General features: G+C 69.5%; 107 protein-coding genes and 5 pseudogenes (2 of these 112 cut by a window edge). 66 read left to right on the top strand and 46 right to left on the bottom strand.

Features of this window, described 5'->3' with window-relative positions:
* Positions 1 to 709, top strand: the 3' portion of a protein-coding gene (locus ACTWQF_RS24740; RefSeq protein WP_443281845.1) for a hypothetical protein. Its footprint begins 209 nt before the window's first position; the window shows 709 of its 918 coding nt (coding positions 210–918); the start codon falls outside the window, past its left edge; its stop codon occupies positions 707 to 709.
* Positions 710 to 760: 51 nt separating this feature from the next.
* Here the strand turns inward: ACTWQF_RS24740 and ACTWQF_RS24735 are convergent.
* Positions 761 to 1,210, bottom strand: a pseudogene (locus ACTWQF_RS24735) (jacalin-like lectin); the annotation flags it as partial.
* A gap of 851 nt (positions 1,211 to 2,061) precedes the next feature.
* On the opposite strand from ACTWQF_RS24735, the gene ACTWQF_RS24730 reads away from it, so the two are divergent.
* The gene (locus ACTWQF_RS24730; RefSeq protein ID WP_443281844.1) at positions 2,062 to 2,496 is read left to right on the top strand and encodes an ester cyclase; all 435 of its coding nucleotides are present in this window, start codon (positions 2,062 to 2,064) and stop codon (positions 2,494 to 2,496) included.
* Between the two features lie 413 nt (positions 2,497 to 2,909).
* Here ACTWQF_RS24730 and ACTWQF_RS24725 read toward each other — a convergent pair whose 3' ends face one another.
* Entirely contained in the window at positions 2,910 to 3,311 is a 402-nt protein-coding gene (locus ACTWQF_RS24725) for a RidA family protein (protein ID WP_443281843.1), read from the bottom strand.
* Between the two features lie 97 nt (positions 3,312 to 3,408).
* Between ACTWQF_RS24725 and ACTWQF_RS24720 the strand changes: the two genes are divergently transcribed.
* Positions 3,409 to 4,383, top strand: a complete 975-nt coding sequence (locus ACTWQF_RS24720; RefSeq protein ID WP_443281842.1) for a helix-turn-helix transcriptional regulator — start codon at positions 3,409 to 3,411, stop codon at positions 4,381 to 4,383.
* Positions 4,384 to 4,635: 252 nt separating this feature from the next.
* On the opposite strand, the gene ACTWQF_RS24715 is transcribed toward ACTWQF_RS24720, so the two are convergent.
* Positions 4,636 to 5,319 (bottom strand): GntR family transcriptional regulator, encoded by a 684-nt coding sequence (locus ACTWQF_RS24715; protein ID WP_443281841.1) that lies wholly within the window; start codon positions 5,317 to 5,319, stop codon positions 4,636 to 4,638.
* Between the two features lie 159 nt (positions 5,320 to 5,478).
* On the opposite strand from ACTWQF_RS24715, the gene ACTWQF_RS24710 reads away from it, so the two are divergent.
* Positions 5,479 to 7,437 (top strand): collagenase, encoded by a 1,959-nt coding sequence (locus tag ACTWQF_RS24710; RefSeq protein WP_443281840.1) that lies wholly within the window; start codon positions 5,479 to 5,481, stop codon positions 7,435 to 7,437.
* A gap of 131 nt (positions 7,438 to 7,568) precedes the next feature.
* Here the strand turns inward: ACTWQF_RS24710 and ACTWQF_RS24705 are convergent, their stop codons facing one another.
* Together ACTWQF_RS24705 and ACTWQF_RS24700 are read right to left on the bottom strand one after the other, a co-directional pair.
* Positions 7,569 to 8,147: an RICIN domain-containing protein gene (locus ACTWQF_RS24705; protein WP_443281839.1), complete on the bottom strand. Its 579-nt coding sequence runs from the start codon at positions 8,145 to 8,147 to the stop codon at positions 7,569 to 7,571.
* A 163-nt stretch (positions 8,148 to 8,310) separates the two neighbouring features.
* On the bottom strand, positions 8,311 to 11,112 hold the full coding sequence (locus tag ACTWQF_RS24700; RefSeq protein ID WP_443281838.1) for a SpoIIE family protein phosphatase: 2,802 nt from the start codon (positions 11,110 to 11,112) through the stop codon (positions 8,311 to 8,313).
* A 321-nt stretch (positions 11,113 to 11,433) separates the two neighbouring features.
* On the opposite strand from ACTWQF_RS24700, the gene putP reads away from it, so the two are divergent.
* From putP to ACTWQF_RS24680, 4 genes are all read left to right on the top strand, one after another.
* Positions 11,434 to 15,018, top strand: a complete 3,585-nt coding sequence (gene putP / locus ACTWQF_RS24695; RefSeq protein ID WP_443281837.1) for a sodium/proline symporter PutP — start codon at positions 11,434 to 11,436, stop codon at positions 15,016 to 15,018.
* 413 nt (positions 15,019 to 15,431) lie between these two features.
* Entirely contained in the window at positions 15,432 to 16,142 is a 711-nt protein-coding gene (locus ACTWQF_RS24690; RefSeq protein ID WP_443281836.1) for a DUF5701 family protein, read from the top strand.
* A 79-nt stretch (positions 16,143 to 16,221) separates the two neighbouring features.
* Positions 16,222 to 16,821, top strand: coding sequence for a dihydrofolate reductase family protein (locus ACTWQF_RS24685; RefSeq protein ID WP_443281835.1), 600 nt, complete (start codon positions 16,222 to 16,224; stop codon positions 16,819 to 16,821).
* Between the two features lie 239 nt (positions 16,822 to 17,060).
* Positions 17,061 to 18,614 (top strand): phytoene desaturase family protein, encoded by a 1,554-nt coding sequence (locus tag ACTWQF_RS24680; protein ID WP_443281834.1) that lies wholly within the window; start codon positions 17,061 to 17,063, stop codon positions 18,612 to 18,614.
* 205 nt (positions 18,615 to 18,819) lie between these two features.
* Here ACTWQF_RS24680 and ACTWQF_RS24675 read toward each other — a convergent pair whose 3' ends face one another.
* On the bottom strand, positions 18,820 to 19,527 hold the full coding sequence (locus ACTWQF_RS24675) for a class I SAM-dependent methyltransferase (RefSeq protein WP_443281833.1): 708 nt from the start codon (positions 19,525 to 19,527) through the stop codon (positions 18,820 to 18,822).
* A 633-nt stretch (positions 19,528 to 20,160) separates the two neighbouring features.
* Here ACTWQF_RS24675 and ACTWQF_RS24670 point away from each other — a divergent pair.
* Together ACTWQF_RS24670 and ACTWQF_RS24665 are read left to right on the top strand one after the other, a co-directional pair.
* Entirely contained in the window at positions 20,161 to 21,150 is a 990-nt protein-coding gene (locus ACTWQF_RS24670) for a BtrH N-terminal domain-containing protein (protein WP_443281832.1), read from the top strand.
* A 216-nt stretch (positions 21,151 to 21,366) separates the two neighbouring features.
* Complete coding sequence (locus ACTWQF_RS24665) at positions 21,367 to 22,110, top strand: FG-GAP repeat domain-containing protein (RefSeq protein ID WP_443281831.1); 744 nt, start codon at positions 21,367 to 21,369, stop codon at positions 22,108 to 22,110.
* A 113-nt stretch (positions 22,111 to 22,223) separates the two neighbouring features.
* Here the strand turns inward: ACTWQF_RS24665 and ACTWQF_RS24660 are convergent, their stop codons facing one another.
* Entirely contained in the window at positions 22,224 to 22,436 is a 213-nt protein-coding gene (locus ACTWQF_RS24660; RefSeq protein ID WP_443281830.1) for a hypothetical protein, read from the bottom strand.
* A gap of 26 nt (positions 22,437 to 22,462) precedes the next feature.
* Positions 22,463 to 22,762, bottom strand: a complete 300-nt coding sequence (locus ACTWQF_RS24655) for an NUDIX domain-containing protein (RefSeq protein ID WP_443281829.1) — start codon at positions 22,760 to 22,762, stop codon at positions 22,463 to 22,465.
* 92 nt (positions 22,763 to 22,854) lie between these two features.
* Between ACTWQF_RS24655 and ACTWQF_RS24650 the strand changes: the two genes are divergently transcribed.
* Positions 22,855 to 23,196, top strand: a complete 342-nt coding sequence (locus ACTWQF_RS24650; protein ID WP_443281828.1) for a DUF5713 family protein — start codon at positions 22,855 to 22,857, stop codon at positions 23,194 to 23,196.
* Positions 23,197 to 23,517: 321 nt separating this feature from the next.
* Here ACTWQF_RS24650 and ACTWQF_RS24645 read toward each other — a convergent pair whose 3' ends face one another.
* The 3 genes from ACTWQF_RS24645 to ACTWQF_RS24635 form a co-directional block, all read right to left on the bottom strand.
* Positions 23,518 to 23,913: a peptidase inhibitor family I36 protein gene (locus ACTWQF_RS24645; protein ID WP_443281827.1), complete on the bottom strand. Its 396-nt coding sequence runs from the start codon at positions 23,911 to 23,913 to the stop codon at positions 23,518 to 23,520.
* 175 nt (positions 23,914 to 24,088) lie between these two features.
* Positions 24,089 to 25,498 carry a serine hydrolase gene (locus tag ACTWQF_RS24640; protein ID WP_443281826.1) on the bottom strand — a complete coding sequence of 470 codons (1,410 nt, stop codon included), beginning with the start codon at positions 25,496 to 25,498 and terminating at the stop codon, positions 24,089 to 24,091.
* A 270-nt stretch (positions 25,499 to 25,768) separates the two neighbouring features.
* The gene (locus ACTWQF_RS24635) at positions 25,769 to 26,704 is read right to left on the bottom strand and encodes a GlxA family transcriptional regulator (protein ID WP_443281825.1); all 936 of its coding nucleotides are present in this window, start codon (positions 26,702 to 26,704) and stop codon (positions 25,769 to 25,771) included.
* Positions 26,705 to 26,775: 71 nt separating this feature from the next.
* Between ACTWQF_RS24635 and ACTWQF_RS24630 the strand changes: the two genes are divergently transcribed.
* Both ACTWQF_RS24630 and ACTWQF_RS24625 read left to right on the top strand, forming a co-directional pair.
* Positions 26,776 to 27,111 carry a cupin domain-containing protein gene (locus ACTWQF_RS24630; RefSeq protein WP_443281824.1) on the top strand — a complete coding sequence of 112 codons (336 nt, stop codon included), beginning with the start codon at positions 26,776 to 26,778 and terminating at the stop codon, positions 27,109 to 27,111.
* Between the two features lie 208 nt (positions 27,112 to 27,319).
* A complete protein-coding gene (locus ACTWQF_RS24625; protein ID WP_443281823.1) occupies positions 27,320 to 28,495 on the top strand; it encodes a UDP-N-acetylglucosamine--N-acetylmuramyl-(pentapeptide) pyrophosphoryl-undecaprenol N-acetylglucosamine transferase in 1,176 nt (391 codons plus the stop codon).
* Between the two features lie 140 nt (positions 28,496 to 28,635).
* Here the strand turns inward: ACTWQF_RS24625 and ACTWQF_RS24620 are convergent, their stop codons facing one another.
* The 3 genes from ACTWQF_RS24620 to ACTWQF_RS24610 all read right to left on the bottom strand — a co-directional run bounded on the left by ACTWQF_RS24620 (position 28,636) and on the right by ACTWQF_RS24610 (position 31,125).
* Entirely contained in the window at positions 28,636 to 29,439 is an 804-nt protein-coding gene (locus ACTWQF_RS24620) for a hypothetical protein (protein WP_443281822.1), read from the bottom strand.
* Positions 29,379 to 29,849, bottom strand: a complete 471-nt coding sequence (locus ACTWQF_RS24615) for a hypothetical protein (protein ID WP_443281821.1) — start codon at positions 29,847 to 29,849, stop codon at positions 29,379 to 29,381. The genes ACTWQF_RS24620 and ACTWQF_RS24615 overlap by 61 nt, the downstream gene beginning before the upstream one ends.
* 259 nt (positions 29,850 to 30,108) lie before the next feature.
* Positions 30,109 to 31,125, bottom strand: a complete 1,017-nt coding sequence (locus ACTWQF_RS24610) for a helix-turn-helix domain-containing protein (protein ID WP_443281820.1) — start codon at positions 31,123 to 31,125, stop codon at positions 30,109 to 30,111.
* Between the two features lie 660 nt (positions 31,126 to 31,785).
* Here ACTWQF_RS24610 and ACTWQF_RS24605 point away from each other — a divergent pair.
* The 6 genes from ACTWQF_RS24605 (at position 31,786) to ACTWQF_RS24580 (ending at position 36,979) form a co-directional block, all read left to right on the top strand.
* Positions 31,786 to 31,992, top strand: a complete 207-nt coding sequence (locus tag ACTWQF_RS24605) for a hypothetical protein (RefSeq protein ID WP_443281819.1) — start codon at positions 31,786 to 31,788, stop codon at positions 31,990 to 31,992.
* A 352-nt stretch (positions 31,993 to 32,344) separates the two neighbouring features.
* On the top strand, positions 32,345 to 32,524 hold the full coding sequence (locus tag ACTWQF_RS24600; protein ID WP_443281818.1) for a CopG family transcriptional regulator: 180 nt from the start codon (positions 32,345 to 32,347) through the stop codon (positions 32,522 to 32,524).
* Between the two features lies 1 nt (position 32,525).
* A complete protein-coding gene (locus ACTWQF_RS24595) occupies positions 32,526 to 32,870 on the top strand; it encodes a VOC family protein (RefSeq protein WP_443281817.1) in 345 nt (114 codons plus the stop codon).
* 20 nt (positions 32,871 to 32,890) lie between these two features.
* Complete coding sequence (locus ACTWQF_RS24590) at positions 32,891 to 33,748, top strand: class I SAM-dependent methyltransferase (protein ID WP_443281816.1); 858 nt, start codon at positions 32,891 to 32,893, stop codon at positions 33,746 to 33,748.
* 491 nt (positions 33,749 to 34,239) lie between these two features.
* On the top strand, positions 34,240 to 36,033 hold the full coding sequence (locus tag ACTWQF_RS24585; RefSeq protein WP_443281815.1) for a hypothetical protein: 1,794 nt from the start codon (positions 34,240 to 34,242) through the stop codon (positions 36,031 to 36,033).
* Between the two features lie 94 nt (positions 36,034 to 36,127).
* On the top strand, positions 36,128 to 36,979 hold the full coding sequence (locus ACTWQF_RS24580) for an aminoglycoside adenylyltransferase domain-containing protein (RefSeq protein ID WP_443281814.1): 852 nt from the start codon (positions 36,128 to 36,130) through the stop codon (positions 36,977 to 36,979).
* Between the two features lie 34 nt (positions 36,980 to 37,013).
* Here ACTWQF_RS24580 and ACTWQF_RS24575 read toward each other — a convergent pair whose 3' ends face one another.
* The gene (locus ACTWQF_RS24575) at positions 37,014 to 37,781 is read right to left on the bottom strand and encodes a helix-turn-helix domain-containing protein (RefSeq protein ID WP_443281813.1); all 768 of its coding nucleotides are present in this window, start codon (positions 37,779 to 37,781) and stop codon (positions 37,014 to 37,016) included.
* Between ACTWQF_RS24575 and ACTWQF_RS24570 the strand changes: the two genes are divergently transcribed.
* The 3 genes from ACTWQF_RS24570 (at position 37,782) to ACTWQF_RS24560 (ending at position 39,630) form a co-directional block, all read left to right on the top strand.
* Positions 37,782 to 38,432, top strand: a complete 651-nt coding sequence (locus ACTWQF_RS24570; protein ID WP_443281812.1) for an HAD-IA family hydrolase — start codon at positions 37,782 to 37,784, stop codon at positions 38,430 to 38,432.
* Positions 38,433 to 38,524: 92 nt separating this feature from the next.
* Entirely contained in the window at positions 38,525 to 39,463 is a 939-nt protein-coding gene (locus ACTWQF_RS24565) for a MerR family transcriptional regulator (protein WP_443281811.1), read from the top strand.
* Entirely contained in the window at positions 39,460 to 39,630 is a 171-nt protein-coding gene (locus ACTWQF_RS24560) for a hypothetical protein (RefSeq protein WP_443281810.1), read from the top strand. Before ACTWQF_RS24565 ends, ACTWQF_RS24560 begins: the two co-directional genes overlap by 4 nt.
* Before the next feature lie 276 nt (positions 39,631 to 39,906).
* Here ACTWQF_RS24560 and ACTWQF_RS24555 read toward each other — a convergent pair whose 3' ends face one another.
* A complete protein-coding gene (locus tag ACTWQF_RS24555) occupies positions 39,907 to 40,347 on the bottom strand; it encodes an ASCH domain-containing protein (protein ID WP_443281809.1) in 441 nt (146 codons plus the stop codon).
* A gap of 162 nt (positions 40,348 to 40,509) precedes the next feature.
* Here ACTWQF_RS24555 and ACTWQF_RS24550 point away from each other — a divergent pair, with 162 nt between their 5' ends.
* Together ACTWQF_RS24550 and ACTWQF_RS24545 are read left to right on the top strand one after the other, a co-directional pair.
* The gene (locus tag ACTWQF_RS24550; protein WP_443281854.1) at positions 40,510 to 41,688 is read left to right on the top strand and encodes an MFS transporter; all 1,179 of its coding nucleotides are present in this window, start codon (positions 40,510 to 40,512) and stop codon (positions 41,686 to 41,688) included.
* A 251-nt stretch (positions 41,689 to 41,939) separates the two neighbouring features.
* Entirely contained in the window at positions 41,940 to 43,280 is a 1,341-nt protein-coding gene (locus ACTWQF_RS24545; RefSeq protein ID WP_443281808.1) for a HEAT repeat domain-containing protein, read from the top strand.
* A gap of 99 nt (positions 43,281 to 43,379) precedes the next feature.
* Here ACTWQF_RS24545 and ACTWQF_RS24540 read toward each other — a convergent pair whose 3' ends face one another.
* Positions 43,380 to 43,853: a carboxymuconolactone decarboxylase family protein gene (locus tag ACTWQF_RS24540; protein ID WP_443281807.1), complete on the bottom strand. Its 474-nt coding sequence runs from the start codon at positions 43,851 to 43,853 to the stop codon at positions 43,380 to 43,382.
* A 260-nt stretch (positions 43,854 to 44,113) separates the two neighbouring features.
* Between ACTWQF_RS24540 and ACTWQF_RS24535 the strand changes: the two genes are divergently transcribed.
* The 3 genes from ACTWQF_RS24535 (at position 44,114) to ACTWQF_RS24525 (ending at position 46,013) form a co-directional block, all read left to right on the top strand.
* Positions 44,114 to 44,488 carry an ArsR/SmtB family transcription factor gene (locus ACTWQF_RS24535; RefSeq protein WP_443281806.1) on the top strand — a complete coding sequence of 125 codons (375 nt, stop codon included), beginning with the start codon at positions 44,114 to 44,116 and terminating at the stop codon, positions 44,486 to 44,488.
* Positions 44,489 to 44,548: 60 nt separating this feature from the next.
* Entirely contained in the window at positions 44,549 to 45,022 is a 474-nt protein-coding gene (locus tag ACTWQF_RS24530; protein ID WP_443281805.1) for a GNAT family N-acetyltransferase, read from the top strand.
* Between the two features lie 391 nt (positions 45,023 to 45,413).
* Positions 45,414 to 46,013 (top strand): hypothetical protein, encoded by a 600-nt coding sequence (locus ACTWQF_RS24525; protein WP_443281804.1) that lies wholly within the window; start codon positions 45,414 to 45,416, stop codon positions 46,011 to 46,013.
* Positions 46,014 to 46,498: 485 nt separating this feature from the next.
* Here ACTWQF_RS24525 and ACTWQF_RS24520 read toward each other — a convergent pair whose 3' ends face one another.
* Positions 46,499 to 46,852: a hypothetical protein gene (locus ACTWQF_RS24520; RefSeq protein ID WP_443281803.1), complete on the bottom strand. Its 354-nt coding sequence runs from the start codon at positions 46,850 to 46,852 to the stop codon at positions 46,499 to 46,501.
* A gap of 399 nt (positions 46,853 to 47,251) precedes the next feature.
* Between ACTWQF_RS24520 and ACTWQF_RS24515 the strand changes: the two genes are divergently transcribed.
* The gene (locus ACTWQF_RS24515; protein WP_443281802.1) at positions 47,252 to 47,443 is read left to right on the top strand and encodes a hypothetical protein; all 192 of its coding nucleotides are present in this window, start codon (positions 47,252 to 47,254) and stop codon (positions 47,441 to 47,443) included.
* Here the strand turns inward: ACTWQF_RS24515 and ACTWQF_RS24510 are convergent.
* Positions 47,424 to 48,437: a glycoside hydrolase family 16 protein gene (locus ACTWQF_RS24510; RefSeq protein WP_443281801.1), complete on the bottom strand. Its 1,014-nt coding sequence runs from the start codon at positions 48,435 to 48,437 to the stop codon at positions 47,424 to 47,426. The two genes, ACTWQF_RS24515 and ACTWQF_RS24510, sit on opposite strands and share 20 nt — an antisense overlap.
* Positions 48,438 to 48,717: 280 nt before the next feature.
* Positions 48,718 to 49,176, bottom strand: coding sequence for an Lrp/AsnC family transcriptional regulator (locus tag ACTWQF_RS24505; RefSeq protein WP_443281800.1), 459 nt, complete (start codon positions 49,174 to 49,176; stop codon positions 48,718 to 48,720).
* A 62-nt stretch (positions 49,177 to 49,238) separates the two neighbouring features.
* Between ACTWQF_RS24505 and ACTWQF_RS24500 the strand changes: the two genes are divergently transcribed.
* From ACTWQF_RS24500 to ACTWQF_RS24485, 4 genes and pseudogenes are all read left to right on the top strand, one after another.
* On the top strand, positions 49,239 to 49,997 hold the full coding sequence (locus ACTWQF_RS24500) for an AzlC family ABC transporter permease (RefSeq protein ID WP_443281799.1): 759 nt from the start codon (positions 49,239 to 49,241) through the stop codon (positions 49,995 to 49,997).
* Entirely contained in the window at positions 49,990 to 50,319 is a 330-nt protein-coding gene (locus ACTWQF_RS24495; RefSeq protein WP_443281798.1) for a branched-chain amino acid transporter permease, read from the top strand. The genes ACTWQF_RS24500 and ACTWQF_RS24495 overlap by 8 nt, the downstream gene beginning before the upstream one ends.
* A 90-nt stretch (positions 50,320 to 50,409) precedes the next feature.
* Positions 50,410 to 50,923 (top strand): annotated as a pseudogene (locus tag ACTWQF_RS24490) (acyl-CoA thioesterase domain-containing protein).
* 90 nt (positions 50,924 to 51,013) lie between these two features.
* On the top strand, positions 51,014 to 51,889 hold the full coding sequence (locus ACTWQF_RS24485) for an alpha/beta fold hydrolase (RefSeq protein WP_443281797.1): 876 nt from the start codon (positions 51,014 to 51,016) through the stop codon (positions 51,887 to 51,889).
* Between the two features lie 58 nt (positions 51,890 to 51,947).
* Here the strand turns inward: ACTWQF_RS24485 and ACTWQF_RS24480 are convergent, their stop codons facing one another.
* The 5 genes and pseudogenes from ACTWQF_RS24480 to glyA form a co-directional block, all read right to left on the bottom strand.
* Complete coding sequence (locus ACTWQF_RS24480; RefSeq protein WP_443281796.1) at positions 51,948 to 52,577, bottom strand: sarcosine oxidase subunit gamma; 630 nt, start codon at positions 52,575 to 52,577, stop codon at positions 51,948 to 51,950.
* A complete protein-coding gene (locus ACTWQF_RS24475; protein WP_443281795.1) occupies positions 52,570 to 55,482 on the bottom strand; it encodes a sarcosine oxidase subunit alpha family protein in 2,913 nt (970 codons plus the stop codon). The genes ACTWQF_RS24480 and ACTWQF_RS24475 overlap by 8 nt, the downstream gene beginning before the upstream one ends.
* The gene (locus ACTWQF_RS24470; RefSeq protein ID WP_443281794.1) at positions 55,479 to 55,775 is read right to left on the bottom strand and encodes a sarcosine oxidase subunit delta; all 297 of its coding nucleotides are present in this window, start codon (positions 55,773 to 55,775) and stop codon (positions 55,479 to 55,481) included. Before ACTWQF_RS24470 ends, ACTWQF_RS24475 begins: the two co-directional genes overlap by 4 nt.
* 10 nt (positions 55,776 to 55,785) lie before the next feature.
* A pseudogene (locus ACTWQF_RS24465) lies at positions 55,786 to 57,008 on the bottom strand (sarcosine oxidase subunit beta family protein).
* A 13-nt stretch (positions 57,009 to 57,021) separates the two neighbouring features.
* Entirely contained in the window at positions 57,022 to 58,335 is a 1,314-nt protein-coding gene (gene glyA / locus ACTWQF_RS24460) for a serine hydroxymethyltransferase (protein ID WP_443281793.1), read from the bottom strand.
* A gap of 94 nt (positions 58,336 to 58,429) precedes the next feature.
* On the opposite strand from glyA, the gene ACTWQF_RS24455 reads away from it, so the two are divergent.
* Complete coding sequence (locus tag ACTWQF_RS24455; RefSeq protein ID WP_443281792.1) at positions 58,430 to 59,095, top strand: GntR family transcriptional regulator; 666 nt, start codon at positions 58,430 to 58,432, stop codon at positions 59,093 to 59,095.
* Between the two features lie 62 nt (positions 59,096 to 59,157).
* On the opposite strand, the gene ACTWQF_RS24450 is transcribed toward ACTWQF_RS24455, so the two are convergent.
* On the bottom strand, positions 59,158 to 59,529 hold the full coding sequence (locus ACTWQF_RS24450; protein ID WP_443281791.1) for a hypothetical protein: 372 nt from the start codon (positions 59,527 to 59,529) through the stop codon (positions 59,158 to 59,160).
* Positions 59,530 to 59,778: 249 nt separating this feature from the next.
* Here ACTWQF_RS24450 and ACTWQF_RS24445 point away from each other — a divergent pair, with 249 nt between their 5' ends.
* Positions 59,779 to 60,300, top strand: coding sequence for a DUF2231 domain-containing protein (locus tag ACTWQF_RS24445; protein WP_443281790.1), 522 nt, complete (start codon positions 59,779 to 59,781; stop codon positions 60,298 to 60,300).
* A 158-nt stretch (positions 60,301 to 60,458) separates the two neighbouring features.
* Here the strand turns inward: ACTWQF_RS24445 and ACTWQF_RS24440 are convergent, their stop codons facing one another.
* Positions 60,459 to 61,352, bottom strand: a complete 894-nt coding sequence (locus ACTWQF_RS24440; protein ID WP_443281789.1) for an NAD(P)-dependent oxidoreductase — start codon at positions 61,350 to 61,352, stop codon at positions 60,459 to 60,461.
* Between the two features lie 97 nt (positions 61,353 to 61,449).
* Between ACTWQF_RS24440 and ACTWQF_RS24435 the strand changes: the two genes are divergently transcribed.
* From ACTWQF_RS24435 to ACTWQF_RS24400, 8 genes and pseudogenes are all read left to right on the top strand, one after another.
* Complete coding sequence (locus ACTWQF_RS24435; protein ID WP_443281788.1) at positions 61,450 to 62,046, top strand: TetR/AcrR family transcriptional regulator; 597 nt, start codon at positions 61,450 to 61,452, stop codon at positions 62,044 to 62,046.
* Between the two features lie 92 nt (positions 62,047 to 62,138).
* Positions 62,139 to 62,434: pseudogene (locus ACTWQF_RS24430) on the top strand (hypothetical protein); the annotation flags it as partial.
* A 227-nt stretch (positions 62,435 to 62,661) separates the two neighbouring features.
* Entirely contained in the window at positions 62,662 to 64,143 is a 1,482-nt protein-coding gene (locus ACTWQF_RS24425) for an NCS1 family nucleobase:cation symporter-1 (protein WP_443281787.1), read from the top strand.
* Between the two features lie 22 nt (positions 64,144 to 64,165).
* Positions 64,166 to 64,891, top strand: a complete 726-nt coding sequence (locus ACTWQF_RS24420; protein WP_443281786.1) for an aspartate/glutamate racemase family protein — start codon at positions 64,166 to 64,168, stop codon at positions 64,889 to 64,891.
* A gap of 65 nt (positions 64,892 to 64,956) precedes the next feature.
* Positions 64,957 to 65,451, top strand: coding sequence for a hypothetical protein (locus tag ACTWQF_RS24415; RefSeq protein ID WP_443281785.1), 495 nt, complete (start codon positions 64,957 to 64,959; stop codon positions 65,449 to 65,451).
* Between the two features lie 364 nt (positions 65,452 to 65,815).
* Positions 65,816 to 66,184, top strand: coding sequence for a VOC family protein (locus ACTWQF_RS24410; RefSeq protein ID WP_443281784.1), 369 nt, complete (start codon positions 65,816 to 65,818; stop codon positions 66,182 to 66,184).
* A 55-nt stretch (positions 66,185 to 66,239) separates the two neighbouring features.
* A complete protein-coding gene (locus tag ACTWQF_RS24405) occupies positions 66,240 to 66,680 on the top strand; it encodes a PaaI family thioesterase (protein ID WP_443281783.1) in 441 nt (146 codons plus the stop codon).
* A 363-nt stretch (positions 66,681 to 67,043) separates the two neighbouring features.
* Positions 67,044 to 67,694: a CatB-related O-acetyltransferase gene (locus ACTWQF_RS24400; RefSeq protein ID WP_443281782.1), complete on the top strand. Its 651-nt coding sequence runs from the start codon at positions 67,044 to 67,046 to the stop codon at positions 67,692 to 67,694.
* A 135-nt stretch (positions 67,695 to 67,829) separates the two neighbouring features.
* On the opposite strand, the gene ACTWQF_RS24395 is transcribed toward ACTWQF_RS24400, so the two are convergent.
* Complete coding sequence (locus ACTWQF_RS24395) at positions 67,830 to 68,552, bottom strand: hypothetical protein (RefSeq protein ID WP_443281781.1); 723 nt, start codon at positions 68,550 to 68,552, stop codon at positions 67,830 to 67,832.
* 134 nt (positions 68,553 to 68,686) lie between these two features.
* Here ACTWQF_RS24395 and ACTWQF_RS24390 point away from each other — a divergent pair.
* Positions 68,687 to 68,821 (top strand): annotated as a pseudogene (locus ACTWQF_RS24390) (helix-turn-helix domain-containing protein); the annotation flags it as partial.
* A 257-nt stretch (positions 68,822 to 69,078) separates the two neighbouring features.
* On the opposite strand, the gene ACTWQF_RS24385 reads toward ACTWQF_RS24390, so the two are convergent.
* The 5 genes from ACTWQF_RS24385 to ACTWQF_RS24365 all read right to left on the bottom strand — a co-directional run bounded on the left by ACTWQF_RS24385 (position 69,079) and on the right by ACTWQF_RS24365 (position 74,486).
* Positions 69,079 to 70,143 carry an acyl-CoA dehydrogenase family protein gene (locus ACTWQF_RS24385; RefSeq protein WP_443281780.1) on the bottom strand — a complete coding sequence of 355 codons (1,065 nt, stop codon included), beginning with the start codon at positions 70,141 to 70,143 and terminating at the stop codon, positions 69,079 to 69,081.
* Positions 70,140 to 71,192: a CMD domain-containing protein gene (locus ACTWQF_RS24380; protein ID WP_443281779.1), complete on the bottom strand. Its 1,053-nt coding sequence runs from the start codon at positions 71,190 to 71,192 to the stop codon at positions 70,140 to 70,142. Before ACTWQF_RS24380 ends, ACTWQF_RS24385 begins: the two co-directional genes overlap by 4 nt.
* Positions 71,193 to 71,356: 164 nt before the next feature.
* The gene (locus tag ACTWQF_RS24375; protein ID WP_443281778.1) at positions 71,357 to 72,241 is read right to left on the bottom strand and encodes a carbohydrate ABC transporter permease; all 885 of its coding nucleotides are present in this window, start codon (positions 72,239 to 72,241) and stop codon (positions 71,357 to 71,359) included.
* Entirely contained in the window at positions 72,238 to 73,068 is an 831-nt protein-coding gene (locus tag ACTWQF_RS24370; RefSeq protein ID WP_443281777.1) for a carbohydrate ABC transporter permease, read from the bottom strand. Before ACTWQF_RS24370 ends, ACTWQF_RS24375 begins: the two co-directional genes overlap by 4 nt.
* The gene (locus ACTWQF_RS24365) at positions 73,065 to 74,486 is read right to left on the bottom strand and encodes an ABC transporter substrate-binding protein (RefSeq protein ID WP_443281776.1); all 1,422 of its coding nucleotides are present in this window, start codon (positions 74,484 to 74,486) and stop codon (positions 73,065 to 73,067) included. Before ACTWQF_RS24365 ends, ACTWQF_RS24370 begins: the two co-directional genes overlap by 4 nt.
* Before the next feature lie 679 nt (positions 74,487 to 75,165).
* On the opposite strand from ACTWQF_RS24365, the gene ACTWQF_RS24360 reads away from it, so the two are divergent.
* Positions 75,166 to 76,038, top strand: a complete 873-nt coding sequence (locus tag ACTWQF_RS24360) for a glycoside hydrolase family 16 protein (protein ID WP_443281775.1) — start codon at positions 75,166 to 75,168, stop codon at positions 76,036 to 76,038.
* Positions 76,039 to 76,321: 283 nt separating this feature from the next.
* Complete coding sequence (locus tag ACTWQF_RS24355; RefSeq protein WP_443281774.1) at positions 76,322 to 76,720, top strand: peptidase inhibitor family I36 protein; 399 nt, start codon at positions 76,322 to 76,324, stop codon at positions 76,718 to 76,720.
* Positions 76,721 to 76,848: 128 nt separating this feature from the next.
* On the opposite strand, the gene ACTWQF_RS24350 is transcribed toward ACTWQF_RS24355, so the two are convergent.
* A complete protein-coding gene (locus tag ACTWQF_RS24350; RefSeq protein WP_443281773.1) occupies positions 76,849 to 77,397 on the bottom strand; it encodes a hypothetical protein in 549 nt (182 codons plus the stop codon).
* A 31-nt stretch (positions 77,398 to 77,428) separates the two neighbouring features.
* Here ACTWQF_RS24350 and ACTWQF_RS24345 point away from each other — a divergent pair, with 31 nt between their 5' ends.
* The 4 genes from ACTWQF_RS24345 to ACTWQF_RS24330 all read left to right on the top strand — a co-directional run bounded on the left by ACTWQF_RS24345 (position 77,429) and on the right by ACTWQF_RS24330 (position 81,003).
* Complete coding sequence (locus ACTWQF_RS24345) at positions 77,429 to 77,674, top strand: hypothetical protein (protein WP_443281772.1); 246 nt, start codon at positions 77,429 to 77,431, stop codon at positions 77,672 to 77,674.
* Positions 77,675 to 77,840: 166 nt separating this feature from the next.
* Complete coding sequence (locus ACTWQF_RS24340) at positions 77,841 to 78,299, top strand: hypothetical protein (protein ID WP_443281771.1); 459 nt, start codon at positions 77,841 to 77,843, stop codon at positions 78,297 to 78,299.
* Positions 78,300 to 78,341: 42 nt separating this feature from the next.
* Positions 78,342 to 80,438 carry a hypothetical protein gene (locus ACTWQF_RS24335; protein WP_443281770.1) on the top strand — a complete coding sequence of 699 codons (2,097 nt, stop codon included), beginning with the start codon at positions 78,342 to 78,344 and terminating at the stop codon, positions 80,436 to 80,438.
* 7 nt (positions 80,439 to 80,445) lie between these two features.
* Positions 80,446 to 81,003: a hypothetical protein gene (locus ACTWQF_RS24330; protein WP_443281769.1), complete on the top strand. Its 558-nt coding sequence runs from the start codon at positions 80,446 to 80,448 to the stop codon at positions 81,001 to 81,003.
* Positions 81,004 to 81,311: 308 nt separating this feature from the next.
* Here the strand turns inward: ACTWQF_RS24330 and ACTWQF_RS24325 are convergent, their stop codons facing one another.
* Together ACTWQF_RS24325 and ACTWQF_RS24320 are read right to left on the bottom strand one after the other, a co-directional pair.
* Positions 81,312 to 82,118, bottom strand: coding sequence for a DUF4232 domain-containing protein (locus ACTWQF_RS24325; protein WP_443281768.1), 807 nt, complete (start codon positions 82,116 to 82,118; stop codon positions 81,312 to 81,314).
* A gap of 129 nt (positions 82,119 to 82,247) precedes the next feature.
* On the bottom strand, positions 82,248 to 82,964 hold the full coding sequence (locus ACTWQF_RS24320) for a TetR/AcrR family transcriptional regulator (protein ID WP_443281767.1): 717 nt from the start codon (positions 82,962 to 82,964) through the stop codon (positions 82,248 to 82,250).
* Between the two features lie 388 nt (positions 82,965 to 83,352).
* Between ACTWQF_RS24320 and ACTWQF_RS24315 the strand changes: the two genes are divergently transcribed.
* The 3 genes from ACTWQF_RS24315 (at position 83,353) to ACTWQF_RS24305 (ending at position 87,648) form a co-directional block, all read left to right on the top strand.
* Positions 83,353 to 84,729 (top strand): MFS transporter, encoded by a 1,377-nt coding sequence (locus ACTWQF_RS24315; RefSeq protein ID WP_443281853.1) that lies wholly within the window; start codon positions 83,353 to 83,355, stop codon positions 84,727 to 84,729.
* Positions 84,730 to 85,066: 337 nt separating this feature from the next.
* Positions 85,067 to 86,542 (top strand): cytochrome P450, encoded by a 1,476-nt coding sequence (locus ACTWQF_RS24310; RefSeq protein WP_443281766.1) that lies wholly within the window; start codon positions 85,067 to 85,069, stop codon positions 86,540 to 86,542.
* Positions 86,539 to 87,648, top strand: coding sequence for a cytochrome P450 (locus ACTWQF_RS24305; RefSeq protein ID WP_443281765.1), 1,110 nt, complete (start codon positions 86,539 to 86,541; stop codon positions 87,646 to 87,648). The genes ACTWQF_RS24310 and ACTWQF_RS24305 overlap by 4 nt, the downstream gene beginning before the upstream one ends.
* 33 nt (positions 87,649 to 87,681) lie before the next feature.
* Here the strand turns inward: ACTWQF_RS24305 and ACTWQF_RS24300 are convergent, their stop codons facing one another.
* Positions 87,682 to 88,341 (bottom strand): class I SAM-dependent methyltransferase, encoded by a 660-nt coding sequence (locus ACTWQF_RS24300; RefSeq protein WP_443281764.1) that lies wholly within the window; start codon positions 88,339 to 88,341, stop codon positions 87,682 to 87,684.
* A 346-nt stretch (positions 88,342 to 88,687) separates the two neighbouring features.
* Here ACTWQF_RS24300 and ACTWQF_RS24295 point away from each other — a divergent pair, with 346 nt between their 5' ends.
* The gene (locus tag ACTWQF_RS24295) at positions 88,688 to 89,167 is read left to right on the top strand and encodes a hypothetical protein (protein WP_443281763.1); all 480 of its coding nucleotides are present in this window, start codon (positions 88,688 to 88,690) and stop codon (positions 89,165 to 89,167) included.
* A gap of 369 nt (positions 89,168 to 89,536) precedes the next feature.
* Here the strand turns inward: ACTWQF_RS24295 and ACTWQF_RS24290 are convergent, their stop codons facing one another.
* Complete coding sequence (locus ACTWQF_RS24290) at positions 89,537 to 90,106, bottom strand: transglycosylase SLT domain-containing protein (RefSeq protein WP_443276407.1); 570 nt, start codon at positions 90,104 to 90,106, stop codon at positions 89,537 to 89,539.
* A gap of 406 nt (positions 90,107 to 90,512) precedes the next feature.
* On the opposite strand from ACTWQF_RS24290, the gene ACTWQF_RS24285 reads away from it, so the two are divergent.
* On the top strand, positions 90,513 to 90,848 hold the full coding sequence (locus ACTWQF_RS24285) for an ArsR/SmtB family transcription factor (RefSeq protein ID WP_443248634.1): 336 nt from the start codon (positions 90,513 to 90,515) through the stop codon (positions 90,846 to 90,848).
* A gap of 2 nt (positions 90,849 to 90,850) precedes the next feature.
* A complete protein-coding gene (locus tag ACTWQF_RS24280; protein ID WP_443281762.1) occupies positions 90,851 to 91,582 on the top strand; it encodes a cation transporter in 732 nt (243 codons plus the stop codon).
* Between the two features lie 75 nt (positions 91,583 to 91,657).
* Here ACTWQF_RS24280 and ACTWQF_RS24275 read toward each other — a convergent pair whose 3' ends face one another.
* A complete protein-coding gene (locus ACTWQF_RS24275) occupies positions 91,658 to 91,975 on the bottom strand; it encodes a VOC family protein (protein ID WP_443281761.1) in 318 nt (105 codons plus the stop codon).
* A 207-nt stretch (positions 91,976 to 92,182) separates the two neighbouring features.
* Here ACTWQF_RS24275 and ACTWQF_RS24270 point away from each other — a divergent pair, with 207 nt between their 5' ends.
* Complete coding sequence (locus ACTWQF_RS24270) at positions 92,183 to 93,418, top strand: epoxide hydrolase family protein (RefSeq protein WP_443281760.1); 1,236 nt, start codon at positions 92,183 to 92,185, stop codon at positions 93,416 to 93,418.
* A gap of 19 nt (positions 93,419 to 93,437) precedes the next feature.
* Here the strand turns inward: ACTWQF_RS24270 and ACTWQF_RS24265 are convergent, their stop codons facing one another.
* Positions 93,438 to 94,592: an MGDG synthase family glycosyltransferase gene (locus ACTWQF_RS24265; RefSeq protein ID WP_443281852.1), complete on the bottom strand. Its 1,155-nt coding sequence runs from the start codon at positions 94,590 to 94,592 to the stop codon at positions 93,438 to 93,440.
* 532 nt (positions 94,593 to 95,124) lie between these two features.
* Here ACTWQF_RS24265 and ACTWQF_RS24260 point away from each other — a divergent pair.
* The 3 genes from ACTWQF_RS24260 to ACTWQF_RS24250 are packed head-to-tail and all read left to right on the top strand — an operon-like array spanning position 95,125 to position 97,573.
* Positions 95,125 to 95,943, top strand: coding sequence for an SDR family NAD(P)-dependent oxidoreductase (locus ACTWQF_RS24260; protein WP_443281759.1), 819 nt, complete (start codon positions 95,125 to 95,127; stop codon positions 95,941 to 95,943).
* Between the two features lie 8 nt (positions 95,944 to 95,951).
* Positions 95,952 to 96,830 carry a DMT family transporter gene (locus ACTWQF_RS24255; RefSeq protein ID WP_443281758.1) on the top strand — a complete coding sequence of 293 codons (879 nt, stop codon included), beginning with the start codon at positions 95,952 to 95,954 and terminating at the stop codon, positions 96,828 to 96,830.
* Positions 96,827 to 97,573 carry a polysaccharide deacetylase family protein gene (locus tag ACTWQF_RS24250; RefSeq protein ID WP_443281757.1) on the top strand — a complete coding sequence of 249 codons (747 nt, stop codon included), beginning with the start codon at positions 96,827 to 96,829 and terminating at the stop codon, positions 97,571 to 97,573. The genes ACTWQF_RS24255 and ACTWQF_RS24250 overlap by 4 nt, the downstream gene beginning before the upstream one ends.
* A gap of 148 nt (positions 97,574 to 97,721) precedes the next feature.
* On the opposite strand, the gene ACTWQF_RS24245 is transcribed toward ACTWQF_RS24250, so the two are convergent.
* Complete coding sequence (locus tag ACTWQF_RS24245; RefSeq protein ID WP_443281756.1) at positions 97,722 to 99,200, bottom strand: FGGY-family carbohydrate kinase; 1,479 nt, start codon at positions 99,198 to 99,200, stop codon at positions 97,722 to 97,724.
* 230 nt (positions 99,201 to 99,430) lie between these two features.
* Between ACTWQF_RS24245 and ACTWQF_RS24240 the strand changes: the two genes are divergently transcribed.
* The 4 genes from ACTWQF_RS24240 (at position 99,431) to ACTWQF_RS24225 (ending at position 106,729) form a co-directional block, all read left to right on the top strand.
* On the top strand, positions 99,431 to 101,047 hold the full coding sequence (locus ACTWQF_RS24240; protein ID WP_443281755.1) for a sugar ABC transporter ATP-binding protein: 1,617 nt from the start codon (positions 99,431 to 99,433) through the stop codon (positions 101,045 to 101,047).
* Positions 101,047 to 102,090: an ABC transporter permease gene (locus tag ACTWQF_RS24235; protein WP_443281754.1), complete on the top strand. Its 1,044-nt coding sequence runs from the start codon at positions 101,047 to 101,049 to the stop codon at positions 102,088 to 102,090. The genes ACTWQF_RS24240 and ACTWQF_RS24235 overlap by 1 nt, the downstream gene beginning before the upstream one ends.
* On the top strand, positions 102,087 to 103,052 hold the full coding sequence (locus ACTWQF_RS24230) for an ABC transporter substrate-binding protein (RefSeq protein WP_443281752.1): 966 nt from the start codon (positions 102,087 to 102,089) through the stop codon (positions 103,050 to 103,052). The genes ACTWQF_RS24235 and ACTWQF_RS24230 overlap by 4 nt, the downstream gene beginning before the upstream one ends.
* A gap of 356 nt (positions 103,053 to 103,408) precedes the next feature.
* On the top strand, positions 103,409 to 106,729 hold the full coding sequence (locus ACTWQF_RS24225; protein ID WP_443281751.1) for an NACHT domain-containing protein: 3,321 nt from the start codon (positions 103,409 to 103,411) through the stop codon (positions 106,727 to 106,729).
* A 137-nt stretch (positions 106,730 to 106,866) separates the two neighbouring features.
* On the opposite strand, the gene ACTWQF_RS24220 is transcribed toward ACTWQF_RS24225, so the two are convergent.
* Positions 106,867 to 107,574: a type 1 glutamine amidotransferase gene (locus ACTWQF_RS24220; protein ID WP_443281750.1), complete on the bottom strand. Its 708-nt coding sequence runs from the start codon at positions 107,572 to 107,574 to the stop codon at positions 106,867 to 106,869.
* A gap of 211 nt (positions 107,575 to 107,785) precedes the next feature.
* Here ACTWQF_RS24220 and ACTWQF_RS24215 point away from each other — a divergent pair, with 211 nt between their 5' ends.
* Complete coding sequence (locus ACTWQF_RS24215) at positions 107,786 to 108,001, top strand: DUF4236 domain-containing protein (RefSeq protein ID WP_443248620.1); 216 nt, start codon at positions 107,786 to 107,788, stop codon at positions 107,999 to 108,001.
* Positions 108,002 to 108,213: 212 nt separating this feature from the next.
* Here the strand turns inward: ACTWQF_RS24215 and ACTWQF_RS24210 are convergent, their stop codons facing one another.
* The gene (locus tag ACTWQF_RS24210; RefSeq protein WP_443281749.1) at positions 108,214 to 108,480 is read right to left on the bottom strand and encodes a hypothetical protein; all 267 of its coding nucleotides are present in this window, start codon (positions 108,478 to 108,480) and stop codon (positions 108,214 to 108,216) included.
* Positions 108,481 to 108,563: 83 nt separating this feature from the next.
* The gene (locus ACTWQF_RS24205; RefSeq protein WP_443281748.1) at positions 108,564 to 109,073 is read right to left on the bottom strand and encodes a MarR family winged helix-turn-helix transcriptional regulator; all 510 of its coding nucleotides are present in this window, start codon (positions 109,071 to 109,073) and stop codon (positions 108,564 to 108,566) included.
* 189 nt (positions 109,074 to 109,262) lie between these two features.
* Between ACTWQF_RS24205 and ACTWQF_RS24200 the strand changes: the two genes are divergently transcribed.
* Entirely contained in the window at positions 109,263 to 109,865 is a 603-nt protein-coding gene (locus ACTWQF_RS24200) for an NAD(P)H-dependent oxidoreductase (protein WP_443281747.1), read from the top strand.
* A gap of 12 nt (positions 109,866 to 109,877) precedes the next feature.
* On the opposite strand, the gene ACTWQF_RS24195 is transcribed toward ACTWQF_RS24200, so the two are convergent.
* Complete coding sequence (locus ACTWQF_RS24195) at positions 109,878 to 110,609, bottom strand: hypothetical protein (RefSeq protein WP_443281746.1); 732 nt, start codon at positions 110,607 to 110,609, stop codon at positions 109,878 to 109,880.
* 332 nt (positions 110,610 to 110,941) lie between these two features.
* Between ACTWQF_RS24195 and ACTWQF_RS24190 the strand changes: the two genes are divergently transcribed.
* Entirely contained in the window at positions 110,942 to 111,388 is a 447-nt protein-coding gene (locus ACTWQF_RS24190) for a cold-shock protein (RefSeq protein WP_443281745.1), read from the top strand.
* 135 nt (positions 111,389 to 111,523) lie between these two features.
* On the opposite strand, the gene ACTWQF_RS24185 is transcribed toward ACTWQF_RS24190, so the two are convergent.
* Positions 111,524 to 111,815, bottom strand: partial view of a GNAT family N-acetyltransferase gene (locus ACTWQF_RS24185; protein WP_443281744.1) — the 3' portion only. 245 nt of this gene lie beyond the right edge of the window; 292 of the gene's 537 nt are visible here — the last part of the coding sequence; its start codon lies off the right edge, out of view; it ends in the stop codon at positions 111,524 to 111,526.

Below are 111,815 nucleotides of genomic sequence, written 5' to 3'. Positions count from 1 at the left end.
GCTGGTGCAACGCGCCGCACACAGACCGAACATGAGGCAGTCGCGGTACTCCCGGCGTACCTGGCAGCGGCTCCTGTCCGCTCTCGGGTCCTCCCCGCCGTACACGTGCATGCTCCTCATGCACATGCTGGACGCACGCGGACACCCGGAGGACCACGAGCACGCGGTGGCCCTGGAGTTCCAGCGCCTGCCCGACCACCCCGAATGGACCCGCTTTGCCGCCTGGGCCCCTGCGGCGCTGGTGCCCTGGCGGGAATCCGAGGAGGTCCAGCAGCGGTGGCTGGACCTCCTCGCCGCCTGGGCGGTCCGGCTGGACGCCGCGTACGGGCACCTCACCGACGACGCGGACCCGGAGTTCGGCACGGCCCTGGAGCGCATGCTGAATCTCTTTCCCGAGGACACGGTGCCGGACAGCGACCGGACGCTGCGGGGTTACGCATGGGGCACCGTGTGCTCGCCGGAGGTGGCGGCCCGCGTCGGCGGACCGCGGGCGCTGCGCTCCTCGGGCGCCTTCCACCAGGTCGCCGAACTCCCCGGCCGTCGTCTGCTGCTCAGGGCGACGCCCCGGCTGGAGCAGTACGCCGGTGACGCCCCGGCCCGCGTCCTGCGCGCCCTCGCGCCCGCCCTGCCGTCCGGCAGGACGAGCCTTGAGTACCTCCACCCCTGGATGCGCCTGGCCCCGGACGGCGATGCCTCCGACTACTCCTGACCGTCGGCCAGACGCGCTCCAGCCGATCGGCGCGTACAGCACGCCCAGCTTGTCGATCTCGGTGCCCGCGCGGCCCGCGAAGCCGACGATCTGCCGGCCGGACGGGGCCGTGAAGGTCGCGGTGCCGGAGATTACCGTGCCGAACGAGAGCGTGCGGCCCCTTGTCCGCCGTGAACGCCGCCGAGCAGAGGCGCGTGTGCGGCCACGCCCCTGACGCCGCGTCAGCTTTACGGTACGAGGTGTGAGGTGTTCGCCGGAGGCGAGCGCCAGGGACGGACATCGCCCTGTGCCGTCCGTGCCGCCGCGGCGGTGCGGGATGACCAGACCAGGACCAGTCCCCCGATAGCCGCCATCCGGAATCCCAGTGGCTGCTGCACAACGATCGGCTGCTTCCGGGCCCGCATACGTTCGCAAACAGTCGGGGGCCGTCGCCAGACGGTGAAGAACCGGGCACGGCGCGGCTGCGCGCAGTCCCGCATGCGCGACCCGCCCGGGTCCCACGCCAGCCGGGACACTCGTCCATGCACCGCAGCAACACGGGATGGAACGCGGCAACCGATTGCTGCCCGAGCAAGCACATAGTCACCTCACGCATTTCCCCGATCGCAGTGAGTGTGGAAAGTGGCCGCCCACCGGCGGCGGGGCTCGATTCAAGACGGGGATACGCGCTCTGACCAGGGCCGACAGCGCGAGGACTCGTCAGCCGCCATGAGGCAGCACGATCACTGATGATCTCCCAACGAAGCCCAGATCACGGATGCCGTGACCTGGGCTTTTCTCGTTCTCATCTTCCTTGGCCAGAGCCTCTTGACTCTGGCCATATATGGAGGAAACTGGGCAATAGGCCAGATAGTCGGAGAGCCACACCGCTGACGGAGACGTCTGTTGGCAGGAGACCCTTAACGTGGCTCTGGCTCAGGCCCCCGGGAGCGCGTCGATCCGGAACCTCGGTGACGGCCGAGGCGGATGGGTCGAGGTCGACTGCCGGGGACTGTTTTTGCGTGGGGCGAGCGATCAGTCACCGGGCACCTGCCAGAGGTGAGCGGGGGCGGTTTTTCCAGGGTGGGGGTGTAGCTACGCTCGATGCCCTCCAGTCGCGCCTCGACCGAGCCAGCCCACTCCCTGACCTCATGCCGGGCGGTCACCTTCGCGCATGCCGGTCGCGTCGGATGCGTTGGGTGGGCGTTGTGAGCTGGTGGTGGGTAGCGGGTCTGGTCCGAATCTTGTGGCCGTTCTGAGTGAATGTCCGCGGTTGCCTGGCGCGCCGTGGGCGTGGATGGGGGATCCAACGGGCGACGATTCGGGTCGTATGCCATTCCGGCGGTGCGAAGCGAGCGCGCAGAGGGGTTCCGGTGTCCACCGAGGAGAACAAGAGGCTGGTCCGCCGCTTCTATCAGGAGATCGACGCGGGCAATCTGGATGCCATGGACGAGCTTGTGGCTGAGGACTACAAGGACCACTCGCCGCCGCCGTTTCCAGGATTCGCGCCTGGACGGGAGGGACTCAAACAGGTGTTCCGCCTGTTCTGGGACGCTACACCCGGCACCCACGAGATCGAAGACCAGATCGCGGAGGGCGACAAGGTCGTGACTCGGCTGACGGCCCGTGGAGTGCATGAGAGGGACCTCCCCGGCATCCCCGCTACCGGCGAGCCGATCACGATGACCGCGACAGTGATTCATCGTCTTGAGAATGGCAAGCTCACCGAAAAGTGGTCGGACAAGGACCTCCTTGGCTTCCTTCAGCAGCTCGGTGTAATCCCGGCGTCCGATGGGGCAGCGGGATAGCTCCGAGCGGCCGGTCCGGCAGAAAGTTGCGGCGTCCTGTGGGGCAGGCTCCACAGGACGCCGCAGGTGTGATCTGACACGACAACGAGCCCCCGGCCGCGGGATTGCGGCCGGGGGCTTTCATCTGCCTCCTACGACCGGTCGTAGGTGCTTGGCCGGTCCTCGCATATCACGGCCCGGAGTTCGCCGTCTTCGAGGTGACAAGAAGCGTCAAGGACGACGAACTCCAGCGGCTCCGCCGCGAGCTGGACGTGTTCACCTCCGCGTCGCCGGTGCCCGCACAGCAGCAGGGGGACGACGTCTCGGGCGTCGTCCCCCTGCATCCCCACCTGACCTCACACGAGCGTGGTCAGCAGGACGGAGGCCAGAACGCCCGCGTCGGGTTGAACAGCCCGGATGCGGGCGGCGACGAGTCAGGGCCTGGCGGCGAGGGCCTCGACCTCGAACAGCACATCAGGCGCAGCCAGGCTCGCGACACCGATGAGGGTTTGCGTGGGCGGCTTCGTACCCCAACCCTCCTGCACGGCCCCGGCGATCGGCCCAAGCTTGCTGACGTCATGGTTCACCACATACGTCCTGAGCTGGACGACGTGGCTGAGGTCGAGCCCATGGGCGGCAAGAGCGACGCCGATGTTGTGGAACGTCTGCTTCACCTGATCGGCGAAGTCGGATGAGACAACCGCGCCGTCCGGGCCCGATCCGTACTGACCCGAGATAAGCACCAGTTCCGTACCTGCGGGGACGGTGGCGGTGTGGCTGTAGCCGAACGGGACCGGGTCGTGCAAACCGTCCGGATTGACAATGGAGTGTGCCAAGTGGATCACCTGTCGTGTGCGATGGGTGTTTGTCCTGCTGGTAAGCCTCCCAACGAATCACGACATCAACTGTCGCGTATTCCCTTAAGGTCTTCGTATGCGCGCCGACCGGTTGGTCTCACTGGTTCTGCTGCTGCGCCAGCGCGGTCGGCTGTCGGCGACCACGCTGGCCCGCGAGCTGGAGGTCTCCACCCGCACCGTGCTGCGCGACATCGAGGCGCTGTCGGCAGCCGGCGTGCCGGTCTACGCCGAACGCGGCCGGCACGGCGGTTTCGCGTTGCTGCCCGGTTTCCGGACCGAGCTCGCTGGACTGAACCACGACGAGGCCCTTGCCCTGCTGGTCGCCGGATCACGGCGCGGCGCGCAGGCATTCGGCCTCGGCTCGGCGCTCGCTTCGGCCATGCTCAAGGTGGTCGACGCGCTACCCGAAAGCCATCGGGACACCGCGGCCGGCGTGGCCGAGCGATTGCTCATCGACCCTGAGACCGACCTCCTCTCGCGCCGGCTGGTCGCTGAGGAGGTACCTGACCCCATTGCGGCCGAGGTCCGGCGCGCGGTGTTCGCCGGACACAAGCTGCGCATCCACTACGCGGCGGTGGACCAGACGCCGAAATGGCGCACGGTGGACCCGATCGGCCTGGTCACCGTACGCGACCAGGGCTACTTGCTGGCCACGAGGTCCGGCGCGGACCGCACCTACCGGCTGTCCCGCATTCTGGCCGCCGAGGAACTCGACGAACCGGCACAGCGACCCGACCGGGTCGATCTGGACCGGGCCTGGCAGGAACGCAGCACGCGGTTCCGGACCGGTGGCGACCAAGTCACCGTGCTGGTACGGGTGGACCCGGCGCGGCGGGAGGACCTGGTGGGCACCGCGCTGGCCGTCCTTGCGGAAGAAACCGACGCGGACGGCCGGCTGCGGCTGGAGGTGACCTTCCAAGATCCGAGACACGCCGAATGGGCGCTGTGGCAGCTCGCCACGAGCGCGGAGGCCCTGGCCCCGCAGTGGTTGCGCAACTCACTGCGCAACCGCGCCGCCGCGATCGCCGCCTGCTACGAAGCGTCATCCTGAGAGTTGTCGCCTTCTGGGGCCGCCGCCGAAGCCGACGAGCGCCGGCGGCCATCGATCTCGGCGGGATTGTCCGCGTCGCAGCGGATCACCAGATATGCGTCAGCCGTCATCGCTGATCACCACAAGAGGGAACTGCGATGCGAGACGCCGCCCCCCGGCGACCGCGACACTGGCGCCCCGGCGACGCGGGATCGCCGAGACTGGTCCGAGCCGGAGGACCGAGACGCTCGGCATGGTGACGGGACCGCAGGCTCAGCGCTCGGCCTCGCCGGCGCTCTCCCACTGGGAGCGCAGACGGCCGAGGTGGGTCCGCATCCGCCGCTCGGCTCCCTCCGCGTCCCGGGCCAGCACCAGGTCGAGCAGCACCTCGTGTTCCTCGGCCGACTCCATGAGCTGGCCGCTCTTCGCGAGCCCGGCCAGCCCGTAGAGCCGGGCGTGGCCGCGCAGTTCGCCGACGACCTCCACGAGGCGGCGGTTTCCCGCGAGTTCGAGCAGCGCGAGGTGGAAGCGGCGGTCCGCCTCCAGGAAGCCGATGAGGTCGCCCGCGCGAGCGGCGGCGACTATCTCGCGGGTGACAGGGCGGAGCTCCTCCAGTCGGGCCGGGTCGCCGGACCGGGCGACCCGCCCCACCGTCGGCACCTCGATCAGCTCGCGGATCGCGACGTACTCGGCGAGGTCGCGCTCGGAGAGTTCGGTGACGCGGAAGCCCTTGTTCCGTACGGGCTCGACCATGCCCTCGCGGGTGAGGTCGAGCATCGCCTCGCGCACGGGCGTGGCCGAGACACCGAACTGCGCGGCGAGCTGCGGTGCGGAGTACACGGCTCCGGGGCGCAGTTCTCCCGCGATCAGCGCGGCGCGGAGGGCGTGCGCGACGTGGTCGCGGATGCTGAGCCGGTCCGGCACAGCGGGCAGCTTCAGCAAACGGTCTGCGGTCATGCGCGAGCGGCTCCTCGGGTGTGATCCAGCCCGAGTGTATGCCGGTGTTCCCGCCAACTGCTCCCGGAATCCCGCCCCTTCACGACCCTTCCGCATGACATGTGATGTGTGAAATTGTACTGGGCGCATGAGCACACCCCCACACAACTGGAGAGCCAGATGAGCCGGAACGATCGAAGAAGCTCGTTACGCGCACGTCTCACCCGCGCTCTGTGCGCCGGAGCCCTGGTGGTCTCGCTGGGCGTCGGCGCGGGCCAGTTCGGCGACGGCGAGGCAGCCCAGGCGGCCGCACCGCGCGACCGCGACAAGGTGTCGGGGCCCCGGGCCTCGGACGCCGCCGCGGAGGCGCAGCACATACGCGGCAAACGGCTCAAGGTCGAGGACCGCGCGCCGACTCCCGCATCCAACGACGCGCTCAAGCGGAGCCACAACGATTCGGCGACCCCACCGTCCCACAAGCGGCCGTCCATGAAGGACGTGGCGCAGGACACGGCGAAGGCCGCCTGCTCGCCCGGCGACTTCGCGCAGACGGGCGACGCGCTCGTCAAGCAGATCACCTCGTCCACGACCGAGTGCATCAACACGCTCTTCAGCCTTACGGGCGGGGACGCCAAGGGCGCGTTCCGCGAGGAGCAGATGATCACGGTCGCCAACGCGCTGCGCGACGGCTCCGCCGCCTACCCCGGCGACGGCAGCACCGGCATGCCGCAGATCGTGCTGTTCCTGCGGGCCGGCTACTACGTGCAGTTCAACCACGAGCAGGACGTGGGCGAGTACGGGCCCGAGCTGAAGTCCGCGATCCAGGGCGGTCTGGACGCGTTCTTCGACTCCGAGCACTCGCACGATGTGACCGACGCCAACGGCGAGACGCTGTCAGAGGCCGTCACCCTCATCGACAGTTCCGAGGAGAACGCCCGCTACCTCGGCGTCGTCAAGCGGATGCTGGAGGGCTACGACAGCTCGTACAACGACAAGTGGTGGATGGTCAACGCGGTCAACAACGTCTATACGGTGCTGTGGCGCGGGCATCAGCTACCGGACTTCGTCGAGGCGGTGGTGGCCGATCCGAGCGTCCTCGACACTCTGCACACCTTCGCGAAGGACCACCTCGACCTGCTCGGCGGAGAGCAGTCCTACCTCGCCTCCAACGCCGGCCGCGAGATGGGCCGTTTCGTGCAGCACGACAAGCTGCGCGAGAAGGTGCGCCCGCAGATGAAGGACCTGCTCGGCGTGAGCGAGATGACCGGCAAGACGGCCCCGCTGTGGGTCGGCGTCGCGGAGATGGCCGACGAGTACGACAAGGACAACTGCGACTACTACGACGTCTGCGGCCTCAAGGAGCGGCTGAAGGAGGCCGTCCTCAAGGACAAGGAGTCGTGCAGCGACAGCATCTCGATGGTCGCCCAGGGCATGGACGCGGGCAACTTCGAGGAATCCTGCAAGAGCCTCAACGGCCAGGACGCGTTCTTCCACAAGGTCGCCGAGGACGACGGCCCTGTGAAGGACGACAAGAACACGAAGGTCGAGGTCGTGGTCTTCGACTCCGACGTCAACTACCAGACGTACGCCGGAGTGATCTACGGCATCGACACCAACAACGGCGGTATGTACCTGGAGGGCGACCCGTCGGCCGACGGCAATCTCCCCCGCTTCATCGCCTTCGAGCGGCCGGACGGCGACAAGTTCCGGATCTGGAACCTCAATCACGAGTACACCCACTACCTCGACGGCCGCTTCAACATGTACGGCGACTTCGAGGCCGGGGTGTCGACCCCGACGGTGTGGTGGATCGAGGGCTTCGCGGAGTACATCTCGTACTCGTACCGCGAGCTCCCCTACGACGAGGCGATCAAGGAGGCGGGCAAGAAGACGTATCCGCTGAGCGAGCTGTTCAACACGACGTATGAGAACACCAACACGGCCCGCACCTATCAATGGGGCTACCTCGCCGTCCGGTACATGCTCGAGAAGCACCCGGACGACGTGGACACCGTGCTCGCTTCCTACCGCACTGGTGACTGGGACGCGGCGCGCAAGCACCTGACGGAGAACATCGGCACGCGCTACGACCAGGACTGGAACGCCTGGCTCGACGCCTGTGCGAGCGGCGCCTGCTGACCGTCCCCCGACCCGTGGTCCCCGGCGAGCCCGCCGGGGACCACGGCCGCTACCCCGCGCAAGCGTCGAAGGCGGGCGAGGGGCGGCGGTCGTACTGGAGCAGTGTCAGAGCTGGTGGCCGAAGAGGGGGGTCAGATGTTCCAGGGCTGGTCGTTGGGGGCGATACGCCACAGTCGGTCGTCACTGGGGTAGGCAGTGTCGAGGTGGAGGCTGTCCCATGAGCCGTCGCTGTAGCGATTGAGCGTCATGGCCAGTTTGCTGTCGACCTTCGGAGTCCACATCCACCAACCGGAGTTCTTCCCGTCGGCCTTGGCAGGGTGCAGGGTCCACTTCTGCAGGTCGGATCCGTTGCACGTCTTGATGACGAGCTGTGTACCGCGCTGGGGGTTCGCAGTGGCCGGCTGGAGACATTTGTCGGCGGCCGCGTTTCGCAGTACTCGGGTTGAGGTCTGGGTTCCGGAGTCCCAACCGGGTCCTTCGGCCCTCCAGGCTTCCGAGCTGAACTTCCAAGACGGGTCACGCAGGCTGATCACGATGGCGCCCTCGGCCTTGCTGTCGGTGTAGGTGGCCAGTCGGCTGCCGCTCGTCTTGTTGATCACGTCACGGTCGCCGGGATCCGCAGAAGCATGCGTGCTCCCGAGAATGCCGGCCAGGGCGACAGCGGCGACGGAGACGGACAGCAGACGGTGGCTTCGTCGAGAAATGGGCATAGTGTTCCCTCCTGGGTGAGCTACGCGGGATGCGAAGCGCGACGCCAAGAATGATGATCACCCGAGCGCATCAACTGCGTGCCGAATCAGGGGAGTTCATCCGCACGACGGACCCCCTAGCACCTTCGTCCGGCGCGGCCGAACGGCTCGACGCTTCACAACCTCACCAGCCCCCGTCGTCGAACTGGTCCAGCAGCGCGTCGGCGGGCAGCTCCTCGGCGGAGCGGCCGGAGGCGTCTCCACGCAGGTGCTGTTCGGTCCAGATGACCTTGCCGCCCGGGGTGTAGCGGGTGCCCCAGTGCTGAGCGAACTGGGCGACGAGGAAGAGGCCGCGCCCGCCCTCGTCCGTGGTGGATGCGCGGCGTAGGTGCGGTGAGGTTCCGCTGCCGTCCGCGACCTCGCAGATGAGGCTGTCGTCGTCGTGCAGGAGCCGGACCTGGATCGGCGGCCTGCCGTAGCGGATGGCGTTGGTGATCAGCTCACTGAGGATCAGCTCGGTGGTGTGGCCGATCTCCTCCATGCCCCACTCGCGCAGCCGCGCGGCGCATTCCGCGCGTACCGGCGCCACGGCAGCGGGGTTCGGCTCCACTTGCCACTCGGCGATCTGGGCCGGGTCGAGCCGTCGGGTGCGGGCCACCAACAGCGCGACGTCGTCGGTTGGGTGTTCGGGCATGACGGAGTCCGCGACCGCGCGAGCAGTTTCATCCGGGCTGCTGCCTGCCGTTTCCTCCAGTACCGCGCGGAGGATTTCCAGACCGGTGTCGATGTCGCGGTCCCGGCTCTCGACCAGACCGTCGGTGTACAGGACGAGGTGGGCGCCCTCGGGCAGACGCAGTTCCGCGGTCTCGAAGGGGTGGCCGCCCAAGCCGAGCGGCGGGGAGGCGGGTACGTCCGCATAGCTGACGGTGCCGTCCGGGTACACGACGGCGGGGCAGTGGTGTCCGGCGCGGGCCAGTGTGCAGGTGCCGGTGACAGGGTCGTAGATGGCGTACAAACACGTCGCCCCGGCCACCCCTTCGGCCTGCCGCCCGCCCGCGAGGCCGGCACGGCTGTCCTCGTCGTCGATGCGGACGACGAGCTCGTCCAGGCGGGCGAGCACCTCGTCGGGCTGCAGGTCGAGAACGGAGAAGTTGTGTACGGCGGTGCGCAGCCGGCCCATCGTCGCAGCCGCGTGCAGTCCGTGCCCGACCACATCGCCGACGACGAGGGCGACACGTGTACCGGAGAGGGGGATGACATCGAACCAGTCGCCGCCCACGCCCGCCTCGGCCGGGACATACCGCCAGGCCGCCTCCAGTGCGGCGTGCTCGGGCAGCCCTCGGGGCAGCAGACTGCGTTGCAGGGTTACCGCCATTGCGTGCTCGCGGGTGTAGCGGCGCGCGTTGTCGATGGCCACCGCGGCCCGCGCGGCCAGCTCCTCGGAGAAGGACACATCGTCCTCGTCGAAGGCCGGCGAGTCGCCGCTGCGCCAGAAGTGCGCGATGCCCAGGACCACTCCCCTTGCCCGCAGCGGGACGGTGATCAGCGAGTGCACGCCGTACTCCAGTGTCCGCCGCGCGCGGTCCGGGTCGTGGCGCACCCACTCCTCCGCGCGGTGCAGGTCCGGCTCCAGTACCGCCTGCTCCGCACCGAGGGCCTGCGCCTGCGGCGAACCGGGCCGGAAGGTGATCGCCTCGCCGACCTCGTACAGCGGCAGGCCCGCGGGCTTGTCGCTGACCGCTGCCCGCCGCACCCGGCGCTGGGTCTGCGGAGCCGGCTCCTGGCCGCGTACGACCTCGTCCAGCAGGTCGACCGCTGCCACGTCGGCGAATCCGGGCACCGCCACGTCGGCCAGCTCTGCGGCCGTACGCGCCACGTCCAGCGTCGTGCCGATCCGCACCCCCGACTCGTACAGCAACTTCAGCCGTTCCCGCGCCACCTGCGCGCGGCCCGAGACTGCCGACAGCTCGGTGGTGTCGCGGAGCGTTACCACGCTGCCCGGCTCCTCGCCGTGCGGGGCGGTGGGGCGGATGTTGACCGCCAGCAGCCGGTCCCCGGACAGAAGGACCTCGTCGGTGACGGCCTCCCCTCTCGCCAGCAGCTGGGCCATACGCTCGTCCAGACCCAACTCGCTCACGTGCCGGCGCTCGGTACCGACAGGCAGATCCAGCAGGCGGCGCGCCTCGTCGTTGGCCAGTACCAGACGCCCGTCGGAGCCGAGGATGAGCACGCCCTCCCGCACCGCGTGCAGGACCGCGTCATGGTGCTCGTACATCCGCGTCATCTCCGCCGGCCCGAGGCCGTGCGTCTGACGCAGCAGCCGTCTGGAAACCAGGGCCGTCCCGCCGGTGGCGGCCACGAGCGCGGCGGCGCCGGCGCCGAGGATGATCGGAAGCTGCTGGTTGATCATGCCGGTGACGTTGCGGATGGCGAGCCCCGCCGACGCCATGCCGACGATCCTGCCGTCGGAGTCCCGCACGGGCACCACCGCCTGGACGACATCGGTATCCCCGCCCGTGAGGGGGCCGGTGACCGTCTCCACGGTGGTACGGCCGCGGAGCGAGGACTCGATCGTGCCGACGAACTTCTTCCCGATCAGTGACGGGTCGGGCTGGGTGTACCGGACCCCCTTCCGGTTCATGAGCACGATGAAGTCGACACCCGCGTCCTTGCGGGCCGCCTCCGCGCGTGGCTGGAGCACCTTCGACGGATCCGGGCCCTGCATCGCCTCCGCCACGCCCGGGGCATGCGCGAACGCCTGGGCCACCGCGACCGACTTCTCCCGGGCCCGGCCTGTGCCATCCCGCTGCGCCTGCACCACCTGGGCGATCACCGCGGCCGCGACCAGCAGCAGCACCAGCACCACCTGCAGCACGAACACCTGACCGGCCGCACTGCGCAGGCGCAGCTGCCAACGCCCTTTCTCTCCGGAGTTGGCGGACGAGCGCTCCGGCTGATTCCGGGGGCGGCGGAAAGGCAGCTTCATGACTTATTACTAACACCTCGCTCCCCCGCTCCCCCCAGGCCCGAGTCAACACCGCTTCCCAGGCAGCGGGCAGCGGGCCGGGGGCAGCAGGCCGGGCGGGCGGTTCGGCCGGCTTCCCGCGCCGGTGCGGGGAAAGCTGCACGCTCGTACGGCGTTGCATGCGGGGCTGTCGTACACGTATCGGCCGTTCAGCTCCGGTGCGGTGGTGGCGGCCACTGCCGGGCGACTCAAATCTGTACATTTACCCCGCAGGACGTACCGGGCTGCCCAGCGCGCCGAATGGTCGCGCTCGTGCTCATGAACCTCGCGGGCGAGGATAAAATGTTCGATTCGAGTGCGCCGATCGTGGCCGCCTTCCTCGTGTATGCGATCGCCATGATCGGAGTAGGTGTCTGGGCGTACACCCGCACTCACACCTTCGCCGACTTCGCCCTGGGGGGGCGCAGGCTCGGCCCGTTGGTCGCAGCTCTGTCCGCAGGGGCCAGTGACATGTCCGGCTGGCTGTTCCTCGCTCTTCCCGGAGCGGTGTACGCGGCCGGTATCGGCGCCGCCTGGATCGCAGTCGGTCTGGCGATCGGCACCTACCTCAACTGGCTGTTCGTCGCGCCGAGGCTGCGCACCTACACGGAGCGCGCCGAGAACGCCGTGAGCCTGTCGGCCTACCTGGAGGAGCGGTTCGAGGACCGCACCCGGATACTCAGGCTGGTCTCGGCGGCGGTCACTCTGGTGTTCTTCACCGTCTACGTCGCCAGTGGTCTGGTAGCCGGCGGGCTGCTGTTCGAGCCCGTCTTCGACATCCGCTTCGGGCTCGGGGTGACCCTGACGGCCCTGGTGGTGGTCATCTACTCGTGCCTGGGCGGCTTCCTCGCGGTGAGCCTGACGCACGTGATGCAGGGGACGCTGATGTTCCTCGCCCTGCTCGTGGTCCCCCTGACCGGTGTCGCGGCCCTCGGAGGATTCCGGGCGCTGGGCGGTGCCCTCGACGACAAGGCGCCCGGTCTGCTGGACATGGGGGCCGAGGTCGACTACGCGGACGGGCGGTGGTCGGCAGGCGGGTCGCTCGGCGCCGTCGCGATCGTTTCACTGCTCGCCTGGGGCCTCGGCTACTTCGGTCAGCCGCACATCCTGGCCCGCTTCATGGGCATCCGCAGCGTCCGTGCCATCCCCGCGGCGCGTCGTATCGGAACGGGCTGGGTCGTCGTCGTACTCGCCGGCGGCACACTCGTCGGCCTCGCGGGAATCGGGCGGCTCGACACGCCGCTCACCGACCCCGAGACGGTGTACATCGTCCTGAGTCGGATCCTGTTCGATCCCTGGATCGCCGGGGTGATGCTGATCGCCGTACTGGCCGCGATCATGTCGACCGCGGACAGCCAGCTTCTCGTGTCGTCGGTCGCGCTCACGGAGGACTTCTACCGCGCATTCCTCAACAGGCGTGCCTCGGACAGGGCGCTGGTGTGGGTCGGTCGCGGCGCCGTCGTCGTTGTGATCGTGGTGGCCTTCGTGATCGCGCTCAAGGGCGGCGGGCTGCTGAGCATCGTCGCCTATGCCTGGGCGGGCTTCGGGGCCGCCTTCGGGCCCGTCGTCCTCCTCTCGCTGTACTGGCCCCGTATGACCTGGGCAGGGGCCATGGCCGGGATCGTGTCGGGCGCGACCACGGTGCTTCTCTGGAAGAAGATCAACCCGCTGCTCGGGCCACTTGAGTCGGGCGTCTACGAAATGGTCCCGGGCGTACTGGTCGCCACGGTCGCCGCACTGGTCTTCGGCAGGTTCGTCGGCCGGCCGCCGAAACGGGCCTTCTGGCGGATGCCGGGAGGCGGGGTGAGCCAGCTGATGCTCACTCCGTTCCTCACCCACGCACCGGTCGGTATGGCCGTCCTGGACACGGATCTGCGCTACGTCTGGGTGAACAAATCTCTGGACCGCCTGGTCCCCCTCGAACAACGCCTGGGGCGGCAGGTGAAGGATGTGCTGCCGAGGCCGGAGGCGGAAGCTTTCGAGGAGCAGATGCGCACGGTTTTCGAGACCGGGGCCCCGGTGCTGGACTACGAGTTCCGCGACCCCGGCCTCACCAGCCCCGACCGAACGCGCGCGTTCTCCGCCTCCTTCTTCGGCATGAAGGACCGCCAGGGCCGGTACGTAGGCGTCGGGTACGTGATCGTCGACGTCACCGAGCGCTGGCAGGCCCAGGAACGCCTGGCCCTGCTGAACGATGCCAGCGCCCACATCGGCAGCACGCTGGATGTGACGCGGACCGCGCAGGAACTGGCTGACGATGCCGTGCCGTCCCTCGCCGACTTCGTCGCCGTCGACCTGCTGGACTTGGTCATCAGCGGCGAGGAACCGGCCCCCGGGCCGGTCGGCATGACGCCCGTCATCCGCCGAGCGGGGCAGCAGTCGGTGCGGGAGGGCTGTCCGGAGGCGAGTCTGGCCGTGGGTGAAACCGTTCGGCGCGCTCCCTCATCGCCGGTGACCCGCTGCCTGCTGGAAAGCAGGACTCTCGTGGAACGGGTCATGGACCCCTCCAGCGCCTGGGTGACCGAGGACGAGTCACTGGGCGCCTCCATCCGCGAGTTCGACTTCCGCTCGCTGATGGTGGTCCCGTTGCGGGCGCGAGGTGTCACGCTTGGCGTGGCGACGTTCGCCCGGTCCAGGCGCCTGGGCCCCTTCGAGGACGACGACGTGCGTCTCGCCGAGGAAATCGTCTCCCGCGCGGCGGTGTGCGTCGACAATGCGCGCCGTTTCACCCGTGAGCGCACCGCTGCCCGTTCCATGCAGCGTTACCTGCTCCCGCAGGAACTGGCGGGAGGGTCCGCTCTGGAGGTGGCGTCGTGGTACCTCCCGGCGGATGCCCCCAGTGGTGTCGGCGGCGACTGGTTCGACGTGATTCCGCTCTCCGGAGCCCGGGTCGCACTGGTTGTCGGAGACGTGGTCGGACACGGCATCAACGCGGCGGCAACCATGGGGCGCCTGCGCACCGCGGTACGCACTCTCGCCAATCTGGACCTGCCCCCGGACGAACTGCTGGCTCATCTGGACGACCTGGTCATCGGCCTCATGGGGGCGCACAGCAGCGACGAGCCGGTCGCGGCCGAGGGCGAGACCGCGAGCGCCGCGTTCATGGGCGCCACCTGCCTGTACGCCGTGTACGACCCGGTCAGCAGGCGGTGCGCGCTGGCCCGCGCCGGTCACCTCCCGCCCGTGATCGTCGGCCCCGACGGCACCGCGGACGTCCTCGACTTGCCCGCCGGACCACCGCTCGGCCTCGGGTACCTCCCCTTCGAGTCCGTCGAGCTGGTGCTGGACGAAGGCAGCCTCATCGCCCTCTACACCGACGGCCTCATCGAGACCTATGACCGGGATCTCGACGTCGGGCTCTCCCGACTGGGCGATGCCCTTGTGGTGCCCGGGCCGACGCTGGAGGGGATCGGCCAGGGCGCGGTCGACGCCCTGCTGACAGGTCCGCCGTCCGACGACGTGGCCCTGCTCCTTGCCCGGACCCGTGTCCTTGCTCCGGACCGGGTCGTCTCGTGGGATTTGCCCAGCGATCCGGCGGCCGTGGCGGACGCCCGCACGCTCGCGGGCCGGCAGTTGGCGGACTGGGGCATGGACGACCTGACGTTCACCACGGAGCTCATCGTCAGTGAGCTGGTCACCAACGCCATCCGTCATGCGGCCGGACCGGTCGGTCTGCGCCTGATCCGGGACCGGGGCCTGATCTGCGAGGTCTCCGACGCCAGCAGCACCTCGCCACGCCTGCGCCATGCCCGGACCACTGACGAGGAAGGACGGGGCCTGCTGATCGTGGCCCAGCTCGCCCGCAGATGGGGCACCCGATACACGGCGACCGGCAAGATCATCTGGACGGAACAGGAAATTCCCGCCGACATGGCCGCCCAGCGGTGAGCGTCTCCCACATGGCCGGACGAGACGGCAACCCATAGCCCACGGGCCCGTGTCGCGCAGGATCCGCGCTGTGGCATCCCCCCTGCCGACCCGTTTCTGCCTGTGTAACGGCTCCAGCCGCGTCCTGGCACCGCAGCACCTGCTGCTACCGCCCAGCAGGCGCACAGTGGTTGGCTCGCCGGATCAAGCCCGCCAACCGCGGCCACGGCCTCGGCGTCTGACTCAAGGCACCCATGCTGCGCAGCTGCACGACGAACATCCGCAGGTCACCGAGGTGGTGATGGACAATGCCGCCGACAACACCCACATACTTGCGGTCGACCAGCAGCTCGGCTTCCGCCACGAACGCACCGCCTGCAAGTACCAACTCGCCCTCATCGCCAGAAACTGACGACACCGACGAGAGGACCCGTATGACCGCGCCCTCCCACGCCGCGCCCTCCCATTCCGCCACCTCCATACCCGACCCCTTCGATCCCGCGGCGGAGTTCGACCGGCAGGTCCGCACCCTCGTCGAACGCGGATACCCGGAGGCGTCCGGCCTCGGCGACAAGAAGTTCGCCGCCCTGCTCGCCCCACTGCGGGACACCGCCGTGACGATGAAGGACGCCGCACACGCCCCCGACGCCGGCCGCGTGGGTTTCGTACTTGTCGTGACCCGCGAAGTCCTCCCCGTCCAGGAGACGATGCCCCGCACCACCCTGGACGGCGGGAGACTGCCCGGATTCGTCGACCGCTCCTACGAGCCGGGAGCCCTGGAACGCTTCGTCGCCACCAAGGAGACCGAACTTCCCGACCTCAAGGCATATCTGCTCGTCGGTGCCGAACGCGGTGAGGAGTTCTGCGGCGCCGTGCCGAGCGACGCCATGGCCACCGTCACGGAGCGGGGCCGTACCTTGCTCACCATCGAGGAGGGGATCGCACTGATAACCCACTTCCCCCAGGTCCTCGTGAAGAACAAGTGCTTCTCGCTCGGCGGTTCCCGGAGCGGAGACCGCCGCGTGCCCGCTGTCTGGATCAGCCAGAAGGCGCCGAAGCTGGGATGGTGCTGGCAAGGCAACCCCCACACCTGGCTCGGCATGGCCTCCGCCTCCGGCCGACGGGCCGCGCCTCCCCGCTCCTGAAGCCCGGAGGCGTCCGCACCGAGGCGCTCGACCAGCTCCGTCACCACCTTTATGACCGAACGACGAAGGAATCCACCACATGCGCAAGCTCGTGTACTACATAGCCTCCACGCTCGACGGCTTCATCGCCGGGCCGGACGGCGGCGACCCCACGGGCCCGGAGGGCTTCTGGACCCCCGCCGAGGACTATGTCCGCCACCTCGTCACCGAGTACCCCGAAACCCTTCCGGGTCCGGCCCGGGAAGCGCTCGGTGTCACGGCGCAGGGCACCTGCTTCGACACCGTCGTCGAGGGTCGTAAGAGCTACGAGGTCGGTCTCGCGGCCGGCGTCTCCAACGCCTACCCGCACCTGCGCCACCTGGTCTTCTCCCGGACCCTGACCCAGAGCCCGGACCCCGACGTCGAGATCGTCGCCGACGATCCCGCGTCCACCGCACGGAAGCTCAAGCAGGACGGCAGCGACAAGGACATCTGGCTCGTCGGCGGCGCCGAACTGGCCGGCGCCCTCTACTCCGAGATCGACCGCCTGATCGTCAAGCTCAGCCCGCTCACCATCGGTACCGGTATCCCCCTGTTCGGCCACAACGCCGCCTTCTCACCGAGCGCCTGGAACCTCACCGACCACACCGTCCTCCCCAGCGGAGCGGCCTTCCTCACCTACGACCGCCAACCCCGGTGACCCGAGCACGCCCGCGACCCGCGCACCCGCGGTACGCGGCTGCCCGAACGGAGCGCGAGGGCCCGGACGAGCCGTGGCCCAGGCGATACGGAACCCCCCCATCGCGCCCGCAAGGTCACCGCGGGTGTCCTCAAGCACCCTCAGACCCGCGTCATCCCTTCGCCCAGCAGCCGGCTGAACGCTCTCAGGGAGCACGCGGGATCTGCCCGCCCCTGGCGCCCGCGTGCTAGGAAGAACCCATGCCCGCACACGAGCGATACGACGCCGTCATCGTCGGCGGCGGCCACAACGGTCTGGTCGCCGCCGCCTACCTCGCCCGGGCAGGCCGCACCGTGCTGGTGCTGGAACGGCTGGGCACCACGGGCGGCGCCGCCGTCTCCACGCGTCCCTTCGCCGGGGTGGACGCCCGCCTGTCCCGCTACTCGTACCTCGTGAGCTTGCTCCCGCAGAAGATCGTCCGGGAGCTGGGGCTGAACTTCACCCTCCGCAAGCGCACGGTGTCCTCGTACACCCCGGCCCACCGCGATGGCCGCCCGACGGGCCTGCTCGTGGGCGGCGGCCCCGACCGTACGAGGGAGTCGTTCGAACGGCTCACCGGCGGCACCGCCGAGTACACCGCGTGGGAGGCCTTCTACGGCATGACCCGGCGCGTGGCCGAGCGGGTCTTCCCGACCCTGACGGAGCCGCTGCCCGGCCGGGACGAGCTGCGCCGCCGCGTCGGCGACGACGCGGCCTGGCGCATGCTCTTCGAAGAACCCGTCGGTGCCGCGATCGAGGCGCACTTCAGCGACGACCTGGTCCGCGGCGTCGCCCTCACGGACGCCCTCATCGGCACCTTCGCGGACGCCCACGACCCGTCGCTGAGACAGAACCGGTGCTTCCTCTACCACGTGATCGGCAACGGCACCGGCGACTGGGACGTGCCCGTCGGCGGCATGGGGGCGTTGACGGACGCGCTGGCCGCCGCCGCGCGCTCGGCGGGGGCAGAGATCGTCACGGGCCACCAGGTGATCCGCGTCGAGACCGACGGACGGCAGCACGCCGACGTGACGTACCGGACGCCGGAAGCCGAAGGCACCGTCGCCGCCCGCCACGTTCTCGTGGGCGCCTCGCCCCGGGAGCTCGCCACGCTGCTGGGCGAGGAGCCGCCCGCTCCCGTCGAGGGAGCCCAGCTCAAGGTCAACATGCTGTTGAAGCGGCTGCCAAGGCTCCGCGACCCGGCTGTCGACCCGGAACTGGCGTTCGCAGGCACCTTCCACATCGCCGAGGGCTACACCCAGCTGGCCGCCGCGTACGCCGATGCCGCCGCCGGCCGGCTGCCCGCCACCCCACCCGCCGAGATCTACTGCCACTCGCTCACGGATCCCAGCATCCTCGGACCGGAACTCGCCGAACGGGGCTGCCACACCCTCACCCTCTTCGGCCTTCACACCCCGGCCCATCTGTTCACCCGCGACAACGACGCCGTACGCGACGCGTTGCTGAAGTCGACCCTGGCCCAGCTCGACGCCCACCTCGCCGAGCCGCTCGCGGACTGTCTGGCCAGCGACGCCGACGGCAGGCCCTGCATCGAGGCGAAGACCCCACTTGACCTGGACCGCGACCTCGGACTCCCCGACGGCAACATCTTCCACCGCGACCTCGCCTTCCCCTACGCCCAGGACGGAACAGGACGCTGGGGCGTGGAAACCCGGCACGCCAACGTCCTGCTCTGCGGCGCGGGCGCCGTGCGCGGCGGCGGCGTCAGCGGCATTCCCGGCCACAACGCAGCCATGGCCGTGCTGGGACGCTGACGAGCCGGCACATGGTCGGCGGTGAGGCGTCGAGGACTTGGGCGGGACCCGGACCCGGACTTCACATCTGCCGCGCCGATGTCACACCCCCGACCACGGTCCGCCGCGTACTGGTGTTCTCTGTGCGGCGGAATCTGTGCGGCGGAATCTGTGGTCGTGGGGCTCGGGTCGGACTTCGACCGGGAAGACGTCCCCGTTCACTCACTCAGAAGGCGCGAAATTCCTCGAAGGGCGGCTCGAACGAGGGATCGGGCAAGCGGATGGCCTTGCACCGAGCCACTGGTTCGGTCCGAGTACCGGAAGCAACCGTGCTCGGAGATCCGTTGGGAAAGGCGTCGGGAACGACCGTCCATCCCAAGTTCCGCTCGTAGTAGTGCACGGCGGTTTGCACTGACGACGCCCAGGCGTCGTCGATGACGATCAGCCCGCCAGGGCGCACGAGCTTGCGCAGAAAATAGCAGTCGACGAAGATCTCGTGGAACCGATGGCTGCCATCGACGAATGCCGCGTCGGCGACGAAACCTTCCGTGAGGAGTTGCGGAAGCGCGATCGACGAAGGAGCGAGCGTGAGCGAGGCGATCGAGTCCAGACCCGCAGAGCGCAGAAGGTCCCAGCCGACGTTCGACCAGTCACGTTCTTGAAAAGGGTCGATGATGACGTGCCGAGGCCGCGGAGGGTTGATGGTGACCAGCGCCTCACCGATCGCGAGCGCGGAACTGGCGTAGGCGAGACCGATCTCGACAACCGTCTGCGCGCCCTCGGTGATCAGTAGGTCGCGGAGATGGTCGCAATCGCGTTCGGGAACCGTGATCGTCTCGAAGTCGCCCTCCGGGCCTCGTGTTCGCGGAGGCCCCTCCCGCGCGAGCCGACGGCGTACCTCGCGGACCCGCGCCTTACGTTCATCCGCTTTCATCGTCCGGGACCACCCCTACTCGCCGAGAGAGCAATCTGCCCAACGAGGAGGGGTGGAAAACAGCTGCTGAGATCGCCCGAGCCGGCACAGCCTCTGCGGGCATCCTCGAAATGTGTGCGGCTGCCGTCAACTGGCCGCTGAGCGAGAGAATACGGCGCTTACGACCCGGCCTCTCCCCACCCGCTGCGTGACCCGGACGCCCCGAACGATGACGACGACGGCGAAGGGGAGCAGGGCGACCTGGGGCCATGAGTACAGAGGTGGACTCTCCCACCTTGGGAGAGTCCACCATGATGGCGTGAAGACGAACTTCTCACCATCGGGCGCTTCGCCCGCCTGCGCCGACTCTGCGTCCAGCAGCTACGCCACTGCGACGAAATGGGGCTGCTGGCTCCAGCCGGCGTGGACGCCGACTCGGGCTATCGCTGGTGCGCGCCTGAACGGCCACGCGATGCCCTGGCAATTGCCCTGCTGCGCGAGCCGCCAGCGTCCACAATCCCCTCTTCGCCGCCACCGCGAGCAGGGGCTGCGCCCGCAAGCGCCCGTACGTGAGACGTGCCTCGTAGGGCCGACAGAGGCACCACAAAAAGAACTGATGACCCGGCTGATCATCCCCGTTCAGGAGAGCATGGCATGACCACGGTGAAAGACATCGATGCCCGCGGTACGCAGCACTGCGAGACGACAGCTCTGGGGGTGCTGCTGCGGCACCAAGGGCTCGATCTGTCCGAGCCCATGCTCTTCGGTCTCGGCTCCGGTCTGTCCTTCATCTACTGGGACAGCAAGAACATGGGTTTCCCCTTCCTCGGGGGACGGGTCAAGCCGTTCGATCTCACCAGAAACCTGGCCACCAGGCTTGGGCTGGAGCTCCTGGTCCAGGAGACCACCTCCCCCCGCAGGGCCTGGGACAACGTGGCAGCCTCCATCGATGCCTGCCACCCCGTCGGACTGCAGCTGGACAGCTACCACCTGGACTACTTCGCCTCGAAGGTGCACTTCGGCGGCCATGTCGTCGCCATGTACGGCTACGACGACCACGATGCCTACCTGGTGGACACCGACCAGCAAGGCGGAGCGGTATCCACCAGCCTGACCAGCCTCGCCCAGGCGAGGGCTGCGCGCGGCCCGATGACCGCCAAGCACCGGTCCTTCACTCTCACGGCTCCGAGGAACCTGCCCTCTCCACAGGGCCAGATCGTTCCCGCCATCACCGCCTGCGCCCACGCCTTCCTCAACCCGCCCATCGCCAACCTGGGGCACCGTGGCATCGAGAAGGCCGGCAAGCTGGTACGCACATGGCTCCAGAGGACCGACAACCCGCAGCGGGACCTGCCACAGGCAGCGCTCTTGATGGAGAAGGCCGGCACCGGCGGCGCCCTGTTCCGTAATCTCTACCGCGACTTCCTCGCCGAATGCGCCCAACTGCTCGACAGCAGCCACCTGCGCACCGGCCACGGGCTCTACACCGAGGCAGCCACCCTGTGGACGGAAGCCGCAGCACTGATCACGAAAGCCGGTGAATCAGGCGATGCAGAGTGCCTCGCACAGGCAGGCACCGTACTCTGCGATCTGTCACGCATGGAGCGCGAGGCCATGCAGGCGCTGAGCCGCCTGCAGGAGTGAGGCACGTCCCATCCAACGCCCGGCATCATCGATGCCCTGCTACCTCCAGCGCATGCGCCGCAGTCCTGGCCTTCCGGACCGCGTACGCGCATATCCGGCGGCTCGGCGTCCTTCCGCTGGAAATGTCACGGTCCCGTCACACGGAGATCCAGTCATGAACTTACGTAGCTGAGCAGCCATCTGACGTCGCGACAACGATAGAAAGGGAGCTCTCAGATGCTTCGCACACGCTCACGTTGGATCGCCGCGCCGCTCGCGGCGGCCGCCCTGACCCTGACCTACGCCGGCTACGCCGGGGCGGTCGGGTCTTCTGCCCCCGGCGGCACAGGCTCCTCCGGCCACGCTGCCGACGCGCAGGCGGCGTGCTTGGCCGACGCGACCACACTTGTCGGTGACCTGGACGGCGACGGCACCCCGGACAAGATCACCAACCCCGGGCACTCCGGCACCAAGATGACGATCCAATGGGGCGCCAAGGACGGCTCGTTCGGCGAGAAGGTCTCCGTCAGGGACCTTCTCGGCGCGAAGAAGGGAGAGATCGCGACCGCGGCGGTCGCCGATTTCCAGAACGACGGCACCCTGGACATGGTCGTCAACATCGTCGAACCGTCCGGCGGAGACGACCCCTCCACAGCACGCGTCGCCGAATACCGCCCCGGCCCCCTCGACCGCACAAGCCTGCACTCCGCCGACTCGGTGCACTCCGACATCGGAGACCACGGCGAGGCCCGGCAGCTGAGCATCGCCCGCTACAACGACGACGCATACCCCGACCTGGCCATCCTCAACAACGCCGGTGACGGGCAGCTGGACCGGGACGTGCGCCTCTCCAAGCAGGGCGGTGGCCTGGGGAACTACGACTACGAGGCGACGCAGAAGTACGGCGAGTTCGGGACGTGGGCCGAACCGCCGGCCATGCCCGGCGACGGCTGGCAGCAGTTCTACAAGCCCTGCTCCTGACCACAACCGGGCGCCGACATCAGCTCAAGTGGGGGGACAGGGGACAGGCTGTGGTGATCGACGACTTCCGATTCGGCCTGCACCGGGCGTACGGTCCTGTGTCCTGTCCCTGGTCAGACCCAGGTGTAGTTGTCGTCCGTCACGGCCTCCAGGGCGGCGTCGGCGACGACAGCGCGCGGAGAGGCGAGAGCGGCGAGTGCCCGGCCGATCGGTGGGAAGAGCGGCAGGTCGGCGGTCTTGCGGTAGTCGATCCACTCGATGGTGCCGACCTCATGGAAGCCGCCGGGCAACTCGTCGAACTCCTGCTGTGCGAGTCGTCCGCGCACCGCGGGGCTGACGTGGAAGCGGTAGATCAGTGGAGCTTGCGTGGTGGCGGGGTGGCGCCGGGGCGGGAGACGCGCTGGTCGACGACCCATAGCAGCTCGCCGCCCTCGGCCTGGTCGAGGTCGAGGCTCAGCTCTTCGCTGAGCTCGCGGCGCAGTGCCTGCGGAAGTGGCTCGGCATCCTCCACGTTGCCGCCGATCGTTGTGTAGAGCACCGAGTTGCTGCGGTCGCGCCGGATGAGGGCGACCTCGTCGTCGCAGAACACCAGCGCGCTGGTGCGCACCTTGATACGGGCGAACGGGGACAGGGCGGCGTGCGTGCTCGTCATGCTCCGCAGTATTCCGACTGCGTCAGCAATGTCAGTGGTCTGGTGCACGATCAAGGTGCCACATCGTTCGCCGAGCAAGGGCGGGGAGCCATATGCCCATCAGCAATCAGCAAGTGACCGTGCACTCCTTTCTGCGGGGGCTGTACGAGGACGACTACTTCCCCCATCACGTGGTGGACCAGGGAAAGGTGATCCTGCTCCGGCTGTGCGAGCGCATCGAGGCGGACCCGCCCGCCGACCTGGCCGCGCTCTACGCTCTGACTCAGGCCGCCACCGAGGAGTTCAACGCCCTGGAGGCCGAGTTCGAGGCCGCCGGCAGCGAGATCGAGACCGTGGCCCGCGAAGAGATAGCCGAAGACTTCTGGTTCGTCGCCAACGCCTACGGCTTCACGGACGCGGATGCGGAAGAGCTGATCGCCACGCGGGAGTGGTGAGTCAGCCGGTCCTCGCCACCGACAGGGACCTCGACGGAAGTCGAGAGCTGACCTGGCGGCGTTGGGACCGCTTCCGCTGGCTGCAGCGTGGTGCGCTTGAGGCCCTGCCTCTACCGCGTACGGATTCGAGCATGGTGCCCGTTCGTGCCGGGGTGTGGCTGGAACCGTGGGGATCTCCACGCCATCCATGTCCAGGACGGCGTCGGGGCCGTCAACAAGCTGCTGAAACAGGAATCGGCCAACGGATGGCCCCAAGAGAGCGGCCCGCTCCTGCTGGGGAACGGGCCGCGTTTCCCGTGTACGGGGACTCACTGCTCTGGGTCAGCCGCAGTCGTTGCGGTTGATGCGCAGGGAGCGGGTCTGGTCGTTGAGGTTGTAGCCGCGCAGGTCGTGGATGGAGCCGCCGCTCTTGGTCACGCACACCCACCGCCCGGCGAAGTCGCGCTTCTCGTAGATGCGGGCAGTGCGGTCACTGTTGTTGCGGATGGAGCTACCGCGGTTGCGGATGGCGGTCGGCAGATCTTTCACACTGCCATCGACAGCGCGCTTGATCCACGGCTGGCCGCCGAAGTTGATCTCAGGGAAGATGCACACGTAGCCGTTGGGGCAGTCGATCACCGCCGAGTGGGCAGAAGTCGGCGCGGCAGCAGGTGCTGCGGCGGTCGCAAGTGGCACGGCGATGGCAGCGGCCATCAGGCCGCGGGAGAGGGTGTTCACGCCGGAATTCAAGCGGCAGGACATCTCCGGTATCGGCGATCAGAAGGTCAAACCACACGAACAGGGGCACGGGCGGGCTGCCCGGGACCGGTCCAGCCGGGCATCGGAAGCCTTCGGTGCCGCCCGGTGCGAGATCAGCTACGAAACTCAGCGGATGAACTTCACGGTGTGGAAGTCAGTGTGGCGAGTGGTCTGGCGGAGTGGGGTTCGAGGGAGTCGGTTGGAGCGTCGTGGCAGGCGGGGTGCTGGTGGAAGGCTCGGCCAGCTCGAAGGCCCCTGCGGACAAGGCCAGCAGCTCCGCTGCCGTGGCGGAGTTGCTGACGTTCTCCTTCCGGTCGCTCACCGACAACGAAACCACGTACGTCTTGCCCGAAGCGGAGCCGGCCATGAAGTTCCGGCTGATGACGCCGGGTTCGGAGCCGCCTTTGAACCAACCGGTCGGCCACGCGTCCGTGTCCAACCCCAGAGTCCGGGTGCCCATCAGGGACAGGGACGTGTCGACGGGCTTCTGGCCGCCCGATCCTGCTTGTGCACGCAGGCCGGAGAACGCGCGGCAGATGTCGTCCGGGCGGGCGAACCATTCGACGCTGTTGATGTGACGTGGCTCCTTCCAGCTCGAACTTGGCACAGGCAGCTTGCTCACCACGTCGGTGAGGTACCGTCGCCGGTCCCGTTCACCCAGGGCGGTGTAGGCGTCGGCATGCCGCGGGTAGTCGGCGCTCTTGAGCTGCGCCAGTTCCCGGGTGAGCAGAAGGGGCCGGTTCGCCCGCGGGTCGGCCATCTGGAAGGCGGCCTGTTGTTCCTCCACGGCCTTCCGGCCGATCCGGTGCATCAGGTGGTCGGTTGCGGAGTTGTCGCTGTAGAAGATCATGTGGTTCGCGTACTGGCGCAGCGGCAGCTTTGTGCCCGCAGGAAGCTCGTCGATGGGGCCACCGCCCACGGACTTCCACTCCTCTCGCACGGCGAGCCGCTCGTCCCAAGAGGCCCGGCCTTCGCGAACCGCCTTGGCGAGCGCTCCCAGGACGTAGAGCTTGAAGGCGGAGCCGATCGGGCGCGGTGTCCTCGGGGCGAGACCGTGCAACGTACGGCACCGGCCCTGCTTGTTCACCTCGGCGGCGAGGAACGACACATCGGGCGCGACCGCACGCAGCCGCTCGTCCAGTTCGCGCCAGGAACTGGGCAGGGCCGTCAGGTGGAGGGAGGCCAGGTCGCCCTGCTTGTCCGTCACGACGACGGCGTGGTGCGTGCCTTCCTCACCATCGAGGAGCGCATACGCCTCCGAGCCGTCACGCGGCGCCCTCTGGGAGCGGAAGGAGTCCAGACTGAGCCCTTCGGGCCCGGCCGCCTTCGCGAGCTTGTCGTTGAACCCCCCGACACCGCCCAGCTCTTCGAGGAGCGCTGGCGACAGGTGCTCTCGGACCTCTGTTTCCGACACCGGCAGCCGCTTCGAGGCGTCCACCAACCACGACACCTGTCGGCCAACCGGTGTGTTCGGCGGCTGCCCCTGCCGGTCGGATGCGTGGGCCGTGGCGAGTCCCGTGGCCGAGAGGGCCAGAGCAGTGAGCACGGGAAGCAGTCGGCGCATCTTCTTCTCCTCATGGCAGCCGTCCGATTGGCACCGTCCGATGCCAGTGGTGTGCACGGTGACGGTGGGGCGAAGGCACCAGACATTAGTCAGAGGGCACGACCTCGTCGTCATCCTGTACGGGTATCCCGCGTCAGACCGTGGAGTTACATCCGGGTCCACCCAGCTACGGACAGCGGAGGAACCAGACTTGTCAGCCGCGGCGTTCGGCGAGGCTGCCGACACTCAGCTCCTTCCACCGGGCGGACACGTCCACCAGCGACGGGAGCGCTACAGGACGCGGAACGCCCGCCGGTAGGCGCCGGGCGTCGTGCCCACCTGGTCGCGGAAGCGGCGGCGCAGATTGACCGCCGACGTGAGACCGACACGGGTCGCGATCGCCTCGACCGGCAGGTCCGTCTCCTCCAGCAGGGTGCGTGCCGCGGCCACCCGGCGGGAGAGCAACCACGCGCCCGGGCTCGTACCGAGCCGGTCGGCGAAGCGCCGGGCCATTGTGCGGGGCGAAACACCGAGGTGCGCGGCCAAGTCGTCCACCGACAACGGCGTCCCGAGGCGCTCGCCGGCCCATTCGAGCAGGCCGTCGAGCGCGTCTCCGGGCGGTTGGGGCGGCGCGTACTGCACCTGGCCGCCCTCCCGGTGCGGCGGCAGCACCATGTGGCGCGCGATGAGGGCGGCGTGCGCGGCCCCATGGTCCTGCCGGACCAGGTGCAGACACAGGTCGATCCCCGCGCCCGCGCCACCGCTGGTGGCGACGTCGCCGTGATCCACGTAGAGCCGGTCCGACTCCACGCTCACCCGGGGGAACTCCCGCCGCAGCTGCTCGGCGCGCGCCCAGTGCGTGGTGGCCGAGCGGCCGTCCAACAGCCCCGTTCGGGCCAGCGCGAATACCCCGGAGCAGATCGTGACCAGCCGCGCCCCACGCGTGTGGGCCCTCAGCAACGCGCGGCGCACACGAGCGGAGAGTGGCACCTCCACCGGCAACCAGCCCGGGATGATCACGGTGTCCGCGGACTCGAGCGCCGACAGGCCCTGCGGCACGTACATCGTGTACCCGCCCGAGGTGGGCACTTGGCCAGGTGTCTCCGTGCACACCTCGAACTCGTAGTACTGCGGCACCCCGGCCCGCTTGGTGCCGAAGACCTCGGCGGCGCAGCCGAGTTCGAACGTCGACTGCACCGGCCGCACCAGGGCCACCACGCGATGCATGGCAGGAAAGTACCCCATGGTGTCTTCGCAGACTCTGCCCGCCCCGGCCCGCGCACGGCACCGTAAGAGGCATGCACCCTGAGATCCTCGCCCAGGAGGGCTACACCTCCGTCTCCGTCGAAGAATCCCCGGTCCGCGAGCTGTTCCCCGGGATCCGGCTACGCCCGTTGTGGAAGGGACCGGCCGGCGCGCACGCCAACGTGCTGGAGATGGACCCGGGCACCTCCTGGCCGCGCCGCGACGTCCACGAGCCCGGCCCGGAGGAGGTCTACGTGGTGGCGGGCACCTTCAACGACGGAGCACGCGACTACCCGGCAGGGACCTTCCTGCACGCCCCGGCCGGGTCGTGGCACGTACCCGCGACCACCACCGGCTGCACGCTGTTTCTCTTCTACCCAGCGGGTTAGGACGTCTTCGGGTCCACGCGGTGAGGTGTCCAGCTTCTTTCGGCGCCCAACTCCCCCTCTCTGAACGCCCTGCGCGGCTGGCTTACTCTCACCTCGACCAGGTCACAGGGGCGAACTGCACAATGGCCGGTGGCCGGGCCGCGTGCAGCTCTTCGTCGCCCTTCATCCGGGGGCATGCCTTGCCTGCGTAGCCGGTAGGGTGCGCGGGGTGAATGATGCTGCCTCTCTTCGCCGTCCCTTCCGCCTGCTTGTCACGGGGGGAGGCACTGGCGGCCACACCTATCCCGCCCTGACGGCCGTGCGCACGTTGCAGGCCCGGCTGGTGGAAGCCGGCAGCACGCTCGATGTCCTGTGGATCGGCACCCCCGACGGGCTGGAAGCCCGCGTCGCGCCCGCAGAGGGCATCCCCTTCACGACAGTCGCAACCGGCAAGATCCGGCGCTCCTCGAATCCGCTCAAGATGCTCAGCCCGGCGAACATGCGGGACATGGCACGGGTGCCGCTGGGTGTCGTACAGGCCCGTAAAACTGTGTCGCGCTTCGGGCCGGACGTCGTTCTCGCTACGGGCGGGTATGTCGCGGTCCCTGCCGGACTCGCTGCGCGGATGTGCAAGCGCCCGCTGGTGCTGCACGAGCAGACCGTGCGGCTCGGGCTGGCGAATCGCAAGCTTGCCGGGTCCGCGACCCGGATCGCGGTCTCCTCGGAGTCGACACTGCCGCTCCTCCCGCACGCTGTACGGGGCTCTGCGGTCGTCACGGGGAACCCGGTCCGGCCCGAGGTGCTGACGGGGCAGGCGGACAGGGCGGTTGCCTCGTTGGGGCTGCACAGCTTCGACCGGCGGCTGCCGACCCTCTACGTCACCGGCGGTGCGCAGGGTGCTCAGCAGATCAACGAGGTGATTCGCGAGGCCCTGCCATGGCTGCTGGAGCGCGCGAACATCGTGCACCAGTGCGGCCCGGCGAACGTCGAGGGCCTGCGTCAGCACGCTGCGGGCCTGCCTGCGGAGCTCGCGGGCCGCTACCACCTCGCGGGGTTCGTCGGCCCGGAGCTGCCCGGTGTCCTGGCGCTCGCCGATGTTGTGGTCTCCCGCAGTGGTGCTGGCACCCTTGCCGAGCTGACCGCTCTCGGCAAGCCTGCGGTGTTCGTACCGCTCGCCTCCTCCGCGGGGAACGAGCAGGCCCACAACGCCCGGCACTTGGAGGAGGCGGGCGCGGCCGTCGCTCTCCTTGGTGACGTGACCGAGGGCCGGCTGCGGGAGGCGGTGGGGCCGCTGCTGACAGATCCGGCGCGACGTGCGGGGATGGCGGAGGCGGCCCGGGCGCACGGGCGGCCGGACGCGGCGGACCGGCTGGTGGACGTGCTCCTGTCCGCCGCCTCCAGCTGACGGGCCCGGCTGATGGCCCCACTTCACCGCTGACTTCCCGGCAACCGGGTGAGGGGTAACGGGGACCCTCCGCCCGGGCGGCCTGTGGATGGGGAACTCTCTCAAGTCCGTAGCCCGACAGGGGCCGGCCTGCCCCGAATTCAGGACTCTTGCCGCGGTTCCTCGTCCGGCCGCCAGTCCAGGCGGGCCACGAGCGTGGCCGTTGTCGGGCGCTGCGGGGGCTCCTTGGACGGTAGCGGAGCGTGAGCGGTTTCCGGGAATGCGCGGCGGACCTGGGCGAAGAGGTCGTGCCAGCTGGATCCGTGAGCGGCAGCGGCGGCGTAGAGCGCGTCGAGCGCAGCCTGGAGCGGGTCGGGGTTCGCCGCGTCGGTCAGGGCGGGGAGGGCCATGGCCTGCTGGGAGGCGTTGGGGGTGCCGTCGGGCAGCGTGACGGTGGTGTCGGGGACCTGCGGGTCGGAGAAGAGAAGGTCCCATTTCCGCTCGGTGTCATCCAGCGGCGGGGAGAAGGGCACGCCCCCGTCCAGCTCCGCCAGGCCGCGGGCGATCCAGTCCACACCGCTCAGCCCGGCCACCTGGCAGGAACGGTGCGCGGCCCACCGGGCTATCGCGCGCTGGACATCGGGCCCGGCCTCGTCGATCGCATGCACGAGGGCGACGTCGAGATCCCGCATCCCGGCCACATTGCCCCCGACATTGCGCAGTCGGTCGCTGGGCAGGCGTCCGCCCCATTCCTTCTTCTCGAAGCGCTCGCGCCGCTCCCGTGCCTCTTGCTCCTCCTTCTGGCGGGCGAGGCGCTTGGCCTCGGCCAGTTCCTCGGGCGTCGGTGGCGGCGGCAGTTCGCTCGCGAAGCGGTGCCAGTAGGCGGCCGAGTCACTGGTCTGCTTCACCACGCGGTCGGGCTCGGGCGGGGTCGGCCAGAACTGGAGCAGATACTCGTCCAGCACGGGCTCGCCCTCGCTGCGTACCCCGTCGTGGCCTCGTCCATGCCGCGGCAGTGGTAGCGGACGCGATACGTGCCCGAGGGCAGGCCGAGATCCCACGCTCCGCCGCCCCATTCGATCAGTTGCGTGGCGTCCGATGCCGTACGGAACGACGTCTCCACGACGTCTTCCCAGCCGCCGACGTCCGAAGACGGCTCCGTCTCGTGCAGTTCGACGGTGAAGGGGACGGAGCCGGTGTGCAAGCCCGTCAGCAAGAACAGGTGTCCGGGAACGGCAGCGCCGCACAGTCCCGCTTGCTGACCCATGAAGCACTCATGGAGACCGGCTTCCGGCCCCTCGTCGGGATCGGTGCGGCTATCGATGTACATCTGGCCGTAGGCCACGCTGAATTCACCGCTGAAGAGTGTTCGCATGACCACCAGCCTGCCGCCGGGGTCTGACAACACCGATGCAAGGGAGCGATCGTCAGCGGCAACCAGTGAGGACATCCGTCGTGTAGAAGCGGAACTGGTGGAGAGGGTGGCGCCCGGAGGAGTTGTGGGTGCTCCCGTCTGGTCGTGCCCTCGCGGAGGTGAAGCCTCCGCGGGCGGGCGTGGGGGCCAGAACAACTCCGGGCCGCGCGAGCCAGGTCTGTCGGGCTTCACGGAGTGCGCACGTGCCACGGTCGGAGGTTCACTGCGTGGCCGCTGTTGGTGCGGGCCCCACGGGAGGCTCGGTGCGCTGGTAGTACACAAAGTTGCGGGTCCGGGCGCGTGTGACCAGTCCCGCCCGGTGCAGCAGGGCGAGGTGGTAGGAGACGGTCGAGGGGCTGAGGTGGTGCAGGGCCGCGAGCTGAGTGGTGGTGCGCGGCACGTCGAGGTCGGCCAGCAGCGCGTAACGGGTGGGGCCGAGCTTGCCTTCCAGCGGCCGGTCCGCTCTGCCGGTCGTTGCCGAGGCGGTGCTGGGGCTTGTGGGGTAGACGAGAAAGGCGGGGCGCCGCCCTTGGGGGTCGACGGTCAACACCAAGCTGTGCGCCCAAGGTGAGGGGAAGAGGACGAGGTGTCCGCCGGCGGACACCTCGACGCTGTGCCGGTCGAGCAGGCGGAGGGCACCGTTGCCGTAGCAGAGGGCCTCGTGGAGCGAACCCAGCGCGTACCCCATGCCGTGGTCGGCGAGCAGCCGGGTTCGCAGGGCAATGTCGTCCGTGGCTTGCGCGGCGACCGTCTGCCACGTCCGGGAGAAGCCCCGGAGCCAGAACGTGTCCAGTTCGCAGGCCAGCCGCTCGGCGAAATCCCCCTCGCCACGGTCGGCAGCCTCCCGCAAGGTGCGCAGGGCGGCGAGAGCGGCGCGGCCGTTCTTCGGCTGCACTCCCAGGAGACAGCTGAGCTGCCAGGCCACCACCCGGCTGGGGGCGGAGGCAATACGGTGCAGATCCTCGCTCGGCTCCGGCGTCCGCCCTGCGGCTGCCGGGGGCGTCAGGAAGACGGGGGAATAGAAGACCGGCTCGAAGGCATGCACCAACTCGCGTATCGCTGCCAGCAGATGCAGCCGGTGCTCCCGCAGCACGCGGCTGACCTCGCCGTATGAGAGGGAATTGCCGCCCAACGTTCGCGGCCGGTGCGGATGCAGCACGGTGCCGACCTGCATCAGTGGAGAAACCGCGAACCGGGTGGCCGCCAGCGCGTCCGCGCTCAGCGGGATGGTGATCACGAATCTGCCTTCCGTACCCCGACTTTCGAAAGGATCGAATCACCTTCTGCGCCATCGTGTCCACCCTGCTTGACTCCGTATTCCGGGTGGCAGCAGGGGCTGTTGCAGCACCTCGGCGGAAAGGAGAGCGCTTTGGAAGAAGGAACACAGGGCGCGGGCGACAGGGCAGCAAAGCTGCCGTCGCAGCAGCCCGTGTCACCAGGACGACTTCCCTGGGCCTCCGCCGCAGTCGTTGCCGACGCCAAGCCCGCTCCTCTTGAATGCCGAGGGTTCCGGCTACCAAGTGAAGCAGCGGATCCATCCATTCACCCGAGAACAAGATGGCCGCAGCCACTGACATCGCAGCGCTCCCGTCTGCACCGCTGCGTATTCACGCCGCGCGACCCGCATGGCTTGCGGACGGTACCGAACACTCCGCTGGCATCTTTCCGATGGTCACGGAGGAGCCGCCCTGTCGCATTCCAGCTGACGGATGGCGAGGTTCTGCCGTCGACGGAAGGCCGCTCGCCGATGCGCCTTCGCGTCGCGAAGAGAGGTCGTAAAGAAAGAACAGTTCGAACATCGGCGGATTGGACCGTGCCCTCGGAGTGGTCCGCCGGAATCACAGGGGTCTTTGACAGACAGGACGCACGGGGAGGCATGGATGTCGTTCGAGGATGAGTGGGCAGCCCACAAGACAAATCCGCCGGCGAGTTGCGGGACAGGCAGGTTGCAGCGATCGCGGACCTCTGGCAAGAACAGAACGGCGACAACCCCCGAGTCCAGGCCGACCTTATGCTCGGGACGCAGGAGTTGGTGGTGAACGAGATCAACGGTCAGGCCAACCAGGGTGAGAAGGATGCGGAACGCCTACTGGGGAACGAGTAGCCTGTCTCCCGGCGGGTCGGGGGACTTCCTTCCGCCCATCGTGGTGAGCGACCTGTTCGGCATCCACCCCGACACCACACATTTCTGAGCCCAGTACGCACAGGGCAGCTGGGCGGACAATCTCGCCGCCCGCCGGACCCAGGCGCGATCGCCGTGACCGAGACCGCGCCCACCGCCGCACTGGCATCGATCGGCTGATGGGCCGTGGCCGACAACAGCACCGGCACCGGCACCGGCACTGCGCCAGGACGAAGAAGCCGACACCACGGCCCTGAACCCAGATCGGGTTGGTCAGCCGGGCCGGTTACGTATGGCTGGCTGTCTAGCTTGCTAGGATGCTAGCATCGCCTCTGTGGGTGATGAGGAAGTCAAGCAGTTCAACGTGTACCTGCCGATCGGGCTGATCAAGCAGGTCAAGTACCGCGCCATCGAGTCGGGCATGTCGTTGTCGGCCTTGGTCGCCGACGCGCTGCGCGCCTATCTCGACGACGCCCATGGGCACAAACAGCAATCGACCGAGGAGGAGACCTGATATGACGACCGAAGGAATCGAGGCCGTGTTCCTGACGACCCACAACTGGGGTAAGACGGCGAAGTTCTTCCAAGCGCTCGGCTACGAGCTGGAGTTCGCGACGGACCACAACTCCGGCCAGCTGCGCAACGGCGACAGGCCGTACGTGTTCATCGCCGAGGTCCCTGAGGACCGAGAGCCCCAGACGCAGATCGTGCTGAAGGTGCCGGACGCGGACGCGTTCCGTCCCGATCCTGTCGTCGAGGTGGTCACGCCGTTCGAGGACACCCATTACGGGACCAAGGAGATGACTGTCCGCGACCCCGACGGGCGTCTGTGGAGCCTCCAAGCTCCCGCCGAGAACTGACCGCAACGAGAAGGGACACCATGGCACAGGAGCAGACCGAGGCGCCGGACAGCACCGCAGTGCGGACCGCCCTCTGGCGGGCGATGCACCTCCGGGTCGACCCGCCGCCGCACGTGGTCGAGGACGAGATCGGCCTGCAGTTGGCGGCCCTTGGCGATGACTGGCGCGACCGCCCCGATATGGACCCGCAGGCCACCAGCGGGTTCCGGGCCGCCATCGTGGCCCGCGCTCGTTTCATCGAGGACCTGATCGCCGAGCAGGCCGACCGCGGCGTCACTCAGTACGTCATGCTGGGAGCCGGCCTTGACACCTTCGCCCAGCGCAAGCCGGAGCTCGCCTCCCGCCTGCGGATCTTCGAGGTCGACCAGCCCGGCCCGCAGAGCTGGAAGCGCCGCCGCCTGCTCGAACTCGGCTACGAACTCCCCGACTGGCTGCACCTGGTGCCGGTCGATTTCGAGGCCAGCGCCTCCTGGCTGGAGCAGCTGACCGCTGCCGACTTCGATCCCGGCCGGCCGGCGGTCATCGTCTCCACCGGCGTCACCATGTACCTCACCAAAGACGCCACCGCGGCCACCCTGCGCCAGATCGCCGGGCTCGCCCCCGGCTCGACGCTCGCCATGACCTTCCTGCTGGCGACCGACCTTGTCGACGAGACCGATCGACCTGGCCTCCAGGCGAGCGAAGAAGGCGCACGAGCATCCGGAACGCCGTTCATCAGCTTCTACACCCCGCAGGAAATGCTGGTGCTGGCCCGCGAAGCCGGCTTCAAAGACCCCCGACATGTGTCGGGAGCATCGCTCGCCCAGCGCTACTTCGCCGATCGCACCGACGGCCTCCGCCCGTCAACCGGAGAAGACCTGCTGCTGGTCACCACCTGACCCCTCGTCAACGCCATCCATGACAAGAGGCTCCGAGCCTTTGCTTTTCACCAACAGGCTGCGAGCCAACGTGTGACGGCTGACGGCCGACATCGGCGGATATGCCGTGCGAGAGACAGGGAGACCCCTGCAGGACTCGGTGGCGTATCCGCACGACGAACCAGTGGAAGAAGCTGGGGCCCGGGTCGCAGACGGCTGCGGCCGTCAATGGGGGGCCGAGAACTCCTCGGGCAGGCCGACGCGTTCGAGCAGCGGCTTGCGCACCGCATCGGCCATGTGCGGCGCGTGCCGCTCTCGGCACGATGGCCGAGTCCTCGAGGTCAAGCAGTCGAGGCCACCTCGACCGCGCGACAGGAATGAGCGCGCTTCAGCACCGGTTGTTGGGCGAAGCCGGTTGTTCCGTCCGGCCGGGCGAAGCCGAAGTCAGCGTCAGGCTTCCGGGCTCAAAGCCAGACGGCCGCGGCGGACTCCCGTGCCATAGGGTCACGCGCATGCTGGACGGAATCGACGAGGTCGAGTGGGCGGCGCTGGAGCACGCGTACGGTTCGGCGGACGATGTGCCGGACCTGCTGCGGTCGGCCGGCTCGGTGGACGCACGGGTGCGCGAGGAGGCGCTGGACGGGCTGGTCTCGTCGCTTTGCCACCAGGGGTCGGTCTATTCGGCAACGGCGGCGGCCGTGCCGTTCGTCGCGCGGCTTGCTCTGGAGGGGCCTGGTGACCGGCTGGCGCTGCTGTGGCTGCTGCACGGGGCGGCCGACGGTACGGGCCCCGAGTACCGGCAGGTACGCCGAGCGGTGGCCACCGCGTTGCCCGCCCTGCTGCACCTGGCGGTGGACGAGGAGCCGTCCGTCCGGCGCACGATGGTGTGGATCGTCGCCGCCTGTGAGGAGGCTTCTCTGCCGCTGCTCCCGCTGTTGCGGGCCCGGCTGGACGAGGAGGAGGACGTAGAGGTACGGGCCGATCTCGTCACGGCGCTCGGCCTGCTCGACGTCTCACCGGACAACAGCAGCGCACGCAACCGTGCGCTGCTGTCCGCGACCGAGCCGCTGATACGCAAGGCGGCGGCGACTGACCTGTTGCGGACGGCGCCGCTGCCACTGCCGACCGCACTGGTGGAATCCGCCCTCGCCGCACACAACGCAGCACCTGCCGCCGAGGAGGCGGACCACCCATGGCCCGGCTCCTACCGGCCGCTCACCGACCGCCTGATGGACGATCCTGACGCGGCGCTCCGGGCGGTGGAGCACGGGCTGCCACTGGCCTGGCAGCTCACCGACGTATGGCGGGACCGCGAGCGGGACGTCCTGCCGTGGCTCGCGGCGTCAGCCGAGGACGCGGAGGACCTGTGCCGAGTGGCGAGGGTGGGCGCCGCGCTGGAGGGCGGCGAGCCGGCGCCGTGGCTGGAGCCTCATCTCGGATCCGAAGACCCTGCCGTACGGGTGGCTGCGACACACGCTGCGGTGCGGCTGCGCGTGCCCGGCGCAGTCGGCCTCGTCCTGCGTCTGATGGACGAACTTCCGGAGGAGGCCGCGACGTTGCGAACAACTCCCCTCGCCGCGCCCGGGGCGGTCGTGCCCGCGGCGGTGGAGGTGTTCGGCACGGCGGCGGAACCAGTGGCCCGGCGCATCGCCTCCCAGCCGCGTGCCGAGTGGCTGGCCGCACTGCTGCACTTCCCCTCACTTGCCGCCACCTGCGTCGACGACCTGATACGTCTGCTGCCCGCCTCGGCCGGAGTGCTGGCAGCGCTGGGCCGCGAGGCGGGCCCCGCGGCGGCGGAGGCTCTGCGCGCGTGGGCCGAGGACGGTGACCTGACGGCAGCAACGGCATTGGCCAGGATCACGGGAGATACGGGCCCGGCGACAGACATGGTGCGGTCGCTGACGGACGCCGTCGAGCGACGGAGGGCAGCCGTCACGGTGGCAGGCGAACTCGGCCCTCCCGTAGCGGCGTTGCTGCCACTCGTAGAGGAACGTCTGAGGGCGCCGGCCCGGGAGAGCCGCGCGGACGCGGCCGCCGCGATCTGGCGCGTCACGGGCCGCACGCACGACACAGCACCGGTGATCGCGGACCAGCTCGCCCGCCACGGCGCGCTGCACGAGCCGCACCTCGGCGCCCTGCGCGCACTGATCGCGATGCGCGAGCTCCCCACGGCGGCCCGTCCCGCGGTGGAGCACATCGCCTCCTCCCCACGCCGCGTCGTCTCCGGCTTCCCGTGCGACGGAACACCTCACCCGGACCTGACGGCGAGGAAGCTGGCACGCCGCCTGCTGGCGCTGGCCGACTGACGCTGCCGGTTGTCCTGACCGGCTGAGCCCGGGGCATGGCCGTCGGCAGCCGGAGTCCCTCCTGTCATGGTGACCGCACGGTAGTTTGTCAGCCATGCTGACTGATGATCTTCCCGACGAGGTCCGCCGGACAGTGGAGATGTTCCTCGCCACTGTCGATGAGCTGGCACCGGGGTTGGTCACCGGCTTCTACCTGGTCGGCTCGGTGGCGTTGAACGACTTCCATTCTGGTGGCAGTGGTCGAAGTCGGTTCAGTACGGCGAGCGACATCGACTTCGTCGCGGTGACCGACCGGCGACTCCATGGGGAGTCCCGGGAGGTGGCGGTGCTTGAGGAAGCACACGCCCGCACCGTCGCCCGGTTTGCTCGGCCGCACCTCGACGGCGCGATCCTCACCTGGAGCGACCTGACGGCCGGGCCGGACGGCTGCCCGGACGTTCCCTGCGCGCAGGAGAGCCGGTTCGTACCCGCTGGTCGATTCGGCATCAACCCGGTGACCTTTTGCGAGTTGGCCTGGCACGGCATCGCGGTGCGCGGGCCACAGCCGGCCGAAGCGGGCGTATGGGCCGAGGAGGCTGCCCTGCGGGCCTTCACCGCCGACAATCTCACCTCTTACTGGCGGCCGTGGTGGCAGCGGAAACGACAGCCGCGACCCTTGGCGCTCGCCATCGGTCTCAGCGGGTGGTTCCCGGTGTGGGCGGTGCTCGGCGTGAGCCGGCTGCATTACACGCTCGCCACCGGAGGCATGACCTCCAAGTGCGGCGCCGGCCGGTACGCACACAAAGCGTTCGGCCCACGCTGGCACCCCATCATCGAGGAGAGCCTGTATCTCCGTACCGGCGGCGCAGAGGGCCGCCGCCACTACCGCAACCCCTTGGCCCGCCGCCGCGACACCCTCGCTTTCCTGGACGCCGCCATCGACTCCGCACTCGCTGCTGGACGCTGAATCTGCCGCAGACGGCCTGCTGAGACGACAACCGTCATCCGTCAGCCGTCTCTCCCGGGGCATCGACCGAGTGGAGGGGGTAGCGGCGATCACGGGCCCCTGCGTAGAGGACGGTGACCGTGTATCGGCTGGGAACCTGCCCGGCATTGCGGTAGGCGTGCGGCCGGTCCGCGCGAAAGTCCAGGGCGTCCGGAGCCGCGACGGCGAAGGTCGCGGAGCCGACCTCCAGGGTGAGGACGCCTTCGGTGACATGGATCAGCTCCCTGGTTCCGGCTGGGTGGCCGGTGTCACGGATTTGGTCGCCTGGATGTAGCCGGTGGTCCCACAGCTCGTGACGTCCGTCGCTGATCAGCAGCACGGTTTCGCTCAGCCCGTGCCGGGTGACGAGGCCGTCAGACCGGCGATGGATCCTGCCCACCTGGCCTGGCAGCTCGATGAGTTCGTTGACGGGCACATCGAGAGCGGAGCAAAGGCGAGCGAGCGTCGCCACGCTTGGATTGGTGCGCTGGGTCTCGATCTGGTGGATCATGCCTCGGCTGACGCCACTGTGGGCGGCGAGGTCTTCCAACCGCCATCCCCACGCTGCACGGGCAGCACGCAGATTGACGGCCAAAGTGCGTCCCACCTCGGCAATCGTCTCTTCGCCCGGGGATCCGCCGAACTTCCGCGTCATGTCTGCGCCGCCGTTCTCTGCCAAAATCTTTTTATTGACCTCCATGATCCTGTCATCGCAGAGTGAGGCGTGCACCACCCCCGAGGAAGGGACGTAGCGCCGATGCACCAGCCCGCCATGAAGTGTCATGTGATCTCGTTCGACCTCGATGGCGTCCTGGTCGACTCCATGGGCCTGATCGAACGCATCCTGCGGGAGTGGGCAGCCGGACACGAGCTGGACGGCGACAAGGCCGTCGAACTCTCCCACGGCCGACGAGACATCGACGTCGTCCGTCTCATCGCTCCTCACCTGGACGCCGACGCAGAGACCCGTCGCATTGTCGAGAGAGAGGAACGCGACTTCGACGGGCTGACAGCGACCCCTGGAGCTGCTCGGCTGCTGGACGCCCTCCCGTCCGACGCGTGGGGCATCGTCACCTCAGGCACTCGCGCGGTCGCCCAGAGGCGACTCGCCGCTGCCGGGCTGCCGCAGCCGACGCATCTGGTGGCCGCCGATGACATCCAGCACGGCAAGCCCCACCCCGAGGGCTATTTGGCTGCGGCCGAGTTGTTGGGCGCTGCACCCGCTCGATGCGTCGTCTTGGAGGACGCGCCGGCCGGCGTGCGTGCTGCCCATGCGGCGGGGATGCGGTGCATCGGCGTCGGCCGGGCCCTGGCCGATGTCGGCGCCTTGCTCTCCACCCATGTCGATGACCTGTGTTGCGTTCACGCAGAATGCGGTCTCGACGGCTTGCTTCTCCGCTTCTCGGCAGGCACCCGGCAGAGGACACGGACATGATCCACCCGCACATTGGGCAGCCCGGCAGACCGGTCCACGGGTTGCGAGAGCGGGCTTGAGTCTCCCGTCGGGGGAGACACGAAGGTGAGGTCATGGACGGCAGCACTCTCTACTCGATCGGTGAACTGGCCCAACGCACCGAGCTGACGGTCAAGACCATCCGTTTCTACTCCGATCGCGGCATCGTGGTGCCGGCCGACCGCACCCACGCCGGCTATCGCCGCTACGGTCCCGACGCCGTCGCCCGACTGACCCTGGTACGGACGCTGCGCACACTCGGACTCGGCCTCGACATGATCCAGCAGGTTGTGAACCGAGAACTGACGCTCGGTGACGTCGCCGAGCAGCACGCGGCCGCTCTGGAGGTACAGATCGCCACCCTGCGGCTGCAGCGGGCGGTGCTGGCGGCCGTGGCCAGGCGCAGACCCACGCCTGAGGAGATCGAACGCATGCACCAGTTGGCTCAACTCTCCCGCGCCGAGCGTCGACGACTGATCGACGGCTTCCTCGACACCGTCTTCGCAGCGCTGGACGGCAGTCCTGCCCACGCCGCGGCCCGACGCTCCATGACGCCCGAGCTTCCCGACAACCCCACGGACGAACAGGTCGAGGCATGGGTGGAGCTGGCGGAACTGTCGTTGGACCCGGACTTCCGCGACCATCTGCGGAGCGCGACCGAAAGTCACGCGGCCGACCTCTCCGACAGCGGATCCGCACCGCCGCGCCCAGGTGTCGTCGCCATCGTCCGTGACCTCGCCACAGCGGCCGTCCAGTCGGGGATCACCCCGGAATCGCCCCAGGCCGATCCTGTCGTCAGGGCGCTGACCGCAGGCTGTGCGCGCGCCCTCGGCCGCCTCGACGACACCGAGCCGCACCGGTGGCTACTGCCGCGTTTGGAGGCCGCGAACGATCCGCGCCGGGACCGGTACGTCCACCTCCTCGCAGTCATCAACGACTGGCCGGCCCCGGACCGTCTGACACCGGCGCTCGACTGGTCCGTAACGGCCCTGCGCATACGGGCAGCGCGATGACACGACACCGTCACCACACCGGCGTCCGGATCAGACCGGCCTCGGGCGCCACCGCAGCCGCCGCAGCCAACGCAGCCGCCGCATCCGCTCCGCCCACGGACCAGCTCGCCGTCCGGCTGGAGGCGGCTGCCACGCCGTCGGCTCCCGCTCTTCTACTGCGTCGGTGAAGCCTGACGGACGCTGCCGACCTGGTTGAGCTGTACCGGGACGGTGTCCTGCGCCGCTGGACCCACGCGGCCGTGGACGACGAGGCGCACGCCACGCGGTGGGTGCGGGATCAGCAGCAGGGGTGGCAGGCAGGCCGTCGCTTCGGATTCGCCGTTGTGGAGACCGGAACTCCGGGCCGCGATGAGGAGTTGGTGGGCCACGTGGTGCCCGGTTTTCCGGACACACATTGACGAGTTCGCGTTCCGCAGGGGCCGGGACTCACGGCACCGTTGTACTCACTGTCCCTGCGCAGGCCGGAGCCGCTCCACCACATGGAAGCGTTCGGTCACGACCAGAGTTTCGTCGCCCACGGTGAAGTCCGGGTCGCCGAGGGAGGAGCGCATCCGGGAACTGTGCCAGAACCGCTCGTGCCGCTCCCTCCAGTCGGCCACGGATACATAGCCCTCGCCCTCGTCGCGCACATGCTCCCAACCGACCTCTGCCAGCGGCAGCACCTGGACGTCCGTCGTCTCGATGACAGCGACGGGCCGACCGCTGGAGTCGATGACAGCATGCCGCTCCCCAGGCTGGGGCAAGGGCTCGTTCTCGTGCTCGTACGAGGCCAGGACATCGGTTGTGCTCGTCTTCTCACCGGCCAGGATGGCGGCGACGAGTTGGTCACGCAGCGCACCGGGGAAGGCGAACTCGGCCTTGGGCAAACCGGAGACGTCATTCACGGGCCGACCCTACGCCCGAGAACGGCGGCCCGCCGCACCGAGCTGTACGCGGCAATCCGCAGAACTGCCGGTACCAGGCTGACGAAGCGGGCCTTGTCGGGTTCGGCGGCCGAGTCCCATGATGATTGCGTGGACATCCGTCAGGAGGGGAACGCCCGGCGGGTGCCCGCCGGGTTGGTTGCGCTCGCGCTCGGCAGTTTCGGGATCGGCCTGACCGAGTTCGTGATCGCGGGCCTGCTGCCCCAGGTGAGCCGTAGCCTGGACGTGTCCGAGGCCGCGGCCGGGTGGCTCATCTCGGGATATGCCCTGAGCGTTGCGATCGGCGCGATCCTGCTGACTGCCGCCACCACCCGCATCCACCGCAAGGCTGTTCTCGTCGGACTGGTGGCGTTGTTCGTCCTCGGCAACCTGCTGTCCGCGGTCGCGCCCACCTACGCCGTGGCGCTGCTCGGCCGCGTCGTCGCCGCCCTGTGCCACGGCTCCTTCTTCGGCATCGGCTCGCTCGTCGCCCGCCGCATGGTCCCGCCGGAGCGGGCCTCGCGGGCGGTCGCCGTGATGTTCGCCGGGCTGACGGTCGCCAACGTGCTGGGCGTGCCGTTCGGTGCCCTTGTCGGCGAACGCTGGGGGTGGCGCGCCACGTTCTGGGCGATCACCGGGATCGGCGTACTGGCCATGGCCGCCATCGCCGTGTGGGTCCCCGCCTGGGCGGGCGCCGTGGACGAGGCCCACCGGGCGGCCGGCCTGCGCCCTCAGCTACGCGCCTTCCGTTCCTGGCAGGTCTGGCTGACCCTCGCAGCGACCGCTCTCAGCTACGGCGGCATGTTCGGGGCGTTCAGCTACATCGCGTACACCTTCACCGAGGTCACCGGTTTCTCCAGCGCCGACGTCGCCTGGCTGCTCGTCGTCTACGGCAGCGGTCTTGTGATCGGCAACGTCGCCGGGGGCCGGGCCGCCGACCGCGACCGGGACCGCACGCTGATCGTGTCTCTGACCGGACTCGCCGCCACGCTCGTGGCGTTCGGGCTGCTGGCCGACGGGCGGGTCGCGTCGGTGATCCTGGTCTTCCTGATGGGTGTCTTCGGGTTCGCCACCGTTCCGGGCCTGATCACCCGCGTCACGGATGCCGCCGGCGGCGCGCCGCTCGCCGCCGGCGCCAATGTCTCGGCCTCCAACGTCGGCAACGCCCTGGGCGCCTGGCTCGGCGGCCTCGCGATCAGCGTCGGCCTGGGCTACACGGCGCCGCTGTACGTGGGCGCCACCGTCGTGACGGTCGGCCTCGCCGTGATGGTGGTCAGTGCCCGCACCGGGCGGGGTCGCCCCACATCCGTCGGCCGACCCTGAACAGGCGGCCGGTCACGCCCGGCTCGGCCAGAACGCCGACACAGCACGAGCCGACCCGAGATACGGGTAGGTGTTCAACGCGTCAATTCGCGGTCGGTTTACGGAGATTGCGTGGCGCGGGTCGGGTTACCGACGGGTGCGGAGGCTGTTGCGCCGCCACCCGCGACCGACGGTCGCCGACGTCCTGAAAACGAGGAGGGGGGAGGAACTGGTGGACGAGTACGGCACCAGGCTCTCCCTACACTGCGGGCATGCTCAGTCCTCTCCCCCACCTGCCCGCACCGCACGCCCCCGCATACGCGTGGGTGGCGTACGACCTGGCCGTCCGCCGGGAGTGGTACTGGATACCGGACCCGCACAGCCTCCCCGAGCGGCCGTCGGACCCCGCGGTGGCGCTCTGCCACCGCGACGGGCGCGTGCGTGAAGCGGCGCTGCGCGCCGGGGTTCCTGGTGGGCTGCTGCCGCTGGTGGTACTGCGCTGCGCCGACTGGGCCGGGCCGGTGCGGGAGGCGGCACGGCGAGTGCTCGCGGAGGCCGGCCCGAAGGCACTGGTGCGCGCAGCGCATGTCGTGCTCCACGCCGCCGCCCGCAAGCGCGGCGGTGCCGCGCTGCGCCTGCTGGAGACGCGGCTGGCCGAAGGCGGCCCGGAGCTGCGGGAGTCCGCCTTCGCACACCCGCTGCACGAGGTGCGGCGCTGGGCGTGCAGACAGGCTGTGGACCACGGCTGGCTGACGCCCGAACAGTTCGCGCACCGCGCTGTGCGCGACCCCGACGTCGTCGTCCAGGCGCGCTGCGCGGAAGCGGCGCTCGCCGCCTGCGCCTCCCCCGTACGGCCCGGGGTGCTCGACGTGCTGCTGGGCGCGCGCAGCGCGCGCGTCCGGTCCATCGCCGTCACCGCGCTGCGGCGACTGGAGCAGCCGTTGCGGGGGGTCGACTGGCTGGCCGACCGGTCGCCGAGCGTACGGGCCTGCGCGCAGTGGGCCGTACGCCAGGGAGGCGGCGACCCCCTCGCGCACTACCGCCGGGCCGCCGCCGAGACTCCTGGCCGCGCGCGGCACTCCGTTGTCGCGGGCCTCGGCGAGTGCGGTGGGCCCGGGGAGATCGCGCTGGTGCTGCCCTATCTGTCCGACGCGCGGCCCGGCGTGCGCGCGGCGGCGGTTGGCGCGCTACGGGCGCTGGGGGCCGCATCCCCCGAGCGCGTCGCGCCTCTGCTGGACGACCCGTCGCCCGCCGTCGTACGACGTGTCTGCGGCACGCTCCTCTCCGACGCGGACGCGCTGCCGCCGGACGCGCTGCGGGCCCGGTTGGCGTCCGACCGCCCCCGGCACATCCGGCTGGCGGCCCTGCGCCTGCTCGCGGTCCATCGTGGCTTGGCCCCGCTCCGGGCCGGGCTCGCGCTGGTGGACGACTCGGACCCTGACGTTCGCGTCCGGGCCCGCACCCTGGTCACCCGCTGGGCGCCGCCCGACTCCGCGACCCTCGCCGCCGCGCTCCCCGCCCCCGAACGCGCCCGCCTCACCGCCGAGATCGACGCCGCGGCCCCCGCCCTCGGCCCCTCCGCGGTGCGCTTCCTCCACTGGATCCTGCGGTAGCCCCGCCGACCCCGCAACCGGGAAGGAACGGCGCGATCGCCGCCGAAAGCACCGAACCCGGCATGGAGCCGACCCGGTCACCTCGGACGGCACACCTGGTCATCCGAACTGGCCGGGCTGGTAGTCACCGGCGGGCATCCGGAGCATGGCGTTCGCGCGGTTGAAGGCATTGATGACGGTGATGACACCCACCAGAGCGCCGAGTTGGTCCTCGTCGTAGTGCTTGGCGGCGTTCGCCCAGACCTCGTCCGGGACGCCTCCGGCCGCATCGGCGATGCGGGTGGCCTCCTCAGTCAGCTCCAGCGCCGCGCGCTCGGCCTCGGTGAACACCGTGGCCTCCCGCCAGGCCGCAACCAGGTTGAGGCGCTCCGCGGACTCTCCGGCGTGCACGGCGTCCTTGAAGTGCATGTCGGTGCAGAAACCGCAGCCATTGATCTGGCTGGCGCGGAGCTTCACCAGCTCCTGCGTCGAGGCGGGCAAAGTGGAGTCCTCGAGCGCCTTGCCGGCGGCGATGAAGTGGTTGAAGACCTTGCCCAGAACCGGGTTGGTGAAGGCGTTCAGACGTGCTTCCACGACGCGCTCCCTTGCGTTGTCAGGCGGTTACACACCTTTGACGGGCGCAGCTCAGCCAGTTGTGACGTGAACTCCTTGTGACGTACGTCTCCCTTGCCGCGCCGCGGCAGCAGGCAGCGGCAAGCGCGGCGACGAGCTGTGAGTAGCCGCAGTGGCGTGGCGAGTGCGGCCCGGCGCCGCCCGTATCGCACGCCACCTGGCAGTACACGTCGCGCACCGCTGACTGGCCCGCCTGGTTCGATGTGTGTCAACATAGATATATGTCGAACACCAAGGCGCTTCCGCAGGCCGAGACCGCCGGTCAGGGCATGGCGCCGTGCTGCCCGCCGCTGACCGAGCGGCCTTTCACGGCGCAGGAGGCGGAGATTGCCGCGCCGATGTTCAAGGCGCTCGGCGATCCGGTGCGGCTGCGGCTGTTCTCCGCTGTCGCTTCCCATGAGGGTGGCGAGGCGTGTGTGTGCGACATCGCCGACGTCGGCGTCTCCCAGCCGACCGTCTCCCACCATCTGAAGAAGCTCAAGGAAGCCGGCCTCCTCACCTCCGAGCGGCGCGGGACCTGGGTCTACTACCGCGTCGAGCCCTCCGTGTTCGCGGCAATGGGAAAGCTGCTGACCGCCCCGCCGCACGCGGCCTGAAGTAACGCGGGAGGAGTCGTGCTGAGCGGGTCGGATGCAGCAAGCGCGGTGATCGCGCCCATGAGGGCCGAGCACGCCGACCAGGTCCTGGCGATCTACCAGGCGGGCATCGACGAAGGGAACGCGACCTTCGAAACCCGCGCCCCAGAGTGGGAATCGTTCGATACGGCGAAACTGCCCGGGCACCGCTTCGTCGCTCTCGACGAGGACGGAGGGGTGCTGGGCTGGATTGCAGCCACCCAAGTCTCGGACCGGTGCGCGTACGCCGGAGTGGTCGAGCACTCCGTATACGTCCACTCCCACGCGCGTGGTCGCGGCATCGCCTCGGCCCTGCTCAAGGCGCTCATCGACTCCACCGAAGCGGCCGGCATCTGGACCATCCAGTCCGGGATCTTCCCCGAGAACACCGCCAGCCTCGCCCTGCACCAGCGTGCCGGATTCCGGTCCATCGGAATCCGCGAGCGCATCGGCCGCCACCACGGCCGCTGGCGCGATGTCGTACTCATCGAGCGCCGCAGCCCCCTTATCTCCTGACCGCTTGTGCGAACAGCGGGAGTTGATCGCCAGCAGGGGGACGGATGGCAGTCGTCGGCGGCAGCAGCTTGTGACCCACAACAGCGATGCGGAGGTGCGCGAGCAGCCGGGGGATGACGCGCCCCGGCTCAGCGCGGCCACAGTGCACCGGATGCCCTCATACAGCGGCACTCCCTTCCAGAGCCGGTGCTGGCGCGGGCGCGGGTGGCGAAGGCGCGTGCACCGAGAAGGGTGCGCTCGTGCCGCAGGCGAGCGCCCTCGACCGGGACCCCTCCCCCGGCTCGCCGGATAGGTTTCCGCAAGGCGGCTTGGGCACCGGAGTCCGGGCGCGGAGACAGGGGGAGGTCTCGTGGCGGCGACGCGGATGTCGCGGCTCATACCGAGCCGGGGGATGGCCGGTCGGGGACTTCTGGGAGCGGTCGGCGGCCTGGCACTGGCCGCGCTGTGGATCGGCTCCAGCGCGTTGGTGACAGACCGCTCATCCGGCGCGGAAGGCCCGGCCGTCCTCGGCATCGTGATCTTCATGGCGGGCCTCGTCGGCATGATCGCTGTGGGGATCCTGGGCCTCCGCTGGCCCTACGCGATCGCGGTGGCGGTGTTGACCATCCTGATGGTGGTACCGCTCGCGTACTACGGCGACGCCGTCCTCGACCGGCGGAGGGAGCAGGTGACGGCCGTGGTTTCAGACCTCCGCGTCTCCGTATCGCAGCCGAGTGGTGCCACCGGCCAGGTCTGCCGGGTTCGCCTGCCGGACGGAACCAAGGCGGACGTCGCCGGTTCGAGATGCGACGAGGACACCCGGATCGGCGACCGGCTGACCGTCTACCAGGACCCGGAGGGGCGGGTGGCAGCGAAACTCGAAGTCCAGATGACGGCCGGGGCGCTGATGTGGCTTGTCGGGGCGTGTGTGGCTGGGCTCATCACGCTGGGGGCCCGGATCGGTGTCCACGTGGGTCGCCAGCAGCACCGCACCATACGTGAAGATCGGTGATGGCCCACCGCGCGCACGGCCCGCCCGCCCTGGTGACGGTGTCGCGCCGGCGTCGACAAAACATCACATGCGTGCCGATGAGCACCACGCATCCCCCGCAGGGAACGCAGCTCGTTCATGGCGCACTTCGGACAGCGCGGCCGCAGTCAGCGCCTGTACCCCATGGCTGATACCGACTGGTCGGCATGCTGTCTGCCCAGGAGCTCCGCTGCCTGGTGCCGCATGTGCTCGGCGGCCGTCTGGGCCTCCGCCACGACGTCGCCTCTTTCTCGCACCAGTTCCTCATAGATCGGTACGAGATCTGTTTCGTTGGGAGTGCGTATCACCGCACCAGCCCTTTCGCTGTCGTGCTCTTCCCGCAACGGCGGCCTGGGCAAGATGTCGGCTACCTTACGGCGAACCTGAGCAACCACACCTTGAGGATTCGCCCTGAGGATTCCGCGCACTCACTGTTCATGCCGGACAGGACGAGTGTCCGTAATACGTCAGGCCCGGTTGAGCCGGGCAGCGATCCCGTGACCGATCACCAAATAGATGACGGCCGGGAGACCGTAATTGAGAACAACACGCAAGCCCTCTGTGTCCATCGTGAAAATGTCCTGTGCCCATCCGGACAGCCAGTCCGCCGTTCCGTGCACGAACTCGACGAAGGGGTTCGCTTGATTCGCGTCGAGCAGGTAGAGCACGATCCACAGGCCCAGCACACCGGCCGCGACGTCGGCGACCGTGCAGATCGTAATGGCTGTCCTCCGAGCAGCTGACTGATTGCGCGCGGAGCGGTCGGGGCCCGGAGGCCGGCCGTACGTCTGGTATCCGGAAGCCGGGCCGGTGCTGTTCACAAGGAATCCCATCTGACGCATTTGTCGGGCGGGTCGCCCAGGTTGTGAGATGCAGTCTCGGACGACCCCGCTTCTGCCTGCTTCAGCGTCTTGCAATCGCCGCGGTGTTACACCGGCCTTCCGCGGGCAGCACAAATATGGCGGCCTATTCGGGCACATCCCCAAATGTTCCCCCTGCGGGGTTCGAATGGTTCGGAAGAAGGCGTCTTTCAGTACTCCGGACGAGATCGTGCTCTTGCTGATCAAGGACGGCGCGGTCGAATTCCGGTGTCGGGCAACGGCGTTGACGCTGGGGCCCGCTGCCCGAACTGCCGAAGAGGAACTGCCGGACCGCGGCCGACGAGACGCGGGCGTTGCCATGCCGACGCATGCAGATGGCGCACTGCTGCACCGCGCCGGGTGGGACACCGGCGCGGTGCGCTACGAGTACGCGCCCACGTCGTCGAGCTCCTGCACGACGACGAGATCGTGCTCGTGGCCGACGAGACCGGCAACCCGAAGAAGGGCACCGCGACGGCCGGCCGGTCCGTCCGGGCTCTCCCGGACGGACCGGCCGGTGGACGCGGTGGACTCAGCGTGCAGGTGCGGTGACGTCCACGGCGACGTGGTCGACGAGCAGGGAGCCGCCGGACGCGGTGGCGTCGGTGGGAGTCGCATGGCCGGCGACCTTGTCCGGGAACGCCCCTCCCATTGCCAGGTTGAGCAGGATGAAGTGACCGTGATCGGTGGCGTTCTTCCAGGTGGCGGCGTCCACGTCGGATTCCCGTACGGTGTGGAAGAGCTGCCCGTCCTGGTACCAGCGCAGTTCTTCTGCCGACCCGGTGCGGTCGAGTTCCAGCGCGTAGTCGTGGAAGCCGCCCTGGCATGTGCCGCCGCAATTGGCGCTGTTGCCGATGCCCGTGGTCTCGTTGCAGGGGCCACCGGGGTTGACGCCGCAGTGGAGGACGCCGTGCGCGTCGCTCTGGCCGTTGACGTTCTCCATGATGTCGAACTCGCCGACGCCGGGCCAGTTCTGGTAGTTGCCCCGGTAGTCGGCGCCCAGCGTCCAGAAGGCCGACCAGTAGCCCTTTGCCGCGTCCCCGGAGACCTCAGGCAGCTTGAGCCGCGCCGAGATGCGCATCTTGCCGCCCTCGGGCGCCGCGAAGTCCGTACGCCGGGTCTCGATGCGGGCCGACGTCCAGGAGTTGCCCTCCTTGAGGGCGGTGATCTTCAGGTGTCCGTCACCGTCGAGCTGGAGATTCTCCGGCTTGTCGGTGTATGTCTGCACCTCTCCGGTGCCCCAGTTGGGTGGGCCGCCGGGATAGCTGGTGCCCTTGTCGATGATCCAATCGTCCCCGGACGGCAAGGAACCGGCGGCACCGTCGAAGTCGGTCCGCCACACCTCCTGCGTGACCCCTGCTCCCTTGGCCTGCTTGGCGTTGGCCTTCTGTGCTGCGCGCTGCACCGACGACGTCTCTTCGGCCTGCGCCGTGGGGAGTGCCAGCGCACCGAGAGCCGTCAGCGCCGCGGCCAAGGCGGCCAGCCGGGACCGACGGTAGCTCCTGCTGCTGTTGCTGCCGCTGCGCCTGCGGCAAGGCGTGAGCATGACAATGCGCTCCTTTGTTGTGTGGGGGGTGAAGCGCTTTCTCACGCAGCAATGTGTCGAAGCCTTGAACGAGCGTCAAGGCTCCCGGTCAAGGTTTCGCCAAAACAGCCAGAGTTCCCGTCACAAGCTGAACGGTCAACGCCAGGCCTGTCGTTGGCGCGAGGCCCCGGCCGGGCCTGCTGAGCACCGCCTTCCAACGGTTCCGCCCGCTGTGCACTCACTGCGCCCACCGGGAGTGGTGGGTGTCGGCCCAGTCGGCGAGCTGCCGACACCTGACGGTTCAGTCGCTCGCCTTGATCGTCTTCATCGTGAGGTGAGATTCGAGGCGCAGGACCGCGGGCAGGCCGCTGAGCTTCTTGGTGAGGAAGGCTTCGTATGCGGCGTGATCGGCGACGGCGACGCGGATGAAGTAGTCGGGGCGCCCGTACATGCGGCGGAACTCGATGACCTCTTCGTAGGAGGCCACGGTGTCTTCGAACTCCTGGAAGCTCTTGCGGTCCTGGGCGTAGATCTCGACGTCGATGAGGACTTCCAGGCCGCGGCCCAGCGCGCCGGGATCGATGACGGCGCGGTATCCGGTGATGACGCCGGTCTCTTCCAAGCGCTTGACCCGGCGCAGGCACGGGGGCGGGGTCAGGCCCACCCGCTTCGCCAGCTCGACGTTCGTGAGCCGCCCATCCTGACGCAGGTGAAACAAAATTTCTCTATCAAGGGCATCCACCCGCACTTCATTGTCCATGGATAGATTATAGAGGAACAATCGGCAATCAAATGAGGCCGTCGTCCTTCTAAAATGTCGGTATGCACATACGTCCTGTCGTTGTCGACGGGTCGAGGCATGGGGACGTTCCTCCGCCTCCGCCTCCACCGCCGCAGCAATCCGAGGCGCGGGCCGCTTTCCAGGACTGCGCGTCGGTGGGCCTGGGGATGCTGCCGCTCGGCCTCGCCTTCGGTGCGCTCGTGATCCAGTCGGGGCTCGACTGGTGGTGGGCGGGGCTGTCCGCCGCGTTGATCTACGGCGGCTCGTTCGAGTTCCTGCTGATCGGCATGGTCGCTGCCGCCGCGCCGCTGACGTCCATCGCCGTGGCCGCGTTCCTGGTGCAGGCGCGGCACGTCTTCTACGCCCTGTCCTTCCCCCTGCACCGGGTGCGGGGCCGGCTGGCGAAGACGTACAGCACCTTCGCGCTCACTGACGAGGCGTACGCCCTGACTGCCGCCGAGCAGGCCCACGCCTGGTCCAGCCGGCGCATCCTGTGGCTGCAGTTCTTCATGCACCTGTACTGGGCCGGCAGCGCCACAGCAGGGGCGCTGCTCGGTTCCCTCATCCCCGACAGCGTCATCGGCCTGGACTTCGCCCTGACCGCACTGTTCACCGTCCTCGCCCTCGACGCCATCCGCGACCTGCGCGGCGACCTGCCCACCCCCGTGCTCGCCCTCGCCTGCGCCCTTGCCGCCCGCCTTCTCTTCCCCGGCCAGATGCTGCTGACCGCCTTCGCCTTCTTCTGCGCCGGGCTCCTGGCCCGCCACATCGCCACCAGCAGGAAACCCGCCCATGTCTGACACCGGCTACGCCATCGTCGCCGTCCTCGTCACCGCCGCCGTGACCTGGTCCCTACGCGCGCTGCCCTTCGCAGCGCTGGCCCCCCTGCGCGCCAGCGCCACCGTGCAGTACCTCAGCACCCGTATGCCCGCCGGCGTCATGGTGATCCTGGCCGTCTACTGCCTACGCGACCTTGCCCTCACCCAGCCGCGCGTCCTGGCCCCGCTGGCCGCCCTCGCCGTCACCATCGGCCTGCACCTGTGGCGCCGGAACGCCCTGCTCAGCATCCTCGTCGGCACCGCCGTACACGTGACCCTGGCCAGCACCGTCTTCGCCCGCTGAGACGGACCTGCAGCGACCCGTCCCTCACGTCGCCAGTCCCGGCACACCGACCACCGCCCCAGCCCCAACCTCCGGAAGGCACACACGCCGTTGAGCACCAGCAGCTATTTCGAGCCCGTCGACGAGCACCGCTACAAACCCACCTCCCACGCGAGCGGCGCATGGGCCCCCGACGAACAGCACTTCAGCCCGCTCGCCGGCCTCCTCATCCACGCCGTCGACCGCCACCTGGCGGCGAGGGTGGACACCGGCCGGGCCCTGTCCCGGATCAGTTTCGACATCCTCGGACGCCTCGCCCTCGACGAGTGCGAGATCCGGGTGGAGACCATCCGGCCCGGCCGCACCATCGAACTGGTCGATGCCACCGCCCTCGTCGCCGACCGCCCCGCCGTACGAGCCCGCCCTTGGCTCCTCGCCGCCGGCGACACCAGGGCTGTCGCGGGCGGCGCCGCGGATCAGCTGCCCCGGCCTGGACACCACGGTGACCTTCGGGCCCACCGGCCAGGGCGTCACCAGCACGGTCCTGCACGACGTCACCGGCCCTGTCGGACACGCACAGCAGATCCTCACCGTCCGACCCCTGCCGACCGCCGAGAGTCCGTGACGCAGGGCGGGAAGACGATCGCTTGAGCACCTGGCCGCCATGACCCACGCGGAGGTCTTCGCAAACGTAGGGTGTGCCATCCTGCCCGTTGTGACTACCGCTGAGTACGCCGAGCTTGAGCCGCTGGCCGAGGTCCACAGCTCCGACGGGGAGCGCTTCCCGCTGCACGGGCTGCGCTTCGGCGGGGAGCCGGAGCGGCCCGTCGTGCTGATCGCCTCCGCCATGGGCACGCCGGGTGGCTTCTACCGTCGGCTCATACGGGAGTTGCACGGCGCCGGGGTGAGCGCCGCCGTGTATGACTTCCGATGGCAGGGGGAACGGGCGCCGGACGGGCGGGTGTGCGGGTACCGGGAGCTGGTGGACGACCTGCGGGCCGCACTCACCACCGTACGAAAGGAGTTCCCCACCTCCCCCGTCGTCGTGCTCGGGCACAGCCTGGGCGGGCAGCTCGCGCTGCTCCAGGCCGCGGAGGCGGCAGCGGCCGGGGAGCGGGGGCCGGACGCTGTCGCGCTGGTCGCTTCCGCGTCCGTGTATCACCGCGCGTTCGGGCTCCGCTCGCCCGGCATGCTGGCGTTCGGGACCTTCATGGTGGCGTACGCGTCGGCACGGGGGCGCTGGCCCGGATTCGTGTTCGGCGGAGTCCAGCCACCGGGCGTCATCCGGGACTGGGCATTCCAGTCCCGGACCGGCCGCTACCGCCTGCCCCCGCACGGGGAACGCGTCGAGGGGCGGCTGCGCGAACTGCGGCTGCCGGTGCTCTCGGTGAGCGTGGAGGGCGACTCCTTCGCCCCGCCCCGCGCCCAGGCACACCTGTGTGCCAAGGTGCCGGGGGCCGAGCTGGAGCACTGGCACTACACCGCCGAGCTCGCGGGCACCGACCGGCTCGACCACTTCCGCTGGGCCCGGCACGGCGGGGCGCTGGCCCGGCGGGTGACGGAGTGGGCGGGACGGGTGACGGCCGCTTGAAGCAGTGGCGCGGCATCGCAAAATGCCGCCGAGTACAGATCGAAGGCGCTCAACTCCGTCAGGGCAACTCCGGGCTGCGGTACTCGCTCATCGCGTCGATGAGCCAGCGCGCCAGGTAGTCGGCGAACGAGGACCGCGGGAGCAGCCGGTACGTCGGCACGTCATCGACCTGCCAGAGCAGCACCGCAACGGGTCCCACCGTGGTCGACACCGCCTGGCCGGGTCCGAAGGCCCGGGGATGCAGGTCCAGCGGGCAGCCCTTCTCCAGCACCTGCCGAGCGGCCTGGCCGCTCAGCTCCAGCGTGGTGCGGTTCGCCGAGACGTCCACCACCGAGCCCGGGTCTCCTTCGAGCGCCTCCCGCAACTCGGCGGCCACAGCGGGCCCGTCGGCCTGGGAGAGCACGAGCCACTCGTCGGGACCGAGCCAGAAGACCGTGTGGGAGCCGGACGCGGTGGTGTGGCCGCACTGCCGCGGGAGCGGCGCCCCCAGCGTCTTCTCGATACGGTCGGCCGCTTCGGAGGCGGGGGTAACGCGCAGGTTCACCATGGTGAGGAACGGCCGCTCGGTCAGCGCGACACCGCGGGCGCCGGTCACCGTGGCGGCACGCATCCGCGCCTCCAGATGTGCCAGGGGGCTGCTGCGCAGTGCCATCGGGCCTGCGCCTGCGTCGATCGTCGGCTCAGCCATCTCGCTTGGTCCCTTCGGGGTCGTAGAGGACGGAGTCGGCCACCAGTACGGGCACCAGGTCCTCCCCCACCGGGGCGAGCAGGGTCTCGCCGATCCTTGCCCTCCCGTCGGCGACGAGGGCGAGGGCGAAGGGGCGGTCGAGGGCCGGGCTGTGGTAGCTGGAGGTGACGTGGCCGAGCATCTGCACCGGCCCGGCCTCGGGCGTGAGGGGCACGTTCGGCGCGACGAGTTGGGTGCCCTCGGGCAGCCGGGTCCTGCGATCGCTCGGCAGCAGGCCGACCAGCTGCTTGCGGTCGGCGCGGGAGGTGTCGGCGCGGGAGTAGGACCGGTTTCCGACGAAGTCCTTCCGCTTGGAGACCGCCCAGGACATGCCCGCGTCCTGCGGGGTGACGGTGCCGTCGGTGTCCTGGCCGACGATGATGTAGCCCTTCTCGGCCCGCAGGACGTGCATGGTCTCGGTGCCGTACGGGGTGATGTCGTACGGCCGGCCGATCGCGTACACCTCGTCCCAGACCGCCAGGCCGTACCACGCGGAGACGTTGATCTCGTAGGCAAGTTCGCCGGAGAAGGAGATCCGGCAGATGCGGGCGGGGATGCCGGAGGCCAGGGTGGTCTCGCGGAACGCCATGAACGGGAAGGACTCGTTCGACAGGTCGACCTCGGGCGCGAGATGGGCGACGACCTCGCGCGACTGGGGGCCGACGACGGCGATCGTCGCCCACTGTTCGGTCACCGAGGTGCAGTGGACGTCGAGTTCGGGCCACTCGGTCTGCAGCCACTCCTCCAGCCAGTCCAGGACCGCGGCGGCGTTGCCGGTGGTGGTGGTCATGAAGTAGCGGTTGTCGTCGAGGCGCAGCGTCACGCCGTCGTCGAAGATCATCCCGTCGGGCTTGCACATGACGCCGTAGCGGGCCATGCCGGGCTTGAGCTTCTTGAAGGCGTTCGTATAGATGCGGTTGAGGAACTCGCCCGCATCCGCGCCCCAGATCTCGATCTTGCCGAGGGTGGAGGCGTCCATGAACGCCACCCCCTCGCGGGCCGCGCGGCACTCGCGGGCCACGGCCGTGTCCATGTCCTCACCGGGCCGGGGGTAGTACCACGGGCGCTTCCATTGCCCGACGTCCTCGAACAGCGCCCCGTGTGCGACGTGCCAGCTGTGGATGGAGGTCGTGCGCTCCGGGTCGAACAACTCGCCGCGCTCGCGCCCGGCCAGCGCTGCGAAGGCCACGGGTGTGTACGGCGCCCGGTAGGCCGTGGTGCCGATCTCTCCGGGCGATGCGCCCATGCCGAGGGCCTCGGCGATCACACCGATCGCGTTGACGCCGGACGTCTTGCCCTGGTCGTTCGCGGTGCCGAGCGAGGTGTAGCGCTTGACGTGCTCGACCCCGCGCATGCCCGCGCCGGTGGACCGCCAGACATCGGCGACGGTGACATCGCGCTGCAGATCGACGAAGTGGGTGTCCCAGCTTCCGGGTTCGCCGTCGGGGCCGGGCACCAGCCACAGTGCGCGCACCGGGCCGACTCCGGGACCCGCATCCTCGGACGAGGGCACGGGAACCGGGAACCCGGCGTCCGTCGCGGCCCGCGCACCGGCCCGCGCCCCGTCGGCCAGGCAGCCGTCGAGTCCGTACGTCCCGCGGGCCGCACCGACGACCTGCTGGTCCCGTACGGTGCCGTCGGGGACGAAGGCGACCAGTTCCTCGTCCCAGCGCAGTCGGCCCTGGCGCTGGCTGTGCAGGTGCACCACCGGGCTCCACCCGCCCGAGACGGCGAGCAGATCGCAGTCGAACGGCTCCGGGTTGCCAGTGAGTTGACCGCCGTCGTCGAGGGCCTGGATGGTGACGCCGGTCAGTCGGCGGCCGCCCGCGGTGTCGACCACCGCACTGCCCGTCAGCACCCGCACCCCGGTGGCCACGGCGACCTCGGCGGCCCGGTGGGACAGCTCCGGGCGCGCGTCCACGACGGCGGCGATGTCGAGCCCGGCGGCGTGGAGATCGGCAACCGTGTCGTAGGCGCTGTCGTTGGTCGTGCTCACCACGGCCCGCGAGCCCGGAGCCACGGCGTACCGGTTGAGGTACGAGCGCACGGCCGCGGCGAGCATCACCCCGGGGCGGTCGTTGCCGGCGAAGACCAGCGGACGCTCGTGAGCGCCGGTCGCCAGGACCACTTGGCGGGCCCGTATGTGCCACAGCCGCTGGCGCGAGACGCCTGCGGACGGTTCGGGCGCTGCGGCTCCGAGGTGGTCGGTGCGCCGCTGCAGGGCCAGCACATAGTTGTCGTCGTAACTGCCGAACGCCGTGGTGCGCTGCAGGACGACGACCTCGGGGGCGGCGTCGAGCGCTGCGCGGACCTCGGTGACCCACTCCAGCGCTGTCTGCCCGCCGACCGTCTCGGTGCGCCCGGAGAGCAGCGAACCGCCGGGCTCGGACTGGTCGTCGACGAGGATCACGCGGGCGCCGGAGCCGGCGGCAGCTGCGGCGGCCGCGAGCCCGGCAGGTCCGGCACCGACGACGAGGACGTCGGTGTGCACGTACTTCTTGTCGTAGACGGCGGGGTCGTCGGCCGGGTCGAGCCGTCCCATCCCGGACAGCGTCGTGGCGGCCAGCCCGTCGTACAGCTCCACGGCTGTGGCCGGGAGCATGCCCTCCGAGCACGGGCCGTCGATCTGCAACAGGGCGTTGGGCTCCTCGACACCTGCGGCGACGATGCCGCGCGGGCGGCCGCGGTAGATCGACGGAGCGACCTCGCCGAGCCCGTTCGCCAGCATCGCCGAGGCGACGGTGTCTCCGGGGTGCCCGGTCAGTTCCCGCCCGTCGACGGTGAACCGCAGCAGGGCGTTGCGGTCGATGTGGCCCCCTTGCCGGAGCCGACAGTGCTGATCGGGCTGATGCGGCTGGTCGGTCATCGGTTCCCTCCGGCCTGGGGCAGTTCGGCGCGTGGCTCGTCGAGCCGGTAGGCGGCGAGCACCTCGTAGGTGACGGTGTCCCGCAGAATGTTGAACCAGCGGCGGCAGCCGGTGCTGTGCATCCACCGCTCGGCGAAGGGGCCCTTGGGGTTGTCCCGGTAGAAGACGTACTCGGCCCACTGCTCGTCGGTGAGGTCCGCGGGGGTCTCGGGATAGGGGACATGGGCCTGTCCCCCGTAGTGGTACTCGGTCTCATTGCGTGGACCGCACCATGGACAGGTGATCAGCAGCACGGCGTCCTCCTCAGTGGGCCACGGCCGCGGCGCCGTGTTCGTCGATCAGTGCGCCCGTCGTAAAACGTTCGAGGGCGAAGGGGGCGTTCAGTGGATGCGGCTCGCCGGTTGCGATGGTGTGTGCGAAGGCCCAGCCGGCGGCCGGGGTGGCCTTGAACCCGCCGGTGCCCCAGCCGCAGTTGACATAGAGGTTCTCGACGGGGGTGCTGCCGATGACCGGGGAGGCGTCCGGGGTGACGTCGACGATGCCGCCCCAGGTCCGCAGCACGTGCGCACGGGCGAATACGGGGAACAGCTCGACAGCGGCGGCCATCTGGTGCTCGATCACATGGAAGGAGCCGCGCTGCCCGTAGCCGTTGTACGCGTCGACACCCGCGCCCATGACCAATTCGCCCTTGTGTGCCTGGGAGACGTAGACGTGCACGTGGTTGGACATCACCACGGTGGGGTGCACCGGCTCGTGCAGCTCGGAGACCAGCGCCTGCAGCGGATGGGACTGCACCGGCAGCCGGAATCCCGCCCGCTCGGCCAGCTCGCTGCTGTGCCCCGCGGCCGCGAGGCCGACCCGGCCGGCGAGGATGCGGCCGCGGCTGGTCTCGACGCCCACGACCCGCTCGCCGTCCTTGAGGAAGCCGGTGACCTCGCACCCCTGGATCAGATCCACGCCCATCTCGTCGGCCCGGCGGGCCAGCGCCCAGGCGACGTGGTCGTGCTTGGCGATTCCGGCGCGCGGCTGAAAGGTGGCGCCGAGGACCGGATACCTGGTGTCTGGCGAGACGTTGAGGATGGGACAGACCTTGGCGACCTCGTCCGGTTCGAGCCACTGGGCATCGACTCCGTTGAGGCGGTTGGCGTTGACCCGGCGCACGCTCTCTCACGGACGTCCTGCAGGGTGTGCGCGAGGTTGAGGACGCCGCGCTGGCTGAACAGGAAGTCGTAGTCGAGCTCCTCCGGGAGCCGCTCCCACAACTTGAGGGCGTGCTCGTAGATCGCCGCGCTCTCGTCCCACAGGTAGTTGGAGCGGATGATCGTGGTGTTGCGTGCCATGTTGCCGCCGGCCAGCCAGCCCTTTTCGAGGACGGCGACGTTGGTGATGCCGTGGTTCTTGGCGAGGTAGTACGCAGTGGCCAGTCCGTGGCCTCCCGCGCCGACGATGACCACGTCGTACGAGGAACGCGGCTCGGGGTTGCGCCAGAGGAAGTCCGGGTGCTCCGGCAGCGGCTGGGTCGTCATGCCGCGTCTCCGTTCAGCTGGGGATGTGCAGGTGGGGATAGAGCGGGAACGCGTCGGCGAGCTTTTCGACCCGGTCACGCAGCAGCCCGGCGCGCTCGTCGCTGAGCTCCTCTTCCGTCAGAACCTGGGCGATGATGTCGGCGACCTCCCGGAACTCCGGCTCGCCGAAGCCTCGGGTGGCCAGGGCCGGGGTTCCGATCCGCAGCCCCGAGGAGACCATCGGCGGGCGGGGATCGAACGGCACCGCGTTGCGGTTGACGGTGATCCCGATGCGGTGCAGCCGGTCCTCGGCCTGCTGCCCGTCGAGCGCGGAGTTCCGCAGGTCGACGAGGACCAGATGGACTTCGGTGCCGCCGGTCAGCACCGTGATTCCGGCCTCGGCCACATCGTCGGCAAGCAGCCGTCCGGCGAGGATGCGGGCGCCGTCCAGGGTGCGCTGCTGGCGCTCCTTGAACTCCTCGCTCGCCGCCACCTTGAAGGCCACCGCCTTCGCCGCGATGACGTGCTCCAACGGGCCGCCCTGCTGGCCCGGGAAGACCGCGGAGTTGATCTTCTTGGCGAGCTCCTTCTTGGCCAGGATCACCCCACCGCGCGGGCCGCCCAGGGTCTTGTGCGTGGTGGTCGTCACGACGTCGGCGTACGGCACCGGGCTCGGGTGGAGGCCCGCGGCCACCAGCCCGGCGAAGTGCGCCATGTCCACCATCAGATACGCGCCCACCTCGTCGGCGATCCGCCGGAACTCGGCGAAGTCCAGTCGGCGGGGGTAGGCCGACCAGCCGGCGACGATCATCTTCGGCCGGTGGGCTAGAGCGAGCTGCTCGACCTCGTCCATGTCGATGCGCAGATCGGACTCGCTCACGTGGTACGGCACGACGTTGTACAGCTTGCCGGAGAAGTTGATGCGCATGCCGTGGGTCAGATGCCCACCGTGCGCAAGGTCGAGGCCGAGGATCGTGTCGCCGGGCTTGAGCAGCGCGAACATCGCCGCGGCGTTGGCCTGCGCTCCGGAGTGCGGCTGCACGTTCGCGGCCTCGGCGCCGAACAGTTCCTTCACCCGGGCCATGGCCAACTGCTCGACGACGTCGACGTGTTCGCAGCCGCCGTAGTAGCGGCGGCCCGGGTAGCCCTCGGCGTATTTGTTGGTCAGCACCGAGCCCTGGGCCTCCATGACGGCGGCCGGGGCGAAGTTCTCCGAGGCGATCATCTCGAGGGTCGACTGCTGACGGTGCAACTCGGCGCCCACCGCGGTGGCGACATCCGGGTCGAGCTCGCTGAGCGGGAGGGAGAGGGAGGCGGTGACGGTGATTGTCGAGGGGCTCGTTGCCATCTGTGCACCATCCTGAGAGCCAACTAATGGACAACTGATATATCAGCCTGTGCGGTAAGGTATGGGAGCTCGTCGGACAGGTCAAGGGGGCTTCATGCAGGACGTGGCGACCGAGCTCGGAAGCGAGGAGCTGTCCTTCGCCGAACGTGCCTATCGCGCCATCCGCGACCGGCTCGTCATGCTCGAGATCCGCCCGGGCGCACCGATCAACGAGGACCAGCTGGCCCAGTCCCTCGGTGTCGGAAGGACGCCGGTGCGCGAGGCGCTCAAACGGCTCCAGTACGAACGCCTGATCACGACCTATCCCCGACGCGGCACCTTCGCCACCGACGTCAACATCACCGACCTCGCCCATATCTCCGAGGTGCGTCAGGAGCTGGAGCCGCTGGCCGCAGGGCAGGCCGCGCGGCGCGCCACGGCCGCGGACCGTACGACCCTGACGGCCCTACGGCAGGAGCTGGAGAGCGTGGACTCCCGTCGGCGCGAAGCCGCCGAGCTCATGCACCTGGACCTGCACGTCCACCGCGCCATCTACGCCGCCACACACAACCCGTACCTGGAGGACACCCTCGTCCGGCACGACAACCTGGCCACCCGCATCTGGTGCCTGTTCATCGACCAGCTGTCCGACGTGGCCGGTCACGTCGAAGAGCACGGCCCGCTGATCGAGGCGATCGTCGCCGGTGACGCCGACAAGGCGGCACAGCTCGCCCGCGGTCACGTCGAGGGCTTCGAACGGGCTATTCGCGAGGCCATCTGAAACACCACCCGGGACAGGCCGTCCGAGACGCCGCCCGAGACGCGCCGCTGCCAGTGTGGTCCTCACCGCCGAGGTTCGGCCGTCGGGGACCACGGAGTCCAGGACAGCGCCTCGCGCCATCCCGACCGGTCATGGGCCCAGTCCTTCAGTACGACGGCCACGGTCTCGTGCCCGTACATCTCGAACGGGCCCGGCACCAGGGCCTGGAAGTGCTGGTCCGGGCCGCCCTCGCGGTACTCGACCTGGCAGCTCATGTCGTCGTTGAGGTAGACCTGCATGTAGTGCTGGCCCGCCGGCTCCTTGTCGAGGCGCTCCACGATCACGTACCGGTGCCTCAGGTTCATCTCGCTCAGCAAGTCGAAGAGGTCGTCCTCCGAGGGATTCTCGAAGGTGTCCCCGCTCCAGGTCTTCGCTCGCAGCACAGGTTCCACCACGCGTCGACCCTACCGAAGACCAACCAACCGGCACACGGCGCCGCCATCAGCGCTGTACTGCCGCAGCAGGGCGGGATTCAGCTGGGAGTGAGCGGTGCGAGTGGGCATCGCTGAACGCTCTGATCAGTGCTGCACCTGATCAGTCCGTGCACCTGATCAGTCCCGGCCAGGTTGCGGAGCCCGGCAGCAGTGAGACGCTGAGTTGAGCGATCGACATGTCCATTCTGGGGGGCCTTCTTGGGAGGCTTCATGTACAGCAAGACCACGGTCGCCGGTCACCCCGTTCATCCCATGCTGGTCGGCTTCCCGGTCGCCTGCTACACCGGAACGCTCGTGGGTTTTGCCGTGTATGCGGCCAGCGGGGACCAGTTCTGGCTCAATCTGGCAATCGCGCTGAACGTCGTGGGCGTCGGAAGCGCACTGCTCGCCGCGCTCCCCGGATTCGTCGACTGGGCCTTCGGAATTCCGCGCAGCTCGGCGGCCAAAACCGTCGGCCTGGCTCACGCCTCCCTCAACGTCATCGCTCTCGCGCTGTTCGCCATCAGCCTGGGGACCTACGTCACTCACTGGAACGGCCCGGCCACCGGGGTCACCCTCGGTCTGGCGCTCACGTCGGCCGGTGTCGCCTGCACCCTCGCCGCCGGCTTCCTCGGCTGGATGCTGGTTCAGGACTATCACGTCGGCGTCCGTCTCACCCCCACGCAGGAGCGCGACGAACTCGCGGTGCAGAACGTGCATCGGATCGGCGACCACCGACGGCACGCGGCTTGACCCGCTGGGCGCTGGCAGGGCGATGCTCGGCGACATGGTCCTCGCCTACCGGACCGGGGTCCCGGCCCGCGAACATCGGGGCCTGTCCGGCGGATCTGGGCTGCGTCCGCGGATCAGAGCCTGGGCCGCGGGACCGGGCCCGCCCCGCCGGGGAGCGGCTACTTCGCCACTGCTCCCCGCCCGAACACCTCGAACAGCCGAGTCAGGCTGTCCTCCTCGTAACCCTCGGCCGCCCCACGCCGGAAGGTCTCCAGCACCGCGGCGGGCAGTGTCGGGTCCACGCCCGAGTCCCGCGTCGTTTGCACGACGTGGTCCAGGCTCGCCACGGCCATCGAGATCCGTTCGACGTCGCCAGAGTGCTGCCCTGCTTCGATGCGCGGCGTGTAGAAGTCGAGGAACTGGCTCATCCCGCCCAGTGTCTCGGCCGCGTACGGCTTGATCTCCGAGGCGCTGATGCCGTTCGCGTTCGCCAGCGCCAGCATGTGCAGCCAGGCGGTCAGTGTGGTCCAGAAGAGGTCGATCTGGAGCTGGTAGTAGAGCGCGGCCAGACCCGGGTCTTCGCCCCGGTAGTCCGTGCCCGTGATCACCTTCAGGACGTCCTGGTACTCATCGAAGAGGTCCCGGGGGCCGCTGTAGAAGGTGTTGAACTCCCTCGAGCCGATGCCGGACGGCGGCGTCTGCACTCCGCCGGTGAGGTGGCGCGCCCCGTGCTCTGCCGCCCAGGCGGCACCTTCGCGGGCTTTCTCCGGGGTGTCCGAGCTGAGGTTGACCAGGACGCGGCCCTCAAGTGCCGAGGCGGCGGGCTCCAGGATGGTGTACATCGCGGCGTAGTCGGTGAGGCTCAGCACGACCACCTCGTTGGCCGCCAGCGCCTCCTCGACGGTGGCGGCGCGCACCGCGCCCCTGGCCACCAGGTCGTCGGCGCGGCTAGCGGTGCGGTTCCAGACGGTGACCTGATAGCCGGCGTCCAGGTAGGCACCAGCCATCGCGTGCCCCATGGGGCCGAGACCGATGACCGTCACGGACGCGGTGTTCACAGCAGATGTGCGCACAGAAATCTCCCCGAGAACGACTAGAACGAACGCTCTATCCAGCGAGGAACTTAGCACAGCAACTAGAACGAACGCTCTAGTTCGGTAATGTGGCGGCGTGAAGACCAAGGCCCCGCACGATCCTGAGACCGCCGGTACCCGTGAGCGGATCGTCCGTACGACCTCACGCCTGATGCAGCGCCAGGGCTATCAAGGCACCGGCATCAAGCAGATCTCCCGCGAGGCCGGGGCGACGCTCGGCTCCGTGTACCACTTCTTCCCCGGCGGCAAGCAGGAGCTCGGCACGGCCGCCGTGCGACTCGGCGACGAGGAGTTCACCGAGCTGCTGCGCGAGGCGCTCGACGCAGAGCCGGAGCCCGAAAAGGCCCTCGTCACCCTCACCACGTCCCTCGCCCAAGGGCTGCGCGACTCCGACTGGCTCGACGGCTGCCCGGTCACCTCCACCGTCGTCGGTACGGCCACCAGTGCCCCCGGCATCCAACAAGCGGCGGCCGAGGCATTCGCGCACTGGCGGGCGGTGGTCGCCCAGAAGCTGGGCGACGCGGGGTTCTCCGAGGACGATGCCGAGGAGCTGGCGCATACGGTGATCGCCGCGCTGGAGGGCGCCGAACTGGCAGCCCAGGTCACCCGCAGCGAGGTGCCGCTGGAGGTAGCGGGGCGGCATCTGGCGCGCCTTGTCGCCTCGTACAGATGACTGCCGTGCAGAAGTGGAAGACGTAGGCGCGGGGCGCGCTTGGTCGTAGCGCGTGGTGACGGCTTTGAAGTGCTCAAGCGGGTTGATCATCCGCTCTGCTGGGCCTCCAGCCGAACGAGAGCCTCGACCTGGCCGACCCCTACGGCCTTTTCCGCAGCCGCGCCGTCGCCAACGACGAGGGCACCCTGGCCACGCTGCGCGAGCTGGGCATCCTCTACGACCGCGACGAGTACGGGGAGTTCCGCCACTGCTACCCGGCCACCAGGGGCGGGTCTTCTTCGAACTGGTCCAGCGCACCGGCGGCTACCGCGGCTACGGGGAGCCGAACGCCACCATCCGCCTCGCGGCCCAGCACACCGCCGAGTTGGGCCACTGGTCCGCGCGTTGAGGGCCCGGAGCGTCGTCGCGCCGACGGTCGGACGTTCGGCCGCCTGGCCGCCAACATGAGGCCTTTCAGCCGGTCAGAGCCGTTTTGTCGACTTGCCAAATCTTTCCCATCCAGCTCTTGACGGTGTCGATTGGCGAAAACTACGTTCTGGCCTACGGAAATCCACTTCCATTTTGTGGAAACCTCCAGAACGGTCCACGCCTCTCCCCCTCCCCTCCGGAGCCGCTATGCCTGCCGTGGAAGAGCGGTCGTCCGTGGAAACCAGCAGCGCCGCAAGCGCTGGTCTGTACACGTACGATCTCGCCCCGACGAAGAAGGAAGGGCGTCGCTGGGGCGCCTACAACGTGTTCACCCTGTGGGCCAACGACGTACACAGCCTCGGGAACTACGCGTTCGCCATCGGCCTCTTCGCGCTCGGGCTGAACGTATGGGGCATCCTGGCGGCCTTCGTGCTCGCTTCCGTCCTGCTGTTTCTCCTGCTGAACCTGTCCGGGTTCATGGGACACAAGACGGGCGTTCCCTTCCCCGTCATGAGCCGCATCGCGTTCGGGATCAAGGGGGCGAAAATACCGGCCGGCGTCCGAGGTGCCGTCGCGATCGCCTGGTTCGGCATCCAGACCTACCTCGCCTCTTCCGTCCTGAGCGCCCTCCTTGTGGCGATGTTCCCGGGGCTGAGGCGGATGGACGCGAACTCCCTGCTCGGCCAGTCGACGCTCGGCTGGCTCACCTTCCTGGTCCTATGGGCGCTCCAGATCCTCATCGTGAGCTACGGGATGCAGATGATCCGGCGGTACATGGCCTTCGCGGCGCCCACGACGCTGCTGACCATGTGTGCCCTGGCGGTCTGGATGTTCCTCCGTGCCGACGGCTCGATCTCCCTGTCCGTCGACCAACCGCTGGCCGGCGGCGCGATGTGGCTGCAGATCCTGCAGGGCGCCGCGCTGTGGGTGGTGATCTACGGGACCTTCGTACTGAACTTCTGCGATTTCACCCGGTCCGCCAGAAGCCGCAGCTCCATCGTCCGGGGAAACGTGATCGGCATCCCGGTGAACATGCTCTTCTTCGCCGTCATCGTGGTGGTCCTCAGCGGGGCCCAGTTCAAGCTCGACGGGCACGTCATCACCAGTCCCACGGACATCGTCAGGACCATCCCGAACATGTTCCTGCTGGCGATGGCCTCGCTTGCCCTCATTGTCCTGACGGTGGCGGTGAATCTGCTGGCCAACTTCGTCGCGCCCATCTACGCGCTGGTCGACCTGTTTCCGCAGCGGCTGAACTTCCGCCGGGCCGGCGTGGTGACCGGGATCCTCGGCTTGGTGATCACGCCCTGGAACCTCTACAACAGCCCGGTCGTGGTCAACTACTTCCTCGGCGGGCTCGGCGCCCTTCTGGGCCCGCTCTTCGGCGTGATCATGGCGGACTACTGGCTGCTGCGGAGGTCCCGGGTGAACGTGCCCGACCTCTACACCGACGACACGCAGGGCGAGTACCACTACCGCCGCGGCTACAACCCGCGGGCCGTCGCGGCCTTCGTGCCGAGCGCCGCAGTCGCGGTGGCCCTGGCCCTGGTGCCCTTCTTCCACTCCGTGGCCGGATTCTCCTGGTTCATCGGCGCCGCCCTCGCCGCCGCGCTGTATGCGCTCATCGCAAACCGCGCCGTATCGATCCGGGACGTGGACGGCGAGGCCATCGCCGTTGCCGCCGAGTGAACCGACCAGCAGAAGGCCAACCATGCGCATCCTCGTCGTGAACGTCAACACCACGCAGTCCATCACCGACTCGATCGGTCAACAGGCCGCCGGCGCGGCGTCGCCCGGCACCGAGATCGTCCCGCTGACCCCTTACTTCGGTGCGGAGTCCGTCGAGGGCAACTACGAAAGCTATCTCGCCGCCGTAGCGGTGATGGAGACCGTCCGCGCCTACCCGGAGCCGTTCGAGGCGGTGATACAGGCCGGATACGGCGAACACGGCAGGGAAGGGCTGCAGGAACTGCTCGACGTTCCGGTCGTCGACATCACCGAAGCCGCAGCGAGCACCGCCCAGTTCCTCGGCCGCTCGTACTCCGTCGTCACCAGCCTCGACCGTACGGTCCCCCTGATCGAGGACCGCCTCCACACGGCCGGGCTGAGCGCCCGGTGCGCCTCCGTACGCGCCAGCGGGCTGGCGGTGCTCGACCTGGAACAGGACGAGAAGTCCGCCGTGGAGGCCATCGCCGAGCAGGCCGCCCTAGCGGTGGAGGAGGACCGGGCGGAAGTGATCTGCCTTGGCTGCGGCGGGATGTCCGGCCTGACGGAGCGCGTCGCCGAACGCACCGGAGTCCCCGTCGTCGACGGAGTGACCGCGGCCGTGAAGACCGCCGAAGCCCTCGTCGGTCTCGGCCTGTCCACGTCCAAGGTACGCACCTACGCCCGGCCGCGGCCCAAGAGGATCCACAACTGGCCCCCAAAGGACCGCTGACGCAAGCCCGTTGGAGCAGGCCGACCCAACCAGTACGGATGAAGAGTCGAACGGAGGCCGAGGTCTTGACCTACCTTCACACGCGCGAAGCAGCCGAGGAGTACCTGCGGGTCCGTGAGAACCTGTTCCTGGCCATGCGCACCGACCGCAGCAACGGCATCGCGGCCGACGAGATCGCGTCGACCGCGGCCGGCACCTACAGCCGGCCGATCATCATGGAGTACCTGTCCAGTATCGAGCTGCGTGACGAGGCCCGGGCCGCCCTCCGCGAGGAGGAACTGGACCGCTGGGTGGGAGTGCGGTCCACCGGCGCCGGCCGCGGACCGCGTGCGGTCCTGCTGGCTCTCACATGCGAACCGGTGGAACTGCAGGACAGCGAACGGCACACCCTCCCGGAGCGCCTCGCCAGGACTTTGGCGCGGGCGGGCATCGAGCCGTACGTCACCGACCGGACCGCGCTCGCCGGCATGCTCTACGACGGGGAAGAAGTCCGTCTGCGCCGCGCGTCGTCCCAGGTACTGGTCTCCGGCGGAGGATGTGCAGCAATGCGGAATCGCTGAAGTGCTGCTGGTTGGGCTCGCGCCCACAACTCCGGGGACTTCTGGTCCGTATCGGACCACGGTGGGCTACAGCCCGGCGGCAATGCCTGCTCGGCCCAGATGGTTTTGCCGGTACCGCTGGGACGGGTGCCCCATCGATCGGTGAGCTGGGCGACCAGGCAGCTCGGCCGGCGCGACGACCTCGACGTCGATAAGGAGCCGCAGGAGCGCGCCGCATGCGTGCATCGGTGCTCTCGGCCGGGATGACCGCATCGGCCCGTCCGTCGTTGCCGACGGGGGCGTCGCATCAGCGCGCGGGTCGGCGAGCGGGTGGCCACCTCTAGGGTGTGCAGCGCTGAAGTCCACCGATCGACTCGGAGCTGCCATGCCCCTGCAGATGAAGTTGCGCGCGATAACGCTCGACTGCCCTGATCCGCCGGCTCTGGCGGCGTTCTATCAGCAGGCCACCGGCTACCAACCCCACCCGGAATCCGACGCCGACTTCGCCGGCCTCACCTGTGAGGACGGACTCTTCCTCGGCTTTCAACGGGTCGCCGACCACCGGGCTCCGAGCTGGCCCGATCAGACCGTCCCTCAGCAGTTTCATCTCGACTTCGCGGTCGATGACCTGGACGAGGCCGAGGCCCGGCTGCTGGAGCTGGGCGCGGGCAAACCGGATCACCAGCCGAACGAGAGCAGGTGGCGGGTTCTCACCGATCCGGCCGGGCATCCCTTCTGCGTGATCAGAGGCTGATCGCTCGTGCCCGTTCTACCGCCGACCGGACGCAACGATCACTCAAGGAGGTCACATGGACGATCAGGCCGGCCTGGAAGAGGCAAGTCCCGAGATTCAGGCCCGCATCCAGAAGAGTTTCGACCGCCAGGGACTCATGGGTCACCTCGGTGCCCGCATATCCCACATCGGACCAGGTCGCGTGCACATCGTTCTGCCCAGTCGGCCTGAAGTCACCCAGCAGGACGGCTACTTCCACGCCGGAGCCACCAGCGCCATCGCGGACAGCGCGGGCGGCTACGCCGCGTTCACGCTCTTCCCCGAAGACACTTCGGTGCTCACCGTGGAGTACAAGGTCAACCTCCTCGCACCCGCCGTCGGCGATCACATCGAGGCCGTCGGAACAGTCCTGAAGGCCGGACGAACGCTGACCGTGTGCCGACTGGAGGTGTTCGGCGCCCAGGACGGTCAGCGGAAGCTCGTCGCATCAGGCCAGCAGACGCTGATCTGCGTCTGATGCCCCATCCCCGACACCCCGTCCGTCAGGGAGCTCATTGACGTCGACGCCGTCCACCTGGACCAACTCGTGCCCGGGCGCGGCCAGTTCGGCGCCGCCCGGAGAGCCGAAGGGGATCGGGGGGCGAGGGGGCACGGCCCCGTGTGTGCGGCAGCTTTGGGCGCCGGAGTGGCCGAGTGACCGGTCAGGGGCAGTGGACGTATGCCGTGACGGCTTTGCCGGTCTCCTCTTGGAAGAGGCCGGCACGGTGCCGGCCGTCGCCGGTGGCGAGTCGTGTGCAGACGGTAAATCGGTGTCCAGGCGGGCGCGGTGCCGCGATCATGGACGGGACACCGACCCACGCCCCCTGAGGAACCGCTCACCATGCCTGTGCCTGCCGACCCGACGGTGATCCATCCGATGCCTGAGCAGCCGCGGGTGGTGCTGCTGAAGCCGCTGGTGAAGTCCCCGTTGATCGAGGTCGGGGAGTTCTCCTACTACGACGACCCGGACGACCCCACCGCCTTCGAGACGCCCAATGTGCTCTACCACTACGGGCCGGAGAAACTGATCATCGGCAAGTTCTCCGCGCTGGGTACGGGAGTCCGGTTCATCATGAACGGCGCCAACCACCGCATGGACGGCCCCTCGACCTTTCCCTTCCCCACCATGGGCGGCTCTTGGTCCGAGCACTTCGACCTGCTCACCGGACTGCCGAACCGAGGAGACACCGTCGTCGGCAACGATGTCTGGTTCGGCCACAGCACGATGGTGATGCCCGGCGTACGGATCGGACACGGCGCGATCATCGCCTCCGGCGCCGTGGTCACCACCAATGTGCCGGACTACGGGATCGTCGGCGGCAATCCGGCCCGCCTCATCCGCACCCGCTACAGCGACCAGGACGTCGCCCGGCTGCTGGCCGTGGCCTGGTGGGACTGGCCTGCGGAGCACATCACCGAGCACGTACGGACCATCATGTCGGGCAGCATCGCCGACCTCGAAGCCGCTGCACCGGACGCCCCTCCAGCTTGACGGCAGCCAAGCAGCAAGACTCCGGATGCAACACCGCCCGGCGTTCAGCCGCGCAGCGAGCGACAGGCCGCGACAGCCACGTCGATGCAGCATGGTGCTTCGGCGCCCCGCCACTGCGGTCCCGTCGCCGGTGACTCAGTCGGGCAGCTTGGCGAGTTGCGCGCGCATCACTTCAGGGGCGGGTTCCGTCTTGTCCGGCTCGATGAGGTTGGTGCCGAAGAAGACGGCGAGTGTGGAGCCGGAGCGGACAACGGTGAAGGTCAGGGGCATACGCTCGCCGTCCACGGTGCTCTTCAGGGAGTAGGACACCCCCTCGTCGCCCTCCGTCGGGTCCGGGAGGGCGACGACGTCCCGGTAGCTGCCGACCTCGTCCCGGAATCCGTCGGCGCACTTCTTCACGGCCGCTCTGACCTTCGCGACGATCTTCGTGGCGTCCCCCGCCTGGTGGCCCATCAGCCCGACGGAGGTGGTCAGTCCGTCCTTCCGGCTGGTCGTGACAACCCCTCGGGACTTCGGCGCGGGGACCGAGGTGTGCGCGGCCATGTGCGCCAGCGGCGCACACCCTGCGGGTTTCGCACCTGGGCCCGTCAGCGCGAGCCGTGCCGCGGCCTCGTCCCCTGGCACGGGTTCGACGTCGACGCCCTCGACTTCGCCCTTGTGTAACAGCGCCCTTCTCAGCTCCGCTTTGCCGAGCGGAGGCTGGGAGGGGCGGGCGATTTCGGAGGCGCGTTTGCCTCCTGTCTTCTCGCGTACGCCTTCCCTCGGGGAGTCGTCGCCGGAAGAGCACCCCGCCGACAGCACGGCGGCGAAGGACAGGGTGGCCGCCGCGACGACGGCCTTACGCAGCTTCTGGGACACGGCGGTGATCCTTCCGGTCAGACGCCCGACCACTTCGGGCACCTAGGTGACCGCTCTGCCGGTCAGGAGGTTGCCCTCGTTCCTCCAGCCCCTCCGTTGGCCAGCGGCCGGCGGAGGGGCACGGCTTCGAGGAGGGGAGCTGTCCCGCCAACATCGCCGTGCTGAAGAACGGCCGTGCGAAGGCGGTGCGGTTCACGACGCTCGACGCGATCTGCCGCACACTCGACTGTCAGCCCGGCGACGTGCTGCGCTGGGTACCCGCCGACTAATGCTTGCCCGGCGCCTCTTGCGTACCCGGCATGGGGGGCTGCGCTTGCCCACCCTGCTCCCCCAAGCTCTTCGAGCAGGGGGTACCCCTGGTGGCACCTCCCAGCCGGAGGCTGGGGGAGCAGACTGCCCAAGCCCCAGCGGGAGGGACGCGCCCCAAGGGGCGCGGGGAACTGCGCGACCAGCCACAACGAACCCGCAGCCCGCGTCGAGCAGGCAGGGGAACCCTCTCACCGGAACAACGGAGGGGCGGGGCGGTTCAGGAGCGCAGGGCCCGCAGATGGGCCGTACGGACCTCGGACGTCTGGCCCTGGACGACGAGGAACAGCCCCTCGCGGGCAAGGCGTTGGGCCGGGTTGGAGAGCCCGAAGGCACGGCCTCCGCCGGCCACGACGGCGGCCGTGGTGGCGGCGCGCATCAGGTCGTAGGCGCGGGTCTTGACCGCGAGCCGGTCGTCGAGGCGCTCGGTGGGCGGGATGTCGTCGACGAGGGCGTAGGCGTCGCGACGGACCGCGTCGAGGCGGGAGCGGAGGACGTCCGCGGTCTCCTTCGCCTCGCCGTCGCCGGAGGCGTCGAGGAGGTCGAGGGCGGCACGGGCGACGCCGAAGACGGCCGGGTTGGTGTTGGTGTTCTTGGGCCGGTCGTCCGTCGCCCAGCGCTCGTGCGGGGTGCGGAGGGCCACCGCGTCGTCGGGCAGTACCAGGCCGTCGAGCAGCAGCCCGACCGTACGCGACCCGGTGAGCGCGGCGAGCTGCAGCGGGGGTGTGGGGGCGAGGCCCGGCTGCTCGCGGGGCTCGGCGACGGCGAAGACCACCTCGCCGTCCTCCGTGGCGCCGCCCAGCAGGAACAGGTCGTTGAGGCCCCAGCCCGTGTACCAGGGCACCCGCCCGTCGAAGCGCCAGCCGCCCGGCACCCGCGTCGCCCGCACCGGCAGCTGCGGGTGGGCGCGCAGATGCGAGAAGGCGATCCCGGCGAGCTGCGTGCCCTCGCTCAGCGGACGCAGCCAGCGTTCGCGCGCCGCCTCCGCGTCCTTGCCGCCCGCGGCCAGCGTGTGGACCGGCGTGTGGTGCTGGGCCTGGACGAAGAACGTCGAGCAGCAAGCGCCCGCCAGGATCTCGGCGATCTCCCGGCCGACGGCCGCCGGGGCCTCCGCGCCCCCGTACGCCGCGGGTGCGTTGACCCCCAGCACGCCCGATGCCTTGACGGCCGCGATGGCCTCGGGCGTGACGCCCTCGCGGTCGTGCGTCTCGGCGGCGGGGGAAAGGACGTCGTCGGCCAGGCGGTGGGCCGCGTCGATGAGGGGGTGGTCGGGGATCGCGGTCATGCTGTGGGCTCCTTGGAGATCGAGGAGGTCGGGCGGGGCTCGCCCAGGGTGAGCATCAGGCGGTTGGCCCAGGCGAAGACGGCGACGACGTGGACCAGGTCCAGGATCTCCGTGTCATTCAGGCCCGCGTCCGTCCGCAGCGCCGTGAGGTCGAGCGGCTGGTTGGGCTCGCGGGTGAGGCGTACCGCGAAGTCGGTGACCGCGCGACGGCGGGCCGTCCCCGTGTCCGCCTCCGCACCCTCGCGCAGGACCGCCTCGGCCGGCGCTGCGTCCTTGTGGAGCTGTGCGAAACGCCGCGCGTGCACGGACGCGCAGTACACACAGCCGTTCACCCGCGAGACCGCGAGCGCGGCAATCTCCCGGTCGCGGCGGTCCAGGCCACGCGGCGCGTACATGATCGCGTTGTAGAGCCGTGAGCGTTCGCGCAGCGCCGTCACGTCGTGCACGAGCGCCAGGTAGTACGGGGACGTCTTCGCCGTCGGCAGCGACTCCTCCAACACGGCCAGCTGTTCGGGCGTGGCGCGCTCCACGTCCACGGTCTCCACCCACACGTCCCACTCCAGCGCGTCGAGGGTGAACGGGCGGCCCTCGCTCGCGACCTCGTACGCGGGTGGTTCGCCGCCCTCGGCCGGGATACCGCCGAGCGCACGCAGCCCGGCCGCGAGCCGCGCCTGATAGGTGACGAACGCGACGAGCTGCGAGGCCGCGACGATGTCCGGGGCGCTCCAGCCCGCCTCCGTCAGGGCCGCGATGTCCTTCGGGGTCGCCGTGGACGGGGCGAGGACGAGGAGGTCGGCGTGGCGCCGGAGCGCCGCGAAGCGGGCCGACGGGGCGGGCGCCGGGGCCAGGCCCCGGTAGTGCGCGGCAAGCGCGGGTGCGCCGTCCAGCATGGCGGCGTACGCCGCGAGGGCCGCGCGCCCGGATCGGTCGAACTCTTCGGTGCCGGAGAGCAGCGCATCATGGGCGCCCTGCGTATGCGCGCACGCCTGCTCCCGGTACGCGCGCAGCGTGGCATGCGTACCGGCAACGGCGTCGATCACGTCGGACATGTGCGGTGGTGCCTTTCGTAGAGCTGACGTGGACAGGGAAGTCGGGGGCCGGATTGTGCCCCGTCAGGGGCGCGGGGAACTGCGCGACAAGCCACGGCGCAAACCGCACCCCGCAGTGCACGGACAGGGGCACCCCCCTTCCCGGCAGGACTCGCGGGGCACGTCTAGTTCGCCGCGTCCTCGGCGGCCCGGTACGCGCGCAGATATAGCCGCGCGCCCGCGACCAGCAGGATCGCCACGCACACCGCCAGCGCCGACGCCGACCCCAGATCCTGGTCCGAGAAGGCAAGCTTGCGGATCTCCAGCGGGACGGTGGTCGAGGTGTCCATCGGACCGCCGCCGGAGAGCAGGTACGGCAGGTCGAAGTCGTACGCCGTCCAGATCGTGCGCATCAGCATGGCGACGATCAGCGCGGGCGCGATCCACGGCAGGGTGACGTAGCGGAACACCCCGAACCGACCGGCGCCGTCCAGCGCCGCAGCCTCGCGCAGCTCGCCCGGCAGCGTCTGGAGCCGCGCCAGGACGACGATCACGATGAACGGCACGTACTTCCAGCAGTTCACGGCGACCAGCGCGGCCATCACGGTGGCCGGGTCGGCGAACGGGTTCACGAGGCTGTCGCTCAGCCCGAGCGTCCGCAGCAGATGACCGGCCATCCCCGAGGTGTCGTTGAAGGCGAAGCGGAACACCAGCGCGGCGACCACCGCCGGCACGACGTACGGGAAGAGGACCAGTCCGCGCGCCACGGCCTGCCCCCGCAGCCCGGCGTTGAGCAGCAGCGCGACGGCGACCCCGGCGACGGCCTGGATCACCACGTTCCCAGCGACCCACAGCACGCTGCGCCCGAACGCGCCCCGTACGGCGGGGTCCTCCCACAGCCGCCGGTAGTTGTCGAGGCCGAGGAAGGTGTGCTCGCGGGTGAGGAAGTCGACATGGAAGAAGCTGTCGAAGACCGAGGCGAGGAAGGGGTAGACGGCGAAGACGAGCAGCAGCAGGAGCGCAGGCACCAGCATGAGGGTGCCGAGCACGCGGTCGGACAGACTCTTCATTTCACGGCTCCCTGTCCGATGCCGCCGACGAGGAATTTCTGGACGAACACGAACAGCACCAGCACGGGCGCGACGACGATCAGCGCGGCGGCCATCAGGACGCCCCACGAGTAGACGCTCGTCTGGTCCATGAGGAGCGAAAGACCGGGGCTGAGCGTCAGCTTCTCCGGATCGGCCATCAGCGTGGAGGCGAACAGGTACTCGCTCCAGGCCGCGTTGAAGGCGAACACGGCGGTGGCGACCATCCCCGGCACCGACTGCGGCAGCACAACCCGTACGAACGCGCCGAAGCGGGTGCAGCCGTCGACCATCGCCGCGTCCTCCAGCTCGACGGTCAGCCCATGGAAGTACGAGCGCAGCGTCCACAGCGCGAAGGGCAGCAGTGTGGCCGTGTAGATCACGATCAGCGCGACCAGGTTGTTGGCGAGCCCGAACCGTGCCACGAGCTGTGAGACCGGCACCAGCACCAGGATCGGCGGCACCAGATACGCGAACAGCGACAGCTCGCCGACCCAGCCCAGCCCCGGGATCCGGAACCGGACGAGCGCGTAGGCGGCGCAGGTACCCAGTACGACGACGAGCAGCGTCGAGAACGCGGCCACGATCAGGGAGTTGCCGAGATACGTACCGAAGGACGAGATCTCGAAGAGCGTGCGGAAGTTGTCGAGCGTGACCTCGTGCGGGAGGAACGTCGGCGGATAGGCGATGATCTCCTCGTCCGGCTTGACGGCTGTGAACAGGATCCACAGCAGCGGCAGATCGGCGACGAGCACCACGGCTGCCAGGCACACGTACTGGAGCGCGCGCCCCGGTCTCGGCGAACTCATGCGGCGGGCCTCCACTCGGGGTTGGCCTTCCGCCAGTCGCGGGCCGCGAAGGCGAACTGGTCCACGGCCCGGCGCCACGCCTGCTCGGGGTCGTCGCCGCGCAGCAGGATCGACTGCACCATCGAGGCGTCGGCCGGCGGCGGCGCCCACGCCTTGCCCGCCCAGGGGCAGGGATTGGAGAGCTTGCCGTCGTAGCGCCCGTTCACGACCGAGCCCATGGCCATGTCCGGGCTCATCGCGTGCGGGACGAGATCGAGGATGGTGCGCACCCAGTCGCCGTGCTTCTTGAGATACGGGTCCTTCGAGTGGCCGATCTCCGCGCGGAGCCGGGCCTTGACCGACTTCAGCGGCGGGACGAGGTGCCCGGGGACGGTGAGGGAGAACTTCAGCGCGTTCTCGCCGGTGGTCAGCTCCTTGAGGAAGGCCCTTGCCTCGCGTCTGTGCCGGGTGTGCGCGAAGACGCTGTACTGGTTCTTGCCGCCGTACGCCAGCCGCCCCGTCCGGAACGGCCCCGCCGGGACCGGCAGGACGCCCGTGACCTCCGCGATCTTCGGGTTCTGCTGGGCGAGGTTCACGCCGAGCCGGCCTGCCATGGTGGCGAAGGCGGCCTTCCCTGAGATGTAGGTGTTCATCAGGTCGGGGTAGTTGGTGTTGTACGCGCCCTTGCGCCCGTACCGCATGATCGCGACGTGCCGCTTGACCGCGTCGAGCACCTCCTCCTTGCCGAACAGGACCTCGCCCTCGGGCCCGTAGTAGTCCCAGCCCGCCTGGTAGACGTACGGGGCGAGGAACTGGGTCGTCAGGCCCGGGGTGTTGCCCGCGCCGGACGAGATGCCGTCGATGCCGTCCTTGCCGTGCAGCTCGCTTACGGCGCCGAGGAACTGGCCGTAGGTGCGCGGCGGATCGATGCCCGCCTTGTCGAGGAGATCCCTGCGGTAGTAGAGGGCCGAGGCGTTGGCCTGGAACGGCATCGCGTAGTCCTCGCCGCGGTGCAGGATGCGGGTTCCGGGCAGGAAGTCGTTCTCGCCGATCTCCTCGACCATGCCGGTGAGGGGCAGCAGATAGCCCTTCACGGCCCAGTCGAGGATGTTCGCGGCGGGCGGTGCGAAGACGCCGATGTCGGTGCCGGTCTGCATGGCCGACTGGAGGTACTGGAGCTGGTTCTCGTCCGAGTACAGCGTCATCTTCACGGTGACGCCGGGGTGCTTGCGCTCGAACTTCTTGATCACGGAGCGGTAGAAGGCGAGCGATTTGGGGTCCGACTCGGTCGTGTAGAAGGGAACGACCTTGCCGCTGGAGGCGGCACCGGTGCCGCAGGCGGTGAGCAGTGCGGAACCGGGGGCGGTGGCGGCGGACGCGGCGGCCAGCGACAGCAGGCCGCGCCGCGAGAGCCGCCGCGATATGCGGGCGGAGGGCATGGCGGTCCAGGGTGATGGTGCGTGAACGAGGGAGCGGGGAGAGTGCCGCTCAACATCCCGTGCTGGTGGACCGCCGCAGGTCGAGGTAACGGCGCTGGGTGAGACACAGAGTCGGCACGGCGCTGCCCTCCCTCGGATCCTCGTGCGGCGCAGGTGATCGGGAAGTTATGCGGTGCTCTCGTCCGCTGTCAAAGGGGATCCGTCCTGTGGACCGGCCATGTTCAGCAGCATCACCTCGTGATCGGCTGCCGTGCGGTCACCTGACAGACGCTTCCTCCCCCTGCAGCTTCAGCCATCCAACGGGGAGTTGGGACCGGCAGCGAGGTGCCGTCGTGGCACGCCGATCGTGCGAACGTCACCGCGCACCTGAAACACGCCGTTGATACGCAGGTCAGAAGCCCTTCGCACCGGGGTCGGCGGATCGGCACCCACGCCATCCCGTGGAGCGTTGAAACCGGTGACCGGCCGGAACCGGATGGGGCTTGCCATCGCTTCTTGAACACACTCAGGTCTGGACCAAAGCCTTGACGGCTCGATCGGGCGCGCTTACAACAAGTCATCAAGAAAGCCCGGGCCTGCCGCACTCGCCACCGCGAACCTCCGTGGCGCTCTTTGTCATGCGCAGGCCCTACGTCCATCCCCCACGAAAGGACGGGCTGACGTGAGACTCTCCTGGCGCGTGAGACTTTCCTGGCGATACCGCACAGCTGTGTGCGGTGCTTCGCTGCTGTGCTGCGTCACCACCGCGCTGCTGCCCGCCACAGCGTCGGCCGACGCCAAGGACACCGGGCACCGCCGCAGCGACACCCAAGCGGTCGTCTTCTCCGACGACTTCGACGGCCCAGCAGGCGCTCCCGTCGACAGCGGCAAGTGGCAGACCGAGACCGGCGACAACGTCAACAACCATGAGCGGCAGTACTACACCCCGGGCACCGACAACGCCACGCTCGACGGCAACGGCAACCTCGTCATCACCGCCCGCAAGGAGAACCCCGGCAACTACCAGTGCTGGTACGGCACATGCGAGTACACCTCGGCACGGCTGAACACCGCCGGCAAGTTCACCCAGACCCACGGTCACGTCGAAGCGCGCATCAAGGTGCCACGCGGCCAGGGCATGTGGCCGGCCTTCTGGATGCTCGGTGACGACATCGGGAGCGTCGGCTGGCCCGCCTGCGGCGAGATCGATGTGATGGAGAACGTCGGCTTCGAGCCGGGAACGGTGCACGGCACCCTGCACGGTCCCGGCTACTCCGGCTCCGGCGGTATCGGCGCCGGATACACCCTGCCCGACGGCGCGGCCTTCGCCGACGACTTCCACACCTTTGCCATCGACTGGTCCCCGGGCTCCGTCAGCTGGTCGGTGGACGGGAAGGTCTACCAGACGCGCACGCCTGCCGACGTCGGCAGCAACCCATGGGTCTTCGACAAGCCGTTCTTCCTGATCCTCAATCTCGCCGTCGGCGGCTACTGGCCCGGCGACCCGGACGGCTCCACGAACTTTCCGCAGCAAATGACCGTCGACTACGTGCGGGTCACCACCAACGACTGACCCGCACCGTCCCCTCGGTGCCCCTGCCCGCACCTCGGCCGGAGGTGCGGGCAGCCGCCGTCGCGGGACGGCCGGGGTCATCGGCAAGAGTGAGCGCGGAACACAATCCGACTGCGTGCGGCCTCGGGGATTGTTCAGGAGCCCGTGAATCCGCGGCGACCAACATTCATTGTGTGACGGGCCGTTCTTCTCCTTCGAGGGAATTCACCGGAAACAAGTTTCCGCGTTCGGTACCGGGCGCAGATCAGTAAGCGTCGTTGATCGCGCCTCGAAGGAGGAACGTATGAAACACCGGATTCCGCTGCTGGTCGGCGCCGCGCTACTCGCGGGAACAGCGTCGATCCCCGCTCAGGCAGTCACGTCTGCCCCGCGCACCGTGACCGTGGCCGATGGCCAGGGCAAGAAAGCGTGCTCGTGGGGGGTGGTTTGCCTCTACAAGAACCACAACCTGAACAAGGGGGCCGACGCCCCAATGGTTCTGACGAATTACAACCTTCCCTGGCTGGGAAAGTTCGGATTCAACGACAAGACGAGTTCTGTCTGCAACCACACCACCCGCCCGGTGCGTCTCTACGAACACGCCAACTACAAAGGCTCGACCGAGACCGTGAAGTCGGCCAGTTGCAAAAACGTGCGCGCGTCGTTCAATGACAAGGCATCGTCGGTCAAGTTCGCTTCCTGACCTGGAGCCCTGAAGTTCTGCCGGGTGACGTCGGACGCTGCGTTGAACCGGTCGTGCAGGCCGTCGCAGCGCAGCGTCGGGCGCACCTTGAGGTGCTGCGTGGCGTGCCCGCCGGAATCGGGCGGCAACTACGCATAGCTGTCGTCGTGGCGGGCGCGGCGCCACTGAGACTCGAACTCTTCCCGGCTGATCTCCATGCTTGCCAGTTCGGGATCGAAGAGGTCGACGACCGGCGGGTTGAAGATCCAGTCGTCCGGACCGCTTCTGAGAGCGGTCCCGTCCTCGGCCAGCTCCACCTGCCGGAGCCTGCGGCCGTCGGAACCCACCTCCATCAGATAGACCGCCGGGTCGTCGTCCCCGTAGTCACCACGGCGCCGAAGGTGGACGATCTCCCTGTCCGCGAGCGCGCCGAAGCCGGGCAGGGTGCGCTGAGCGTCGCGCGTGGCCCGCAGTTCGTCCAGGCCGGCGGGCATAACCGGTGCGTCGATGTCCACTTCGTCCAGATCCCATGTGTCCGCCTGCGCGACCTGGTCCGGAGTATCGATCACCTCGACCTCCGCACACCTCTCCAAGATCTCGCGGCGCGACCGTGCCCGGATCCACCACCACAAGCCACCCATGCCGTAATCGTGGTGGACGAGGAAGCGCGAGGTCGGCGGGGTGTCGGAAGCGGTCACGTCGGCCGAGGGTAGCCGAGAGGGCTGGTCCGTGTTGCCGCCGCATCGAGGGCTACGACGGCCCCACGCCGCCCCGCAGTACGCGGGACAAGCCGAGCGCCGCCGCCATCCGTACGGCGGGCGCGAGATGCGCCAGGCGGAACTGAAGCTTTTACGGCTCCTCGCCGACGTCCTCACCTTCCTCGCCATCAACGCCGGCCTGCGCCCCTGTCCGGCAGCTGCCGAACCTCGGCTGCCCGGGCAGAAGAGCCGCCACGGTGCTCAGCACCGGGCGTGAGTGCCGGACGGCTCGAAGACTCTCGCCCGGCGGCAGTCCGCTGACATGCAACCTGGTGGCAGAGTGGTTGCGTCCTACAGTTGGCGCACAGTAGTACTCAGGTAGAACAGTCGAAGCTTGAGCGCAAGGGTCTGTTGACAGACAAGTTCACAACGGGGAGGCGCTGATGTCGTTCGAGCAGGAATGGGCGACCCACAAGACAGCTGGGGCGGAGGCCGCACGGACTCAGCTGAACGGGGCGGAGACTCCCGACAGCTCCGGAGGCTCGAAGGTCGATCTCACAGTGGAGAGCGACGAGTTGGGGAAGATCGGCGACATGGCCTTCGAGCTGCACGGCCGCGTCCAGAACAAGGCGGACGACGCTCGCGCCGAGACGCACACCGCCGCGATCTACCTGCTCAACGAGGGCGGCCTCGGCGATCTCGCCAACGCCCTGCTGAAGGTGAACGACAACTGGAACACGCAGGTCAGCACCCTCAAGAGCGGCTTCGGTCTGATCTCCAACGGCCTGGACTACACGACCAAGTCCCACGAGAAGCACGAGCAGGACATCGTCCTCGCCATGAACGACGCCTCCAAGATCTCCGAGTACTTCCACAACGACTCCGACACGAAGCACAGCTGAGAGGCATCATCCGTGGCCATCGAAATGGTGTCGTATCGCGACTTGAGCGAACTGAAGTTCGACAAGCTGGACACTGCCATCACCAAGTGGAAGGGCATCAAGGACGAGTTCGACAAGATTGCCACCGGCAAGGGCGAGGGCGCCGATGTCGTCAGGCTGGAGAAGCAGGCCACGAGCGCCCACTGGACGGGCGAGGCCGCCAACACCGGTAAGCCGTTCGTCGTCAAGGTGGCCCGCGAGTTCCACGACGCGGCGGACGAGGCCAAGAGCATCCACCAGGCGATCAAGCTTGCCCGCCAGCGGATGCACAAGCACCAGTCGGACCTGCACAAGGTCGTCGAGGACCTCCGCGCCGACGGCCTGCTCGTCGCGAGTGACGGCACGATCACCGACTCCATGTGCTACGCCGATGAGGCAAAGCAGAAAGCGTCGGACAAGAAAGTCAAAGCGGCCAAGGTGCAGATCGAGAAGATACTCCGAGCCGCTGCCGCGACACAGCACAACCTCGCCGATGGTCTGAGGCAGCTGGTGAAGAACGCGCACGACTTCTCCGGCGCCAACTGGGACAGCTACGAGGACATCCAGAGGGTCACCGGCGGCGCTGACGCCAAGAAGGCCGCCGACCTGATCAAGAAGCTGTCCAAGGAAGCAGCGGACGATGACGACATCACCATGACCAACCTTGACGCGCTCAACGACCTGGCCGAAATCCAGCGGAACAACCCGGGGTTCGCGGAGGGGCTGGCCAAGCAGCTGTCGCCGAAGGAAACCCTGGAGTTCTGGCGGATGATGCCCGGCGATGGCCTCGAGGTCAAAGCCGACAGCGCGAAGGGCAAGGAGCTGTCACGGCTGCGGGACAACCTGGGCATGACGCTCGCGACCGCGTCCCGGGAAAAGAGCCCGGAGATGATGAAGTGGAAGCAGGACCTCATCAACCTGGGCAACAAGCCGATCGGACGCCCGGGCGAGGACCTCCCCAACGGCCCGTTCGGCTTCCAGGTCATGGGCAGCCTGATGGGCAAGGGCAAGTTCGACACGGACTTCCTGCGCGACTACGAGAAGGAGCTCCGCACCTTCGACAAAGGGATCGGGCAGAAGGGCAGAGTGTGGCCCATCATGATGTATCAGAACACCGACCTCGATCCCGCCCACCAGGGGGAACGCAGCGCAGACCCGATGACCGGCTTCCTCAAGGCAGTCAGTCACAACCCGGAGTTCGCGACCGACCTGTTCAAGGACAAGGAAGCGGCCGACTACTACCTCAACGACCGGGAGTTCGTCCCCGAGGACTCGCTCTCCCCGAACCGCGCCGCCGAGGCCCTGGGCGATGCCCTCTACGCGGGCGGCAGCGGGCTCAACCCCGACGACCCGGACGCCAAGTACGCCGAGCACACCGGGCCGCAGAACGAGGCATTCCACAACATCTTCGACCGCCTCGCGGCGAAGAAGGACGACCTGATGCCCGAGCTGCGCGGGGACGTGGCACATCTCCTCGGCAATCACGGCACGGAAGTGCACGCCACGATGAGCGCCCCCCTGGGCGAGGGCCCGCTGGACGAGGCGAAGCTGCTGGAGCTCAGCAAGCAGGTGTCCCAGACTCCGGAGGGTTACGCAATCCTCAATGAGTCCATGAACCGGGCCATCGTCAACGACATCGTGACCGAGACGAAGGACCCCTCGGACGCCATCACCCGCAGCGGGCGCACCATGGGCTTCCTGGAGGAGGCCCGTCATCAGGCAATCGCCGACCAGAGCGCGGACGAACAGAAGAAAGCCGGGTGGAAGAGCTTCGGGACGTACGCCGGGGCGGCCACAGCGTTGAGGCTCATCCCCCCAATCGCCCCGGTCGCCGGGCATCTCGATCTCACTGCGTTCGCCTTGAGCAGGGCATACACCGAGGACGAGCAGGCCCGTATCGCCGCCGACGGGACCCTGAAGAACATCGAGGCCAGCAAGGCGCGCACCAACCAGCTCACCGAGCTCGCGAAGCTGTGGCAGGAGCAGCACGGCGACTGGGCCGACCCTCCGGGGACCGCCAACGACCGCGAGGGCTACGTCACGGACTACGGAGTGAAGGACCAGTTCGGCAGGGCGGCCGACCATGGCAAGGACGAGGCAGAGCGCATTGCGGGAAGGTAGTCGGCCAGTGCACGGAAGGCTGACACGGCGGGGGTCGGGAGCCGCAGCTCTCGCCCTCGCTCTCGCCCTGTTCGCCGTCGGCTGCTCCGACGACGGGCGGGAGTTCGCCGTTCCGAAGAAGGTCTGCGGAACCTCCGTCGAACAGAGCGTGCTCAGCCCCCTCCTGCCGCCCGACGGCAAGAAGCTCAAGGAGGCCGACCGCACGCTGGTGACGTCCGACACCGGGTGCACCATCGAGGTGGACGGCCGCGACGCGGTCACCTTCGGCCGGACCGGCTTGAACGAGCGAGTGGATCCCGTCACGACTCTGAAGGAGGACACGCTCAAGCACGTGACGCCGCTGCGCGGCCTTCCGGTGCCCGGCAGGGGCGCGTTCGCCGACCGTGGCGCGGTGGTCGCAGCGGAGTGCGGCACCAAGGGCGCGAAGTACCTCCTGCTGGAGTTTCGGTTCGGCGACCTGGACCACCAGTACCCCGAAGACGTCAAGGACCGCCGCAAGGCCATCCAGCGATTCGTCAAGGACGTCACCCCGAACGCCGTGAAGGAGAAGCACTGCACCACTTAGCGACAGCGTGGATGCCGTGGTGACGAGTGCCCCCGCACCGGCCGACTCGGGTAGGGAGCCGGGCGGCGCGGGGGCACAGTTGCGGGTGGAGCGCGGCCGACCGGCGTACGGGTCCCTCGCTCGGAGGTGAGGGGAGTCCCGGACGTCGGCACGGGGTTCGGCCGCGCTCCTTCCCTGGCCCCTCCGCGCTACGCACACCCGGTGCGCACCCTCGCCAGGGCCGTTCCGAGGGGCACCGAGCGGTGCTGCGGAGGGGATGACGGGGCCGGCCACCGGCTGAGAGAGCCCCGTCGGTCCTGGAAGGCGGGTCAGCTGCCGGTGCCTGCGGAGAGCGGGCCGACCTTCGGCACGGACGCCTTGCCGGTTGCCGAGACCGGACCGCCGGACCAGTCGACGCGGATGGAGGCCCGCTGGTCGGGCGGGGTGATGAGCGCGGAGTCCGGAGTGACGGTCGGGACGTCGGTCATCTCGGGGTTGGTGTACGAGAGCGGCGCCCAGGCGCTCTTGCCGGGGGACAGCTCGACCGTCCGCGTCGTCGCTCCACTGCCGTCGCGCTCCGGGTCGAGGGAGACCTGGTCGCCGTCGCTGTTCAGGAAGGCGAACCCGGGGAAACCGTGGACCGTGCAGGTGCTCCCGGACTTGTTGGTGAGAACGATCGCGAAGTTCTCCTGGCCAGCGCCCGGGTGGTTGGGGCCGATCGACCCCTTCAGGTCCTCGGCCGTACAGGCGGAGCCCGAGGTGCTGGAGCCGGTGTGCGCGCTGTCCTTGCCCGTGCTGCCGCTCTTCGAGGACGCGGAGCCGGAGGTCTTCAGGCCGCCACCGGTGCTGCCGCCGTTCCCACTGCCCCCGCTTGTGCCGCCGCCGTCCGTGCCGGCGCCGTCCGCTGTCTTGTGGGACGAGCCCGCAGGTGCGGCGTTCCGGCCGGTCTTGTCCGAGGCGTCGCTGTCCTTGTCCCCGCAGCCCGCCAGCAGACCCCCCGCCGCCAGCGCTGCGGCAGCGGCCACGACGACCCGCGCAGGACGACCGGACCAGCTCCGCGACGGGGCCCGGCGGGCGCCCGTCCCTGCGGCCCCCTGAGCGCTCTCTCCGGTGGTCAGGTCCTCGTTACGTGTCATGGCTGCCGTTCAACCTCCCTGCCTGGTGCTGTCCTCCGTCATCGGGCCGTACACAGGGTTCGATGACGGGTCCGGCAGCAAAGTTCACGGGAATCGAAGATTTTTTTCGTCGAGGCGGCCCCTCGTGGCTCAGCGCCGGGAGCCCGACTCGATTCCGTCGAGGAGGAATTCCAGTCCGAGCCGGAAGTTGGCGTCCCAGTCGTCGTCGGCGATGTAGTTGTTCGCGGCGACGGTCGGGTACTGCTCGCGCCGGGCCTCCAGATACTCCTGCCCCATCCGGGTCTCCTCGGCGGAGAGTTGCAGGCTGGACTGGGTGGCGGTGGCGCCCATCACGTGGTTGTAGAGCGCCCATGTCGCCGCGTTGAGCCGCTTGCCGGTCAGTCCGGCGCGCACCAGCGCGGTCTGGAGGAACTCCATCCATGCCAGGAAGTTGGGCCCCATGAGCGGCCGTTGACGTGCGGGGACGGTGGCCGCCCAGGGGTGCTGGAGCATCGCCTTGCGCCAGTCGTTGACGAGGGTTGCGATGTCGTCGCGCGCGCTCTCGGTGTGCCGGTCCGGAACCTGGGTCTCCCCGAAGATGGCATCGACCGCGAGATCGACGACATCGTCCTTGGTCGCCACGTGCCAGTACAGCGTGGTCGCACCCACCTGGAGCCGTTCGGCCAGCCGCCGCATCGTCAACCGGCCCATGCCCTCGTCGTCCAGCAGCGCGACAGCGGCCTCGACGATGCGTGCCCGGGTCAGCGGAGGCTCGCCCTTGTTCTCCCGCGAGGCCCGCAGCCAGACGTTACCGGCCCTCCCGCCGGACCGGCTCTTGGTGCGCTCTTTGTCTGCGATGACGTTCACCTCCGAAATCACACGGCTTGGGCTCCGGCGCAGTAGGCCGCACCGAGTGTGCACTGGAGTCTCGCATGCCTGGACTCCCGGTCGGTGCCAGGTGGTTGCCACCCTCCGGCCGGGTCGCGTTCCCACTTTTTGAAAAATTTCCAACTTCCCCCGCTGACAAGCGAGTTCGGCACTGCGCGGACCCCCTCCGGGCGCCCCCGCGACGGCCTTCCGTCATGTCCCGCTGCGCTGAGCCGTAGTAGAGTCCCCGACCACTAGACCAACGTTCGAGTGACCCGACCATAGTGCGAGTGTGACTGTGACAGACATAAAGCAAGAAGCCCCAGCTCCCCCCGCTCGGTCCGCGAAACGCTGGTGGACTCTCCCCGTGGTGAGCCTCGCTCAGCTGATGGTCGTGCTGGACGCGACCATCGTGAACATCGCCCTTCCATCGGCCCAGCAGGACCTGGGGATGGCGGACGCCGACCGGCACTGGGTGATCACGGCGTACGCGCTGGCCTTCGGCGGTCTGCTGCTGGTGGGCGGCCGGGTCTGCGGTGCCCTGGGCCATCGGCGCTCCTTCGCCCTCAGCCTGGTCGGCTTCGCCGCGGCCTCCGCTCTCGGCGGCGCGGCGGACTCCGCGGGCATGCTGTTCGCCGCCCGCGCGGCACAAGGCGTCTTCGCCGCTGTCCTGGCGCCGGCCGCGCTGTCGCTGCTGATCCTGACCTTCACCGACGGGCGTGAGCGCGGGAAAGCCTTCGGCGTCTTCGCCGGGGTGGGCGCCGGCGGCGCGGCACTCGGCGTGGTGGCAGGCGGCCTGCTCACCGAGTACGCCGACTGGCGCTGGTGCCTCTACATCAACGTCCCCATGGCCGCGATCGCGCTGCTCGGCGTGCCTCTCGTCGGCCGGGACCGGCCCAGCGGGACCCTCCGTCATCTGGACGTCCCGGGAGTGCTGCTCAGCGTGGCCGGGCTCGTCTGCCTGGTCTACGGCTTCACCCAGGCCGAACCGCACGGCTGGGACGACGCGAAGGTCCTGGCGCTGCTGATCGGCGGGGTGGTGCTGCTGGCGCTGTTCGTTGTGGTCGAGGCCCGGACGGGACATCCGCTGCTGCCGTTGCACATCCTGGCCCACCGCAAGCGGGGCACCGCGTTCGTCTCCGTCTGCGTGATGTTCGTCGCGATGTTCGGCTTCTACCTCTTCGTGAGCTACTACACCCAGACGATCCTGGGCTACTCGCCCGTCAAGGCGGGCATGACGCTCCTGGTGAACGCCGTCAGCACCACCGTCGGCGCGATGCTGATCGCCGGGAAACTGCACCGGCGCGTCGCCCAGAGCGTCCTGATCGCGGGCAGCCTGCTGTCCTCAGCGCTCGGCATGCTGATCCTCACCCGGCTCGAAGTGGACAGCTCGAACGTCTTCGCGGCCTATCTGACCCCGTCCATGGTCCTGACCGGCCTCGGGCTGGGCTGCCTGTTGGCGGCAGCCACCGACATGGCGACGGCGGAGCTCGGTCCCGCCGAAGCGGGTGTCGCCTCGGCCTCGTACAACACGGTGCAGCAAGTGGGCGCCGCGTTCGGCACCGCGTTGCTCAACTCGATCGCGACCAGCGTGACCGGCTCGTATCTCAAGGAACACGGGAACGGCAGGGCAGCCGTCAACGCCGGCACCGTGCACGGCTACACGGTTGCGCTGTGGGTGGCCTTCGGCATCCTCCTCGCCGGAGCACTGGCCGTCGCCCTGTTCTCCCGAGGCGAGCGGCACGCCGACCAGGTGCGTACCTGAGACCCCGGCCATGAAGCGGAGCAACAGGGCCGGGCGCGCACGTCTCCGCGAGCTTCACAGTGCTCACCGGTGAGAAGGGCTCTACGAGAATCTGATCACCCCGGACACCGTCTCCACCACAGCGCCTGGCACCACCGAGACCTTCGGACTGAAGGGGCCCTACGGCGGTGAGATCCAGGTCCAGAGCACGGCGACCCACCCGGCGTCCTTCGTCGACCCCGGCGGGGACAAAGCGATGGCGCCCGCGGCGTCGATGTGGCGGGCTGACCGGCTCATGTTGCGGAGCTGTTGCGTTCCACGCTAGTAGCGTTCGAGATACCGTTCACGGTTGCCTCAGGTGACCACCGCCGACAGGATGATCGCTGTGTCAACTAATGCCTCGACAAACCCCTTTGGTGAAGCCTGGCCATACGCGCGTACGCCGTGGCCCGAACGCAGCGCCCCGCTCTACGGCCAGAACTTCGCCAGTGACCCGTTCTCCTATTACGAAAGTCTCCGCAAAACCTTCGGCGCCGTGGCCCCGGTGACGCTGGAGGAGACCGGAGCCTTCCGTGGGTATCTGATCCTGGACCACGCCTACCAGCTGGAGATCCTCCAGAACCGCGGCCATGTGTGGACGCGCGACTCCCGCTGGTACCGCGACTTCGCAGAAGGCGCACTGCCGCCCCATCCGCTGGTCCCCCAGTTCGCCTACCGGCGCAGCCGCCTCAACGCCGAGGGCATGGAGCACGCACGTCTCTCCGGCCCCGGCAACAAGGCGCTGGCCGAGCTCGACCTGCTCCGGACCCGCATCCTCATCGAAGACCTCGCCGAGCAGCTCATCACCTCGTTCTTCCCCGAGGGAGGGCCCGCGGAGTGGAACCAGGTCGACATCCTCGACCAGTACGCGCTGCAACTGCCGCTGTTGGTGATGATGCGGCTGATGGGCATGGACGAGGGCAGCGCGCTGGCCACCGGCAACGCCATCCACGAGATGCTCAGCGGCGGACCGGGTGCCCATCGTGCCGCCGCCGAACTCGACTCGCGGATGCGGGCCCTGGTCGAGGAGAAGCAGCGCGACCCGGGGCCCGACCTCGTCTCCTGGATGCACCACTACAACCGGGACTTGCAGCTGGGACTGGACACACACGAACTGAGCGAGGACGTGTGGCTCCAGATCGTCGCAGGGCGCGGCGCCAGCACGACCTGGATCTGCAACACCGTTCTGGAGCTGCTGACCAATCCGGATCTCAACTCCGACGTCATCGCCGGGCGCTGCCAGATGGAGGAGGCGATGAACCGCGTCATGTGGGTCAACGCTCCCATCCAGAACCTCATCGGCCGCTGGGCCACCCAGGACACCATGCTGGGCGGCTACCACGTCAACTGCGGTGACATGGCGATCATCTGTCTCGGTGCGACCGGTGCGGACCCGACGATGCTGTCGGCCAGCTTCGATGTCTCCCGTACCAACAGGTCGCATCTGGCCTGGGGTGCGGGCTCCCACGGATGTCCGGCACCCGACCTCGGTACGCTCATCGTCCGGACCGGGCTGGAAGTCCTGTGGAACAGGCTGCCGGGCATGCGGATGGCCGTCGCCAAGGAGAGCCTCACCTGGGACCTGCCCTATGTCGCGCGGTCCCCCACCGCGCTTCCGGTGATATTCCCTCTCCCCCCGATGCCCGTGACGAATGGACAGCAGTGGACAGCACAGCACAGCTTTATCTCGAACCCGCCCCGGCCGATCTCTACGGAACCGAAGGAGCGGCCCTCCGAGCCGCAGGGCCGGTTGCCACTGTGGCGCTCCCTGGTGGCGTGGTGGCCAAAGCGGTGACGACCCGGGAGGCGGGCGCCCTGGTGCTGGGCGACCCCCGCTTCTCCAAGGACATCCGGCACTGGGGCGCGCACGCGCGCGGGGAGATACCCGCGGACTGGCCGCTGCTGTTCATCGTGGAGGGCAAGGGTCTGCTCACCACCGACGGCGACACCCACCGGCGACTGCGGCTGCCCATCCAGCGCGCCATCTCGCCCCGCCGTGTGCAGGCGCTGCGTCCCCGGATCGAGGCCATCGCCGACCGGCTGCTGGCGGAACTCGCCGCCGTGCCCGCCGGTCAGGAGACGGACCTGCACCGGGGCTTCGCGCTGCCGCTGCCGCTGGACGTCATCTGCTCGCTGCTCGGCGTTCCCGAAGACGGCACGCTGCGCCAGGAGTTGCACGAGCTGTCGGCTGCGGCGATGAACTCCGAGGCCGCCGCCGAAGAGGTGCAGGCGACTGTCGGGCAGCGCTTCCCGGCGACGCTGATGTCCCTGATCGAGCAGAAGCGCGCCCGCGGCGACCAGGATGACCTCACGATGGACCTCGTCGCCGCCATGGACGAGGGGGAGCTGACCGAGGCCGAGGTCATCGGGAATCTTGTGATCACCGTCATCGGTGGGCACGAGACAACGGCCAACCTGATCTGCCACGCCGTCAGGGGGCTGCTGACGCACCCTGAGACGCTGGAGGCCGCCAGGGCCCGGCAGGACGCGGGCGAGAACCCGTGGCCCGACATCGTGGAAGAGGCACTCCGCTGGGAGTCCCCCAGCCGCAACATCATGTTCCGGTATGCCACCGAGGACGTGGCCGTGGAGGGGGAGGTCATCCGGGAGGGAGAGGCGGTGCTGGTGCCGCTGCCGGCCATCCAGCGCTGCCCGCATGCCTTCCCCGACCCCGACCCCGAGGTCTTCGCCCCCGACCGGGCGAACGCCTCCCGGCACCTCGCCTTCGGTGTCGGCCCGCACCGCTGCCCCGGCGCTTCCCTCGCCAGGCTGGAGGCCGAGATCGCCCTGCCGCGGCTGTTCGCGGCCTTCCCCGGGCTCGCGCTCACCTCCAGACCGGCGCCCCGCGTACCGTCCCTGGGCATCAACGGCTACCAGGAACTGCCGGTCATGCTGCGCTAACGGGCCCTGTCGTACCGACAGACCCTGCCGCGCTCAGGCGTCCGCGCGCCACACGAGCGTGTACCGCCAGAACAGCCGTCGACGCAGCCGGGCACCCGGCAGGACGGAACGGGCTTCCCGGACGATCTCCGGAAAGCTCATCTCCGGCTGCCGGGTCACGGCGGTCATCGAGGGCGGGCGCGGCACCGTACGGCCCCTGCTCCGGTACCAGCCGACGGCCGCGTTCAGCGGAGCGGCGACGGCGGCCAGGAGGTGGTCGCCGACGGTCTGCTCACGTGCGCAGCCGACGACGATCAGCGTTCCCCCGGGAGCCAGTTGCCGGCGTAGGTGCGTAACTGCCTCGGTGAACGGCAGGTGGTGCAGGACCGCGACGCAGGTGATCACGTCGTAGGGCCCGGCGGGGGTCCCGGCCGACGCGTCCGCGACGGTGAAGTTCACCGGTGCCGTCGCGGGCGTCACCTCGCGGGCCCGCGCGACGATCGCCGGGTCGGAGTCGATCGCCTCCACTTCGTCGGCACGCCTCGCCAGGAGCCTGGCGAGGTCGCCGCTGCCGCAGCCGACGTCCAGGGCACGGCCGAACCGCCGGGGAAGCTGCCGCAGGATCCACCGGTGGTAGTGGGCGTTGTGGTCCCACGGGTGAGCGGCGTTGAAGCGGTCCAGTGCGCGCAGGACGCGGTGCAGCAGCGTCGTCATGAGGGCAGTCCATCATGACGACGCTGACGATCAACTCCCGGCCGCTGCTTGTACGTACGGGGGCCGCCCTGTGGGTACGGCGGCTGTCTTTGCGTACGGCGGGCCGGTTCAGGCTGGGGCGGGGACCTGGTCCGGCGTGGCCTGCTCCGCCGACGCCGACCAGGACCGGGTCGAGTACGGCTCCGGATACGGCTCCGCAGTGCCCGGCCGGTAACTCCGGTCCACAATTCAACAGTTACACGGTTCAAGCCATCGCCACGCGCCCCGTGGAGTCGCATCCTTACCACAGGGCCAGGGCCGCGGTCTGTCAGTAGCGGGTCCTGCACGTCGAGGAGGGAACACATCGATGGCCATACCCGTGTGCTCGCTGATTTTGAACGAACACCAGAGAATCGCCGGCGACGGCGACTACCACGTGGTGCGCTTCCCGTTCGGCGGGGGCGAATCGTACGACGCCGAGGGCATGCACCAGGTGCAACAGCCGGACGGCTACGAGGTCACCGACTGGCGCACCGACGACCGGTCCGGCCTGATCTGGCCCTCCGTCGGCGGCTGGGGCGTCTTCACGGTCATGATCCAGTGGGAGGCCGGAAACTACAGCGAACTACGCGACCAGCTCGTACGCGACCCGCTCGGTCTCACCGACAACCCGGTCGACACGACAGCGACCGATCACAGGCGCCCCTCCCCCGGCATGCAGGCGTTCACCAAACACCACGAGCTTTTCGTGCACCCGGACGTGCCGCTGGCCATCCGCGTCTCCCACAACGACTCCGGGTCCCGGGATCTCGTGCACGCGCAGTTCAAGCTCGCCATCCACACCTGACGCCCCCTCCACCGCCCCGCCTCGCGTACACCGCGCCCCGCACGAGCTCTGCTGCGCTTCCTGCGCTTCCCTGGCGCGGGAAATTCGGCTGAACGCGCGGCGACTTGGGGCTACGGTGGGCGAAGCCATGCGGCCCAGGTGCGCAGGTAGGGGATACTTCCACTGTTAATGGGGCGGTTGCGGGTTCAAGTCCCGTCGGACGCCCAGGCGTCCGTAGCTCAATCGGCAGAGCACCACACGTCTCCCCCACCGACTTCGACCTCTGGGCCCCACATGCGCCCGGTCTCTGCAGAGACGAGGAGCGGGTGGGAGGTGTTCCTCCCACCCGCTCCTGTTCGCATGCGCGGCGGTCTGTGTTTATGTCGTGGCTCAGTAGGCGGAGTCGACGTTGTCCATGGTGCCGTAGCGGTCGGCTGCGTAGTTGCAGGCGGCGACGATGTTGGCTACGGGGTCGGTGAGTTTGTCGGGGGTGCCTTCGACGTGGTAGCGGTCGAAGGTGGGCTGGATCACCTGGAGCAGGCCCTTGGAGGGGGTGCCCTTCTTGGCGTTGATGTCCCAGTCGTTGATCGCGTTGGGGTCGCCGGCCGACTCGCGGATGATGTTGCGCTTGATGCCGTCGTAGGAGCCGGGGATGTCGTGCTTGGCCATGATGGCGCGTGCCTCGCGGATCCAGCCGTCCAGGTTGTCCGCGTACTTGCCGTCGGCCTGCTGGTCGTCCGCCTTCTGCGCCTTCTTTGCGTGTGCGGCCTGCGTGCTCACGTGCTGCGCGGTCGAGGCGGCGCTTTCGATCGCTGCGGGCTTGGCGGCGGGCTTGGCGGGGGCCTGGGTGGCGTGGGCGGTTCCGGCCAGCGTGGTGGCGGCGATACCGGCCGCGCCCAGCGCGGTCAGGCCGGTGGTGGCGATACGGGCGGGCTTGAGGGTACGCAGGGCGTTACGCATGCGAGCGGGGAGCCTTTCGTGGGGGGACGTTCCGGCCGCGCGTCCCGGGAGTGGTGCGTTGTCCCGGTCTTGTCGCGGCCTGGCACCCACCCTGGGAACCGGCTCCCCCACCCGGCAAATATGTGACGTACGATCCAGAATCGGAACAATCCGGACAGAGGGTCGACGACTTCCCGCCCACCCCAGGTCAGAGCAACGCAGACATACGAAGCTGCTACGTAAGTGATCTGGGTCCTATGGGCGCCCTCACAATCCACCCCGCCCGAACCCCCACCCCGGACACCCTCTGGACGGCAATTGCGTACGCAGCGCTACGGCGCAGCCCCGGGGCCGCGACTCGCTGCGCGATCTTGAGCAGCAATCATTCATGATTCCCTGAATTCAGGATCCCGTGTATCGTCAGAGCATGCTGACCATTGCCACCGACATCGAGGTGCTGGCCCGGTTCGGACGTGCGCTCGCCGATCCGATCCGCTGTCGGCTGCTGCTCGCCCTGCGCGATGCCCCGGCCTACCCGTCCGACCTCGCCGACACGCTCGGCATCTCCCGTACCCGGCTGTCGAACCACCTGGCGTGCCTGCGCGACTGCGGACTGGTCGTCACGACGCCCGACGGGCGCCGTACGCGCTACGAGCTGGCCGACGAACGGCTCGGTCACGCGCTGGACGACCTGCGTAACGCCGTGGTGGCGGTGGAGAGCGACCGCGCGTGCGAGGACGCCGACGAGAAGGGATGCTGCTGACCATGACGGCGGAGATATCCCTCGCCCTCGGCCCGGGGGCGGCACGGCGCGACGTGTTGACCCACCGAATACGGCTGCTGGTCGCCGCGACGCTCGCCTACAACGCCATCGAGGCCGTTGTCGCCCTCACAGCCGGTGCCCTCGCCTCCTCCGCCGCGTTGGTCGGCTTCGGTCTGGACTCCGTGATCGAGGTCTCCTCCGCCGCGGCGGTCGCCTGGCAGTTCTCCGCCCGTGAGCACGCCGTGCAGGAGGCGCGGGAGAAGACCACGCTGCGGATCATCGCGGGCTCGTTCTTCGCGCTCGCCGGCTACGTTGCCGTGGACGCGGTCCGCACCCTCATCGGTGGTGGCGAAGCGGAGCGTTCGGTCCCCGGCATCGTGCTCGCGGCACTGTCGCTGGCCGTGATGCCGTTCCTGTCCGCCGCCCAGCGGAAAGCCGGACGGGAGCTCGGCTCCGCCTCCGCCGTCGCGGACTCCAAGCAGACACTGCTGTGCACCTACCTGTCCGCTGTACTGCTGGTCGGGCTCGTCCTCAACGCCACGCTGGGCTGGTCCTGGGCGGATCCGGTCGCAGCTCTGGCCATCGCCGCCGTCGCGATCAAGGAGGGCCGGGACGCCTGGCAAGGCAAGGGGTGCTGCGCGAGCCCCACCGCCACGGTGGCCCAGCAGCCCCCGGGGGCCGAGACTGCGACTGACGCCTGCGGCTGCCGCCCCGGCTGCGACTGCTGCGGCTGATCCCCTACGGCAACGGCTTTGCGGGGCGGCGTCGGCCCGTCGCGAGAGGGATGCCTTACTGCGCGCTTCCGCCTCTCACCGCACGTACAGCTCGACGGCCCGCCCGTCCGGGTCGTCGACCACATGCCGCCCCGGGGTCAACGGCGGACTCATCCGCCGACCCACGACGTCGAAGCCCAGCCGCACGCTGGAGACGGGGCGCCGTTCGGTCGCCGGGTACAGCTCGAACACGGTGCCGTCGGGCAGCGTGGCGGCGTAGTGCAGAGGGCCCTGCCCATGGCGCTCTTCCACGAAGGTGAGGCCGAGGCCGCCGTAGAAGCGGCGGGACTCCTGCAAGTGCTCGGTATAGAGAACCACCAGTGCAATACGCGCCCCCGCCGTGCTGCTTGTCATGGCACCGACTGTGCCAGTTCCTCCGGGCGAACGTCGTCACCGGCACGGCAGGCGTCCATCGGCATTCCCGCGGGCCTGGCCATGGTGCCGAAGGACCACAGGTCAGGCGGTCGGCGTGGCCGGTGACGGAAGCGGTGGGCCATGGCCGCCACTGCCGCCCGCGATATAGGACCGAACCTGTCCCAACGGGGATCTACTGTCGCCGCCATGAGCACCGAACAGGAGATCGTCTCCTTCCGTATCGACATCCCGCAGGCCGACCTCGACGACCTTGCCGACCGGCTCGCGCGCACCCGCTGGCCCGACGCGCTGCCCGGCGTGGGCTGGAGCCGTGGCGTACCACCGGAGTATCTGCGGGAGCTGGCCGACTACTGGGCCACGAAGCACGACTGGCGGGAACAGGAAGCCAGGATGAACGCCCACCCGCAGTTCACCACCGTGGTCGAGGGGCAGCGGCTGCACTTCCTGCACGTACGGTCCCCGCACCCGGAGGCCACCCCGCTGCTTCTGCTGCACGGCTGGCCCGGCACGTTCGCCGACTTCCTCGACGTCATCGGCCCGCTCACCGATCCGACGGCGCACGGCGGTGTGCCGGCCGACGCCTTCCACCTGGTGATCCCCTCGCTGCCGGGCTTCGGCTTCTCCACTCCGCTGGCCGGTCCCGGTATGGGACCGGCCCGGATGGCCGGACTGCTGGTGCGGCTGATGGAACGGCTCGGCTACGAGCACTACGGCGTGCAGGGCTACGACACCGGAGCCTGGGTGGCGCCCGAGGTCGGCAAGCAGGCACCGGAACGGGTGACCGGTATCCATCTGAACGCCCTGATCGCCTTTCCGGTGGGGGCGGAGGACGAGATGGACGGCCTCTCCGAAGCGGATGAGCGGCGCTGGCAGCGGATGCAGAACTTCAACGACGGCTATTTGCAGTGCAACTCCAAGCGCCCGCAGACCGTCGCCTACGCACTCACCGACTCCCCCGCCGGTCAGCTCGCCTGGATCGTGGAGAAGTTCAAGGAGCTCACCGACCCGGCGGACGGCCTGCCCGAGGACAGCATCGACCGGGACCGCTTCCTGACCGCTGTCTCGCTGTACTGGCTGACGGCCACGGCGGGACCGGCGGCACAGGTCTACTACGAGGCGGTCTCGGCACAGGACTGGGACGCAATGGCGGAGGACTGGTCCGAGGCCGCCGGCGACCAGTACGGAGCCGACGACGGCGCAGATCCGGGTGAGGGCGGCCAGGACTGGGCGGCGGCAGCGCGTGGCACCGTACCCACCGGCGTGCTGCTCTCCGCACACGATGTGACGGTCCGCCCATGGGCGGAGCGGGACCACAACATCGTGCACTGGAGAGAGCTCGGCGCAGGCGGCCACTTCCTGGCCATGGAGGCCCCGGGCCCGCTCGTCGAGGACGTACGCGCGTTCTTCCGCGAGCTGCGCTGACGCACCGGGCCGCGCCGGCTCACCGGCCCCGCGTGTGCGCCGCGCCCGCGCGGTCGGCGAGTTCCAGCAGTTCCTCGGCGGCATCGGTACGGAATGCGGCATGGGCGGCGGCTGTCTGGCGGGCGCGGGCCGGGCCGGGGAACGCGAGTTCGTGGACCGTGCGGGCCGGTTCGCCCTTGCCGACCGCGTGCCGGGAGAGTCCGGCCTGCGCCATGGCCCGTACGCCGGCCGCGGCGTGGCCCGGCAGTGGACGGTGGCCGACGACCGGCAGGCCCGCCGCGAGGGCCTGGGCCGCGGTCTGGCCCGCCGCGTTGTCGAGCAGTACGTGGGCTTCCGCCATCAGCCCCGGCAGATCGGTCACCCAGCCGAGGGGCAGCAGCCTGGGATAGCGGGCCGCGCGGTGCCGCAGCCGGTCGTCGTTCCCGCACAGCAGGACGGGCACACAGCCGTGCGCCGCCAGCTGCCGCGCCGTCTCCAGCAGTCGGGTGCCGACACCCCAGGCGCCGGTGGACATCAGTACGGCGGGCCGCTCGGGCGACACCGGTGTGGTGTGCTGCGCCGCGGCAGCCACGTGCCGGTCCAGCAGGGCCCGCCAGTGGCCGTCCACGTCGCGGGGCCGGAAGAACCGCGCGGGCACCACCGGCCCTGTGGTGCGGGCGGGGCCCCCGGTGGTGGCCCGTACCTCCTCGGCTGCGGTCTCGGTGACGCACAGGTGGAGGTCGTTTCCGGGGTGCAGCCAGCCGCGGTGCACGGCGAAGTCGACGACGACGACCGCCGCGGGTACCTCCAGCGCGCCCCGCGCCCGCAGCCGCCCGGTCACCTGCGCGCTCAGATGGAAGGTGGGGACGACGACATCGGGGCGCCACCTGGCGACGGCCCGCAGCAGCGGGCGCTCGGCAAGGGCTGCCAGGGGTGCGCTGCTGGGGCGCGGACCCGGTCCGCCGACCGTCGCCAGGAATCCCGCGTACACGGCGCCGTACAGACGGGGCACATGCCGCACGGCGGCGCGGTACCCGGCGCGCAGCCCCTGGCCGATGTCGGCCGGCAGGAGGGTGAGGACGTCGCGCACGGTTGCCTCGTGACCGCGGGCCCGCAGCCGGTGTGCCAACTCGTGTGCGACCGCGTCGTGCCCCGCGCCCATGCTGGCACTCAGCAGCAGGAAGCGGTGCGGCATGGGGCTCCAGGGGTCGTCGGTGGGCGGACCGGCGCAGCGCCCGTCGCCGGTGGGGGGCGTGCCGGGGCGGTCCCTGGACGGCTCGGCCCAGGACGACGCCTTCGGGCTCTGCGGGCGGCTCGGCGCGGCCGTGGACCCTCGGCACATCCGTAGACCAGTGTGCTGCGAACGGCCGTCAGGCGCCTCGCAGCGACACTCAGTCGGCGCCGACGCGCCGCGCCGCACCCGGCCACCCCGTGCCCCGCCGGGGTTCCGGGCGCGGCCCCGTTCCGCGGGAGGGGAGCCGAACAGGTGGTTCGGCTGGCCCGGGCAACGGCTCCGGGCGGGTGTGCCGCGCGGTTGCCAGCATGCTGGAGCCGGGGCCCGTTGTTCCCCGGTACCCATACCCCGGCCCCGTCGCGGCCCGTACTGCTCACCGGAGGCGACTGTGATCGACAGGCTCGGCAGATCCGACCGCCGTCCGACGCACCCTCTGCTCCGAGCCCCTTCCGCGCGGCGCTCGCATCGGCGGTTTCCGGCCGGCGGGCTTCCGGTGCCCGCGCGGGCCCGGCCGCCGGAGCGCACCCGGACCGAGTCGCTGCGGGCGGGTGCCGGGCGGGACGGGCACCGCCCGGTGGCACTGGTCACCGGCGCGTCGTCGGGTATCGGCACGGCCGTCGCCGAACGGCTGGCCGCGGACGGCGACTGGCGGCTGCTGCTCAACGGCCGGGACGAGAGGCGGCTGGAGCAGGTCGCGACCCGTACCGGCGGGGTGCCGCTCCCGGCGGACCTGGCCGATCCGCGGGCGCGTGGCCGGCTGGCCGAGGAGGCGCTGCTGCACAGCGGGCGGGTGGACGCGCTGGTGGCGGGCGCCGGCATCGGCTGGGCCGGATCGTTCGCCGCGATGCCTCCCGAGGACATCGACGACGTGCTCGCCGTGAACCTGAACGCGACACTGCACCTGGTGCGGCTGCTGGTGCCCGGCATGGTGGACCAGCGCTGCGGGCGGGTGGTGCTGATCGGTTCCATGGCGGGCAGCGTGGGCGTACGGGGAGAGGCGGTGTACGCGGCGACGAAGGCCGGGCTCACCGCGTTCGCCGACAGCCTGCGCTACGAGCTGGCCCCGAGCGGTGTGCGGGTCTCGATGGTGCTGCCCGGGGTGGTCGACACCCCGTTCTTCCAGCGGCGCGGCGCCCCTTACCGCCGCGAGCGGCCCCGGCCCGTTCCCGCGGTGAAGGTGGCCGAGGCGGTGTGCCGGGCACTGCGGACAGGCCGCCCCAACGCGTACGTACCGTCCTGGATGGCCATGCCGGCGTGGCTGCACGGGACGGCCCCGGGGGTGTTCCGCAGCCTGGCCCAGCGCTTCGGGTAGGCGTACGCGTGCTGTGGACGGCGGTCTCGGTTCTGCTGGCGGTGCTCGCGGCGTTGGGGAACGCCGCCGCCTCGGTGCTCCAGCGGCGGGCTGCAGCGGTGGTACGGCCCGGTCCCTCCGGGCGGCGGCTGTCGTGGCTGCCAGGGCTGCTGCGCCGTCCGGTGTGGCTGTGGGGGGCGGCGATGCTGGTGGTGTCCGCGGTGTGCCAGGCGGGTGCTCTGGCGACGGGGCCGCTGGCCGTGGTGCAGCCGGTGATGACGACGGAGCTGTTGTTCACCCTGATGCTGGGCAGCTTGGTGTTCCGGCAGCGCCCCGGGCGGCGGGCATGGGTGGCGTTCGTGGCGATGGTGGTGGGGCTGGCGGCTCTGTTGTGGCTGGTGTGGCCGTCGGGCGGGTCCGCTTCCGTGCCCTCGGACCGGTGGATGGTGGCAGCCCCGCTGATGGCGGCACTGGTGGTGATGCTGACCGTGGTGGCGTTCCGGCTGCCGTCGGCGCCGCGGGCGACCGTGCTGGGTTCGGCGACAGCGGTGCTGTTCGGGGTGACGGCGGCGCTGATGAAGGATGCGATCTCGCGGCTGGCGGACGACGGTCCGGTGGCGCTGCTGACGGCGTGGCAGACCTACGGGGTGGCCGTGGCCGGGGTCTCCGGGTTTCTGCTGCTCCAACTGACCCTGCACGCGGGCACGCTGGTGGCATCGCAGCCCGCACTCACGCTGGGTGACGCGTTCTTGAGCGTGGTGCTGGGTGCCGCGCTGTTCGACGAGCGGCTGTCGCTGGGCTGGCGGGTGGCGCCCGAGGTGGTCGCCTTGGCCCTGATCAGCGTGGGGAGCGTGCAACTGGCCAGGTCGCCGGCGGTGGTGGGCACTTCCGAGAAGGAGATCTGGTGAACCAGCCACGTACCCTGGCCGCCTTGGCGGCAGCAGCACCGGCAGCCGTCGCCGCCGTGCACATCGTCCCGGCCGCGACCTGGCTGCCTGCCGTACGCGCTGTGCTCCGCCCGTCGCTGGACGGGCGCGGCAGCGCCGACCACATCGCCCTGACCTTCGACGACGGGCCGGACGTACGGTCCACCCCGCACTTCCTGCGGGAGCTGAACCGGTTGGGCGTGCGGGCCACCTTCTTCCTCCAGGGCGCAGCCGTGCAGCGGCACCCCGCTCTCGTACGGCGGATGGCCGCCGAGGGCCATGAGCTGGCGGTGCACTGCTGGGAGCACCAGCCCGCGTGGCTGCCCCGCCCGGTGGCCGACCGCACGGACCTGGAGCGCGCCGCGGCTGCCGTACGCGAGATCGCGGGCACCGCGCCCCGCTGGTACCGGCCGCCGTACGGGGTGCTCACCGCCACTCGCTGGTGGGCCGCGCGGCAGGCGGGGCTGCGTCCGGTGCTGTGGACCGCCTGGGGCCGCGACTGGCGGGCCGACGCCGACCCGGACAGCGTGCTCGCGGAGTTGGGCGAGCGGCTGACGGGCGGGGCGACCGTCCTGCTGCACGACAGCGACCGCAACAGCGCCCCCTGTTCCTGGCGGGCGACGCTGGCAGTCCTCCCCCGCCTGGTCGCCCGCTGCCGCGCTGCGGGCTGGACGGTGGGGCCGCTGGCCGAACACGGACTGCCGACGGAGCACGGCGGCCTCTGAGGCGTGCCCGGCACAGCGCGGCCGATGCGCTCCGTAAGGGGCGCGGGGAACTGCGCGACAAGCCATGGGGGTACCTCCCTGCTCGAAGAGCTTGGGGGAGCATCCGCAGCCCGCACGCCTCGGACAGGGGCACCTCCAGCGGAGCGGCTCAGCGGTCCTGGCGGGCCGCGAGGGCGTGGACCACGTCGGCCGAGGCCGGGTAGAGGTCGCGATAGAGGCCGTACAACTCCCCGTAGCGGGCGGTGTTTTCGGGGTCCGGCCCAACGGTTTCCCGGACGGGGTTCCAGGCGTCGATCGAGGCGTCGGTCACCGACTGCGCGGCGAGCAGCGCGCCGCCGTAGCAGGCGCCGATGGAGGTGGTGCGCAACTCCTGGGTTCTGCCGGTGACATCGGAGACGATCCGCGTCCACAGCCCGCCCTGGGTGCCGCCGCCGACGGCGACGACCCGGCGGATGTCGCCGCCCGCCTGCTCCAGCGCCTCGATGTTGTGCCGCACGGCATACGCGGTGGCCTCCAGCGCGGCGCGGTACAGGTCGCCGCGGGTGTGGGAGAGGGTCAGGCCCGCGATGACGCCGCGGGCCTGCGGGTCCATGACGGGAGTGCGCTCCCCCGCGAAGTACGGCAGCATCAGCAGGCCGTTGGCGCCGGGCCCGGCGGCTTCGGCGAGTTGGAGGAGCTCGGCGTACTCGGGGTTGCCGAACAGTTCGCGCAGCCAGCCGGTGACGGCGCCGGAGGTGGCCATGCCCCCGGCGAGGTTGCGGGTGTCGGGGAGGGCACCGACGGTGCTCCACAGCGCCGGGTCGGTGAGCAGCCCGGGCACGGTGTGGATCAGAAACATCGTCGTGCCGTACATCAGCATCAGGTCGCCGGGCTGGTGCGCGCCCACGCTCAGGGCCTCGGCCCAGGCGTCGATGGTGCCGGTGATGACGGGGATGCCCTCGGGCAGTCCGGTGCGGCGGGCGGCCTCGGCCGTAACGGTGCCGGCGACCTCTCCGGACCAGCGCAGCGGCGGGAGTTCGATGCCGGGGGCGATCCGGTCGGCCCAGGGGGCGTACCACTGGCGGGCGACGGTGTCGTAGAGCGGGGTGGTCTGGCTCGCCGAGTGGTGGTCCAGGACGTAGGCGCCGGTCAGCTTGCGGACGAGCCATGAGCTGGGCATGTACAGCCGGCGGGCGCGCGCGTACAGCTCCGGTTCCTCGTCCGCGATCCAGGCGATCTTCGCTCCGGCGGCCTGGCTGGAGAGGTCGGAGCCGCAGCGGCGGCGGATCTCCTCGATGCCCAACTCCTCGTTGAGCCGGGCGATCTGCGCGGTCGAACGGGTGTCGACGCCGTAGAGCACGGCGGGGCGCAGCGGTGTGTCGTCGGCGTCGGTGAGCAGGACACAGGGGCCCATACCGCTGACTCCGGCGGCGACGACCTCGGCGTCGACGCCGTCGGTCAGTTCGCGCGAGAGGGAGACGAATTCGTCCCACCAGACCGCGGCGTCCATCTCCACATGTCCGGGCACCGGCCGGTCGACGGTGTGCTCGCGTACGGCCGAGCGCAGCACGGTGCCGTCCAGTCCGACCAGGACGCCTTTGCTGCTGGAGGTGCCGATATCCACGCCTAGGACTGCGTTGAGGGGCATGGCCGCAGGCTTGCAGAAATCGATTTCACCGTCAATGGTCCTCTCGCTGACAGCGCCGTCTGACGCGGGTGGGCCGCATGCGACCAGCCCGGACGCGGCACGCGCGACACCCGTCAAGGATAGTCCCTGTCGCACCTGTTGACGGCCTGAGCCTGCATTTCTACGCTACCTGAAATCGATTTCTGGAGGAGTTGCCGTGCGCAGCCTCGACCCGATGGAACAGCCCTGAGATGGCCGGCGAGAACGCGGAAACAGCAGCCACCCAGGCCGGCCCGGCGCTGCTGCGCGTGGAGGGAGTCAGCAAGAGCTTCCCCGGCGTCAAGGCCCTGGACCGGATGCGGCTCGACCTGCGGCACGGCGAAGTGCTCGCACTGGTCGGGGAGAACGGCGCGGGCAAGTCGACGCTGATGAAACTGCTCTCCGGCATCCACGCCCCCGACGAAGGCCGGTTCTTCCTTGACGGCGAACCGCTGCGCCTCACCGGACCGCGGGACGCGCAGCGACGCGGCATCAGCATCATCCACCAGGAGTTCAACCTGATGTCGGACCTGACGGTCGCTCAGAACGTCTTCATCGGCCGGGAACCCCGCAAAGCCGCCGTCCTGCTCGACCACCGGGCGCTCGAGACCCGCACCCGGGAACTGCTCGACCGCCTCGAACTCCCCCTGGATCCCCGCCGTACCGTCGGCACCCTCACCGTCGCCCAGCAGCAGATGGTGGAGATCGCCAAGGCCCTCTCCCACGACCCGCGCGTCCTCATCATGGACGAGCCGACCGCCGCACTGAACGACACCGAGGTGCGGGTGCTGCACCAGCTCATCCGGCGTTTCGTACGGCCACGGACGGGCGTCATCTACATCTCGCACCGGATGGAGGAGCTCAAGTCGCTCTGCGACCGGATCACCGTCATCCGCGACGGCCGGTACGTCGAGACCCTGCGGACCGCGGACACCACCATGCCCGAGGTCATCGCCCACATGGTGGGCCGCGCGCTGGAGGAGGGCACCGGCCCCCGGAGCGTACGACAGCACCGCGAAACGGTGCTCTCGGTCTCCGGACTGAGCACCAAGGCCCTGCTCCGGGATGTCGGCTTCGAGCTCAGGAAGGGCGAGATCCTGGGCTTCGCGGGGCTGATGGGCGCGGGCCGCACCGAGCTGGCCCGGGCGCTGGTCGGCGCCGATCCGGTCACCTCCGGCACGGTGACGCTGCACGGCAGCCCCGTAAGGATCAACAACCCGGCCGACGCGGCACGGCACCGCATCGGCTATCTGTCCGAGGACCGCAAGCGGCTGGGCCTGCTGGTGGAGGACAGCGTCAGTACGAACATCGCGCTCAGCTCCCTCAAGGAACGCTTCCAGTCGTTCGGCTTCGTCCGGGATGCCGCGGTCCGGGAGCGTGCGGCGGAGGCCGTCGCCACGCTGCGGATCCGCACGCCCTCGATCGGCCGTGCGGTCAAGAACCTTTCCGGGGGCAACCAGCAGAAGGTCGTCATCGCCAAGTGGCTTGTCAAGGAGTGCGATGTGCTGATCTTCGACGAGCCGACGCGCGGCATCGATGTGGGTGCCAAGGAGGAGATCTACCGCCTTCTCGACGAACTGGCCGGGCAGGGCAAGGCAATCATCATGATCTCCTCGGACCTGCCCGAGGTGCTGCGGATGTCGCACCGCGTCCTGGTGATGGCGGAAGGCCGGATCACCGGCGAACTCACCGCCGCAGAAGCCACCCAGGAGCAGGTCATGCACTACGCAACGCTGCGTCCCGGGACGCCCTCCCCGGGGCCCACCGCACCCGATGACCCCGCTTCCCGTACCGGCAGCAGTCCCGGCATCCCCAAGGCAGGCGAGTGATGACAGCTTCGACGGCCTCAGCGCCCCAGCAGGAACAGCACCTCGTCGCTCCGGCACCCGCGGCGGGCGGCACGCTCAAAGGCCGCCTCCAGCAGCTCCTGGCGTTCGGCAGCCTGGTCGTGATCTGTGTGGTCTTCGCGATCGCCGACCCGATCTTCCTGAGTTACGGCAACATCACCTCGATCCTCTTCGCAACCGTGGTGATCGGCACACTGGCGCTCGGCGCGACGTTCGTGATCATCACCGGCGGCATCGACTTGTCCGTCGGGACCGGCATGGCGTTGTGTGCCGTCATCTCCGGTGTCCTGATCACCAACATGGGGCTGCCGATCGCCGTGGGCGTCCTCGGCACGCTGCTGTTCGGAGCACTCATCGGCTTCGTCAACGGGCTGAACGTCACCGTGCTGGGGCTGCCGCCGTTCATCGCCACGCTCGCGATGATGCTGGTGGCGGGCGGGCTGGCGCTGGTCATCTCGGGCAGTGCGCCGATCTACTTCGACTCGACCGCGTACACGGACATCTCCACCGGCAGCATCATCCCGGGCACCGACTTCCCCAACGCGGTGCTCATCATGGCCGCCGTCGCGGTGCTCGCCTCAGTGGCGCTCAGCCGCACCGTGCTCGGCCGCTACACGTACGCCATCGGCAGCAACGAGGAGGCCACCGCGCTCTCCGGTGTCGACCTACGCAAGTGGAAGATCGTCGTCTATACGCTGGCGGGCCTGTTCATCGGCCTGGCGGGCGTGCTCATCTCCGCGCGGCTGGGCTCGGCCCAGCCCGCCACCGGTATGGGATACGAGCTCCAGGCCATCGCCGCAGTCGTCATCGGCGGCACCTCGCTGAGCGGCGGCAAGGGTTCCGTCGTCGGTACGATCATCGGCGCACTGATCATCTCGGTGCTCAACAACGGCCTCCAGGTGCTGGCCGTTCCGCAGGAGTGGCAGAACGTCATCCTCGGCAGCGTGATCGTCGTCGCCGTCTACGCGGACATGGCGCGCAAGCGTGCGGCCGCCGTCTCCGGAGTCACCGAGGGAGTCCGATGACCATACGTACCCGGCGCATCGCCGCGCTCATCGTGGCGGCCCTGATGTCGACGCTCAGCGGCTGCGCGGCCTCCGACAAGCCGGGCGGCGGTGCGAAACCGTACGTGGCGATCGTCTCCAAGGGCTTCCAGCAGCAGTTCTGGCAGTCAGTCAAGCAAGGTGCCCAGCAGGAGGCCAGGGAGCGCGGCGCCGAGATCAGCTTCCAGGGCCCGGCGACGGAGAGCGATGTCGAGACCCAGGTGACGCAGGTGACCAACGCCGTGGGCAAACGCCCCGACGCGCTGGGGCTGGCGGCCCTCGACTCGCGGGCCACCGAACCCATGCTGCGGAAGGCGAAGCGGGACAACGTGCCTGTCATCGCCTTCGATTCCGGAGTGGACAGCGGGATTCCGCGTACCACCGTCGCGACGGACAACCGGGCGGCAGCCGCAGAGGCCGCGCGGCATCTGGCCAAGGCGCTCGGCGGCAAGGGAAAGGTCGCCGTCGTGGCGCACAGCCAGACCAGCGGCTCGGGCATCGACCGCCGGGACGGCTTCGTGGGCTGGATGTCGAAGCACGCACCAGGTATCAAGCTGCTGCCTGTGCAGTACGGCGGCGGCGACCAGACCAAATCGGCCGACATCACCAAGGCCGTCATCACCGCCAACCCCGACCTCAAGGGCATCTACGGCACCAACGAGGGCTCCGCCATGGGCGTCATCCAGGGCGTCAGGGAGAGCGGCCGCCAGAGCATCAAGACAGTCGGCTTCGACTCCGGCAAAGGCCAGATCGACGCCATCCAGAAGGGCGAGATGCTCGGCGCCATCACCCAGGACCCGCTCGCCATCGGCCGGAAGGTGGTGGACGCAGCACTCAAGGCCAAGCGGGGCGAGAAGCTGCCGAAGACCATCCACACCGGCTACTACTGGTACGACCGGCACAACGTGGACGACCCGAAGATCCAGTCGGTGCTGTACCGCTAGGCCGTGTCCGGGCACGCCTTGCCCGCCCCCTCCGGGGCACGTCGCGCGCTTGGGAGTACGTCCGCACGTCCGGTCGGTCGTCGCCGAGTGCGGTGTGCTCTATGGTCGAGCCCGTACCCAGGTGCGCAGAGCCGGTCCGGGTTTTCCACAGGCCCATACGGCGGGCTCGGGTGGAACCTAGAATTCTTGCGAGCGGGTTCAGTGGTTTCCCCGGGGGTAGGGCGGTGCGCGTGAAGCCAGGGGTCAGCGAAGGCGATGTGCCGGAGAGCATCGCACATCGCGTCGAGAGGCTGTGCGCCATCGGGCAGCCCACCTCTTCAAGGGCCGAGGGCGACGGGTCGACGCCGGTGTCCGCCGTGCTTGACCTCGAAGACGGTCAGGAACTCGGGCTTCTGGCAAAGGAGTTGGTCCGCTACGTCTCGCTCGCCGCGGGTGTGAGGTCGGGCGGTGAGGCGCTTGCCACCACACTCGAACGGTCGGCCGAGAACGGTGGAGAGCCCTCGGAGCGTGCTCGCCGCTGCGAGGTGAGAGTGACCCTTCTCGACGACGCCGTCGAGGCTGGGGCACCTGCGACGATCCGGTTCGAGCTCGACGCGCCGACCCACCCTCTGCATGCGGAGCCGGCCGACCAAGCGGGTTTACTCGTCGTCGCCACCCCTACGGGGAACGACACCGTAACCCCGGCCTCGTGGCTGTACACCGTGGGCAGGGAAGGGACCGGGGCTGTCGATTTCACCTTCACCCCAGCCGAGCACGGCGACCGAACGCTGCGCCTGACGGTCCACGACCGCAAGTCCGGTATCCCACTCCAGGAGGTCACCGCGGCAGTCCCGGTCGCCAGGGAGCAGCGCGACATCACCAGAGCTGTGGCAACCGCGCTACGTGGGCTCCGCGACCTCCAGCTCAGCGTCGGAGACATGCAGGAACGCCCGGCGGTCGAGGTCGCCGAGAGCTTGGCACGCTTGGCCCCGCCTTCGGAGTTCGGCCTGTCCGCCGACGAAGCCGAGACGTACCGCCTTGCCCTGAGGGCCGCGTGCCGCCAGATCGCGCTGCACCTCGTCAAGCTCGAGGGACCACCGCCCGGGGCATCGCGCATCGACTCGGCGGGCATCGTCAGTCGCCTCGCCCAGCCCTCCGTCGCCGCGCAGATCGACCTGCTGTTCGTTCCCCACGAGGCCGACGAACGCAAGCAGCCGCTCCGGCGTCTTGTCGACTTCAACGGGGAGCGAAACGCCCTGAACGCACGCGACTTGCGTTCGCTGGCCGGGGACCTGGTACGGCGAGCCGTGAGCGACCCCGGGGAACGGCCCGTCGCCCCTGAGGAAGACGCCGCCGTGACCGACGCCCTCGCCCGCACCCTGGCGGTCCTGGGAGAACTGGAGATGGGCACTGCGGAGGCCCTCCAGTCGCGGCCGGAGCGCCTCGCGCAGCTGTTGAAGTCCGCTGTGCCCGACGCCGACCGGGCGCTGACCGAGAACGGAACGCTCCTCTACGGCCTGCTCGTGGACAGCATCGCGCAGCACGTTCTGGAATCCCTCGCCCGGCGCGCCTCATTCGCAGCAGGGAATCTCGCCGAACAGGGCCAGCGCTTCGCCGATCTCCGAAACCGGCTCGACGAACTCCAGAACAGGCCCCAACGCCCGGCCCACCGTGGCGAGACCAGCAGCGCGGACACCGAGTTCGAGGAGCACTACGCGCGGGACATCGCCGGATCCCACGGCCACCTCACCCTCCACGGCATCGACCTCCACCACACCTCGGGCTCCTGGCCCCTGGACGCCGTCTACCTCAGCCTGCGGTGCGAACACCCCGACAGCGAAGGCTCTGCGCCGGTCCCGGTGGAGCAGGCTCTGGCGGGGCTGACCCGGATCTTCGTCTGCGGCGAGGCGGGTTCTGGCAAGACCACGCTCATCCAGCGGCTCGCCGTGTCCACGGCCCAGCGGGAACTACCGCCCCAGCTTTCCCATTTGCACGGGCGCATTCCCTTCGTGGTGCCGGTACGGCGCCTTCCACCCGAAGGGTTCCCGCCGCCCTCGGACCTCTCGGCCGCCATCGGACACGCGAGCGTCGGCGCACCGCCCGCCGCCTGGGTGGAGCGGGTGTTGGAGGAGGGCCGCGCGCTGCTGCTCATCGACGGCGTCGACGAGGTACCGGCGAGTGAGCGGCAGTGGCTACGGCAACGGCTGCGCGTGTGGACCGGCATGTACCCCGGAAACGTATGGCTGGTCACCGCCCGGCCGTCCGCCGTGCACGACGGCTGGCTGTCACCACTGGGCTTCAGTGAGCTGCTGCTGGTGCCCATGAGTCGCGACGAGGTGTCGAACTTCGTCCGGCGCCGGCATCACGGGGCCGGACAGGAGCCGTCCGCCGACTCGAACCGGCCGGACGCGTACGCGGAAGACCTTCTCCGCGTGCTCCACACCTCCCGCCATCTTGGTCGACTCGCCACCAATCCGCTGATGTGCGGGCTGCTCTGCGCGCTGCACCGGGAGCGCGGTGGCAGCCTTCCGGCCAGCCGCAAGGAGCTGTACGACGCCGTCCTGGCCATGCTCCTCGAACGCCGGGATTCCGAGCGGAACATCACCCGAGCCGACCCCGTTCAGCTGCCGTTGGAGCCAAAGGTCCTGCTGCTCCAGTCGCTGGCACACCGGATGCTGGTCGAGGACCTGTCGGAGATGGACAGGCACACGGCCGTGGACATCCTCGATCGGAGTCTCCCTGCCCTGCCGGAGGTCCCTGACGAGATCAGGGCCGAGCACGTGTACCGCCATCTGCTCGACCGGACCGGCGTGCTGCGCGAACCCTTCCCCGGCACCGTCGAGTTCGTCCACGACACGTTTCGGGACCATCTGGCGGCGCAGGAGATCGTGCGGCGGCACGACTTCGATCTGCTGCTCGGCAACGCACATCGCGCCGAGTGGGAGGACGTCGTACTCATGGCGGTGGCGCATGCCCGCCCCGACGAGTGCGCGCATCTGCTGACCGGATTGCTCGCCCCGCACTCAGGTCAGCGCGGTTCACAACGCCTCCGCCGCATACTCCTGGCCCTCGCCGGCCTTGAGCACGTCCGGGAGCTCGACCCCGAAATCCGCGCGCGGGTGCGGCGCTACGGCAGTGCCGTGGTTCCGCCCACCAGCACGGCTGCCGCTCGCGCCCTGGGATGGACTGGTCCTCTCGTCCTCGAGTTGCTCCCGGACCCCTCGACCGCTTCCGACGCGCAGGCGTACCTCCTCGCCGTCACCGTCACCTCCATGGGCGACGACATGGCGATCGACTATCTGGCCCTCCTGCGCGACCGCCGAAGCCACGCCATCCGCACCCAACTGGCACAGGGCTGGCACCGCTACGACACGGATCGCTACGCCCGGGAGATCATCGCCCACCTGGACGATACCGACCTGTACTTCCCCGTCTCCGACCTCGCAGAGCTGCGTGCGCTGGCCGCACTCGGCGGCCGCGCCCGAGTACAGGTCGCGGGTCCGCTCACGCCCGATGAGCTGACCGCCCACCTCCCCGCCGAACACCTGACTCACCTCTGGCTGTCCCAGAGTGTCGGAGTATCAATGGAATGGCTGCGCGCCTTTCCCCGTCTCCGTGAGTTGCGCGTGGGTGACCGTCTGCCCGGGGTGACCGGTGTCCCGGCAGGCGTCCACATCGTGCAGGAGCAACATGGCTGACGTACGGGGGAGCCGTACCGATCTCGTCGATCCGCCTGCTTCCGGTGGGCACCCCGTACCACCCGGCCATGCTCGGCCACCGTCTCGTCAACGTCGACGCCGGCCGGCAGCACCGCGGCAACCGGGCGTTTGCCTCCCTACGCCGACTGCTGCGCCAACGCCGCGAAGCGGTGGGCCAGTTGCCGCCAGACCGGGGTTGCGGTGACGGCGTCGTCCATGGCCCGGCTGAGGAGTTCCGCCCGGTCCAGGCCGTGGGCGGCCAGGCGTTGGGCATCCCAGGCGCGGATCCGCTCCGGGGCGGTCTCGGGATGGAACTGCACACCCCACGCCCGCTCCCCGACGCGGAACGCCTGGTACGGGCAGCGCTCGCTCTCGGCGAGCCAGACGGCGCCGGTCGGCAGAGCGGTAACAGCGTCCACATGCCGCTCGATCGCGGTCACCCGCCGGGGCAGACCGTGGAAGAGTGGGTCGCTCTGTGCCTCGGCTCTCAGGGTCAGCGGGGTGCTGCCGATCTCGGGCTCGCCGTGCTCGGCCGCCACCGCTCCCCCGGCAACGTGCGCCAGCAGTTGTCCGCCGAGGCAGATCCCGAAGACCGGCGTGCCGGCGTCGAGCGCCTCCGCCACCAGTGCGCGGGTGGGCGCCAGCCAGGGAGCGCGCGCATCGTCGTCCGGCATGAAGCCGCCGCCCAGCATCACCAGCGCGTCCTGCGTCAGCCGGGGCGGCAGCGGTGTGCCCTCGTATGCCCGGACGATCTGCACGGCGACCCCGGCCTCCACCAGCCAGTCGCCGAACCGGCCCGGCCCTCCCAGGGCCGTGTTCTGCACCACCAGGGCTTTCGCCGCCACCCCGCACCCGCTTTCCCGTCGCCGCCCATGTGCCCACCGTCGCTCATGGTGGCACGGTGCGTAGCGCCACCGGTCGTAACTCTTCGTAACCGACCGCCTCCGCAGCCGAGCGCCCCTGCCTTCGCGGGCCGCAAGGGCCGTGACTGGGCGGCTCCCCCGCGGGTACCCGGGGATCTCACCAGTACGACAGGAAGTGCGAGAGGGAGGAATCATGGGGCTCGCTTACCGGAAGAGCTTCCGGATTCTGCCGGGAGTACGGATGAACATCCACCGCCGTTCGGTGACCATCACCACAGGCGGCAGGCACAGCCCGCGCCGGATGCGCAGGTCGGCGGGGCGCCGTACGACATCGCTGCATCTGCCCGGCCCCTTCGGTCACCGGCGCAGCACCCGCCGCCTCGACCGGCTCCGCACGATCCGCCACTGAGGCTGCTGCGGACACCGAGGCTGCGGGCCGTGGACCGCGGGCCGGGCAGGCACGCGCTGCGGGCCCCGCGCTTCTACGGGCGGTCCTCACTTTTGCCGATGAGGGGGCGCCCCTTCCGGAGGTGTGCGGGCTGCGGGTGAGTTGTGGCTGATCGCGCAGTTCCCCGCGCCCCTTCGGGGGGCAGCCCCCATGCAGGGTGCACAAGACCCGGGTCAGCCGCCGTACATCCCGCGGAAGACCAGCACGCCGAGCACCATGCCGAGGACGAGCCCGGCTATGGACACCCCGATCGCGATCGGCGCGAGCCGCTCCCGTTTGGAGTTGGCGACGACGCCGCAGATGATCCCCGCGATTCCGAAGCCGGGCGGGCAGAAGATGAAGGCGATGGCTCCGAGCACGATGCCGACGATGCTCAGTGTGTTGGAGTCGTTTCCGGGTGGCGGGCCTGGCTGATAGGACGGTCCTGATGAGTAAGACACTGCTCCCCCTCCACAGTCGATGCCGCCACCGTAGGCAGTGGGCGCACCGCTGGGTAGGCCGAGGACCGGTCGACCTGTGCCGGTCAGGCAGGTCTCATCGTCCGCTCGGTGGGGACCGCCGACGAAGGGTAGGAGGAGGCGCCTTCCGCGGCGGAGACGAAGCCCTTCAGCCCCTTGAGCAGTGCTTCCCGTTCGCGGGACGGCATGGTGGCCAGGATCTCGAAGAGGGCCTCCTCCCGCTGCTGCCGCAGGTTCCGCAGATACGCCCTGCCCCGGCGGGTCAGCCGCAGTTCCAACTCCCGCCTGCTCGTCGGGCTCGGTGAGCGCTCCACGAATCCGATCGCCTCCAGCCGGTCGCAGAGCCTGCTGACCGACGACGGCGCGGAGCCCAGCGCCTCCCCCAGCGTGCGCAGATTCATGCCCTCGTCGCGGTCGACGCAGTACATGACGCGCAGTTGCGAGGGCGAGACCGGGGCGGTGGGGACGGCGTTCCTGCCCCGCTCCCACAGCACTTCGAGCAGTTCGATGACCTCACCTGCCCGTTGTGTGGCATCACGGGCGTTTCGACCGGGAGGCGAGGGATTCACGCCCATATCAGTACCACTCCATATCGGCGACACGGGCCGACCGGGCCCGGCGCCTCCTGCGCGCCCATCATCGACAAGCCTATCCCTGATCACCCTGTATGCCCGGTCGGGTGCATGTCATGCCCGCCACGAAAGGCGTTCACGCAGTGTCATGGAGGCGTCTCCGCCCCCGTGAGGATGCTCCACAATGGCCCCATGCGTATAGCGGCCTACCTCGCACACCCCAGTCCCGGCAGCTTCAACCACGCCCTGTTCGACGCCGTCGTCGACGAGCTGCGGCAGCGCGACTGCGAGGTACTGGCACACGACCTGTACGCCGAGGCGTTCGACCCGCTGCTGACCGCGCAGGAGACGGACACTGTGAGCGTGGCGGCCATCGCCGAGGACGCTAAGGACGCGGGGACGGCCCGGCACCGCGCGGAGGTGGCAGAGGCCGATGCCCTTGTGTTCGTCCACCCCAACTGGTGGGGGATGCCGCCCGCCGTCCTCGCCGGCTGGGTGCAGCGGGTTCTGGCTCCCGGAGTCGCCTACAAGCTGGGCGCTGCGGACGGCGAGCCGGTGGGGCTGCTGTCCGCGGACCGCGCTCTGGTCCTCAACACCTCGGACACCCCGGCACAGCGGGAGGAGCGGGAGTTCAACGACCCGCTGGACAACATCTGGCGCGCCTGCATCCTGCCGTACACAGGGGTGACGGACGTACGGCGCGCCGTTTTCCGTACGGTGGCCGATTCCACCGACACCCAGCGCGCCGAGTGGCTGCGGCAGGCGCGCGCCATGGCTTCGGCGCTGGTGGACTGACGCCGCGGCGCGTCAGTGTGCGCGCGGTGCCGTGCCGCCGGGCAGGCCCAGGCGGGGCCGGGCGGCGCGGACGGTGCGCTCCTGCTGATGGCCGCCGCCGTTGCAGGCGCGGGCGTTGAGGAGCGAGTCGAAGAGGGCGCGCGCTTCGAGGAGCGCGGCACGCATGTCCTCCGTGCCCGCACCATTCCGGGAGGTCTCCGCACTATTCCGGGAGGTCTCCGCAGCATCCCGCGAGTCCGGGGCATTCCGGGCATTCGCGGTGTTCGCTGTGCTCTGCGTGCTGACACCGTGCCGTACGTCGTGAACGCGCAGATAGCCCTGGACGCGCCGGGCGTGGTGCACCGAGAGGGCGGCGATCCGCTCCTCGAACGGTGCCTCTGCCGGGTAGCCGCGCTCCGCGGCCAACCGCGTCAGCAGCGCCTCCGCCTCACCGAGCGCCCTGGCCGGGGACTCCACGAAGTCTTCCTGGACGGCTTTCCACTGGGCGAGGTAGCGCTCGCGCGCCCCGGACCCGAGCGGCAGGACCTCAAGAGATCCGTAGCGCCGGAGCCGGGCGGCCAGCTCCCGCCGGGCGGCCTTGGCGTCGCCGTTGCGCCGGGCAAGGACCCGCTCGTACTCGGGGCCGAAGCGCCGCTCCATCTGCTGCCCGTCGAGGACCGCCGCTTGCTGCCTGAGACGGGCCGCGAGGCCGAACGCGACGGCCAGGATCAGGGCGAGGCCGACGGTGAGGAGGATAGTGAACATGTGCGCCTTCTCCCGGCTCCCGGCGCGTCGAACTCGGGAGCCGTCCTGATGGGGGGCGAGCCTCGGAAGAGAGACCCGGCACAGGCCGCGTGCCCCAACTTCGCGTCGGTAAACCCACGGAATGGCCAAGGCCGCCAACTGACCTGACAGCAGGATCTCCTGACGGTGCATCACCGTATCAGCGGCGTGACGCCCGGGGCTCAGGGGCACTCCCGGGCACTCCCGGGGCGTTCCTGGGGCCTGCCCGCCGCATCCCGCTCACGGATCCCGGTCGCTAAGATCCCGGGCAGGTGTCCGGGCAAGGGGCCCGGGGAGTGCGGTTTGGGGTGGATATGGTTGCTGGCCGAGTCGTCCGGTTCGACGGTGCACGGGGCTACGGATTCATCGCCCCGGACCACGGGGGCGAAGACGTCTTTCTGCACGCGAACGATCTGATGATGCCGGAGTCGTTCGTCCACACCGGCGTGGCGGTCGAGTTCGAGATCGAGGACGGGGACCGGGGCCTGAAAGCCTCGTCCGTCCGGCTGCTGGAGCGCCCCGATTCCCCCTCGTTCGAGTCACCGTCCGCTGCCGGGAGTCACGCTCCGCACGGGCCCGTGCCCTCCCGTGTGGAGGACGGCGAAGATCCGATGTGCGACGTACTCAGCGTCGCGGAGTACACCAGGGCGGTCACGGAGCTGCTGCTGGAAGCCGGGCCGGGGCTGACCGGGGCGCAGATCCTCGACATCCGGCGCCGTCTAGTGCAGTTCGGGAAGAGCCACGGCTGGGCCGAGGACTGACCGGCCCGTCAGGCTCGGCGACAGGACACTGCCGTGCCCGTACGGAATGTCCCGTTCGGGCACGGCAGCACCGCTATGACTGCAGCGCCGTCGCCACGGCAGCGTTGCCGGACGACGGGGCCGGGGCCGGAGCCGTCAGATCCCGAACGCGGGCGGGTACTGGATCACACCGGACGGCACCGGATCGGTGTGCTCGCCCAGGGTGAGGGCCATCATCGCTTCGTCCGGCACCTCGATCGGGGCGCGGATGCCGAACCGGGAGGCCGGCACGAACCCGAATCGCGGGTAGTACTCCGGATGTCCGAGGACGAGCACCAGGTGCTCGCCCCGGTCCCGGGCGGCGGCCAGTGCCGCACGGATCGCCGCCGAACCGGCTCCCGTCCGCTGGAACGCGGGCAGCACCGCGCACGGGGCAAGGGTGAGCGCC

Origin of the sequence: Streptomyces sp. 8N114 (genome assembly GCF_052245835.1) — a bacterium.
Taxonomy (GTDB): domain Bacteria; phylum Actinomycetota; class Actinomycetes; order Streptomycetales; family Streptomycetaceae; genus Streptomyces.
The sequence above is the reverse complement of the archived record's forward strand: the minus strand, read 5'-3'. Positions and strand labels throughout refer to the sequence as shown.

Coding starts and splice junctions, on each gene's coding strand:
- ACTWQF_RS24720 (WP_443281842.1), top strand. CDS start 3,409: ATGCGCGCCGACCGGTTGGTCTCACTGGTTCTGCTGCTGCGCCAGCGC.
- ACTWQF_RS24715 (WP_443281841.1), bottom strand. CDS start 5,319: ATGACCGCAGACCGTTTGCTGAAGCTGCCCGCTGTGCCGGACCGGCTC.
- ACTWQF_RS24710 (WP_443281840.1), top strand. CDS start 5,479: ATGAGCCGGAACGATCGAAGAAGCTCGTTACGCGCACGTCTCACCCGC.
- ACTWQF_RS24705 (WP_443281839.1), bottom strand. CDS start 8,147: ATGCCCATTTCTCGACGAAGCCACCGTCTGCTGTCCGTCTCCGTCGCC.
- ACTWQF_RS24700 (WP_443281838.1), bottom strand. CDS start 11,112: ATGAAGCTGCCTTTCCGCCGCCCCCGGAATCAGCCGGAGCGCTCGTCC.
- putP (WP_443281837.1), top strand. CDS start 11,434: ATGTTCGATTCGAGTGCGCCGATCGTGGCCGCCTTCCTCGTGTATGCG.
- ACTWQF_RS24690 (WP_443281836.1), top strand. CDS start 15,432: ATGACCGCGCCCTCCCACGCCGCGCCCTCCCATTCCGCCACCTCCATA.
- ACTWQF_RS24685 (WP_443281835.1), top strand. CDS start 16,222: ATGCGCAAGCTCGTGTACTACATAGCCTCCACGCTCGACGGCTTCATC.
- ACTWQF_RS24680 (WP_443281834.1), top strand. CDS start 17,061: ATGCCCGCACACGAGCGATACGACGCCGTCATCGTCGGCGGCGGCCAC.
- ACTWQF_RS24675 (WP_443281833.1), bottom strand. CDS start 19,527: ATGAAAGCGGATGAACGTAAGGCGCGGGTCCGCGAGGTACGCCGTCGG.
- ACTWQF_RS24670 (WP_443281832.1), top strand. CDS start 20,161: ATGACCACGGTGAAAGACATCGATGCCCGCGGTACGCAGCACTGCGAG.
- ACTWQF_RS24665 (WP_443281831.1), top strand. CDS start 21,367: ATGCTTCGCACACGCTCACGTTGGATCGCCGCGCCGCTCGCGGCGGCC.
- ACTWQF_RS24655 (WP_443281829.1), bottom strand. CDS start 22,762: ATGACGAGCACGCACGCCGCCCTGTCCCCGTTCGCCCGTATCAAGGTG.
- ACTWQF_RS24650 (WP_443281828.1), top strand. CDS start 22,855: ATGCCCATCAGCAATCAGCAAGTGACCGTGCACTCCTTTCTGCGGGGG.
- ACTWQF_RS24640 (WP_443281826.1), bottom strand. CDS start 25,498: ATGCGCCGACTGCTTCCCGTGCTCACTGCTCTGGCCCTCTCGGCCACG.
- ACTWQF_RS24635 (WP_443281825.1), bottom strand. CDS start 26,704: ATGCATCGCGTGGTGGCCCTGGTGCGGCCGGTGCAGTCGACGTTCGAA.
- ACTWQF_RS24630 (WP_443281824.1), top strand. CDS start 26,776: ATGCACCCTGAGATCCTCGCCCAGGAGGGCTACACCTCCGTCTCCGTC.
- ACTWQF_RS24615 (WP_443281821.1), bottom strand. CDS start 29,849: ATGCGAACACTCTTCAGCGGTGAATTCAGCGTGGCCTACGGCCAGATG.
- ACTWQF_RS24595 (WP_443281817.1), top strand. CDS start 32,526: ATGACGACCGAAGGAATCGAGGCCGTGTTCCTGACGACCCACAACTGG.
- ACTWQF_RS24590 (WP_443281816.1), top strand. CDS start 32,891: ATGGCACAGGAGCAGACCGAGGCGCCGGACAGCACCGCAGTGCGGACC.
- ACTWQF_RS24585 (WP_443281815.1), top strand. CDS start 34,240: ATGCTGGACGGAATCGACGAGGTCGAGTGGGCGGCGCTGGAGCACGCG.
- ACTWQF_RS24580 (WP_443281814.1), top strand. CDS start 36,128: ATGCTGACTGATGATCTTCCCGACGAGGTCCGCCGGACAGTGGAGATG.
- ACTWQF_RS24575 (WP_443281813.1), bottom strand. CDS start 37,781: ATGACACTTCATGGCGGGCTGGTGCATCGGCGCTACGTCCCTTCCTCG.
- ACTWQF_RS24565 (WP_443281811.1), top strand. CDS start 38,525: ATGGACGGCAGCACTCTCTACTCGATCGGTGAACTGGCCCAACGCACC.
- ACTWQF_RS24560 (WP_443281810.1), top strand. CDS start 39,460: ATGACACGACACCGTCACCACACCGGCGTCCGGATCAGACCGGCCTCG.
- ACTWQF_RS24545 (WP_443281808.1), top strand. CDS start 41,940: ATGCTCAGTCCTCTCCCCCACCTGCCCGCACCGCACGCCCCCGCATAC.
- ACTWQF_RS24535 (WP_443281806.1), top strand. CDS start 44,114: ATGTCGAACACCAAGGCGCTTCCGCAGGCCGAGACCGCCGGTCAGGGC.
- ACTWQF_RS24530 (WP_443281805.1), top strand. CDS start 44,549: ATGAGGGCCGAGCACGCCGACCAGGTCCTGGCGATCTACCAGGCGGGC.
- ACTWQF_RS24525 (WP_443281804.1), top strand. CDS start 45,414: ATGGCCGGTCGGGGACTTCTGGGAGCGGTCGGCGGCCTGGCACTGGCC.
- ACTWQF_RS24510 (WP_443281801.1), bottom strand. CDS start 48,437: ATGCTCACGCCTTGCCGCAGGCGCAGCGGCAGCAACAGCAGCAGGAGC.
- ACTWQF_RS24505 (WP_443281800.1), bottom strand. CDS start 49,176: ATGGACAATGAAGTGCGGGTGGATGCCCTTGATAGAGAAATTTTGTTT.
- ACTWQF_RS24500 (WP_443281799.1), top strand. CDS start 49,239: ATGCACATACGTCCTGTCGTTGTCGACGGGTCGAGGCATGGGGACGTT.
- ACTWQF_RS24495 (WP_443281798.1), top strand. CDS start 49,990: ATGTCTGACACCGGCTACGCCATCGTCGCCGTCCTCGTCACCGCCGCC.
- ACTWQF_RS24480 (WP_443281796.1), bottom strand. CDS start 52,577: ATGGCTGAGCCGACGATCGACGCAGGCGCAGGCCCGATGGCACTGCGC.
- ACTWQF_RS24475 (WP_443281795.1), bottom strand. CDS start 55,482: ATGACCGACCAGCCGCATCAGCCCGATCAGCACTGTCGGCTCCGGCAA.
- glyA (WP_443281793.1), bottom strand. CDS start 58,335: ATGGCAACGAGCCCCTCGACAATCACCGTCACCGCCTCCCTCTCCCTC.
- ACTWQF_RS24455 (WP_443281792.1), top strand. CDS start 58,430: ATGCAGGACGTGGCGACCGAGCTCGGAAGCGAGGAGCTGTCCTTCGCC.
- ACTWQF_RS24445 (WP_443281790.1), top strand. CDS start 59,779: ATGTACAGCAAGACCACGGTCGCCGGTCACCCCGTTCATCCCATGCTG.
- ACTWQF_RS24425 (WP_443281787.1), top strand. CDS start 62,662: ATGCCTGCCGTGGAAGAGCGGTCGTCCGTGGAAACCAGCAGCGCCGCA.
- ACTWQF_RS24420 (WP_443281786.1), top strand. CDS start 64,166: ATGCGCATCCTCGTCGTGAACGTCAACACCACGCAGTCCATCACCGAC.
- ACTWQF_RS24410 (WP_443281784.1), top strand. CDS start 65,816: ATGCCCCTGCAGATGAAGTTGCGCGCGATAACGCTCGACTGCCCTGAT.
- ACTWQF_RS24405 (WP_443281783.1), top strand. CDS start 66,240: ATGGACGATCAGGCCGGCCTGGAAGAGGCAAGTCCCGAGATTCAGGCC.
- ACTWQF_RS24400 (WP_443281782.1), top strand. CDS start 67,044: ATGCCTGTGCCTGCCGACCCGACGGTGATCCATCCGATGCCTGAGCAG.
- ACTWQF_RS24385 (WP_443281780.1), bottom strand. CDS start 70,143: ATGACCGCGATCCCCGACCACCCCCTCATCGACGCGGCCCACCGCCTG.
- ACTWQF_RS24380 (WP_443281779.1), bottom strand. CDS start 71,192: ATGTCCGACGTGATCGACGCCGTTGCCGGTACGCATGCCACGCTGCGC.
- ACTWQF_RS24375 (WP_443281778.1), bottom strand. CDS start 72,241: ATGAAGAGTCTGTCCGACCGCGTGCTCGGCACCCTCATGCTGGTGCCT.
- ACTWQF_RS24370 (WP_443281777.1), bottom strand. CDS start 73,068: ATGAGTTCGCCGAGACCGGGGCGCGCGCTCCAGTACGTGTGCCTGGCA.
- ACTWQF_RS24365 (WP_443281776.1), bottom strand. CDS start 74,486: ATGCCCTCCGCCCGCATATCGCGGCGGCTCTCGCGGCGCGGCCTGCTG.
- ACTWQF_RS24355 (WP_443281774.1), top strand. CDS start 76,322: ATGAAACACCGGATTCCGCTGCTGGTCGGCGCCGCGCTACTCGCGGGA.
- ACTWQF_RS24340 (WP_443281771.1), top strand. CDS start 77,841: ATGTCGTTCGAGCAGGAATGGGCGACCCACAAGACAGCTGGGGCGGAG.
- ACTWQF_RS24325 (WP_443281768.1), bottom strand. CDS start 82,118: ATGACACGTAACGAGGACCTGACCACCGGAGAGAGCGCTCAGGGGGCC.
- ACTWQF_RS24315 (WP_443281853.1), top strand. CDS start 83,353: ATGGTCGTGCTGGACGCGACCATCGTGAACATCGCCCTTCCATCGGCC.
- ACTWQF_RS24300 (WP_443281764.1), bottom strand. CDS start 88,341: ATGACGACGCTGCTGCACCGCGTCCTGCGCGCACTGGACCGCTTCAAC.
- ACTWQF_RS24295 (WP_443281763.1), top strand. CDS start 88,688: ATGGCCATACCCGTGTGCTCGCTGATTTTGAACGAACACCAGAGAATC.
- ACTWQF_RS24290 (WP_443276407.1), bottom strand. CDS start 90,106: ATGCGTAACGCCCTGCGTACCCTCAAGCCCGCCCGTATCGCCACCACC.
- ACTWQF_RS24285 (WP_443248634.1), top strand. CDS start 90,513: ATGCTGACCATTGCCACCGACATCGAGGTGCTGGCCCGGTTCGGACGT.
- ACTWQF_RS24280 (WP_443281762.1), top strand. CDS start 90,851: ATGACGGCGGAGATATCCCTCGCCCTCGGCCCGGGGGCGGCACGGCGC.
- ACTWQF_RS24275 (WP_443281761.1), bottom strand. CDS start 91,975: ATGACAAGCAGCACGGCGGGGGCGCGTATTGCACTGGTGGTTCTCTAT.
- ACTWQF_RS24270 (WP_443281760.1), top strand. CDS start 92,183: ATGAGCACCGAACAGGAGATCGTCTCCTTCCGTATCGACATCCCGCAG.
- ACTWQF_RS24265 (WP_443281852.1), bottom strand. CDS start 94,592: ATGCCGCACCGCTTCCTGCTGCTGAGTGCCAGCATGGGCGCGGGGCAC.
- ACTWQF_RS24245 (WP_443281756.1), bottom strand. CDS start 99,200: ATGCCCCTCAACGCAGTCCTAGGCGTGGATATCGGCACCTCCAGCAGC.
- ACTWQF_RS24240 (WP_443281755.1), top strand. CDS start 99,431: ATGGCCGGCGAGAACGCGGAAACAGCAGCCACCCAGGCCGGCCCGGCG.
- ACTWQF_RS24235 (WP_443281754.1), top strand. CDS start 101,047: ATGACAGCTTCGACGGCCTCAGCGCCCCAGCAGGAACAGCACCTCGTC.
- ACTWQF_RS24230 (WP_443281752.1), top strand. CDS start 102,087: ATGACCATACGTACCCGGCGCATCGCCGCGCTCATCGTGGCGGCCCTG.
- ACTWQF_RS24215 (WP_443248620.1), top strand. CDS start 107,786: ATGGGGCTCGCTTACCGGAAGAGCTTCCGGATTCTGCCGGGAGTACGG.
- ACTWQF_RS24205 (WP_443281748.1), bottom strand. CDS start 109,073: ATGGGCGTGAATCCCTCGCCTCCCGGTCGAAACGCCCGTGATGCCACA.
- ACTWQF_RS24200 (WP_443281747.1), top strand. CDS start 109,263: ATGCGTATAGCGGCCTACCTCGCACACCCCAGTCCCGGCAGCTTCAAC.
- ACTWQF_RS24195 (WP_443281746.1), bottom strand. CDS start 110,609: ATGTTCACTATCCTCCTCACCGTCGGCCTCGCCCTGATCCTGGCCGTC.
- ACTWQF_RS24190 (WP_443281745.1), top strand. CDS start 110,942: ATGGTTGCTGGCCGAGTCGTCCGGTTCGACGGTGCACGGGGCTACGGA.